General features: G+C 59.1%; 100 protein-coding genes, 4 tRNA genes, 3 rRNA genes and 4 pseudogenes (2 of these 111 only partly in view). 48 read left to right on the forward strand and 63 right to left on the reverse strand.

Annotated elements, in window-relative coordinates; translation table 11 throughout:
• The 15 genes from KW062_RS24925 to mrcB all read right to left on the reverse strand — a co-directional run.
• A protein-coding gene (locus tag KW062_RS24925; protein WP_027619459.1) for a PqiB family protein crosses the window boundary here: on the reverse strand, positions 1-88 show its beginning. 2,216 nt of this gene lie to the left of the window's left edge; the window shows 88 of its 2,304 coding nt (coding positions 1-88); the start codon lies at positions 86-88; its stop codon lies beyond the left edge, outside the window.
• Complete coding sequence (locus tag KW062_RS24930) at positions 81-704, reverse strand: paraquat-inducible protein A (RefSeq protein ID WP_027619458.1); 624 nt, start codon at positions 702-704, stop codon at positions 81-83. Before KW062_RS24930 ends, KW062_RS24925 begins: the two co-directional genes overlap by 8 nt.
• The gene (locus KW062_RS24935) at positions 691-1,350 is read right to left on the reverse strand and encodes a paraquat-inducible protein A (RefSeq protein ID WP_027619457.1); all 660 of its coding nucleotides are present in this window, start codon (positions 1,348-1,350) and stop codon (positions 691-693) included. The genes KW062_RS24930 and KW062_RS24935 overlap by 14 nt, the downstream gene beginning before the upstream one ends.
• 149 nt (positions 1,351-1,499) lie before the next feature.
• Positions 1,500-1,615, reverse strand: a 5S ribosomal RNA gene (gene rrf, locus KW062_RS24940).
• 141 nt (positions 1,616-1,756) lie between these two features.
• A 23S ribosomal RNA gene (locus KW062_RS24945) occupies positions 1,757-4,649 on the reverse strand.
• A gap of 308 nt (positions 4,650-4,957) precedes the next feature.
• A 16S ribosomal RNA gene (locus tag KW062_RS24950) occupies positions 4,958-6,494 on the reverse strand.
• The 16S, 23S and 5S rRNA genes sit together here, the layout of an rRNA operon.
• A gap of 485 nt (positions 6,495-6,979) precedes the next feature.
• A complete protein-coding gene (gene msrQ, locus KW062_RS24955; protein ID WP_105755835.1) occupies positions 6,980-7,600 on the reverse strand; it encodes a protein-methionine-sulfoxide reductase heme-binding subunit MsrQ in 621 nt (206 codons plus the stop codon).
• Positions 7,600-8,613 (reverse strand): protein-methionine-sulfoxide reductase catalytic subunit MsrP, encoded by a 1,014-nt coding sequence (msrP, locus tag KW062_RS24960; RefSeq protein WP_105755836.1) that lies wholly within the window; start codon positions 8,611-8,613, stop codon positions 7,600-7,602. The genes msrQ and msrP overlap by 1 nt, the downstream gene beginning before the upstream one ends.
• Before the next feature lie 63 nt (positions 8,614-8,676).
• The gene (pssA, locus tag KW062_RS24965) at positions 8,677-9,534 is read right to left on the reverse strand and encodes a CDP-diacylglycerol--serine O-phosphatidyltransferase (RefSeq protein WP_027617907.1); all 858 of its coding nucleotides are present in this window, start codon (positions 9,532-9,534) and stop codon (positions 8,677-8,679) included.
• Between the two features lie 145 nt (positions 9,535-9,679).
• A complete protein-coding gene (gene ilvC / locus KW062_RS24970) occupies positions 9,680-10,696 on the reverse strand; it encodes a ketol-acid reductoisomerase (protein ID WP_007909969.1) in 1,017 nt (338 codons plus the stop codon).
• Positions 10,697-10,741: 45 nt separating this feature from the next.
• Positions 10,742-11,233 (reverse strand): acetolactate synthase small subunit, encoded by a 492-nt coding sequence (gene ilvN, locus KW062_RS24975; RefSeq protein ID WP_003205610.1) that lies wholly within the window; start codon positions 11,231-11,233, stop codon positions 10,742-10,744.
• A 2-nt stretch (positions 11,234-11,235) separates the two neighbouring features.
• Positions 11,236-12,960: an acetolactate synthase 3 large subunit gene (locus KW062_RS24980; protein WP_027617906.1), complete on the reverse strand. Its 1,725-nt coding sequence runs from the start codon at positions 12,958-12,960 to the stop codon at positions 11,236-11,238.
• 481 nt (positions 12,961-13,441) lie between these two features.
• A complete protein-coding gene (locus KW062_RS24985; RefSeq protein WP_027617905.1) occupies positions 13,442-13,777 on the reverse strand; it encodes a YqcC family protein in 336 nt (111 codons plus the stop codon).
• Positions 13,777-14,526 carry a tetratricopeptide repeat protein gene (locus tag KW062_RS24990; RefSeq protein ID WP_027617904.1) on the reverse strand — a complete coding sequence of 250 codons (750 nt, stop codon included), beginning with the start codon at positions 14,524-14,526 and terminating at the stop codon, positions 13,777-13,779. Before KW062_RS24990 ends, KW062_RS24985 begins: the two co-directional genes overlap by 1 nt.
• Positions 14,527-14,542: 16 nt before the next feature.
• The gene (mrcB, locus tag KW062_RS24995) at positions 14,543-16,867 is read right to left on the reverse strand and encodes a penicillin-binding protein 1B (RefSeq protein ID WP_027617903.1); all 2,325 of its coding nucleotides are present in this window, start codon (positions 16,865-16,867) and stop codon (positions 14,543-14,545) included.
• A 117-nt stretch (positions 16,868-16,984) separates the two neighbouring features.
• Here mrcB and KW062_RS25000 point away from each other — a divergent pair, with 117 nt between their 5' ends.
• From KW062_RS25000 to KW062_RS25010, 3 genes are all read left to right on the forward strand, one after another.
• Positions 16,985-18,541: a bifunctional aminoglycoside phosphotransferase/ATP-binding protein gene (locus KW062_RS25000; RefSeq protein WP_027617902.1), complete on the forward strand. Its 1,557-nt coding sequence runs from the start codon at positions 16,985-16,987 to the stop codon at positions 18,539-18,541.
• Between the two features lie 90 nt (positions 18,542-18,631).
• Positions 18,632-18,976, forward strand: a complete 345-nt coding sequence (locus KW062_RS25005) for a pentapeptide repeat-containing protein (RefSeq protein ID WP_027617901.1) — start codon at positions 18,632-18,634, stop codon at positions 18,974-18,976.
• A 201-nt stretch (positions 18,977-19,177) separates the two neighbouring features.
• Positions 19,178-19,450: a TfoX/Sxy family protein gene (locus KW062_RS25010; RefSeq protein ID WP_016773175.1), complete on the forward strand. Its 273-nt coding sequence runs from the start codon at positions 19,178-19,180 to the stop codon at positions 19,448-19,450.
• A 256-nt stretch (positions 19,451-19,706) separates the two neighbouring features.
• Here KW062_RS25010 and KW062_RS25015 read toward each other — a convergent pair.
• The 4 genes and pseudogenes from KW062_RS25015 to KW062_RS25030 all read right to left on the reverse strand — a co-directional run bounded on the left by KW062_RS25015 (position 19,707) and on the right by KW062_RS25030 (position 23,253).
• A pseudogene (locus KW062_RS25015) lies at positions 19,707-20,555 on the reverse strand (ChaN family lipoprotein).
• Between the two features lie 9 nt (positions 20,556-20,564).
• Complete coding sequence (locus KW062_RS25020) at positions 20,565-21,332, reverse strand: heme ABC transporter ATP-binding protein (protein ID WP_105755837.1); 768 nt, start codon at positions 21,330-21,332, stop codon at positions 20,565-20,567.
• Positions 21,332-22,315, reverse strand: coding sequence for a FecCD family ABC transporter permease (locus tag KW062_RS25025; protein ID WP_177433281.1), 984 nt, complete (start codon positions 22,313-22,315; stop codon positions 21,332-21,334). Before KW062_RS25025 ends, KW062_RS25020 begins: the two co-directional genes overlap by 1 nt.
• A 50-nt stretch (positions 22,316-22,365) precedes the next feature.
• Positions 22,366-23,253 carry a heme/hemin ABC transporter substrate-binding protein gene (locus tag KW062_RS25030; RefSeq protein WP_105755839.1) on the reverse strand — a complete coding sequence of 296 codons (888 nt, stop codon included), beginning with the start codon at positions 23,251-23,253 and terminating at the stop codon, positions 22,366-22,368.
• 166 nt (positions 23,254-23,419) lie between these two features.
• Here KW062_RS25030 and KW062_RS25035 point away from each other — a divergent pair, with 166 nt between their 5' ends.
• Positions 23,420-23,737 (forward strand): Rieske (2Fe-2S) protein, encoded by a 318-nt coding sequence (locus tag KW062_RS25035; protein ID WP_027617896.1) that lies wholly within the window; start codon positions 23,420-23,422, stop codon positions 23,735-23,737.
• On the opposite strand, the gene sfsA is transcribed toward KW062_RS25035, so the two are convergent.
• Complete coding sequence (sfsA, locus tag KW062_RS25040) at positions 23,734-24,447, reverse strand: DNA/RNA nuclease SfsA (RefSeq protein ID WP_027617895.1); 714 nt, start codon at positions 24,445-24,447, stop codon at positions 23,734-23,736. The genes KW062_RS25035 and sfsA overlap by 4 nt on opposite strands.
• Positions 24,447-25,619 carry a pyridoxal phosphate-dependent aminotransferase gene (locus tag KW062_RS25045; RefSeq protein WP_105755840.1) on the reverse strand — a complete coding sequence of 391 codons (1,173 nt, stop codon included), beginning with the start codon at positions 25,617-25,619 and terminating at the stop codon, positions 24,447-24,449. Before KW062_RS25045 ends, sfsA begins: the two co-directional genes overlap by 1 nt.
• Before the next feature lie 332 nt (positions 25,620-25,951).
• Here KW062_RS25045 and dksA point away from each other — a divergent pair, with 332 nt between their 5' ends.
• The 15 genes from dksA (at position 25,952) to KW062_RS25120 (ending at position 46,046) form a co-directional block, all read left to right on the forward strand.
• On the forward strand, positions 25,952-26,395 hold the full coding sequence (gene dksA / locus KW062_RS25050) for an RNA polymerase-binding protein DksA (protein WP_105755841.1): 444 nt from the start codon (positions 25,952-25,954) through the stop codon (positions 26,393-26,395).
• 86 nt (positions 26,396-26,481) lie between these two features.
• Positions 26,482-27,378 (forward strand): tRNA glutamyl-Q(34) synthetase GluQRS, encoded by an 897-nt coding sequence (gene gluQRS, locus KW062_RS25055; protein WP_105755842.1) that lies wholly within the window; start codon positions 26,482-26,484, stop codon positions 27,376-27,378.
• 77 nt (positions 27,379-27,455) lie between these two features.
• On the forward strand, positions 27,456-27,632 hold the full coding sequence (locus KW062_RS25060) for a hypothetical protein (RefSeq protein ID WP_003176118.1): 177 nt from the start codon (positions 27,456-27,458) through the stop codon (positions 27,630-27,632).
• Entirely contained in the window at positions 27,616-30,570 is a 2,955-nt protein-coding gene (locus KW062_RS25065; protein WP_027617891.1) for a sensor histidine kinase, read from the forward strand. Before KW062_RS25060 ends, KW062_RS25065 begins: the two co-directional genes overlap by 17 nt.
• Before the next feature lie 22 nt (positions 30,571-30,592).
• The gene (locus KW062_RS25070; RefSeq protein WP_027617890.1) at positions 30,593-32,029 is read left to right on the forward strand and encodes a sigma-54-dependent transcriptional regulator; all 1,437 of its coding nucleotides are present in this window, start codon (positions 30,593-30,595) and stop codon (positions 32,027-32,029) included.
• A 728-nt stretch (positions 32,030-32,757) separates the two neighbouring features.
• Positions 32,758-34,161 (forward strand): polynucleotide adenylyltransferase PcnB, encoded by a 1,404-nt coding sequence (locus KW062_RS25075; RefSeq protein ID WP_027617889.1) that lies wholly within the window; start codon positions 32,758-32,760, stop codon positions 34,159-34,161.
• A gap of 4 nt (positions 34,162-34,165) precedes the next feature.
• Complete coding sequence (gene folK, locus KW062_RS25080) at positions 34,166-34,651, forward strand: 2-amino-4-hydroxy-6-hydroxymethyldihydropteridine diphosphokinase (RefSeq protein ID WP_027617888.1); 486 nt, start codon at positions 34,166-34,168, stop codon at positions 34,649-34,651.
• Positions 34,652-34,923: 272 nt separating this feature from the next.
• Entirely contained in the window at positions 34,924-35,724 is an 801-nt protein-coding gene (panB, locus tag KW062_RS25085) for a 3-methyl-2-oxobutanoate hydroxymethyltransferase (protein ID WP_105755843.1), read from the forward strand.
• Complete coding sequence (gene panC, locus KW062_RS25090) at positions 35,721-36,581, forward strand: pantoate--beta-alanine ligase (RefSeq protein ID WP_027617886.1); 861 nt, start codon at positions 35,721-35,723, stop codon at positions 36,579-36,581. The genes panB and panC overlap by 4 nt, the downstream gene beginning before the upstream one ends.
• Positions 36,582-36,719: 138 nt before the next feature.
• On the forward strand, positions 36,720-37,100 hold the full coding sequence (panD, locus tag KW062_RS25095; protein WP_003228271.1) for an aspartate 1-decarboxylase: 381 nt from the start codon (positions 36,720-36,722) through the stop codon (positions 37,098-37,100).
• A gap of 218 nt (positions 37,101-37,318) precedes the next feature.
• On the forward strand, positions 37,319-38,983 hold the full coding sequence (pgi, locus tag KW062_RS25100) for a glucose-6-phosphate isomerase (RefSeq protein WP_027617885.1): 1,665 nt from the start codon (positions 37,319-37,321) through the stop codon (positions 38,981-38,983).
• An 81-nt stretch (positions 38,984-39,064) separates the two neighbouring features.
• Positions 39,065-41,002, forward strand: a complete 1,938-nt coding sequence (gene acs / locus KW062_RS25105; RefSeq protein WP_105755844.1) for an acetate--CoA ligase — start codon at positions 39,065-39,067, stop codon at positions 41,000-41,002.
• A gap of 53 nt (positions 41,003-41,055) precedes the next feature.
• Positions 41,056-41,928, forward strand: a complete 873-nt coding sequence (locus KW062_RS25110) for an oxygenase MpaB family protein (RefSeq protein WP_027617883.1) — start codon at positions 41,056-41,058, stop codon at positions 41,926-41,928.
• Between the two features lie 55 nt (positions 41,929-41,983).
• Positions 41,984-43,000: a class I SAM-dependent rRNA methyltransferase gene (locus KW062_RS25115; RefSeq protein WP_027617882.1), complete on the forward strand. Its 1,017-nt coding sequence runs from the start codon at positions 41,984-41,986 to the stop codon at positions 42,998-43,000.
• A 94-nt stretch (positions 43,001-43,094) separates the two neighbouring features.
• Entirely contained in the window at positions 43,095-46,046 is a 2,952-nt protein-coding gene (locus KW062_RS25120; protein WP_105755845.1) for a DUF748 domain-containing protein, read from the forward strand.
• Between the two features lie 159 nt (positions 46,047-46,205).
• Here the strand turns inward: KW062_RS25120 and KW062_RS25125 are convergent, their stop codons facing one another.
• Positions 46,206-46,562, reverse strand: a complete 357-nt coding sequence (locus KW062_RS25125) for a BON domain-containing protein (protein ID WP_027617880.1) — start codon at positions 46,560-46,562, stop codon at positions 46,206-46,208.
• Between the two features lie 245 nt (positions 46,563-46,807).
• A complete protein-coding gene (locus KW062_RS25130) occupies positions 46,808-47,224 on the reverse strand; it encodes a pilin (RefSeq protein ID WP_027617879.1) in 417 nt (138 codons plus the stop codon).
• A gap of 225 nt (positions 47,225-47,449) precedes the next feature.
• Here KW062_RS25130 and KW062_RS25135 point away from each other — a divergent pair, with 225 nt between their 5' ends.
• The 4 genes from KW062_RS25135 to yacG are packed head-to-tail and all read left to right on the forward strand — an operon-like array spanning position 47,450 to position 50,359.
• On the forward strand, positions 47,450-48,667 hold the full coding sequence (locus tag KW062_RS25135) for a type II secretion system F family protein (RefSeq protein WP_105755846.1): 1,218 nt from the start codon (positions 47,450-47,452) through the stop codon (positions 48,665-48,667).
• 2 nt (positions 48,668-48,669) lie between these two features.
• Positions 48,670-49,542, forward strand: a complete 873-nt coding sequence (locus KW062_RS25140) for a prepilin peptidase (protein WP_105755847.1) — start codon at positions 48,670-48,672, stop codon at positions 49,540-49,542.
• Entirely contained in the window at positions 49,539-50,162 is a 624-nt protein-coding gene (coaE, locus tag KW062_RS25145) for a dephospho-CoA kinase (RefSeq protein WP_105755848.1), read from the forward strand. Before KW062_RS25140 ends, coaE begins: the two co-directional genes overlap by 4 nt.
• Positions 50,159-50,359, forward strand: coding sequence for a DNA gyrase inhibitor YacG (gene yacG / locus KW062_RS25150; protein ID WP_105755849.1), 201 nt, complete (start codon positions 50,159-50,161; stop codon positions 50,357-50,359). The genes coaE and yacG overlap by 4 nt, the downstream gene beginning before the upstream one ends.
• Here the strand turns inward: yacG and KW062_RS25155 are convergent.
• The 3 genes from KW062_RS25155 to KW062_RS25165 all read right to left on the reverse strand — a co-directional run bounded on the left by KW062_RS25155 (position 50,356) and on the right by KW062_RS25165 (position 52,345).
• Positions 50,356-50,571, reverse strand: coding sequence for a hypothetical protein (locus tag KW062_RS25155; RefSeq protein WP_105755850.1), 216 nt, complete (start codon positions 50,569-50,571; stop codon positions 50,356-50,358). The genes yacG and KW062_RS25155 overlap by 4 nt on opposite strands.
• Before the next feature lie 64 nt (positions 50,572-50,635).
• Entirely contained in the window at positions 50,636-51,322 is a 687-nt protein-coding gene (locus tag KW062_RS25160; RefSeq protein WP_105755851.1) for an energy-coupling factor ABC transporter permease, read from the reverse strand.
• Positions 51,323-51,412: 90 nt separating this feature from the next.
• Entirely contained in the window at positions 51,413-52,345 is a 933-nt protein-coding gene (locus KW062_RS25165; protein WP_027617872.1) for a LysR family transcriptional regulator, read from the reverse strand.
• 123 nt (positions 52,346-52,468) lie between these two features.
• Here KW062_RS25165 and KW062_RS25170 point away from each other — a divergent pair, with 123 nt between their 5' ends.
• Positions 52,469-52,708 carry a DUF2790 domain-containing protein gene (locus KW062_RS25170; RefSeq protein ID WP_105755852.1) on the forward strand — a complete coding sequence of 80 codons (240 nt, stop codon included), beginning with the start codon at positions 52,469-52,471 and terminating at the stop codon, positions 52,706-52,708.
• A gap of 79 nt (positions 52,709-52,787) precedes the next feature.
• On the opposite strand, the gene KW062_RS25175 is transcribed toward KW062_RS25170, so the two are convergent.
• Positions 52,788-53,999 (reverse strand): benzoate/H(+) symporter BenE family transporter, encoded by a 1,212-nt coding sequence (locus KW062_RS25175; RefSeq protein ID WP_027617870.1) that lies wholly within the window; start codon positions 53,997-53,999, stop codon positions 52,788-52,790.
• Between the two features lie 3 nt (positions 54,000-54,002).
• Entirely contained in the window at positions 54,003-55,346 is a 1,344-nt protein-coding gene (locus KW062_RS25180; protein ID WP_105755853.1) for an aromatic acid/H+ symport family MFS transporter, read from the reverse strand.
• Between the two features lie 417 nt (positions 55,347-55,763).
• Here KW062_RS25180 and KW062_RS25185 point away from each other — a divergent pair, with 417 nt between their 5' ends.
• From KW062_RS25185 to KW062_RS25200, 4 genes are all read left to right on the forward strand, one after another.
• Positions 55,764-58,364 (forward strand): autotransporter family protein, encoded by a 2,601-nt coding sequence (locus tag KW062_RS25185; RefSeq protein ID WP_256351150.1) that lies wholly within the window; start codon positions 55,764-55,766, stop codon positions 58,362-58,364.
• Between the two features lie 127 nt (positions 58,365-58,491).
• Positions 58,492-59,118: a DUF1780 domain-containing protein gene (locus KW062_RS25190; protein WP_027617867.1), complete on the forward strand. Its 627-nt coding sequence runs from the start codon at positions 58,492-58,494 to the stop codon at positions 59,116-59,118.
• A gap of 142 nt (positions 59,119-59,260) precedes the next feature.
• A complete protein-coding gene (locus tag KW062_RS25195; protein ID WP_033866070.1) occupies positions 59,261-59,434 on the forward strand; it encodes a DUF3094 family protein in 174 nt (57 codons plus the stop codon).
• A gap of 60 nt (positions 59,435-59,494) precedes the next feature.
• The gene (locus KW062_RS25200; RefSeq protein WP_027617866.1) at positions 59,495-60,793 is read left to right on the forward strand and encodes an NAD(P)/FAD-dependent oxidoreductase; all 1,299 of its coding nucleotides are present in this window, start codon (positions 59,495-59,497) and stop codon (positions 60,791-60,793) included.
• A 119-nt stretch (positions 60,794-60,912) separates the two neighbouring features.
• Here the strand turns inward: KW062_RS25200 and KW062_RS25205 are convergent.
• The 7 genes from KW062_RS25205 to rluD form a co-directional block, all read right to left on the reverse strand.
• Positions 60,913-60,989: transfer RNA gene (locus KW062_RS25205), tRNA-Pro, on the reverse strand.
• Positions 60,990-61,083: 94 nt separating this feature from the next.
• Positions 61,084-61,159, reverse strand: a tRNA-Lys gene (locus tag KW062_RS25210).
• A 5-nt stretch (positions 61,160-61,164) separates the two neighbouring features.
• Positions 61,165-61,241: transfer RNA gene (locus tag KW062_RS25215), tRNA-Pro, on the reverse strand.
• Between the two features lie 9 nt (positions 61,242-61,250).
• Positions 61,251-61,326: transfer RNA gene (locus KW062_RS25220), tRNA-Asn, on the reverse strand.
• Between the two features lie 299 nt (positions 61,327-61,625).
• Positions 61,626-64,190: an ATP-dependent chaperone ClpB gene (clpB, locus tag KW062_RS25225; protein ID WP_105754464.1), complete on the reverse strand. Its 2,565-nt coding sequence runs from the start codon at positions 64,188-64,190 to the stop codon at positions 61,626-61,628.
• 130 nt (positions 64,191-64,320) lie between these two features.
• On the reverse strand, positions 64,321-65,046 hold the full coding sequence (gene pgeF, locus KW062_RS25230; RefSeq protein ID WP_027617864.1) for a peptidoglycan editing factor PgeF: 726 nt from the start codon (positions 65,044-65,046) through the stop codon (positions 64,321-64,323).
• Entirely contained in the window at positions 65,043-66,005 is a 963-nt protein-coding gene (gene rluD, locus KW062_RS25235) for a 23S rRNA pseudouridine(1911/1915/1917) synthase RluD (RefSeq protein WP_027617863.1), read from the reverse strand. The genes pgeF and rluD overlap by 4 nt, the downstream gene beginning before the upstream one ends.
• A gap of 151 nt (positions 66,006-66,156) precedes the next feature.
• Between rluD and KW062_RS25240 the strand changes: the two genes are divergently transcribed.
• The 3 genes and pseudogenes from KW062_RS25240 to KW062_RS25250 all read left to right on the forward strand — a co-directional run.
• Positions 66,157-67,173, forward strand: coding sequence for an outer membrane protein assembly factor BamD (locus KW062_RS25240; RefSeq protein WP_027617862.1), 1,017 nt, complete (start codon positions 66,157-66,159; stop codon positions 67,171-67,173).
• Between the two features lie 124 nt (positions 67,174-67,297).
• A complete protein-coding gene (locus tag KW062_RS25245; RefSeq protein ID WP_027617861.1) occupies positions 67,298-67,534 on the forward strand; it encodes a PP0621 family protein in 237 nt (78 codons plus the stop codon).
• A 158-nt stretch (positions 67,535-67,692) separates the two neighbouring features.
• Positions 67,693-68,637: pseudogene (locus KW062_RS25250) on the forward strand (sigma-54 interaction domain-containing protein); the annotation flags it as partial.
• 9 nt (positions 68,638-68,646) lie between these two features.
• Here the strand turns inward: KW062_RS25250 and thiO are convergent.
• The 5 genes and pseudogenes from thiO to pilV form a co-directional block, all read right to left on the reverse strand.
• The gene (gene thiO, locus KW062_RS25255; protein ID WP_027617860.1) at positions 68,647-69,747 is read right to left on the reverse strand and encodes a glycine oxidase ThiO; all 1,101 of its coding nucleotides are present in this window, start codon (positions 69,745-69,747) and stop codon (positions 68,647-68,649) included.
• Positions 69,748-69,804: 57 nt separating this feature from the next.
• Positions 69,805-70,206 (reverse strand): type IV pilin protein, encoded by a 402-nt coding sequence (locus KW062_RS25260; protein ID WP_105754463.1) that lies wholly within the window; start codon positions 70,204-70,206, stop codon positions 69,805-69,807.
• Positions 70,207-70,347: 141 nt separating this feature from the next.
• Positions 70,348-70,818, reverse strand: a pseudogene (locus KW062_RS25265) (pilus assembly PilX family protein); the annotation flags it as partial.
• A 12-nt stretch (positions 70,819-70,830) separates the two neighbouring features.
• Positions 70,831-71,535 carry a PilW family protein gene (locus KW062_RS25270; RefSeq protein ID WP_105754461.1) on the reverse strand — a complete coding sequence of 235 codons (705 nt, stop codon included), beginning with the start codon at positions 71,533-71,535 and terminating at the stop codon, positions 70,831-70,833.
• Complete coding sequence (gene pilV, locus KW062_RS25275) at positions 71,532-71,912, reverse strand: type IV pilus modification protein PilV (protein ID WP_105754460.1); 381 nt, start codon at positions 71,910-71,912, stop codon at positions 71,532-71,534. The genes KW062_RS25270 and pilV overlap by 4 nt, the downstream gene beginning before the upstream one ends.
• A 249-nt stretch (positions 71,913-72,161) precedes the next feature.
• On the opposite strand from pilV, the pseudogene KW062_RS25280 reads away from it, so the two are divergent.
• Positions 72,162-72,539, forward strand: a pseudogene (locus tag KW062_RS25280) (GspH/FimT family pseudopilin); the annotation flags it as partial.
• A gap of 117 nt (positions 72,540-72,656) precedes the next feature.
• On the opposite strand, the gene ispH reads toward KW062_RS25280, so the two are convergent.
• The 6 genes from ispH to murJ form a co-directional block, all read right to left on the reverse strand.
• Positions 72,657-73,604, reverse strand: a complete 948-nt coding sequence (gene ispH / locus KW062_RS25285; RefSeq protein ID WP_027617855.1) for a 4-hydroxy-3-methylbut-2-enyl diphosphate reductase — start codon at positions 73,602-73,604, stop codon at positions 72,657-72,659.
• Between the two features lie 42 nt (positions 73,605-73,646).
• Complete coding sequence (gene fkpB, locus KW062_RS25290; protein ID WP_027617854.1) at positions 73,647-74,099, reverse strand: FKBP-type peptidyl-prolyl cis-trans isomerase; 453 nt, start codon at positions 74,097-74,099, stop codon at positions 73,647-73,649.
• Positions 74,092-74,604, reverse strand: coding sequence for a signal peptidase II (gene lspA / locus KW062_RS25295; RefSeq protein ID WP_027617853.1), 513 nt, complete (start codon positions 74,602-74,604; stop codon positions 74,092-74,094). Before lspA ends, fkpB begins: the two co-directional genes overlap by 8 nt.
• On the reverse strand, positions 74,597-77,428 hold the full coding sequence (gene ileS, locus KW062_RS25300) for an isoleucine--tRNA ligase (RefSeq protein WP_027617852.1): 2,832 nt from the start codon (positions 77,426-77,428) through the stop codon (positions 74,597-74,599). The genes lspA and ileS overlap by 8 nt, the downstream gene beginning before the upstream one ends.
• A gap of 13 nt (positions 77,429-77,441) precedes the next feature.
• Positions 77,442-78,380 (reverse strand): bifunctional riboflavin kinase/FAD synthetase, encoded by a 939-nt coding sequence (gene ribF / locus KW062_RS25305; protein ID WP_027617851.1) that lies wholly within the window; start codon positions 78,378-78,380, stop codon positions 77,442-77,444.
• 120 nt (positions 78,381-78,500) lie between these two features.
• The gene (murJ, locus tag KW062_RS25310; RefSeq protein ID WP_027617850.1) at positions 78,501-80,039 is read right to left on the reverse strand and encodes a murein biosynthesis integral membrane protein MurJ; all 1,539 of its coding nucleotides are present in this window, start codon (positions 80,037-80,039) and stop codon (positions 78,501-78,503) included.
• Positions 80,040-80,290: 251 nt separating this feature from the next.
• Between murJ and rpsT the strand changes: the two genes are divergently transcribed.
• Entirely contained in the window at positions 80,291-80,569 is a 279-nt protein-coding gene (rpsT, locus tag KW062_RS25315; protein WP_007901883.1) for a 30S ribosomal protein S20, read from the forward strand.
• Between the two features lie 178 nt (positions 80,570-80,747).
• On the opposite strand, the gene KW062_RS25320 is transcribed toward rpsT, so the two are convergent.
• The 5 genes from KW062_RS25320 to rplU all read right to left on the reverse strand — a co-directional run bounded on the left by KW062_RS25320 (position 80,748) and on the right by rplU (position 84,508).
• Positions 80,748-81,212 carry a CreA family protein gene (locus KW062_RS25320; RefSeq protein ID WP_027617849.1) on the reverse strand — a complete coding sequence of 155 codons (465 nt, stop codon included), beginning with the start codon at positions 81,210-81,212 and terminating at the stop codon, positions 80,748-80,750.
• Between the two features lie 16 nt (positions 81,213-81,228).
• Entirely contained in the window at positions 81,229-82,347 is a 1,119-nt protein-coding gene (proB, locus tag KW062_RS25325; protein ID WP_027617848.1) for a glutamate 5-kinase, read from the reverse strand.
• Between the two features lie 137 nt (positions 82,348-82,484).
• Positions 82,485-83,708 (reverse strand): Obg family GTPase CgtA, encoded by a 1,224-nt coding sequence (cgtA, locus tag KW062_RS25330; protein ID WP_027617847.1) that lies wholly within the window; start codon positions 83,706-83,708, stop codon positions 82,485-82,487.
• A 193-nt stretch (positions 83,709-83,901) separates the two neighbouring features.
• The gene (rpmA, locus tag KW062_RS25335; RefSeq protein ID WP_003176049.1) at positions 83,902-84,159 is read right to left on the reverse strand and encodes a 50S ribosomal protein L27; all 258 of its coding nucleotides are present in this window, start codon (positions 84,157-84,159) and stop codon (positions 83,902-83,904) included.
• A 34-nt stretch (positions 84,160-84,193) separates the two neighbouring features.
• On the reverse strand, positions 84,194-84,508 hold the full coding sequence (rplU, locus tag KW062_RS25340; protein WP_007950961.1) for a 50S ribosomal protein L21: 315 nt from the start codon (positions 84,506-84,508) through the stop codon (positions 84,194-84,196).
• A gap of 239 nt (positions 84,509-84,747) precedes the next feature.
• Between rplU and KW062_RS25345 the strand changes: the two genes are divergently transcribed.
• The 3 genes from KW062_RS25345 (at position 84,748) to KW062_RS25355 (ending at position 86,681) form a co-directional block, all read left to right on the forward strand.
• Positions 84,748-85,716, forward strand: coding sequence for a polyprenyl synthetase family protein (locus KW062_RS25345; protein ID WP_027617846.1), 969 nt, complete (start codon positions 84,748-84,750; stop codon positions 85,714-85,716).
• Positions 85,717-85,891: 175 nt separating this feature from the next.
• Entirely contained in the window at positions 85,892-86,233 is a 342-nt protein-coding gene (locus KW062_RS25350) for a zinc ribbon domain-containing protein YjdM (RefSeq protein WP_027617845.1), read from the forward strand.
• Between the two features lie 190 nt (positions 86,234-86,423).
• Positions 86,424-86,681 carry a PA4570 family protein gene (locus KW062_RS25355; RefSeq protein ID WP_027617844.1) on the forward strand — a complete coding sequence of 86 codons (258 nt, stop codon included), beginning with the start codon at positions 86,424-86,426 and terminating at the stop codon, positions 86,679-86,681.
• A 102-nt stretch (positions 86,682-86,783) separates the two neighbouring features.
• On the opposite strand, the gene KW062_RS25360 is transcribed toward KW062_RS25355, so the two are convergent.
• The 3 genes from KW062_RS25360 to KW062_RS25370 form a co-directional block, all read right to left on the reverse strand.
• The gene (locus KW062_RS25360) at positions 86,784-87,401 is read right to left on the reverse strand and encodes an FKBP-type peptidyl-prolyl cis-trans isomerase (protein ID WP_027617843.1); all 618 of its coding nucleotides are present in this window, start codon (positions 87,399-87,401) and stop codon (positions 86,784-86,786) included.
• Between the two features lie 129 nt (positions 87,402-87,530).
• Positions 87,531-87,833 (reverse strand): DUF6482 family protein, encoded by a 303-nt coding sequence (locus KW062_RS25365; protein WP_027617842.1) that lies wholly within the window; start codon positions 87,831-87,833, stop codon positions 87,531-87,533.
• A 135-nt stretch (positions 87,834-87,968) separates the two neighbouring features.
• The gene (locus KW062_RS25370; RefSeq protein WP_027617841.1) at positions 87,969-88,457 is read right to left on the reverse strand and encodes a TIGR00645 family protein; all 489 of its coding nucleotides are present in this window, start codon (positions 88,455-88,457) and stop codon (positions 87,969-87,971) included.
• 154 nt (positions 88,458-88,611) lie between these two features.
• Here KW062_RS25370 and KW062_RS25375 point away from each other — a divergent pair, with 154 nt between their 5' ends.
• Entirely contained in the window at positions 88,612-90,444 is a 1,833-nt protein-coding gene (locus KW062_RS25375; protein ID WP_105754459.1) for a hypothetical protein, read from the forward strand.
• A 2-nt stretch (positions 90,445-90,446) separates the two neighbouring features.
• On the opposite strand, the gene KW062_RS25380 is transcribed toward KW062_RS25375, so the two are convergent.
• The gene (locus KW062_RS25380) at positions 90,447-90,785 is read right to left on the reverse strand and encodes a PA4575 family protein (protein ID WP_027617839.1); all 339 of its coding nucleotides are present in this window, start codon (positions 90,783-90,785) and stop codon (positions 90,447-90,449) included.
• On the opposite strand from KW062_RS25380, the gene KW062_RS25385 reads away from it, so the two are divergent.
• A complete protein-coding gene (locus KW062_RS25385) occupies positions 90,784-90,945 on the forward strand; it encodes a hypothetical protein (protein WP_155953788.1) in 162 nt (53 codons plus the stop codon). The two genes, KW062_RS25380 and KW062_RS25385, sit on opposite strands and share 2 nt — an antisense overlap.
• Positions 90,946-91,054: 109 nt before the next feature.
• On the opposite strand, the gene KW062_RS25390 is transcribed toward KW062_RS25385, so the two are convergent.
• Entirely contained in the window at positions 91,055-93,493 is a 2,439-nt protein-coding gene (locus tag KW062_RS25390) for a Lon protease family protein (protein WP_027617838.1), read from the reverse strand.
• A 275-nt stretch (positions 93,494-93,768) separates the two neighbouring features.
• Here KW062_RS25390 and KW062_RS25395 point away from each other — a divergent pair, with 275 nt between their 5' ends.
• The 4 genes from KW062_RS25395 (at position 93,769) to KW062_RS25410 (ending at position 97,408) form a co-directional block, all read left to right on the forward strand.
• Positions 93,769-94,257 carry a DUF3015 domain-containing protein gene (locus KW062_RS25395; protein ID WP_027617837.1) on the forward strand — a complete coding sequence of 163 codons (489 nt, stop codon included), beginning with the start codon at positions 93,769-93,771 and terminating at the stop codon, positions 94,255-94,257.
• A gap of 92 nt (positions 94,258-94,349) precedes the next feature.
• Complete coding sequence (locus tag KW062_RS25400) at positions 94,350-96,203, forward strand: Lnb N-terminal periplasmic domain-containing protein (RefSeq protein WP_027617836.1); 1,854 nt, start codon at positions 94,350-94,352, stop codon at positions 96,201-96,203.
• Between the two features lie 282 nt (positions 96,204-96,485).
• Positions 96,486-96,842, forward strand: coding sequence for a hypothetical protein (locus KW062_RS25405; protein WP_105754458.1), 357 nt, complete (start codon positions 96,486-96,488; stop codon positions 96,840-96,842).
• 71 nt (positions 96,843-96,913) lie between these two features.
• Entirely contained in the window at positions 96,914-97,408 is a 495-nt protein-coding gene (locus KW062_RS25410) for a GreA/GreB family elongation factor (RefSeq protein WP_027617834.1), read from the forward strand.
• Here the strand turns inward: KW062_RS25410 and gdhA are convergent.
• Positions 97,405-98,742, reverse strand: coding sequence for an NADP-specific glutamate dehydrogenase (gdhA, locus tag KW062_RS25415; RefSeq protein ID WP_105754457.1), 1,338 nt, complete (start codon positions 98,740-98,742; stop codon positions 97,405-97,407). The two genes, KW062_RS25410 and gdhA, sit on opposite strands and share 4 nt — an antisense overlap.
• Before the next feature lie 347 nt (positions 98,743-99,089).
• Positions 99,090-100,754 (reverse strand): energy-dependent translational throttle protein EttA, encoded by a 1,665-nt coding sequence (gene ettA, locus KW062_RS25420; RefSeq protein ID WP_027617832.1) that lies wholly within the window; start codon positions 100,752-100,754, stop codon positions 99,090-99,092.
• Positions 100,755-101,038: 284 nt separating this feature from the next.
• On the opposite strand from ettA, the gene KW062_RS25425 reads away from it, so the two are divergent.
• Positions 101,039-104,887: a sensor domain-containing protein gene (locus KW062_RS25425; protein ID WP_371321424.1), complete on the forward strand. Its 3,849-nt coding sequence runs from the start codon at positions 101,039-101,041 to the stop codon at positions 104,885-104,887.
• Positions 104,888-105,063: 176 nt separating this feature from the next.
• Positions 105,064-106,317, forward strand: a complete 1,254-nt coding sequence (gene glyA, locus KW062_RS25430; RefSeq protein WP_027617830.1) for a serine hydroxymethyltransferase — start codon at positions 105,064-105,066, stop codon at positions 106,315-106,317.
• 150 nt (positions 106,318-106,467) lie between these two features.
• Here glyA and yjiA read toward each other — a convergent pair whose 3' ends face one another.
• The 3 genes from yjiA to KW062_RS25445 form a co-directional block, all read right to left on the reverse strand.
• Complete coding sequence (gene yjiA / locus KW062_RS25435) at positions 106,468-107,439, reverse strand: GTPase (protein WP_105754456.1); 972 nt, start codon at positions 107,437-107,439, stop codon at positions 106,468-106,470.
• 165 nt (positions 107,440-107,604) lie between these two features.
• Entirely contained in the window at positions 107,605-107,802 is a 198-nt protein-coding gene (locus tag KW062_RS25440; RefSeq protein ID WP_007937254.1) for a YbdD/YjiX family protein, read from the reverse strand.
• Between the two features lie 14 nt (positions 107,803-107,816).
• The gene (locus KW062_RS25445) at positions 107,817-109,883 is read right to left on the reverse strand and encodes a carbon starvation CstA family protein (RefSeq protein ID WP_027617828.1); all 2,067 of its coding nucleotides are present in this window, start codon (positions 109,881-109,883) and stop codon (positions 107,817-107,819) included.
• A gap of 150 nt (positions 109,884-110,033) precedes the next feature.
• Between KW062_RS25445 and KW062_RS25450 the strand changes: the two genes are divergently transcribed.
• A complete protein-coding gene (locus tag KW062_RS25450) occupies positions 110,034-110,402 on the forward strand; it encodes a PilZ domain-containing protein (RefSeq protein ID WP_027617827.1) in 369 nt (122 codons plus the stop codon).
• A 9-nt stretch (positions 110,403-110,411) separates the two neighbouring features.
• On the opposite strand, the gene radA is transcribed toward KW062_RS25450, so the two are convergent.
• Positions 110,412-111,779, reverse strand: a complete 1,368-nt coding sequence (gene radA, locus KW062_RS25455; RefSeq protein ID WP_027617826.1) for a DNA repair protein RadA — start codon at positions 111,777-111,779, stop codon at positions 110,412-110,414.
• Between the two features lie 513 nt (positions 111,780-112,292).
• On the opposite strand from radA, the gene mscL reads away from it, so the two are divergent.
• Positions 112,293-112,706 (forward strand): large-conductance mechanosensitive channel protein MscL, encoded by a 414-nt coding sequence (gene mscL, locus KW062_RS25460; RefSeq protein ID WP_027617825.1) that lies wholly within the window; start codon positions 112,293-112,295, stop codon positions 112,704-112,706.
• 45 nt (positions 112,707-112,751) lie between these two features.
• Here mscL and KW062_RS25465 read toward each other — a convergent pair whose 3' ends face one another.
• A complete protein-coding gene (locus KW062_RS25465) occupies positions 112,752-113,528 on the reverse strand; it encodes a ferredoxin--NADP reductase (RefSeq protein WP_027617824.1) in 777 nt (258 codons plus the stop codon).
• Positions 113,529-113,896: 368 nt separating this feature from the next.
• Between KW062_RS25465 and KW062_RS25470 the strand changes: the two genes are divergently transcribed.
• A complete protein-coding gene (locus KW062_RS25470) occupies positions 113,897-114,613 on the forward strand; it encodes an autoinducer binding domain-containing protein (protein ID WP_027617823.1) in 717 nt (238 codons plus the stop codon).
• A gap of 209 nt (positions 114,614-114,822) precedes the next feature.
• Positions 114,823-115,343, forward strand: partial view of a methyltransferase gene (locus tag KW062_RS25475; RefSeq protein WP_105754455.1) — the start only. It continues 604 nt past the right edge of the window; only the first 521 of its 1,125 coding nucleotides appear in the window; the start codon lies at positions 114,823-114,825; its stop codon lies off the right edge, out of view.

Below are 115,343 nucleotides of genomic sequence, written 5' to 3' on the forward strand. Positions count from 1 at the left end.
CACCAATCACCAGAGCGATCAGGGGCAATACCCAGATGGCCGACCAGTTGGAGGCCGGTCGAGTTTTAGCTTTTGGCAAATCAGTCATGGTCGTCGTCCGACTCCGTGTTATCCCAAATCAGTCGGGGATCGAAAGTTACTGCAGCGAGCATTGTCAAAATCACCACACTGGCAAAGGCCACCGCACCGAGATTGGCCTCGATACTGGCCAGCCTGCCAAAGTTGACCACCGCCACCAGAATGGCGATGACGAAGATATCGAGCATTGACCAGCGACCAATGAACTCGATAAACCGGTACATCATGATGCGTTGCCGAGCAGAGAGGGGCTGACGGCGCTGGACCGAAAACAGTAACAGCGCGATCCCCACCAGCTTGAAAGTTGGCACCAGGATACTGGCGACGAATACCACGGCAGCGATAGGAATCATCCCGTGCTGAACCAGGGTGATTACGCCGGACATGATCGTATCGCCTTCACCCTGGCCCAATGAATTGACCGTCATGATGGGCAATACATTGGCGGGGATATACAGGATCGCAGCCGTGATCAGCAGCGCCCAGGTGCGCGCGAGACTGTTGGGCCGGCGGGCGTGAACCAGCGCACCACAACGGGAGCAGGTCTGCTCATCGGTGTCCGGCTCCTGTTTGTTCAACTGATGGCATTCAGCGCAAATCAGAATGCCCGCATCAATCGCCCGCATGAGCGTCTTCTCCTGAAAGTGCTTCCCAGATCTGGTGAGGCGACATCACAACTTCCAGCCACACCTGGACCAGCAACAAACTGATAAAGCACACCAATCCCAGACCCACCGTGATGGAAGCAAGGTCGGCCAGCTTGACGATGGCCACCAACACACCCATCAAATAAACCTCAAGCATTCCCCAGTCGCGCAAGTGGTGATAAATGCGATAGAGCAGCAGGCCATAGCTACGCCCGACGTCCAGGCGAATGCTTAATAATACGAATAACTGACAGAGCAACTTGAGCAACGGGATGCCCATGCTGCACAGAAACACCACCACGGCGACGCTTTGCATACCGGTTTCGAACAGGCCAATTACGCCTGTCCAGACGGTATCCTCAGCCGACTGGCCCAATATATTGAGCTGCATGATCGGCAAGAAGTTCGCGGGGATGAACAACAGTAACGCGGCAATCACCAGCGCGAGGCTGCGCTCGACGACATTATGCCGATGAGCATAAAGCTCGTAGCCACAGCGTGGACATAAGGCTTTTTCGTCATGGGCGAGCTGTGGTTTGCGCATCAGCAAGTCGCATTCATGGCACGCCACCAAGTTGTCCAGCGGTAAATCTGACAGCCCAGAGGCGTCAACCGGATCTGGCATAGAGGACTCGGTTTCTGATAAGGAGGGTCTATTCTAGTGTTCTGCCCTGAAAATAACTGTGCAAATTTGTCCTGATTGCATAATCAACTTTCCCGCACGCAAAAACAAAACCCCTACCTGCATTCGCAGATAGGGGTTTCGGAATTTAATCTTGACGATGACCTACTCTCACATGGGGAAACCCCACACTACCATCGGCGATGCATCGTTTCACTGCTGAGTTCGGGATGGGATCAGGTGGTTCCAATGCTCTATGGTCGTCAAGAAATTCGGGTACCGAACCGTCTTTCGACGTTTCAGCAAATCGGGTATGTGATCAATTTGTGTACTGCAAACTTTCGGTGTCTTCGTCTTCATACACCGCAATCTGATGCTCTTTCGAGTAGTCAAATTGCTTGGGTGTTATATGGTCAAGCCTCACGGGCAATTAGTATTGGTTAGCTCAACGCCTCACAGCGCTTACACACCCAACCTATCAACGTCGTAGTCTTCGACGGCCCTTCAGGGAACTCAAGGTTCCAGTGAGATCTCATCTTGAGGCTAGTTTCCCGCTTAGATGCTTTCAGCGGTTATCTATTCCGAACATAGCTACCCGGCAATGCCACTGGCGTGACAACCGGAACACCAGAGGTTCGTCCACTCCGGTCCTCTCGTACTAGGAGCAGCCCCTCTCAAATCTCAAACGTCCACGGCAGATAGGGACCGAACTGTCTCACGACGTTCTAAACCCAGCTCGCGTACCACTTTAAATGGCGAACAGCCATACCCTTGGGACCGGCTTCAGCCCCAGGATGTGATGAGCCGACATCGAGGTGCCAAACACCGCCGTCGATATGAACTCTTGGGCGGTATCAGCCTGTTATCCCCGGAGTACCTTTTATCCGTTGAGCGATGGCCCTTCCATACAGAACCACCGGATCACTAAGACCTACTTTCGTACCTGCTCGACGTGTCTGTCTCGCAGTCAAGCGCGCTTTTGCCTTTATACTCTACGACCGATTTCCGACCGGTCTGAGCGCACCTTCGTACTCCTCCGTTACTCTTTAGGAGGAGACCGCCCCAGTCAAACTACCCACCATACACTGTCCTCGATCCGGATAACGGACCTGAGTTAGAACCTCAAAGTTGCCAGGGTGGTATTTCAAGGATGGCTCCACGCAGACTGGCGTCCACGCTTCAAAGCCTCCCACCTATCCTACACAAGCAAATTCAAAGTCCAGTGCAAAGCTATAGTAAAGGTTCACGGGGTCTTTCCGTCTAGCCGCGGATACACTGCATCTTCACAGCGATTTCAATTTCACTGAGTCTCGGGTGGAGACAGCGCCGCCATCGTTACGCCATTCGTGCAGGTCGGAACTTACCCGACAAGGAATTTCGCTACCTTAGGACCGTTATAGTTACGGCCGCCGTTTACCGGGGCTTCGATCAAGAGCTTCGCGTTAGCTAACCCCATCAATTAACCTTCCGGCACCGGGCAGGCGTCACACCCTATACGTCCACTTTCGTGTTTGCAGAGTGCTGTGTTTTTAATAAACAGTCGCAGCGGCCTGGTATCTTCGACCGGCGTGGGCTTACGTAGCAAGTACTTCACCCTCACCGGCGCACCTTCTCCCGAAGTTACGGTGCCATTTTGCCTAGTTCCTTCACCCGAGTTCTCTCAAGCGCCTTGGTATTCTCTACCCAACCACCTGTGTCGGTTTGGGGTACGGTTCCTGGTTACCTGAAGCTTAGAAGCTTTTCTTGGAAGCATGGCATCAACCACTTCGTCGTCTAAAGACAACTCGTCATCAGCTCTCGGCCTTAGAATCCCGGATTTACCTAAGATTCCAGCCTACCACCTTAAACTTGGACAACCAACGCCAAGCTGGCCTAGCCTTCTCCGTCCCTCCATCGCAATAACCAGAAGTACAGGAATATTAACCTGTTTTCCATCGACTACGCTTTTCAGCCTCGCCTTAGGGACCGACTAACCCTGCGTCGATTAACGTTGCGCAGGAAACCTTGGTCTTTCGGCGTGGGTGTTTTTCACACCCATTGTCGTTACTCATGTCAGCATTCGCACTTCTGATACCTCCAGCAAGCTTCTCAACTCACCTTCACAGGCTTACAGAACGCTCCTCTACCGCATCATCCTAAGATGATACCCGTAGCTTCGGTGTATGGTTTGAGCCCCGTTACATCTTCCGCGCAGGCCGACTCGACTAGTGAGCTATTACGCTTTCTTTAAAGGGTGGCTGCTTCTAAGCCAACCTCCTAGCTGTCTAAGCCTTCCCACATCGTTTCCCACTTAACCATAACTTTGGGACCTTAGCTGACGGTCTGGGTTGTTTCCCTTTTCACGACGGACGTTAGCACCCGCCGTGTGTCTCCCATGCTCGGCACTTGTAGGTATTCGGAGTTTGCATCGGTTTGGTAAGTCGGGATGACCCCCTAGCCGAAACAGTGCTCTACCCCCTACAGTGATACATGAGGCGCTACCTAAATAGCTTTCGAGGAGAACCAGCTATCTCCGAGCTTGATTAGCCTTTCACTCCGATCCACAGGTCATCCGCTAACTTTTCAACGGTAGTCGGTTCGGTCCTCCAGTTAGTGTTACCCAACCTTCAACCTGCCCATGGATAGATCGCCCGGTTTCGGGTCTATTCCCAGCGACTAGACGCCCTATTAAGACTCGCTTTCGCTACGCCTCCCCTATTCGGTTAAGCTCGCCACTGAAAATAAGTCGCTGACCCATTATACAAAAGGTACGCAGTCACCCAACAAAGTGGGCTCCCACTGCTTGTACGCATACGGTTTCAGGATCTATTTCACTCCCCTCTCCGGGGTTCTTTTCGCCTTTCCCTCACGGTACTAGTTCACTATCGGTCAGTCAGTAGTATTTAGCCTTGGAGGATGGTCCCCCCATATTCAGACAAAGTTTCTCGTGCTCCGTCCTACTCGATTTCATGACTAAGAGATTTTCGCGTACAGGGCTATCACCCACTATGGCCGCACTTTCCAGAGCGTTCCGCTAATCTCAAAGCCACTTAAGGGCTAGTCCCCGTTCGCTCGCCACTACTAAGGGAATCTCGGTTGATTTCTTTTCCTCAGGGTACTTAGATGTTTCAGTTCCCCTGGTTCGCCTCTTGCACCTATGTATTCAGTACAAGATAACCATCTTATGATGGCTGGGTTCCCCCATTCAGACATCTCCGGATCAAAGTCTGTTTGCCGACTCCCCGAAGCTTTTCGCAGGCTACCACGTCTTTCATCGCCTCTGACTGCCAAGGCATCCACCGTATGCGCTTCTTCACTTGACCATATAACCCCAAGCAATCTGGTTATACTATGAAGACGACATTCGCCGAAAATTTGCATTTAGAACACAAATTTTACCTTAGCCTGATCCGTTACCAGTGAAAGTAACGTTCAGTCTATCTTTCTATCACATACCCAAATTTTTAAAGAACGATCTAATCTTAAAGATCAGAAATCAACATTCACGCTGGAATGCTCATTTCTAAGCTTTACGACACACAACAACCCCCGTACCGCAGGGCTGTTCTCGTCTTCTACAAGGAATCAAGCAATTCGTGTGGGAGCTTATGCAGCAGCTGATGTCGTCGATTAAGGAGGTGATCCAGCCGCAGGTTCCCCTACGGCTACCTTGTTACGACTTCACCCCAGTCATGAATCACACCGTGGTAACCGTCCTCCCGAAGGTTAGACTAGCTACTTCTGGTGCAACCCACTCCCATGGTGTGACGGGCGGTGTGTACAAGGCCCGGGAACGTATTCACCGCGACATTCTGATTCGCGATTACTAGCGATTCCGACTTCACGCAGTCGAGTTGCAGACTGCGATCCGGACTACGATCGGTTTTATGGGATTAGCTCCACCTCGCGGCTTGGCAACCCTTTGTACCGACCATTGTAGCACGTGTGTAGCCCAGGCCGTAAGGGCCATGATGACTTGACGTCATCCCCACCTTCCTCCGGTTTGTCACCGGCAGTCTCCTTAGAGTGCCCACCATAACGTGCTGGTAACTAAGGACAAGGGTTGCGCTCGTTACGGGACTTAACCCAACATCTCACGACACGAGCTGACGACAGCCATGCAGCACCTGTCTCAATGTTCCCGAAGGCACCAATCCATCTCTGGAAAGTTCATTGGATGTCAAGGCCTGGTAAGGTTCTTCGCGTTGCTTCGAATTAAACCACATGCTCCACCGCTTGTGCGGGCCCCCGTCAATTCATTTGAGTTTTAACCTTGCGGCCGTACTCCCCAGGCGGTCAACTTAATGCGTTAGCTGCGCCACTAAAATCTCAAGGATTCCAACGGCTAGTTGACATCGTTTACGGCGTGGACTACCAGGGTATCTAATCCTGTTTGCTCCCCACGCTTTCGCACCTCAGTGTCAGTATCAGTCCAGGTGGTCGCCTTCGCCACTGGTGTTCCTTCCTATATCTACGCATTTCACCGCTACACAGGAAATTCCACCACCCTCTACCATACTCTAGCTCGTCAGTTTTGAATGCAGTTCCCAGGTTGAGCCCGGGGCTTTCACATCCAACTTAACGAACCACCTACGCGCGCTTTACGCCCAGTAATTCCGATTAACGCTTGCACCCTCTGTATTACCGCGGCTGCTGGCACAGAGTTAGCCGGTGCTTATTCTGTCGGTAACGTCAAAATTGCAGAGTATTAATCTACAACCCTTCCTCCCAACTTAAAGTGCTTTACAATCCGAAGACCTTCTTCACACACGCGGCATGGCTGGATCAGGCTTTCGCCCATTGTCCAATATTCCCCACTGCTGCCTCCCGTAGGAGTCTGGACCGTGTCTCAGTTCCAGTGTGACTGATCATCCTCTCAGACCAGTTACGGATCGTCGCCTTGGTGAGCCATTACCTCACCAACTAGCTAATCCGACCTAGGCTCATCTGATAGCGCAAGGCCCGAAGGTCCCCTGCTTTCTCCCGTAGGACGTATGCGGTATTAGCGTCCGTTTCCGAACGTTATCCCCCACTACCAGGCAGATTCCTAGGCATTACTCACCCGTCCGCCGCTCTCAAGAGAAGCAAGCTTCTCTCTACCGCTCGACTTGCATGTGTTAGGCCTGCCGCCAGCGTTCAATCTGAGCCATGATCAAACTCTTCAGTTCAAACATCTTTGGGTTTTTAAGAAACCCTAAACTTGGCTCAGCAATCGTTGGTTACATCTTTGATTTCTCGCGGAGTAACTTGTGATGCTGATAATCTTGTTGACTATCAGTCTGACTGCACAAGCACCCACACGAATTGCTTGATTCAGTTGTTAAAGAGCGGTTGGTTAAGATCTTTCGTCTCAACCGAGGCGCGCATTCTACAGCAGCCTCATTTGCTGTCAAGTGATTATTTTCAGAAGTTTTCAAGGAATCCTTAACAACTTCAACCACTTGCGCTTTCGATCTCTCGTCAGCGGGAGGCGAATTCTACAGCGTTACACGCTGCTGTCAACACCTCTTTTTCAACTTCCTTCGCGCTTCGATGACCTGAAACACTGACCGCCGAAAACTCGTAACTCATTGTTTACCAAGGAGTTTTCCGTTTCGACTGCGCCGGAAGTGGGGCGAATTATAGACAGATTAAATCGGCCGTCAACCCTTAATTACAGCTTTGTTGCAGAAGACTCACTTTTAGCCCGAAACCGCGGGATTCGGCGAGCAATGCCAGGCACGCGCAATAGCAATAGAAGCGCACCAACAGTTGCATAGATTACCCACTCCTTAAGGTCTGCCCGAACAATCCATAACATGTGCAGCAAACCCAGCCCGAGAACGCCATAAACCAGCCGATGCAACTTTTTCCAACGAGGCCCCAGGCGCCGCTGACTGTATCGATTGGACGTCAGCGCCAAGGCCAGCAAACCGATGAAACCCAAGCTGCCGACAATAATGTACGGACGCTTGCTCAACTCCACACCCAACTGCGACCAATCCAGGCCCAGGATGAACACCAGGTACGCGCTCACGTGCAGCACGACATAAGTGAAACACCACAACCCCAACTGCCGACGCACCGCGATCCATCCAGGCCAGCCACTGAGCTTTTGCAACGGCGTCATGCCCAAGGTGATCAATAGCAGCACCAGCGTGCCCAAACCCAATCGATCGACCAGCACTTTTCCCGGATCCGGCCCAAGGGCAGAACTCCAGGCTTGATAAAGCCAGAGCAACGGCCACACCGCCGCGACAGCGAACACAGCCGTTCGCCAAAGCGTAAAACGCATCAGTAGTTTTTCCTCAGGTCCATACCTGTATATAAAGAGGCGACCTGCCCTTCGTAGCCGTTGAACATTAGGGTCTCTCGCACATTGGGCTTGAATAGACCGCTCGGCAGCCGCCGCTCGCGCGCCTGGGTCCAGCGCGGATGATCCACACTCGGGTTAACGTTGGCATAAAAGCCGTACTCATCGGCGGCAATGCTCTGCCAGGTGGTTTTCGGCTGCTCGCTGACCAGACTGATGCGCACGATGGACTTCACACTTTTGAAGCCATACTTCCACGGTACGACGAGGCGCAATGGCGCGCCGTTCTGATTGGGCAACTCCCGCCCATACATCCCGACCGCAAGAATCGCCAGCGGATGCATGGCCTCGTCCAATCGAAGCCCTTCCACATAAGGCCAGTCGATCAACGCAAAGCCCGAGCGTTGCCCCGACATGCTCTTGGGATCCTGCAAGGTTTCAAAACGAATGTATTTGGCCTTGGAAGTGGGCTCGACCTGCGTCAGCAACGCCGATATCGGAAAACCGATCCAGGGGATGACCATTGACCAGGCCTCCACGCAACGCAGACGGTAGATACGCTCCTCCAACTGATAGGGCTTGATGAAGTCCTCCAACGCATAGCGCCCCGGCTTACCCACCTCCCCGTCCACCACCACGCTCCAGGGGGCGGTTTTCAGCGTGCCAGCATTCGCCGCAGGATCGCCCTTGTCGGCGCCGAACTCGTAGAAGTTGTTGTAGTGAGTCGCGTCGGTGTAAGGCGTGATTGCTTCATCTTCGACCTTGACCGCGCCCCATCGAGTCGCCGCCAGTTTTTGCGCCAGCCAGTCAGGCGCCGCACCCGGCTCGACGCCCGGGTAGCGTGCAAGATCGTCAGCACTCGCCCAGCCCGGCAGACTGCTGACCGCCATTGCTGTGGCAGCACCCGCCAACACGCGGCGACGAGAAAGATAGAGGGATTCAGGCGTGACGTCCGACTCGTGGCAGTCGGACGACTGAGGGAATTTGAATAACATGACAACTCCGCAGCATTGGAGGACTGATGCACCAATAGACTGCGGAGTATGGGGGAAATTACCTCATTCGGCTTTTTTGTGCCGACGAAGGTGTAACAAGTATTGCGCCGGCCCGGAGGCGGCGTAGGCGAGGAATACCAGCAGCAGAATACGCGGCGGATCACTGAACACCACCGCAAACACCAGCACCACGGCCAGGATCGCCACGAACGGTACGCGCCCTTTCAGGTCCAGCTCCTTGAAGCTGTTGTACTTGATGTTACTGACCATCAGCATGCCGGCCGCAGCCACCATCAGCGCAACCAGGAAGGACATCTTCGAACCCTGGATGCCGTAGTCGCTGAACGCCCAGACGATACCCGCAACCACACCCGCCGCCGCCGGGCTGGCGAGGCCGATGAAGTAGCGCTTGTCGGCGGTACCGACCTGAGTATTGAAACGCGCCAGACGCAAGGCCGCACCGGCGACATAAATGAAGGCGACCATCCAGCCGACCTTGCCCATGTCGCCCAATGCCCAGCCAAAAGCCAACAAGGCCGGCGCGACACCGAAGGCCACCATGTCTGACAAGGAGTCGTACTCGGCACCGAAGGCGCTCTGGGTATTGGTCATGCGCGCCACGCGGCCATCAAGCCCGTCGAGGACCATGGCGACAAAGATGGCGATTGCCGCGAAAGCAAAGTATTTGCTGGCGCCGGCAGCATCACCGGCACTCAAGGCGCTCTGTGCACTCATCGAGTTGATGATGGAGTAGAACCCTGCGAACAGGTTCGCAGTGGTGAACAGATTCGGCAGAAGATAGATACCACGATGCCGGACTTTTCGGCCTTCAGCGTCATGCCCTTCCTCGACGTGCTCATCGATGGGCAGCAGGCTTTCGGCGTCGGAAGCCTGGTTTGGCTCTTCGGGACGTTCGCTCATGGAGAGTACCTTGCAACGGTGTGGAAAGTTTGGACAGGTGTCTGCGACAACGGTTCGCGCCGCAAACGATGCAGCTTTATACCAGAACCAGTCAGCCAAACGAAAAAACGCGGCCTAAGCCGCGTTTTTCAGACAGGATCGTGACTTAGTTTTTGGCTTTGTCGACGATCTTGTTGGCACCGATCCACGGCATCATCGAACGCAGTTGCTCGCCGATGACTTCGATACCGTGCGCCGCGTTGTTGCGACGCTTGGCGGTCATCGATGGGTAGCCAGTAGCGCCTTCGCTGATGAACATCTTCGCGTATTCGCCGTCCTGGATGCGCTTCAGAGCGTTGCGCATGGCCTGGCGGGATTCAGCGTTGATGACTTCAGGGCCAGTCACGTACTCGCCGTATTCGGCGTTGTTGGAGATCGAGTAGTTCATGTTGGCGATACCGCCTTCGTACATGAGGTCAACGATCAGCTTCAGTTCGTGCAGGCACTCGAAGTAAGCCATTTCTGGCGCGTAGCCAGCTTCAACCAGGGTTTCGAAACCGGCTTTAACCAGTTCAACGGTACCGCCGCACAGAACGGCTTGTTCGCCGAACAGGTCGGTTTCAGTCTCGTCCTTGAAGGTGGTTTCGATGATGCCGGTACGACCGCCACCAACGCCAGCTGCGTAGGACAGCGCAACGTTCTTGGCATTGCCCGAGGCGTCCTGGTAGATAGCGATCAGGTCAGGGATACCGCCGCCCTTCACGAACTCGGAACGTACGGTGTGGCCTGGAGCCTTCGGCGCGATCATGATCACGTCGAGGTCAGCGCGCGGCACAACCTGGTTGTAGTGGATCGCGAAACCGTGGGAGAAGGCCAGGGTGGCGCCTTTCTTGATGTTCGGCTCGATTTCGTTCTTGTACAGGGAGGACTGGAACTCGTCCGGGGTCAGGATCATGACCAGGTCGGCAGCCGCGACAGCGGACGCAACGTCGGTCACTTTCAGGCCGTGAGCTTCAGCCTTGGCAACGGTGGCCGAGCCTTTACGCAGGCCAACGGTAACGTCAACGCCGGAGTCTTTCAGGTTGCACGCTTGAGCGTGGCCTTGGGAACCGTAACCGATGATGGCAACTTTCTTGCCCTGGATGATCGACAGGTCGCAGTCTTTATCGTAGAAAACTTTCATGAATTTCCCCTATATCAGGCCGTTCAGGCCGTTCGCTAATTTGGTTTAGATGCTGAGTACTTTGTCGCCGCGGGCAATGCCGGTCACGCCACTACGGACGGTTTCCAGAATCGATGCGGTGCCGATGGACTGAATGAAGCTGTCGAGCTTGTCGCTGGTACCGGTCAGTTGAACGGTATAAACGCTGGCGCTGACATCGACAATCTGTCCACGGTAAATATCGGTAGTGCGTTTGATCTCGGCGCGCTGGGCGCCGGTGGCCTTAACCTTGACCAGCATCAGTTCGCGTTCGATGTGAGCGCTCTCCGACAGGTCGACCAGCTTGACCACTTCGATCAGCTTGTTCAGGTTCTTGGTGATCTGCTCGATGATTTCATCATGACCCACGGTGGTCAGCGTCAGACGCGACAGAGTCGGGTCTTCGGTTGGCGCCACGGTCAGGCTTTCAATGTTGTAGTTGCGCTGCGAAAACAGCCCTACTACACGAGACAGAGCGCCGGGTTCGTTTTCCAGAAGCAAGGAAATAATGTGCCGCATGATTAAGTACGCTCCGTCTTGCTCAGCCACATATCGCGCATGGAGCCGTCTTTGATCTGCATCGGGTAGACGTGCTCGCTGGTGTCGACCGAAATATCGAGCACCACCAGGCGATCCTTCATGGCAAACGCTTCTTCCATCTTCGACTTCAAGTCTTTCGAGTCGGTGATGCGCATGCCGACGTGACCATAGGCCTCGGCCAGCTTGACGAAGTCAGGCAGCGACTCCATGTAAGAATGCGAGTGACGGCTGCCGTAGCTCATGTCCTGCCACTGGCGAACCATGCCCAGCACACCATTGTTCAGGATCACGATCTTGACCGGCAAACCGTACTGCAGGCAGGTCGACAGCTCCTGAATGTTCATCTGGATACTGCCTTCGCCGGTCACGCAGACAACGTCTGCATCCGGGAAGCTCAGGCTAATGCCCATGGCCGCCGGAAAACCGAAGCCCATGGTGCCCAGGCCGCCGGAGTTGATCCAACGGTTCGGTTTGTTGAACTTGTAGTACTGCGCGGCGAACATCTGGTGCTGGCCCACGTCGGACGCAACATACGCATCGCCCTTGGTCACTTCACACAGGGTCTCGACCACGGTTTGCGGCTTGATGACGCTACCGTCGCCCTTGTCATAAGGGAACAGCCCACGGTCACCGCGCCACTCGTCGACTTGTTTCCACCAACTGGCAACCGCTTCCTTGTTCGGGGTCTCGCCGATTTCCTTGAGGATCGTGACCATTTCGGTCAGGACACTCTCCACCGGACCCACGATTGGCACGTCGGCCTTGATGGTCTTGGAGATCGATGCCGGGTCGATGTCGATGTGAATGATCTTGGCATTCGGGCAGAACTTCGCCGGGCCGTTGATCACACGGTCATCAAAACGCGCACCGACGGCGAGGATCACGTCGGCATGGTGCATGGTCAGGTTGGCGGTGTAGCTGCCGTGCATGCCGAGCATGCCGATGAACTGACGGTCAGTTCCCGGATAGGCGCCCAGGCCCATCAAGGTATTGGTCACTGGCAGGTTGAGCATTTGGGCCAGTTCGGTCAGCGGCGCGGAGCCACCACCGAGGATCACGCCGCCACCTGCGTACAACACAGGACGCTTGGCCGCCAGGAGCATTTCGGCTGCCTTGCGGATTTGCCCGGAGTGACCACGAACCGCTGGGCTGTAGGAACGCAGCTTGGCTTTTTTCGGGAAGATGTATTCGAACTTCTCGGCCGGGTTGGTCATGTCTTTCGGGATATCGACAACGACAGGACCAGGACGACCGGATTGCGCCAGGTAGAAGGCTTTCTTCATGACTTCCGGGATTTCCGACGCATGCTTGATCATGAAGCTGTGTTTCACGATCGGCCGGGAGATACCGATCATGTCGGTTTCCTGGAATGCATCGGTGCCGACCATGGTGCTGGGCACCTGACCGGAAATGATCACCATCGGAATGGAGTCCATGTAGGCCGTGGCGATACCGGTGATGGCGTTGGTTGCGCCCGGGCCGGAAGTCACCAGTACTACGCCGGCTTTACCGGTAGCACGGGCATAGCCGTCAGCCATATGGGTCGCAGCCTGCTCGTGACGAACCAGGATGTGAGTCACTTCCGGTTCTTTGAACAGGGCATCGTATACATGAAGGAGAGCACCACCCGGGTACCCGTAAATATATTTGACGCCTTCGTCACGCAAAAAGCGGACGAGCATCTCACCGCCAGATAAAAGCTCCACGTTGTTCACCTCTAAAACGCCAGAATACCGCCCACATCGGGGACGGGTCTTAATAGGTTTACTTCTCAGCAGAGCATGAGCGACGGTGGTCGCCGACTACGTCAGCACTGACTGAGCAAGTATTGGGAGCGTCCCAAGTGTTGCGGGACTTTCCCACCCAGCGCGAGGTAACGCGTTGCGGGTGTAACAGGTCGGCGCGGATATGCGCCTCATGATCTGCTGAGCGGGCCTGCTTCTGGCAGTCCCTCTACAGCGGACTTTGGATTCTTCTGTTTCGCCCTCTGCAAGTCAAGCTGTCAATGTGCCTAATTCGAACTAAGCACATGAGAACGCAAGAAAAAATCGCCAAACGCGAGGTCAGATCAGTTGGATTGCGCAGTTTTGGCAAGAAATTGGCATGCGAACGCAGCGCCAGCTGTCAGCAGAGGGGATTTTTGGGGAGACGAACGGTCACTGCCGGCCTGCACCGGCAGTGTTCGCATCAACGGGAGGCGCTGATGAGCAGGTCAAATTCTTTGAGCAGCACCTGCAGTTGACGATCCTTGCCGCCAAGGTTGCGACTGGCGAAGACCATTTCGGCCATCTCCTGAATCCCCGAGGCATTCGGCAGCGGCAGATCCTGCTCCAGAATCATCTTCATGCGGGGCAGGAAGATCCACTGCAGCCACTGCTCGAAGTCCAGGGTATCGACCGAGAACGGTTCGACACTGGACAAGGCCTCGGCGCTGGGCGAAACCTCGTCCCACCAGCCTTGGACACGCAATTCACGCTCGATCAACAGCAATTGATCGGCGATCTTCGGAAAACGGTCGTTCATCACAAGGTAACCTTGGCCTTCTGGCGGGCCTGGGCAGCACCAGCAGCATCACCCTGCTGCTCGCGAGCCTGGGCGATCAAACCCCACAGGCTCGCCTGCAGGTCGGGACGGCCGTTGGCCAGCGTCAGGCCACGACGGGCGAACTGCTCGGCCTGGGGCGCGTCGCCCTGGGCCATGCGCACTTGCGCCAGGCGGTAGAGCACCTGCGGTTCACGCGGGGCCACACGCTGGGCACGCTCAAGACTGGACGACGCGCCATTGAGGTCGCCGCCGGCCTGCTGCTGTTGTGCAGTCGTAAGCAACGCCAGGACCGGGCCATCCAGTTGCTCATCGGCGGACAACCCGCCACTTGCATTGCTGGCCGACGGGATGCCGCTTGGCGTCGACGGCATGCTGTAACTGGTGCTCGGGGTCAGTGGGCCGCTATCGACCGGACCCGGGGTAATCGGACCTGAGCTGATCGGACCCGGCGTGATCGGCTGGGTGCTGATCGGCGTCGACGTGGTCGCCCCTGCGCCAGGAATCATCACCACGACACCGCTATCGCCCTGGGGAATCGCCTGGGTCTGTGCCTGCGCGGGACGGGTCACCGTGGTTTTACGGAAGCCGCCATTGGCAGAGAGCCGCTCGCTGTTGGACACCGCGGTACCGGAGTCGACCACCGGAATCGAACCTTGCTGCACAGTGGAACAGCCGCTGAGCAACGCCAGGGCGGTCACCGTCATCGCTGGAATAAACCACTTGTTCACTTGAAACCCTCTTTGCTTAATTCATCCAGCCCTTGACCCAATCCATCACCGATTCGCCAGTGGCGGGCTCAGAGCCGCCGCAGGCGGTGCCGGGAGGCGGCTCGCTGCCGCGAATATACGGCATCTGCACCGCGCCCGGGCAACTCGCATCCGAGCCCTGCCCGGTCCGCGAATCGACCCAGGCCTGAACGATGTTGTCCGGCTGCGGCATATCCAGCGGCAACGGGTCGGCCTTGCGCATGAAACTGGTCCAGACCTGCAGCGCACCGGTGGCACCGGTGAACGGCGTCTTGCCATTGTCGTCACGCCCCAGCCACACCACCGCCAGCAGATCCTGGCTGAAGCCGGCGAACCAACTGTCCCGAGAATCGTTACTGGTACCGGTCTTGCCCGCCAGGGTCAGGGTCTTGGGCAGCACGTTATAAACCGAACTACCGGTGCCTTCACGCATAACCCGCTGCATGGCGCTCTGGATCAGATAGATGGACGCCGGGTCGAAACGCTGCTGAATCTGGAACGGATAACGCTTGAGCGGCTCACCTTCTGCAGTCAGCACGCTGCGAATCCCGCGCATCGGCGTATTGAAACCACCGTTGGCCAGGGTCTGGTACATGGTTGCCACTTCAATCGGGGTCAGCCCACCCGCACCCAGCAACATCGACGGGAACGCCGGGAACTCACGGGTGACACCCAGTCGACCGAGGGTCTTCAAGACATTCGGCACACCCACTTCCAGACCCAGGCGCGCGGTCGAGAGGTTGTAGGAATGAGCCAGGCCCTGATACAGGAATACGGTGCCGTGGGAGCGGCGATCATAGTTCTGCGGCTTCCACACCTGCCCATCAGCGCCCTTCACCGAGAAGGCTTCGTCCGACAACCAGCTGGTCAAGGTGTACTGGCTCGGCTTCTCCAGTGCGGTCAGGTACACCGCCGGCTTGATCAACGAGCCAATCGGCCGCACCGCATCCAGCGCGCGGTTGAACCCGGCAAAACCGGCCTGTCGGCTGCCAATCATCGCCTGGACTTCGCCGGTTTCCGGATTGGTCACCACCATGGCCGCTTCAACTTCCTCGGAACCCTTGCGCCCGGCAAGACGCTTGAAGGTGTCGTTGACCGACGCCTCGGCCTTCATCTGCAGGATCGGATCGAAGCTGGTGAAGATCCGCAGCCCCTCTTCGGTCAAGTCTTCGTCGCGATAATCCTCGCGCAGTTGGCGCTTGACCAGATCAAGGAAGCCGGGGAACGAGCTGTCCGCCAGGCTGCCGCGCTTGGTCACGCCCAGTGGCATTTTCTTCGCCGCCGCGACCTGTTCGGCCGTGGCCACGCCTTGCTGCTCCAGCAGGTCGAGGACCAGGTTGCGCCGCTCAAGCGCGCGCTCCGGGTAGCGCCGCGGGTTGTAGTAGGACGGCCCCTTGACCATGCCCACCAGCAGCGCCACCTGATGCAGCTTGAGTTCGGACAATGGCTGGCTGAAGAAAAACTGGCTGGCGAGGCCGAAACCGTGCACCGCCCGCTGGCCATCCTGACCGACAAACACCTCGTTGAGGTAAGCCTCGAGGATTTCGCGCTTGTCGTAATGCAGCTCAAGCAGCAAGGCCATCATCGCTTCCGTCAGCTTGCGGCTGAGGCTGCGCTCGTTGGTCAGGTAGAAGTTCTTCACCAGTTGCTGGGTCAGGGTACTGCCGCCCTGGCGCATCTGTCCGGCCGAGGTGTTGACCCACACTGCCCGCGCAATCGATTTCGGTGATACGCCGAAGTGGCTGTAGAAATCGCGGTCTTCCACGGCCACCAGGGTTTCCAGGAGGAACGGTGGCACCTGATCGATCTTGATCAGGATCCGGTCCTCGAGGTTTTTCGGGTACAGGCCGCCGATCAGCAGGGGTTCAAGGCGTACCACCGAGAGCTTCGAGCCGTTGGTCGCCGTCAGCCCGGCTACGTAATCACCGGAGAAGCGCACGCGCACCGGTTGCGCCTGCTCCATGCCTTCATAGAACTGGAAGCCGCGGGTGTTCAAGTCGACGGTATTACCGTTGACCGAAGCCGCGCCTGGACCATTGGCCACGCTTTCACGGCGATAGCCCAGGGCATCGAGCTCGGTGAGAAAGTCGTCCTTGCTCAGCTTCTGTCCGACGAACAGTTCCAGCGGGCGGGCGTAAACCTTGGCCGGGATGGTCCAGCGCTTGCCGGAGAACTTCTCCTGCACCACGGCATCGAGATAAACGGCAAAGCCTGCCAGCACCACGAGGCCGACCAAACCGAGCTTCAGAGCCCAGCCTAGCCAAGGCCGCAGGCCATTGGAGGGACGTTTTTTTGCAGTACGGGGAGATCGGGTACGAGTCATGGCGGCGGATTATACGCACTTTATTCCTGATCAACATGAGCCCGGCGAGGTTTGCGTTGGCCCCGCATGCGGCCATAATGGCGCCCTTGAATTTTTCCAGACTCTGAAGGATCGCCCGTGAGCCAATCCCTGATCGCTGCCCTGCAAAACCCGGCCCTATACCCTCATCCGGTAGAGGGATTCCAGGTCATCGAGACGCACATCTCCTGGGTGCTGCTCACCGGCCCCTATGCTTATAAAGTGAAGAAGCCGGTGAATTTCGGCTTCCTCGACTTCACCGCCCTCGACGCCCGCGAGCATTTCTGTGGCGAAGAGTTGCGCCTCAACCAGCGCCTGACCCAGGACCTGTACCTGGAAGTGCTGCCGATCACCGGCAGTGTCGAGGCGCCACAACTCGGCGGCAACGGTCCGGTGCTCGACTATGCCCTGAAAATGCGCCAGTTCCCTCAGAGCCAGTTGCTCAGCACCTTGCAAGCCAACGGCGAATTGACCACCGCACACATCGATGCGATGGCCGAGCAAATCGCCCGCTTCCACCTCGAGGCGCCTCGTGTTCCCGCCGAACACGAAGCGGGAACCCCGGACAGCGTCATGGCGCCAGTGCGGCAAAATTTCGAACAGATTCGTCCATTCCTCAACGACAAGACCGATCTGCTGCAACTCGACGCCCTGCAAGCCTGGGCAGAAAGCAGCTTCGAGCGCCTGAAGCCGTTGCTGGCCCAGCGCAAGGCGGAAGGCTTCATTCGCGAATGCCACGGTGACATCCACCTGGGCAACGCCACCCTGATCGATGGCAACGTGGTGATTTTCGACTGCATCGAGTTCAACGAGCCGTTTCGCTTCACCGATGTCTACGCCGACACCGGCTTCCTCGCCATGGACCTGGAAGACCGAGGCCTGAAGAGCCTCGCTCGACGCTTCATGAGCCAGTACCTGGAACTGACCGGCGACTACCAGGGCCTGGAACTGCTGAATTTCTATAAAGCCTACCGTGCCCTGGTACGTGCCAAAGTCAGCCTGTTCAGCATGCCGGCGGAAGCCAGTGCCGTGCAGCGCGCCACTACCCTGCGCCAGTACCGCAACTACGCCAACCTGGCGGAAAGCTACAGCACCATTCCGTCGCGCTTCATGGCGATTACCCACGGTGTCTCTGCCGTTGGCAAAAGCCACGTCGCCATGCGCCTGGTTGAAGCCCTGGGTGCCATTCGCCTGCGCTCCGATGTCGAACGCAAGCGTTTGTTCGGCGTACAGCAAGTCGCCAACGAGCCACACGCTGGCATCTACAGTGCAGACGCCAGCGCCGCTACCTATGCGCACCTGCATGAAATCGCCGGGGTCATCCTGCACGCCGGTTTCCCGGTAGTGATCGATGCGACCTACCTGAAACGCGATCAACGCGACAGCGCCGCGCAAATCGCCGAGGCCAAGGGCGCGCCATTCCTGATCCTCGATTGCAATGCGCCGCAAGCGGTGATCGAGAGCTGGCTGGCCCAGCGCCGAGCCGAGCAGAACGATCCATCCGATGCCACGCTGGCCGTGATTGCCGACCAACAAGCCAACCGCGAGGCCCTGACGCCAGCAGAGATTCTCTGCAGCAAGCGCGTACAGACCAATGAAAGCGGAACCCTGGACACCGTCGTGGCGCAGATTCGCCAGCGCCTGCCGGGACTGTAAGTTCGAGGAGCGGCGTGAGGTCGCGACAGACCTCACGCCCACCAGACAGTGGCACTATACTGGCGTCATAAAATCAACGGATGACGCCCCATGAGCCAGCCCAAACTGCTCGATACCCCCCTCTACGCCCTGCTGCACAAAGACGATATCGATGGATTTAACCGCGAACGTCCACCGCAAGGCCCCATCGACATGGTCGGCGGTGACTTCCGCGGCCTTGATCTACGCACATTGAACGCCGAAGGCATCGACTTTCGCGACGCCTACTTCCGCTCTGCCGATCTGCGCGGCATCGATTTTCGCGGCGCATCCCTTGAGGGCGCCAGCCTGGCTCATGCGCAAATCTCCGGTGCGTTTTTCCCGGCAGAACTTTCAGCCGACGAGATTCTCATGTCGATGAATTTCGGCACCCGCCTGCGCTACCGCACCCGCTAACCCCTTCCCCAAGCAGCGTCCGGCGCCACCCTAGTCGCCGGACCCATTGCATCTCACCGACGTCCTGCGCAGCACCATCTGGCACATCGCCTTAGAAGCATTTGCGTTCGATTCGCCCAAAGAACCACGCTTTTCCTGCTGACCGCTACACTCCTCAAAGGTCCGCCCCAACGCACTCTTCGCCCGTCGCAAGGAGGCTTGATGAATGACGAACTGCAACATCTGAAAAACCTTGGCAAGACATCTGCGCAATGGCTGCATGCCGTCGGCATTCACAGTGCCTCGGATTTGCGCCGTCTGGGGGCGGTGGATGCTTACAGGGCAGTACGCACGCGCGGATTTCGCGCGTCGAAGGTGCTGCTGTACGCCATTGAGGGTGCATTGATGGACGTGCACTGGAATGACATACCGGCCGAGCGCAAGGATGCCTTGAACAAACAACTTGAGGCTATTTCAGCGCGCCACAAGAACTGATCAAGGCTGCGGTTAATCGGGGCTTCCAGCGGTGATTCAAACAAACGTTTGGCGAAATCAAAAGAATTTTGAAAAGACTCGTTGACATGGAAATGAGAATCGTTATGATTATCACAGCTGGTCGCGAGATCAGTCGATCTTCTGAAAGGCCCTTGGTTCGGACTCTCAGATTATCTCCTCATCAGGCTAATCACGGTTATTTGACCCGGCTCTTGCCGGGTCTTTTTTTGCCTGAAATTTGATCTTTACACTGGTATCACTGGCGCATTTGCGCGCAATAGTCGGGGGCTGGCCGGGCAGCTGTGTACCACGCGTAATCCGCCAAACCAGAGTCGAGTACGTCGCCCTTCTGCGCCAGGATCAGCACCAGCGGCGCCTGTGCCCCGAGGTCCTGTACATGCAGAGGCACGCCAATATCCAGGCGAGCGTGATAGGCCCCGGCCAACAACATCGCCGGGGCGGGTGCTGCCAACAAGCGCTCGGCCATGTGGCGGTCACGCTGCTGCTGTATGGCGAGCATCGGAGCCATCTGGCTTTCGGGCAACATTGCGCAGTGCGACTGGCGAATTTGCGTCAATAACCTCTCGCTGACGGCGGGCGCAGTCGATCGCTCCCCCTCCATAACTGGCGGCTGACGGTAGATTTGTCCGATCTGGACCCGGGTCAGGTTGGCTGCCAGCAACGGATAAGGTTGCGTCAGGGCGTAGCGAATAATCGGTCCATAGAGGCTCCAGTCCCACCCTGACTGCCAGGCCAGCGCCTGCGGCAAGTCCTCCGGCCATTGCCGAGTGTCCGTTGCGTGCACGCCATCGACAGCGGCCTGTTGATCTTCAGTGAGCATTTCCAGCAGCAGGCTGCCTTGCGACCGTCGTTCAGCCAACGCCTGCAACAACCACAGTTGCACTTGATGATGCTAGGGATTGTCATGTTGCTCACCGACGATCACCCGGGGTGCGCCCGCCAGACGCTCGAGCAGTTCGTGCGCGCTCATTACCTGACCGCTGCGCAAATCGACAATCTCGCCGCCAGGCTGGTTCTCGACAGGCGCTATCACGCTTTGGCAAGCGGACAGCAGCAAACCCACGACAAATACGAATGCACGCATAAAATCACCTCAACGAGCAATGATCAGCGGATGCCCACGCTCCGGGTGCGCCTGCACCAACACATCCAGCCCGAACACCGCCTTGAGCGATTCGGGACGCAGCACTTGCTGCGGTGTATCCAGTGCATGGGGACGTCCGTTATCCAGGAGCAGAATGCGATCACAGTAGCGCGCCGCCAGATTCAGATCGTGCAGAATCACGAGCACGGCAGCACCGTGATCGGCAAAGGCACGCACCGCTTGCAGGGTCGTGTGCTGGTGTAGCGGGTCGAGCATTGAGGTCGGTTCATCCAGCAGTAACGTCTGCCCTGCCTCTCCAGGCCAAAGCTGCGCCAGCACTCGCGCCAGGTGCACCCGCTGACGCTCACCGCCCGACAACGCGGTGTAGCGGCGCCCCGTCAAATGCCCGACATCGGCAGCGTGCAAAGCCGCTGCAATGACTTCCTCATCCCTCTGGCGCCCGGTTTGGTGTGGCAAGCGGCCCATGCCGACGACTTCTTCGACGCTGAAGGCGAAGTCCAGGGTCGAGGTCTGCGGCAGCACGGCCAGGCGCTGAGCCCGATGCGACCCTTCCCACTCACCAATCTGCCGCTGATCCAGCAGGACCTTTCCCTGGTCGGCACGCAACTCGCCGCACAACGCGCCGAGCAAAGTACTTTTGCCGGCACCATTGGGCCCAAGCACCCCCAGGACCTCGCCTGGGCGTAATTCCAGGTTGAGATCGGCCAGGACAATCTTGCGCCCACGGCTGATCTGCAGATTTTCTACCCGAAGCATCAGGCGCGACCTCTGAGTAGTAAAAACAGAAAGAACGGTGCGCCGATAAAGGCGGTGACGATACCGATCGGCAACTCGGCCGGGGCCAGCGCCAAACGTGCCAGCAAATCGGCGAACAGCAGCAGACTGCCGCCAGCAAGAATCGAGGCTGGCAACAGCACCCGATGATCAGGCCCGGCCAGCAGGCGCACCAAGTGCGGCACCACCAACCCGACAAAACCGATCATCCCCGCCGCCGCAACGGCCGCTCCCACTCCCAGCGCCGTGCAGAACACCAGCTCACGCTTGAGCCGCTCGACGTTAATGCCCAAGTGGCTAGCCTCCGACTCGCCGAGCAACAGGGCGTTCAGCGCCTTCGCTCGCCGCGGCAACCACAACGCCACCCCGGCAGTCACCAGCAGCAACGGCCACAGGCGCTCATAACTGGCGCCGTTCAGACTGCCGAGATTCCAGAAGGTCAAGGTGCGTAACGTGGCATCGTCCGCCAGGTACGTAAACAAACCCACCGCAGAGCCGGCCAGGGCCGTCAGGGCGATGCCTGCAAGCAACATCGTTGCAACGTTGGTCTGGCCGTTGCGCCGCCCCAATCGATAGACCAGCGCCGTCACTGCCAGGCCACCAAGGAAAGCACAGATCGACAGTAGATAGGGGCCGAGCGCCTCAGGCAGGCCACCCAACAACGAGCCACCGACAATCGCAATGGCTGCACCCAAGGCGGCGCCACTGGATACACCCACCAGACCGGGATCCGCCAGCGGGTTACGAAACAGCCCCTGCATGGCCACGCCGGAAAGCGCCAACACACCGCCGACCGCCAGCCCGAGCAAGGTGCGCGGCAGGCGAATCTGGCCAAGGATCAATTCCGCCTGCTCCAGGCCTTGAGCGGCAATCGGCAGACCCACCAGGCGCAAGGCCGCGCGCATCGTGTCCATCAGCGGTAGGCTGACCGGGCCGAGAGCCAGCGATAACCAGATCGCCAGCAACCACAGCAGGCTGAGCCCGATAAACAGCGAACGTGGTTTCACCAGAGTGGTCATTGAGTGGCGGCGGCCTTGACGGGCTCAGCCGGATAGAAGCCTGCAGACAGCTTGACCAGGCTCTGCGGCAGTCGCGGTCCAAGTCCACCAACCAACAATGTCGGATCCAGCTCCAGCACCCGCCCTGCCTTGGCCGCTGGCGTCGAGGCGAGGATCGGATTCTGTTTGAACAACGCCGCGCGCGCGGCATCGCCGGTCAGCGCCCGGTCGGAAAACACCAGCACATCCGGCGCCAAACCGGCCAGGGATTCGACGGAGAACGGCTTGTAGCCGCTATGGGTTGCCAGGTTATGACCACCCGCCTGCTGCAGTAGCCAATCGGCAGCGGTGTCCTTGCCAGCAATCAATGGCTTACCCCCGGCGTGACCCAGCAATAGCAGGACACCTGGGGCTTTCTGACGAGCCTGAGCCTGACTGACCCAGGCCTTGCGCTCCTCGAGTTGCTGTTGATAACGCTGGAACAGGGTCATGGCCTGCGCCTCGTTACCGAGCAAACGGCCCAAGTGCTTCAGGGTGTTTTCCAGGGTTGGCAGGTCCGCTTGCGCCGAGAACAACTCGACCTGAACTCCTGCGGTACGAATCTGCGATACCACGGGCGGCGGGCCCATTTCTTCGGTGCCGATCAGAATTTGCGGGCGCAAACTCAATACGCCTTCAGCCGAGAGTTGTCGTTGATAACCAATGCTCGGCAAGGCCTTAATCGATTCAGGGTGCTGGCTCGTAGTATCGACGCCCACCAGTTTAGATTCGCCGCCCAAGGCGCTGACCCATTCCGACAGCGCGCCCCCGGCACTGACCCAGCGTTGCGGCAATTCGGCGGCTGCGGCCACATGATTGACCAGAAGTCCGACACAGAGCGCAATAGCGCTGGTACTCAGGCGCATAACAGGGTTTCCTTTAAGGAGATTTCCCACACAATGACCGGCGTCGTTTGTACGCCCGGGCGAATCCGGCATTTGATAATTGTTAGCATTTGAACGTCAAGCACAGACACATTTGCTAACCAGCGCACTCGCCATTGGCCCACGCCTTCGGCACTTGAGGATAGACATGAAGTTTCTTTGCAGCAGCGCGGAACTGGCTGATACCAGCAGTCGCGGCTTTAAGATTGGCGAGAAGAACGTCTTCGCCGTGCGCCGTGAAGGACAGATCTACGCCTATGAAAACCGTTGTCCGCATCGCGGCATCAGCCTGGAGTGGCACCCGGACCAGTTCCTCGACGCCAGCGCCAGCCTGATCCAGTGCGCCAGCCACGGCGCACTGTTCCTGATCGAAAGCGGTGAATGCGTCGCGGGGCCTTGCGCTGGCCAATCACTTACGGCCCTGAAGTGCCGCGAAGACGCCGCCGGCATCTGGGTCCAACCCTAGACGTCGAGCAGCACCTGCAGGCGCCGGTCGACGCGAACCTCTTCGGCATTCAGGCTCACCCCGTACGCCAGCACTTCAACCCCTGCCGCCTTGGCCTCGCGCAGGGCTGCCGCATAACCCGGATCGATTTCCACGGCCGGTCGCACCGCCTCGATGCCAGTCAGGTTGACGCAATACAGTTGCACCGCGCGCACCCCGCTGCGGGCCAGGCAAGCCAATTCGCGCAGGTGCTTGGCCCCACGCTGAGTCACCGCATCCGGAAACGCCGCAATCGCTACGCCATCGAAGCCCAGTGTGACGCTTTTGACTTCAACGAACGCCGGCCCCTGCGGATAGTCGAGGCGAAAATCGATGCGACTGTTTTCCTGGCCGTAGGGCACTTCACGCTTGAGCCCGGTAAAGCCATCAAGTTCGCTGATCACCCCGGCCCTCAGGGCTTCCTCGATCAGGGTGTTGGCCCGTGCGGTATTGACGCAGGCCAGTCGCCCTTGCGGGGTTTCGCTGATTTCCCAGGTCCCGGGCAACTTGCGCTTGGGGTCGTTGGAGCGGCTGAACCAGACCTGCCCGCCCTCGACCATGCAATTGAACATCGAGCCGGTATTGGGGCAGTGAATGGTCATCATCTCACCGCCAACGGTTTCGATATCGGCGAGAAAACGCTTGTAACGCCGGATCAACCGACCTTCTTCCAAGGGGGGATCGAAGCGCATCAGCCTTGCCAACTCCGCAGACCACGGGCAATCCGTTCCACCGCTTCGCGCAAGCGCGGCAGGCTCTGGGTATAGGCGAAGCGCACATGGTGTCCGGCCTGATACCGACCAAAATCCAGGCCCGGGGTGAAGGCAATGTGTTCGGTTTCCAGAAAGTGCCGGCAAAAGGCAAAAGCGTCGCCGCCAAAGGCACTGATGTCCGCATACAGGTAGAACGCGCCCTCCGGCTCCACGGCAATGCCAAAGCCCAGTTCGCGCAAGGCCGGCAGCAGGAAATCGCGACGCCGGCCGAATTCGGCGCGCCGCTCTTCCAGGATGCTCAGGGTCGCCGGCTCAAAGCAGGCCAATGCGGCCTGCTGGGCCATGCTCGGCGCGCTGATGTAGAGGTTCTGCGCCAGCTTCTCCAGTTCGCTGACCGCACCTTGCGGCGCCACCAGCCAACCAAGGCGCCAGCCGGTCATGCCGAAATACTTGGAAAAACTATTCAGGACAAAAGCACTGTCGTCGACTTCCAGCACGCTGGCCGCATCGGTGCCGTAGGTCAGGCCATGATAGATCTCGTCCACCACCAGATGGCCGTTACGGCCCTTGATCGCCGTGGACAGGCCGGCCAGTTCATCCCGGGTGAGGATGGTTCCAGTCGGGTTGGCTGGCGACGCCACCAGTGCGCCGACACTGTCGTGATCCCAGTAGCGCTCCACCAGGTCCGGAGTCAGTTGGTAACGCACGTCCGGACCGACCGGCACCAGTTGCGCCGCGCCTTCTACCAGCCGCAGGAAATGCCGATTGCACGGATAGCCCGGGTCAGCCAGCAGCCAGTGCTTGCCCGGATCCACCAGCAAGGCGCTGGCCAGCAACAGCGCGCCTGAGCCACCAGGGGTGATGAGAATGCGCTGCGGATCGATGTTCAGGCCGTAGCGCTGCTGGTAGAACCCGGAAATTGCTTCACGCAGCTCGGGAATGCCACGCGCCGCGGTGTAACGGGTTTTCCCCGCCGCGAGGGCGGCCTGACCGGCCTTGATGATCGGCTCGGCGGTGGTGAAGTCCGGCTCGCCGATTTCCAGGTGAATCACGTCGTGGCCGGCCGCCTGCAGCTCATTGGCGCGCGCCAGCAAAGCCATGACATGGAAAGGTTCGATAGCGCGGCTGCGCGCACTGTAGGGCTGAGCCATTAGCCTTCCTTCAACGGGGTAAAAGAAACGATTCTACCCAAGCACAGGAACGAGCGAGAACCTATTGCGGTCACAACACCAAGGTTCAGCGTCATGGAGCCCAAACGCAAGGCGCAGGATTGACTAAAATCATTATTTGATCAGGTCTCCAGAACCACCAGACCAGGCTTTGCAACCCTTTGCAAGGCTTGTGGACCGCAGCCTCGACATGAGGGAGTAGCGCGGCCGGATTTGATCTGGTAAGTTCGCCCGCTTGCAGTCGCAGGGCCGGCAGGTGTCGGTGATGGAGCAATCCTGCGCAATGGATTACAAGAGTAGAGGCGGTCCATTTCATGCCCACCCAAGCAAAGCAACAGCAGAATCAGGTAATCAGCGGCTTCGAACCTTACGTGCCGAAGGCTGGTGAAGAGTACATGGGCGCACCGATGCGCGCGCACTTCACCAAGATCCTGAACAAGTGGAAACAGGACTTGATGCAGGAAGTCGACCGTACCGTTGACCACATGAAAGATGAGGCAGCCAACTTCCCCGACCCGGCCGACCGTGCCAGCCAGGAAGAAGAATTCGCCCTTGAGCTGCGCGCCCGCGATCGCGAGCGCAAGTTGATCAAGAAGATCGACAAGACGCTGGAGCTGATCCAGGACGAAGAGTACGGCTGGTGCGAGTCCTGCGGTATCGAGATCGGCATCAAGCGCCTCGAAGCCCGCCCGACTGCCGATCTGTGCATCGACTGCAAGACCCTGGCTGAAATCAAGGAAAAACAGGTCGGCAAGTAATTCTCGACTTGAATGAAGAACGGAGCGTGCGAACGCTCCGTTTTTGTTTCTGCGTCCTGCAAACCCCGAAAAGTAGCTTCGCCGCCATGACCGCCAAAACCTCCCCCGCCTACATCGGACGCTTCGCCCCAACGCCCAGCGGCCATCTGCATTTCGGATCGCTGGTCGCGGCGCTGGCCTCCTACCTGGATGCTCGCTCGGTCGGCGGGCGCTGGCTGCTGCGCATGGAGGACCTCGATCCGCCGCGCGAAGAGCCTGGTGCGCAGGCGGCGATCCTCAAGGCCCTGGAAAGTTACGGCTTCGAGTGGGACGGTGAAATGATTCGCCAGAGCGATCGCCACGAGGCCTACGCCCAAGTCCTCGGTCAACTGTTCAACCTCGGACTGGCCTACGCCTGCACCTGCTCGCGCAAGCAACTGGAGCCTTACCACGGGATTTACCCGGGCTTGTGCCGCAACGCAGGGCATGCCTGCGAAGACGCGGCGATCCGCTTGCGCGTCCCGGAGCTGGAATACCATTTCATCGACCGCGTGCAGGGCGAATACCGCCAGCACCTGGCCCGTGAAGTCGGTGATTTTGTGATTCGCCGCCGCGACGGTCTCTATGCCTATCAACTGGCGGTGGTGCTCGACGATGCCTGGCAAGGCATCACCGACATCGTCCGTGGCGCCGACCTGCTCGACTCCACGCCCCGCCAGTTGTACCTGCAGGAGTTGCTCGGCTTGTCACAACCGCGTTACCTGCATCTGCCCCTGATCACCCAGCCGGATGGCAACAAACTGGGTAAATCCTATCGCTCACCGCCGTTGACCGAAGATCAGGCTACGCCTTTGTTACTCCGCGCCTTGCGCGCCCTGGGGCAGAAACCCGGCGTGGAACTAGCGGATGCCGCACCCGCCGAACTGCTCAAGTGGGGCACTGCCCATTGGGACGCCGGACTGATTCCTCGCACTCTGACCCTGCCCGAAGCGCAATTACGCTGACTAAGCTTGCAGGTTGGCGCCCATCCGTTACCATCGCCGCACGTTTTCGGGCACGCACACAATAAAGAGAGGCCGGGATGTACATCTATCGCTTGGTCCTGCTGCTGGTAGTGGGGATCTATCTATTCTCCCCCGCCATCATGGACTGGTGGATCGACGCCACTGGCGCCTGGTATCGCCCGTATCTGCTGTGGCTGATCCTGATCGTCGTGACCTTCATCCTGCAGAGCCAAAAAGATGCCGATGAGCTTTAGCCTGACCCAGATGATCCTGATCAGCGCCGCGTACCTGGCGGTGCTGTTCGGCGTCGCCTGGATCAGTGAACGCGGAATGATCCCGCGGGCGATCATTCGCCACCCGCTGACCTACACCCTGTCCCTGGGTGTCTACGCCAGCGCCTGGGCGTTCTACGGCACGGTCGGCCTGGCCTATCAATATGGCTACGGCTTTCTCTCCAGCTACCTCGGAGTGTCCGGCGCCTTCCTGCTCGCGCCGGTGCTGTTGTATCCGATCCTGAAGATCACCCGGACCTACCAGCTTTCATCTCTGGCCGACCTGTTTGCCTTTCGCTTTCGCAGCACCTGGGCCGGCGCACTGACCACCATCTTCATGCTGATCGGCGTCTTGCCGCTGCTGGCGCTGCAGATCCAGGCCGTGGCCGATTCGATCGGCATCCTGACCCGCGAACCGGTCCAGCATCGGGTGGCCCTGAGCTTCTGCGCGCTGATCACCCTGTTCACGATTTTCTTTGGCTCGCGGCACATTGCGACACGGGAAAAACACGAAGGGCTGGTGTTCGCCATTGCCTTTGAATCGGTGATCAAGCTGATCGCCATCGGCGGCGTCGGCCTGTATGCCCTGTATGGCGTATTCGACGGCCCGCAACAGCTGGAACTCTGGCTGCTGCAGAACCAGACCGCCCTCGCCGCCCTGCACACGCCACTGCAGGAAGGTCCATGGCGCACCTTGTTGCTGGTGTTCTTCGCCTCGGCCATCGTGATGCCGCACATGTATCACATGACCTTCACCGAAAACCTCAATCCGCGCTCCCTCGTCAGTGCAAGCTGGGGCCTGCCGCTGTTCCTTCTGCTAATGAGTCTGGCGGTTCCGCTGATTCTCTGGGCCGGTCTGAAACTGGGCGCCAGCACCAACCCCGAATACTTCACCCTCGGCATCGGCATTGCCGCCAACAGTAAGGCCCTGGCCTTGCTGGCCTACATCGGCGGCTTGTCTGCGGCCAGCGGCCTGATCATCGTCACCACTCTGGCGCTGTCCGGAATGGCCTTGAACCATCTGGTCCTGCCGCTGTACCAGCCACCCGCCGAAGGCAACATCTACCGCTGGCTGAAATGGACCCGTCGAGCGCTGATCGTCGCGATCATCATGGCTGGCTACGGCTTCTACCTGATGCTCGGCGCCGAACAGGACCTGGCCAACCTCGGCATCGTCGCCTTTGTCGCGACCCTGCAATTCCTGCCGGGGGTGCTGTCCGTGCTGTATTGGCCGACAGCTAACCGCCGCGGCTTCATTGCGGGCTTGCTGGCGGGGATCCTGGTCTGGCTGGTGACCATGCTGTTGCCGCTGGTGGGCAATCTGCAAGGCTTCTATATTCCGCTGCTGAACATGATCTACGTGCTCGACGACACCAGTTGGCACATGGCGGCCATCGCCTCGCTGGCGGCCAACGTGCTGATGTTCACCCTGATCTCGCTGTTCACCAACGCCAGCAGTGAAGAAGCCAGCGCGGCCGAGGCGTGCGCGGTGGATAACGTGCGCCGTCCGCAACGACGCGAACTGCATGCCGCCTCGCCTCAGGAGTTCGCCACACAGCTGGCAAAACCACTGGGCGCAAAGGCGGCGCAAAAAGAAGTGGAGCAGGCACTGCGCGATCTCTACCTGCCGTTCGATGAGCGCCGTCCTTACGCCTTGCGCCGCCTGCGCGACCGGATCGAAGCCAACCTCTCCGGCCTGATGGGCCCCAGTGTCGCCCAGGACATGGTCGAAACCTTCCTGCCGTACAAGGCCGGCGGCGAAAACTACGTCACTGAAGACATTCACTTCATCGAAAGCCGTCTCGAGGACTATCACTCGCGCCTGACCGGCCTGGCCGCTGAACTCGACGCCCTGCGCCGATACCACCGCCAGACCCTGCAGGAACTGCCGATGGGTGTCTGTTCCCTGGCCAAGGATCAGGAGATCCTGATGTGGAACAAAGCCATGGAGGAACTGACCGGTATCGCCGCACAGCGCGTGGTCGGCTCGCGCCTGAGCACTCTGGGCGAGCCATGGAAGGAATTACTGCAAGGCTTCATTAATCTGCCCGATGAACACTTGCACAAACAGCACCTGACCCTCGAAGGCCAGACCCGCTGGCTCAACCTGCACAAGGCAGCCATTGACGAACCGCTGGCCCCGGGCAATAGCGGCCTGGTCCTGCTGGTGGAGGACCTGACCGAAACCCAGATGCTCGAAGACAAGCTGGTGCACTCCGAGCGCTTGGCGAGTATTGGGCGCCTGGCCGCCGGGGTGGCTCACGAAATTGGCAACCCGATTACCGGCATCGCCTGTCTGGCGCAAAACCTGCGCGAAGAGCGCGAGGACGACGGCGAGCTGACCGAAATCAGCGGGCAGATTCTTGAGCAGACCAAACGCGTGTCACGCATCGTGCAATCGTTGATGAGTTTCGCCCACGCAGGCAGCCACCAGCACAACGACGAACCGGTGTGCCTGGCTGAGGTAGCCCAGGACGCGATTGGCCTGCTGGCCCTGAACCGACGCAATTTCGAAGTGCAATTCTATAACCTGTGCGATCCCGAGCATTGGGTCGATGGCGACCCACAGCGTCTGGCCCAAGTGCTGATCAACCTGCTGTCCAACGCCCGCGACGCATCGCCAGCCGGCAGTGCGGTACGGGTAAAAAGCGAAGCCAGCGAACACACGATCGATCTGATCGTCGAAGACGAAGGCAGCGGCATCCCCTCGAGCATCATGGACCGATTGTTCGAACCCTTCTTCACCACCAAGGATCCTGGCGAAGGCACCGGTCTGGGCCTTGCACTGGTCTATTCCATCGTTGAAGAGCATTATGGACAAATCACCATCGACAGCCCGGCTGACATTCAAAGCCAACGCGGCACCCGTATCCGGGTGACCTTACCGCGTCATGTCGAAGCGACGTCCGCTGTGAACTGAGACCGTCGAGAGAATTGAATCAATGCCGCACATTTTGATCGTCGAAGACGAAACCATTATCCGCTCCGCCTTGCGCCGCCTGCTGGAACGCAACCAGTACCAGGTCAGCGAAGCCGGTTCAGTGCAGGAAGCACAAGAACGCTTCAGCATTCCAACGTTCGACCTGATTGTCAGTGACCTGCGCCTGCCCGGCGCACCGGGAACCGAACTGATCAAGCTGAGCCAGGGCACGCCGGTGCTGATCATGACCAGCTATGCCAGCCTGCGCTCGGCGGTCGACTCGATGAAAATGGGCGCGGTGGACTACATCGCCAAACCCTTTGACCACGACGAAATGCTCCAGGCCGTTGCGCGAATCCTGCGCGACCGACAAACGGCGCAAAGCGTGGCCAGCGAACGTCCCGCCGGCAAGGCGAGCAATGGCAGTGACAAACCAGGGGTCGATAACAGCAATGGCGAAATCGGCATCATCGGCTCTTGCCCGCCGATGCAGGACCTGTACGGCAAAATTCGTAAAGTCGCGCCCACCGACTCCAATGTGCTGGTGCAGGGCGAGTCCGGCACCGGTAAAGAGCTGGTAGCCCGCGCGCTGCATAATCTGTCGCGACGCGCCAAGGCGCCGATGATTTCGGTGAACTGTGCGGCGATCCCGGAAAGTCTGATCGAGTCGGAGCTGTTCGGCCACGAAAAAGGCGCATTTACCGGCGCCAGTGCTGGCCGCGCCGGACTGGTGGAAGCGGCGGATGGAGGCACGCTGTTCCTTGACGAAATTGGCGAGCTGCCACTCGAGGCCCAGGCCCGACTGCTGCGCGTACTCCAGGAAGGCGAAATCCGTCGCGTGGGTTCGGTGCAGTCGCAAAAGGTCGACGTGCGCCTGATCGCTGCGACCCACCGTGACTTGAAGAGCCTGGCAAAAATCGGCCAGTTCCGTGAAGACTTGTATTATCGCCTGCACGTGATCGCCCTCAAGCTTCCAGCCTTGCGTGAGCGCGGCGCGGACGTCAACGAGATCGCCAACGCCTTCCTCGCTCGTCAGAGCGCACGAATCAATCGCACCGACCTGAAGTTCGCCCCCGATGCCGAGCAGGCAATCCGTCACTACAGTTGGCCGGGTAACGTGCGCGAACTGGAAAACGCCGTCGAGCGTGCCGTAATTCTCTCCGAGAGCCCGGAAATTTCCGCCGACCTGCTGGGTATCGACATCGAACTCAGTGACCTGGAAGAAGACGAATTCATCGGCCTGGCCCCGCAACAGGGCAGCACCAGCAATGCCAGCCACGAACCGACCGAAGACCTTTCCCTGGAAGACTACTTCCAGCATTTCGTCCTCGAACATCAGGATCACATGACCGAAACCGAGCTTGCCCGCAAGCTGGGCGTCAGTCGCAAGTGCCTATGGGAACGCCGTCAGCGTCTGGGCATTCCTCGGCGAAAGACCGGGGTTACGAGCGAAAGCTGAACGTTACCTGCCAAATGTGTGGGTAACAGCTGAAATGGTGAAAAAACTGTTACCGCAGTTTTTTTCCGTAACAAAAGCCGGGGTTTACGGTAACGAAACCCCGGCTTTTTTTTGCCCTAAAAAAGCCGCCCACCCCGCCTAACCCCCTGTTTTACTGGGGATCGAAAAAGTTGGCACGGCTTCTGCTATGTGTTTGGTACAAGAACAATAACAAGCAACGTACAAGACAATAAAAATAAGACGAATCGACTCACGCACAATAAAAACAAGACGGCGAGAGGCGCAGCTAACTGATTCTTTTGGAGAAGCGTTGTATTTGGGGCTTGCCCCGCGACCAGGCCGAGAACAACAAAAACTGCCCTAAGGCAGCGCCTGAACTGGTTGGATCGAGAGATCATTGCAACACAGCGATCAAAGCAATCCGTTTGCTCTTGGCTCCCGATTGGGAGGGTCATGAAGGGAAAACCTCGTGACATGGGCGTTACACAAAAACAAGAAGCCCGAAACCATAATAAAAATAGAGCACGCAACTACTTCTGGGGGAGCTTCGGCTCCCCTTGTAGTTTCTGCGGTTTACCTACAATTCCGGTCTCCCCCCTCCGCTCAAAGCTCGAAACCTGGCGCTTGCAGCTTGCTCCTACACCATCCCTCGACTAAATGCTAGAATCCCCGCCCATCATGCGGTCATTCTTCGTTTTGGCCGAACATTCCTTCAAACAGTGCATCCCATGCTGAAGAAGCTGTTCCAGTCATTCCGTTCTCCCGCGCGTCGTACGCAACACATTCGCAGCACGCCTGAAGTGCTCAACAGCGGCCAACATTCGCTGCAGCGGGCCCAGTTCAGCCGTTATGCGGTCAACATCGTCGAACGCCTGCAGAACGCCGGTTACCAGGCCTACCTGGTCGGCGGATGCGTGCGCGACATGTTGCTCAACATCACGCCCAAGGATTTCGACGTAGCCACCAGCGCCACGCCGGAACAGGTTCGCGCCGAGTTTCGCAATGCGCGAATCATTGGCCGACGCTTTAAATTGGTCCACATCCATTTTGGTCGCGAAATCATCGAAGTCGCGACCTTCCGTGCCAATCACCCGCAAAACGACGAAGAGGAAGACAGCAACCAGTCCTCGCGTAACGAAAGCGGGCGTATTCTGCGCGACAACGTCTACGGCACCCTGGAAGAGGACGCGCAACGCCGCGACTTCACCATTAATGCGTTGTATTACGATCCGGTCAGCGAACGCATTCTCGATTACGCCAATGGCGTGCACGACATCCGCAATCACCTGATCCGCCTGATTGGCGATCCGACCCAGCGTTACCAGGAAGACCCGGTGCGGATGCTGCGTGCCGTGCGTTTCGCTGCCAAGCTGAACTTCGGCATCGAAAAGCACACCGCCGCGCCGATCCGCGACCTGGCGCCCATGTTGCGGGAAATTCCTGCCGCTCGTCTGTTCGAAGAAGTGTTGAAGCTGTTCCTTTCCGGGCATGCCGCCGACACTTTCGAAATGCTGGTCGACTTGCAACTGTTCGATCCGCTGTTCCCGGCCAGCGCCGAAGCACTGGAACACAACCCGACCTACACCCACACCCTGATCAGCGAAGCACTGATCAACACCGACCTGCGGATCAAGCAGAACAAGCCGGTGACCCCGGCGTTCCTGTTCGCCGCCCTGCTGTGGCCGGCGCTGCCAGCCCGGGTTTTGCGTTTGCAGGATCGTGGCATGCCACCGATCCCAGCCATGCAGGAAGCCGCTCACGAGTTGATCGCCGAACAGTGCCAACGAATCGCCATTCCCAAGCGCTTCACCATGCCGATCCGCGAGATCTGGGACATGCAGGAGCGCCTGCCGCGCCGCAGCGGCAAACGCGCCGACCTGTTGCTGGACAACCCGCGCTTCCGTGCCGGCTACGACTTCCTGCTGCTGCGTGAAAGCGCTGGCGAACAGACTGATGGCCTGGGCGAGTGGTGGACCGACTATCAGGACGCCAACGACAGCGAACGCCGCGACATGATTCGCGACCTCAGCGGCAAGGAAGACGGTGCTGGCGGCGGGCCACGCAAACGTCGTCGTACCAGTGGCGCCAAACGTAAACGTGCCGCCGGGGCACCGAGCGCGTCGGGCGAATAAGTTCATGGAACGTATCTACATCGGCATGGGCAGCAACCTGGCAGCCCCCGCTGAGCAACTGCGCAACGCCGTCGGCGCGTTGGCGCAGTTGCCTCGCACCACCCTGATCGGCGTCTCGGCGTTCTACCAGAGCGACTCCCTGCTGCCGGGCCAGCCCCGCTACACCAACGCCGTTGCAGCCCTGGACAGCGCTCTGGCGCCGCTGGAGTTGCTCGACGCGCTGCAGGCCATTGAAAACGACCAGGGCCGCGAACGCCTTGAGCGCTGGGGTCCACGCACGCTGGACCTGGATATCCTGCTGTTCGGCGACCAACTCATCGATGAACCTCGCCTCAAGGTCCCGCATTACCACATGCAGGAACGCGCGTTCGTGCTCTACCCCCTGGCCGAACTGGCCCCTGCGGAACTGCAACTGGCTGACGGGCGACTGTTACGCGACCTGCTGAACGCATGCCCGTTCGTCGGGTTGGAACGCTTGCCAGCGGTTTAAAAGGGCCCGGCCACCGAGGCCGTGGTCCCCTTCGCCCTGCTGAATCGCATCAGTAACGCCGGTAACACCTTCGCTGTCACCTGGCGGTAACACATCCAATTGACTTCCCGAGTTCTCCTCACGACTATAGGCGTCCCGCTGCCGCCAACACGGCACCAAAGGGCGCAATCCAGGCTTTTCAAGCACGACAAAAGAACGTGCGCCTGAGTAAATGAAGAATCACGCGCGTTACTCGCAGTAGTTTTCCAAGCGCCTGAACGAGGAACCATTTCATGCCAGCTATTACTCTCACCACCCTGCAGACCCTCAAGCAGAAAGGTGAAAAAATCACCATGCTGACCTGCTACGACGCCACTTTTGCCCACGCCTGCAATGAGGCCGGTGTTGAAGTGTTACTGGTGGGCGATTCCCTGGGCATGGTGCTGCAAGGTCATGACAGTACCCTGCCGGTCACCACCGCCGAGATGGCGTATCACGTCGCCTGCGTCAAACGCGGTAACAGCGACGCCCTGATCCTCGCCGACCTGCCATTCATGGCCAATGCCACCGTCGAACAAACCCTGATCAACAGCGCGACCCTGATGCAGGCAGGCGCACACATGGTCAAGGTTGAAGGCGCACTGTGGCTGGCCGAGTCGATTCGCCTGCTGGCCGAACGCGGCGTGCCGGTCTGCGCCCACATGGGCCTGACGCCTCAGGCGGTGAATATTCTGGGCGGCTACAAAGTTCAGGGCCGCAATGAAAACCAGGCACGCCAGATGCGCGCCGATGCTATCGCCCTGGAGCAGGCCGGCGCCGCAATGTTGCTGCTCGAGTGCGTTCCGAGCGAACTGGCCCATGAAATCACCCAGGCAGTAAAGATCCCGGTGATTGGTATCGGTGCCGGTAATGCCACCGACGGCCAGGTGCTGGTCCTGCACGATATGCTCGGTCTGTCCCTGACCGGTCGCGCCCCCAAGTTCGTGAAGAACTTCATGGCTGGCCAGGAAAGCGTGCAAGCGGCTTTGAGCGCTTATGTCAGCGAAGTCAAAGCGGTGACCTTCCCGGGTGCTGAACACGGATTTTCCGCATGAACACCGTAAAGACCGTACGCGAACTGCGCGCAGCGGTAGCCCGCGCCCGCAGCGAAGGCAAGCGCATCGGCTTCGTGCCGACCATGGGCAACCTGCACAGCGGCCATATGGCCCTGGTGACCAAGGCCGCCCAACGGGTGGACTTCGTGGTCGCGAGTATTTTCGTCAATCCGCTGCAGTTTGGCGCCGGCGAAGACCTGGACAAGTACCCTCGGACCCTGGCGGCGGATCAGGAAAAACTCCTGCAAGCCGGTTGCCACTTGCTGTTCGCACCGAGTGCCGAGGAGATGTATCCCGATGGCATGGCCGGCCAGACCCGCGTCAGCGTTCCGCACTTGTCCGAAGGCCTGTGCGGCGCCAGTCGCCCTGGGCACTTCGAAGGCGTGGCGACCGTGGTCAGCAAGCTGTTCAATATGGTTCAGCCTGATCTGGCCGTGTTCGGCCAGAAAGACTTCCAGCAATTGGCCGTCATCCGCGCCCTGGTGCATGACCTGAACATGCCGATCCAGATCATCGGTGAACCGACTGTGCGCGCCGCCGATGGCCTCGCCTTGTCGTCACGCAATGGCTTCCTCGATGAAGAACAACGGGCGGTTGCGCCAGTGGTGTATCGCACCCTGAGCAACATTGCCGAGTCCATCCGCCAGGGATCACGCGACTTCCCTTCGCTGATCAACGAGCAGTTGCAACTTCTGGAAGGCGCGGGCCTGCGCCCTGACTATCTGGAAGTGCGCCACGCACGGACCCTGCGCCCGGCAACCGCGCAGGATCGTGATCTGGTGATTCTGGTGGCCGCGTTCCTCGGTACTACGCGGTTGATCGACAACCTGCACCTGAATCTCGACACCTCGGCCTGATCAGCTCCGGCTCCATGGGGGAGCCTCGCTCCCCCTTGAAGTTTGCCGCCCTCAATCGATCGCACCTGCGCCATATTGCCGCCTCCCTGACCTTCGGGCACACTGCCCGCCGCTCGATTTCGACCAGGGAAAACACTCATGCACGCCATCATGCTCAAAGCCAAGCTGCACCGCGCCGAAGTCACTCACGCCGTGCTCGACTATGAAGGCTCCTGCGCCATCGACGGCGAATGGCTGGACTTGTCCGGGATCCGTGAATACGAACAGATCCAGATTTATAACGTCGACAACGGCGAGCGCTTCACCACCTATGCCATTCGTGGCGAAGAAGGCTCGCGCATGATCTCGGTCAACGGAGCCGCCGCCCACAAGGCCAAGGTTGGTGACCGCGTGATCATTTGTGCCTACGCGCACTACAGCGAAGCCGAGTTGCTCAACTTCAAACCCCGCATGCTGTACATGGCACCGGGTAACGAGCTGAGCCATACCAGCAACGCCATTCCGGTGCAGGTCGCCTGATCCCACCCTGACTCTTCCGTTCGTCGGGCTATTTCTAACTTCAACGTTAAAAAAGAGCCGGAAACGGGTCAGACAAAGTCAAGACAGATCATTGCGCGGGGTTTACTGTATTCGCCCTGCGCAATGAAAGTGTGTCGGCGCAGCAGACCGGAATGCCCACCATGGCGCTCCGGGATTTTTGTGTTCAAAAGGCCGTTCAAGTAAGGAAACCCGCAGCGATGGCGTACTACCGCACCCCTCAAGACGTTACCGCTCTGCCAGCCTGGCAGGCGCTGAATGATCACCGCCAAGCCATGCAGGATTTCAGCATGCGCGAAGCGTTCAATGCCGACCCGCAGCGTTTCAACCAATTCACCCTAAGCAGCTGTGGTCTGTTCCTGGACTATTCGAAAAACCTGATCAGCGCTGAAACTCGCAACCTGCTGGTGGGCCTGGCGAATGAAGTCGGGCTGAAGGATGCAATCAAGGCGCTGTTCAGCGGCGAAATCGTCAACGCCTCCGAAGGCCGCCCGGCCCTGCATACCGCCCTGCGCCGCCCGGTGGGCGACAAGCTGCAGGTTAATGGCGTCAACGTGATGCCGGACGTGCACAAAGTGTTGAACCAGATCACTGACCTGGTCGGCCGCATCCATGACGGCCTGTGGCGTGGCTACACCGAAAAACCTATTACCGATGTGGTGAACATCGGCATCGGCGGTTCGTTCCTCGGCCCTGAACTGGTTTCCGAAGCGCTGCTGTCCTACGCCCAGAAGGGCGTGCGCTGCCATTACCTGGCGAACATCGATGGCAGTGAGTTCCACGAGCTGACCATGAAACTGCGCGCCGAGACCACACTGTTCATCGTCTCGTCGAAATCCTTCAACACCCTGGAAACCCTGAAGAATGCCCAGGCCGCTCGCGCCTGGTACCTGGCCCAGGGTGGCTCGGAAGCGGAGCTGTATCGCCACTTCATTGCGGTGTCGAGCAACAATGCCGCGGCAGTTGCCTTCGGTATCCGCGAAGAGAACATTTTCCCGATGTGGGACTGGGTCGGCGGCCGCTACTCACTGTGGTCAGCCATCGGCCTGCCAATTGCCCTGGCCATCGGCATGTCCAACTTCAAGGAACTGCTGTCGGGTGCCTACACCATGGACCAGCACTTCCAGAGCGCCCCTTTCGAGCAGAACATGCCGGTGCTGCTGGCCCTTCTCGGCGTGTGGTACGGCAACTTCTGGGGCGCGCAAAGTCACGCGATCCTGCCGTACGACCATTACCTGCGTAACATCACCAAGCACTTGCAACAACTGGACATGGAATCCAACGGCAAGAGCGTGCGCCAGGACGGTACCCCAGTGTCCACCGACACCGGTCCGGTGATCTGGGGTGGCGTGGGTTGCAACGGCCAGCATGCGTATCACCAACTGCTGCACCAGGGCACCCAACTGATCCCGGCCGATTTTATCGTGCCGATCGTCAGCTTCAATCCGGTTTCCGACCACCACCAGTGGCTGTACGCCAACTGCCTGTCACAAAGCCAGGCGCTGATGCTGGGCAAAACCCTCAGCGAAGCAGAGACCGAACTGCGCGACAAGGGCATGTCGGAAGAGCAGGTGCAGAAGCTGGCGGCGCACAAAGTGATTCCGGGCAACCGTCCGAGCAACACCCTGGTCGTCGAACGCATCAGCCCGCGTCGCCTCGGCGCACTGGTTGCGCTGTACGAACACAAAGTCTTCGTGCAGAGCGTGGTCTGGGGCATCAACGCCTTCGACCAGTGGGGCGTGGAGTTGGGCAAGGAACTGGGCAAAGGCGTCTACAATCGCCTTGTCGGCAGCGAAGAAGCACCGGCCGACGACGCATCCACCCAGGGCCTGATCAACTACTTCCGCGGGCGTCACCGCGGTTGATTTGACGGTAGTCCTGTAGCGAGTTTCAGGAGCTGGCGATGGCGCCAGCTCCTGCAACCACCCTGCTAACCAGGAGCCGTCATGTTCGATATCAGCACATTCCCCAAAGCCGACGCCGTACGCCGGGCCGCACAACTGAGCCAGGACGACTATCGGCGTCTGTACCGCGAATCCATCGAACACCCCAGTCAGTTCTGGGCCGAACAGGCCAATCGTTTCATAGACTTCAGTACCCCCTGGCAAACCGTCCAGCGCTACAACCTGAAGACCGGCGAAGCCAGTTGGTTCTCCGGCGCAAAGCTCAACGTCAGCTACAACTGCATCGACCGCCACCTCCCGCAACGCGCAACCCAGACCGCAATCATCTGGGAAGGCGACGATCCCGCCGACTCACTGCCTATCACTTATCAACAGTTGCATGATCACGTCTGCCGCCTGGCCAACGTGCTGAAAAGCCGTGGGGTGAAAAAAGGCGACCGGGTCTGCATCTACATGCCGATGATTGCCGAAGCCGCCTACGCCATGCTGGCCTGCTCGCGCATTGGCGCCGTGCATTCGGTGGTGTTTGGCGGGTTTTCCCCGGATTCCCTGCGCGACCGCATCCTCGATGCCGATTGCCGCACCGTGATCACCGCCGATGAAGGGGTACGCGGCGGCAAAAAAATCCCGCTCAAGCATAACGTCGACCAGGCACTGCTCAGTTGCCCTGCGGTCAGCACCGTTCTGGTCGTCCAGCGCACCCAGGCCGAGATCAACCGGGTCGAGGGCCGCGACCTCTGTTATCACCAGGCCACTGCGGCAGCCAGTGCCCAGTGTCCGCCAGAGCCGATGGACGCCGAAGACCCGCTGTTTATCCTCTACACCTCCGGCAGCACCGGCAAACCCAAGGGCGTGTTGCACACCACTGCGGGCTACTTGCTGCAGGCGGCGATGACGTTCAAGTACGTGCTCGACTACCGTGACGGTGAAGTGTTCTGGTGCACCGCCGACGTCGGCTGGGTCACCGGTCACAGCTATATCGTCTACGGTCCCCTGGCCAACGGCGCCACCACGCTGATCTTCGAAGGCGTGCCTAACTACCCCAGCAGTTCACGCTTCTGGCAAGTAATCGACAAGCATCAGGTCAACATCTTCTACACCGCCCCGACTGCATTACGCGCATTGATGCGTGAAGGCGCCGCGCCCTTGCAGAACAGTTCACGCAGCAGCCTGCGGCTATTGGGCAGTGTCGGCGAGCCGATCAATCCGGAAGCCTGGGAGTGGTATTTCAATGTGGTGGGCGAGCAGCGCTGCCCCATCGTCGATACCTGGTGGCAAACCGAAACCGGCGGCATCATGATCAGCCCGTTGGTCAGCGCGCAACGGATCAAGCCCGGCTGCGCGACCCGGCCCATGTTCGGCGTGCAACCGGTGCTGCTCGATGAACAAGGCAAGGAAATCAGCGGACCGGGCAGCGGCGTACTGGCGATCAAAGCCAGTTGGCCGGCGCAGATCCGCACGGTCTACGGTGATCCGCAACGGATGGTCGACACCTACTTCAAACTCTACCCTGGGTATTATTTCACCGGAGACGGTGCACGCCGCGACGAGGATGGTGATTACTGGATAACCGGGCGCATCGACGACGTGATGAATGTTTCCGGGCACCGCATCGGAACTGCCGAGGTCGAAAGCGCACTGGTGCTGCATGACAGCATCGCCGAGGCCGCCGTGGTCGGTTACCCCCACGACGTCAAGGGCCAGGGTATCTATGCCTTCGTCACCCCCATGAATGGCGTCGAGCCCGATGAGCCCCTGAAGCAACAATTGCTGGCACTGGTCAGTAAGGAAATCGGCAGCTTCGCCAAGCCGGATTTAATCCAGTGGACGCCAGCCTTGCCGAAAACCCGCTCAGGCAAGATCATGCGACGCATTCTGCGCAAGATTGCCTGTAATGAGCTGGACAGCCTCGGCGATACCTCGACCCTGGCTGATCCCAGCGTGGTCGAGGATCTGATCGACAAGCGCCTGAACCTGTAAACCGGCGCGGCCAGACACCGCGCCATGACGCCTGTTGTCGCTATCGAGTTGTCATGGAATTCATTCGTACCCGCATAGAAACCCAGATCATGAGCCTGACCGGCCTGTCCCTGGGCAAGCTCGATCTGGAAAACCCCAAGGGCGATCCCGGGCTGTTCGGCCCCGACTCGATCAGTTGGCAAGTCCATGGCGATTTCAGCAGCATGTTAATCGGCGGCATCAGCGCCCTGATGCTGCAAGCCCTGCACCCGCTGGCGCTGGCCGGGGTCTGGGATCATTCGAACTTTCGCCAGGACATGCTTGGACGCCTGCGCCGCACCGGACAATTCATTTCCGGCACCACCTTCGGCTCACGCCAGGATGCCGACTGGCTGATCGAAAAAGTCCGCACTATCCATCTGCAGGTGGTCGGCACCGCACCCGACGGCCGCACCTACGCCGCCAGCGACCCGGACTTGCTGACCTGGGTCCATGTGGCCGAAGTCAGCAGCTTTCTGGCGGCCCATCTGCGCTACCGCAACCCGCACCTCGCGCCCAGCGACCAGGACCGTTACTACGCGGAGATCGCCCTGATCGCCGAACGCCTGGGCGCCCGCGAAGTGCCTCGCTCGCGCCAGGAAATTGCTGATTACCTTGAGCGAATTCGCCCACAACTGCTGTGTGACGAACGTAGTCGCGAGGTGCTGCGCCTGCTGCTGAATGCACCCGCTCCCAGTCGCCTGGCCAAACCTTTTGGCAGCTTGATGATGCAGGCCGGTATCGACCTGCTGCCCGACTGGGCCAGTGCCATGCTTGACGTCAGCCAGAGCGCGTTGCAACGCCAACTGATACGCGCCAGCGTCAGGCGCAGCACTCCGATGCTGCGCTGGGCGGTGCGCAATGGTTCGGTGCAGCGGGCCAGGCGCCGGATGGGTTTGTTGAAATGAATCTGTGCGCAATCCTGTTAAACTCGCGCGCCAAATTCCCAGCAAGGCGCGCACCATGTCTTCCTTGAACCAGGCGCTGCGCGCCGCACTCGATCATCGCCAGGACCTGCTTGCCGAGCTGCACCAGCAGGGCACCGACTGCTATCGCCTGTTTCATGGCAGCCAGGAAGGTGCCGGCGGCCTGACCGTCGACCGTTACGGCCCGCAATTGCTGGTACAGAGCTTCCACCAGACGCTGCAGCGCGAAGACCTGCTGGCGCTGCACGCCAGCATCAATCAACACCTGCAACTGGACACTTTACTGGTCTACAACGACCGTTCCCGGGGCAACTCGCGCATCGACCGTGAAGACAGCGTGTACCGCGCTGATGATGCCGCGCTCGCCGATCTGGTGGGCCATGAGTGGGGCCTGAACTACCGGGTCCGCGGCCGCCACGCCGGGCAGGATCCGCTGTTGTTCCTCGACCTGCGCAACGCCCGTGGCTGGGTCAAGGCGCACAGCAAGAACAAGAGCGTGCTCAACCTGTTTGCCTACACCTGTGGCGTCGGCCTCAGTGCCGCGGCCGGTGGCGCGCGGGAAGTGTGCAATCTGGACTTTGCCGAGGGTAACCTGGCAGTCGGCCGGGAAAATGGCCAGCTCAATCCGCAGTTGCCGGAAATGCAATTCGTGCAGTCCGACTACTTCCCGGCCATTCGCCAATTGGCCGGCCTGCCCATCAGCCAGCGCCGCGGGCAAAAGCTGCCGAGCTATCCACGTCTGGAGCAGCGTCAGTACGACCTGGTCCTGCTCGACCCGCCCGCCTGGGCAAAGAGTGCATTTGGCACCGTCGACCTGCTGCGCGACTACCAAAGCCTGTTGAAACCGGCCCTGCTGAGTACCGCCGAGAATGGCGTGCTGATCTGCTGCAACAACCTGGCGAAAGTCAGCATGGATGACTGGCGCGAGCAGGTGCTGCGCTGCGCGGAGAAAGCCGGTCGCCCGGTACGCGAGTGGCAAGCGCTGCCTCCTGCCGTTGATTTCCCCTCGATGGACCAGCAGCCACCGCTGAAAACCCTGATTTTGCAGCTCTAAGGCTTGTAGGAAGATTCCGAACAATCCTGATTGAGGTCATTGCTTCGGAACCAGAATCGCGTGCCATACTCCAAGGCACTTCCGATTCAGATAGATGAAGCCGCACATGTCCAAAGGATTGATTCGCGCCGTCGGCGCCTTGTTGACTGCTCTCGCCCTGTACAGCTTGCTGGGTTTTCTGATTTTGCCGGGCATCGCCCTGCGGATCGCCAATCAACAATTGGTCAATTACGCGGCGGTGCCGGCGAGCATCCAGCGCATCGAGCTCAATCCCTTCAGCCTGGAACTCACGGTGTGGGGCCTGAATATCGGCGAACCAGGCAAGGAGCACGTCGCTTTCGAGCGTCTCTATGCCGACCTGCAGATCGACAGCCTGTGGACCCACGCCCTGCACCTGGCCGATGTGCAACTGGACAAGCCGAAAACCGAGATCCTCTTCAGCAAGGACGGCAGCCTCAATCTCACTCAACTGTTCAAGCTACCCGCCAGCGAACCCGCTCCCGCCGATCCGCAGGCCAAGCCGTTCCCGCTACGCATCGATCGCATCAACCTGGCCGGCGGCAACCTGCATTTTCAGGATTTGCGTCCCAGCGAGCCCATCGAATTTCTATACGACAAGCTCAACTTCGAGCTGAAAAACCTCAGCACCCTGCCCGACGACAACGCCGAAATGAACCTGGTGGCCATCGGTCCCAACGGCGGTCAGATCGATTGGAGCGGTAAAGTCAGCCTGTTGCCCATTACCTCGGAAGGCACCCTGAAGGTCACCGAAGGCAAGATGAAAGCCTTTTGGCCCTACGTCCGCGACGCGGTGCCATTGGTGCTTGAAGACGGCACCGTCAGCCTCAGCACTGACTACAAACTGAATCTGAGCAAGGAAACCGAGCTGCTGCTGAACAACACCTCGGTGAGTATCGCGCCTTTTGCCATCAAGGCCCCGGATGGCCGGCCGCTGGCTCGCCTGGAGCGCCTGGACGTCAGCGAGACCACACTCGACCTGGCCAAGCAACAAGTGATTGTTGGCAAGATCCGCAGCCAGAAACTTGAAACCTGGGCCGCCCGCGAAGCAGATGGTCAGCTCGACTGGCAAAAACTCTTCGCCAGCCAACCGGCCAAGCCAGCCGCCAAAAAGGAAACAGCCACGGCACCGGCGGCCGCCGACTCACCCAAGCCTGAGCCCGCTGCCCCGAGCAAACCCTGGCAAGTGCTGCTCAAGGACGTCGAACTGCGCAATTACCAGGTGCACCTGGCTGACCGCCAGGTAAAACCGGCCGTGGCCCTGGAACTCGGACCGCTGAACCTGGACCTGAAAAACTTCGACAGCCTCAACGGTTCGCCTTTCAGCCTCAAGCTCGACAGCGGCCTGGGCAAGCAGGGCAAGATCCTCGCCGAGGGCGAGGTCAACCTGGCACCGGTCAGCGCCAAACTCAACGTGCAGACCCGCGATATCGATCTGCGGGTGGCCCAGTCGTACATCAGTCCGTTCATTCTCCTGGAGCTGCGCTCCGGCATGCTCGGCAGCGACCTGGCCGTGAACCTGAAAAGCACCGAACCGCTGGCGTTCACCGTCACCGGCAAGGCCCAGGTCGATCAGTTGCACACGCTCGACACACTGAAGTCCCGAGATCTTCTCAAGTGGCAGAAGGTCATGGTCGAAGGACTGAATTATCAGCATGGCGACAGCCTGTCGATTGACCGGATAAACCTGCAACAGCCCTACCTGCGCTTCATGATCAACGATGACCGCACCACCAACATTGATGATTTGCTGATCCCGCAACCTGCCGATTCCGCCAGCAAGACAACCGCAACAACGCAACCGGCGGCTGGTAAAGACAAGCCATTGGGCATTCATATTGGCGCGATTGCGATCAACGACGGCTCGGCGAACTTCGCCGACTTCAGCCTGACGCCAAACTTCGCCACCGCCATCCAGCAACTCAACGGCCAGATCGGCACCATCGACAGTCGCCAGCAAAAACCCGCCAGCGTTGACGTCAAGGGTAAGGTCGACCGTTACGCTCCCGTGACCATCAAGGGCAGCGTCAATCCATTCGACCCGATGGCTGCGCTGGACATCGCCACCAGCTTCAAGCGGGTCGAATTGACGACCCTGACCCCCTATTCCGGCAAGTTCGCCGGCTATCGGATCCGCAAAGGCCGGCTCAATCTCGATCTGCACTACCTGATCACCAAAGGCCAGCTCAAGGCTGAAAACAAGGTGGTGGTGGAGCAACTTGAGCTGGGTGAGAAAGTCGACAGCCCGGACGCCGTCAGCCTGCCGCTGAAGCTTGCGGTGGCCTTGCTCAAGGATGTGGATGGCAAGATCTCCATTGAATTGCCGGTCACGGGTGATCTCAACAACCCGCAATTCAGTGTGATGCCAATCGTCTGGCAAACCTTGCGCAACCTGATCGTCAAGGCAGCGGCAGCGCCGTTCAAACTGATCGGTGGCCTGATTGCAGGTGGCGGCTCGGAAGATCTCGGCACCGTGGCCTTCGCCCCCGGTTCCAGTGACTTGAGCAAGGATGCGGAAGGCGCGCTGGTCAAGCTGGCGAATGCCCTCAAGGAACGCCCTGCCCTGCGCCTGGAAATCGAAGGCACCGCCGCACAAAGCAGCGACGGCCCGCTGATTGCCGAGCAGCGCCTGGAACGTGAATACCAGTACAACTACTACAAGATCCTCCAACGGCGCGGCGACAAGGTCCCGGCCCAGGCCTCGTTACTGGAAGTCCCGGAAAGCGAGAAAACCCCGCTACTTGAAGGCATCTACCGCACGCGCCTGAAAGCCCAGCCGCCGGCTGAATGGAAGGACCTGGGCAAGGAGGAACGGGCGGCAAAAATGCGTGAAGGCGTGATCAAATTCTGGGCGTCCAGTGACGTATTGTTGCGCCAATTGGGTCAGGACCGCGCCAGCAGTATCAAGGACTACCTGGTGGACAAAGGCCAACTGGCCGATGATCGTGTGTACTTCATCGACGCCAACCTCGGCCAGGCCGAAAGCGATGGCAAGGTCATCACGCCGATGCACCTGGACGCCGAATAAACTTTCCCGACCGCACAATAGAACGGGCCCCGACACTGTTGTCGGGGCCCGTGATGCCACATCCCTGTGGCCAGTTGCGTGAACTCTGGAGTTGCAGCAGACGGATAACCTGGCTCGCCTGCCGCCTCTTCTCCCAGTCCAGGCAAAAAGCCTTGCCGATTATTCGGCTTTCAGACCGTCAGCCGATACGGCTTTGACGCCCTTGATTTTTTTCGCGATTGCCACAGCGGTGGCTTTCTGCGAATCGGTCACAGCCGTGGTGGACGACAGCGATACCACCCCTTTGTTGGTTTCAACTTTGATGTCGGTGCCTGGAATGCCTTTTTCGGTGACCAGATCAGCTTTGACTTTGGTGGTGATCCAGGTATCGGAGGTGGCTTCCTTGGCTTCGGTCATTTCACCGGCAGCCAACACCATAGGCGACTGAGTGGTTTGCGAGGTCTGTGCAAAAGCCGCGTTAGCCATAGTCAGGGTCAGAGCGGTAGCAGTTGCAGCAGCGATAGCGAGCTTCTTCATACGGGTAACTCCTGTTTTTCAGAAAAACTGCTGTGTGTCATCTCAGCAGGGTTATCCCTAATGTTGCGAAGGCTGTGCCAACTTTCGAAAATTCAATAAATCCTTATAAATCATAAACTTATAAAGTTATGAAAAAAACCGGATCATGCAATTTGCATGACCCGGCCATTCTCGACTTGCAAGTTGCGGCTTTCAGACAAGGCCTAACGCCATGAAATGCCGCAAGTTTCTCTCAGTTACGGGATTCAGCTTTCGCTCGCGGTACAGCCTTTGGGCGAGAGCTCAACTGCGACCGAGGTTGCACAGTTCCATCCACCGCTTTCAGTACGTGACAGGGTGATGGTTTTGTTCAGGACCGGGCCGGGCGCATTGAGCAGTGTACAGCCAATATTGCCCACACCTGCCGCCGCCGTCCCGGTCGCTGTCAACGCGCAATGGCTGGTGGTCGGCTGCGCTCCGAGGCGTACCAGGGTCGGGTCGTCACCTTGATTGATGATGTCTTCGAACGGCACTTTCAGCGCAGCAATCTCGGCCAGGCCGGCCGTGACCTTGGCCCGGGCCTGATACTTGGAATACAGCGGCAGTGCGACAGTTGCCAGAATTCCGATGATCGCCACGACGATCAGCAACTCGATCAGGGTGAATCCCTTTTGTCTTTGCATGACTCCTGCTCCTTGGATGAGGCGAAGCAAATGCTCCGCGCACTGCTCAGCACAGCCCATGCCAAGACCGGCAGGCCTTGCTGACGAAGGCTTCGGGCAATTGGCCCTGTTCACGGAGGGCCTGATAAAGCGTACAAACCGACATTTTTTGTCACCGCAACAGCACCCACTGCCCTCGTTCCCTTGGATAGGCTTGCGCACCCTCAGCCAATCAAGGATTGATTCATGGCGCGCAAATCAATTAAGGCCTGCGTCTACAGATGGGAAGGCGTAGACACCACAGGTGCCTCGGTCAGCGGCGAATTGAGCGGACAAACCCCTGCCCTGATCAAGGCCCGCTTACGCCAGCAAGGCATAACACCCCGAACAGTACGAAAAAAAACCACGCCGCTGTTTCACCTGCGCGATCGGATCGAGGCTCACGACATCACACTTTTCACCCGCCAACTGGCGACCATGATTAAGGCCGGCGTGCCCTTGCTGCAGGCATTCGCGATCATTGGCGAAGGTTTCGCCAACCCACATATGCGCAGTCTGGTGCAATCTCTGAAGCAGGATGTGTCCGGGGGCAGCAGTTTCGCTGCGTCGTTACGCCGACAACCGCGATACTTCGACGAGCTGTACTGCAACCTGATCGACGCCGGCGAGCAGGCAGGCGCCCTGGATAGCCTTTTGGAGCGAGTGGCGATTCACCGCGAGCGCCAGGAACATCTCAAGGCGCGGATCAGCAAAGCCATTACCTACCCATTGGCCGTGGTGGTGGTAGCGATCCTGGTCACTGGCATTTTGCTGGTCAATGTGGTGCCGCAGTTCGAGTCAATGTTTGCCGGATTCGACGCTGAACTTCCCGGGTTCACCCTGCTGGTGATCGGTCTTTCCGAGTTCATGCAGCGCTGGTACTGGCTACTGTTGGGTGGATTGTGCGGCGCCCTGCTGACGGGGCGCTTTATCTACCGCCGCTCACCTGCACTAAGCGACTGGCTGCAGGCACAATGCTTGAAGCTGCCGCTGATTGGTGGCCTGCTGCAGAAATCGGCCGTCACCCGCTATGCTCGCACCCTGTCGATCACGTTCGCCGCGGGCGTGCCGCTGCTGGAGGCGCTGATCGCGGTCGCTGGCGCCACCGGTAACGTCGTGTACAAACGCGCCGTGCTGCGCATTCGTCAGGAGGTTGCCACGGGCATGCAACTCCACGCGGCAATGCGAGCCAGCGGGGTGTTTCCGCACATGGCCGTACAAATGACCGCCATCGGTGAAGAATCCGGTGCATTGGACGATATGCTCGAGAAAGTCGCGAGCTACTATGAAACGCAGGTCGACACGCGGGTTGATCAACTCACCAGTCTGCTGGAGCCGCTGATCATGGTCATACTCGGCGTGATGGTGGGTGGCCTGGTGGTCGCCCTGTACCTGCCCATTTTCCAACTTGGCTCAGCGATCTGAACATGCCCTTGAGTGAATTCCTGACTGTCTACCCGCTGGCCTTTATCATTTTTGCCCTGGTCCTTGGACTGGTGATTGGCAGCTTTCTTAATGTGCTGGTCTGGCGTCTGCCGAAAATGCTCGAGCGCGACTGGCGCCAGCAGGCCCTTGAAGTACTGGGCCTTCCCGGGGATGCAGCAGGCCCCATCTACAACCTGATGCTGCCCCAGTCCCATTGCCCGCACTGCGCGCATCCACTGCGTGCCCGGGACAACATTCCGCTGCTCAGTTATCTGTGCCTGCGCGGTCGCTGTGCACACTGTCGAGCGCCAATCAGCGCACGTTATCCGCTGGTCGAACTGGCCTGCTGCCTGGTGTCCGGATTCGTCGCCTGGCACTTCGGCTTTGGCTGGCAGGCTGGCGCCATGCTGCTGTTGAGCTGGGGCTTGTTGGCGTTGTGCTTGATCGATGCCGATCACCAACTGCTGCCGGACGTGCTGGTCCTGCCACTGCTATGGCTGGGATTGATCATCAACGCGGGCGAGCTTTTCGTGCCCCTCCCGGACGCCCTATGGGGCGCCGTTGCGGGTTACCTGAGCCTGTGGACGGTGTACTGGCTGTTCAAGTTGCTCACCGGCAAGGAAGGTATCGGCCACGGTGATTTCAAGCTCCTGGCGCTGCTGGGGGCCTGGGGCGGTTGGCAGATCCTGCCCTTGACGATCCTGCTGGCGTCGCTGGTGGGTGCGGTGCTCGGGCTGATCTGGCTAAGGCTGAACAAGGTGAATGCGGCAACGCCGATCCCGTTTGGCCCCTATCTGGCAATTGCCGGCTGGATTGCTCTGCTCTGGGGTGGTCAAATAACCGACTTCTATTGGCATTTTGTCGGCTTGAAATGAATACCCCTGTGGAAAAACCCTGGATTCTTGGCCTCACCGGCGGTATCGGTAGTGGCAAAAGCGCGGCAGCGCAGCACTTCATCAACCTCGGCATCCATGCGGTCGACGCCGATCACGCCGCACGCTGGGTCGTCGAGCCCGGGCGCCCGGCGCTGGCGCAGATTGCCGAACATTTCGGCGCCCAGGTATTGCAGGCAAACGGACAGTTGGATCGGGCGGCGCTGCGCCAATTGATCTTCGAGATCCCCGACGAGCGTCGCTGGCTGGAAAAACTCCTGCACCCTTTGATCGCCGAGGAAATCGCCGCCCACCTGGCCCGCGCGCAGTCGCCCTACGCCATTCTGGTGTCGCCCTTGCTCATCGAGTCCGGGCAGCATGCGATAACTCAACGGGTACTGGTAATCGATGCCCCGCAGCAGTTACAGATCGAACGTACCCTGCAGCGCGACCAGACCAGCGAGCAGCAGGTTCAGGCGATTCTCAAGGTCCAGGCCAGTCGCGAAGAACGTATCCGTCATGCCGACGATGTGCTGGTCAACGACCGTGACCTCGCCTGGCTGCATAGCGAAGTCGAACGTCTTCATCACTTTTACCTAACTTTGCGTGGAGGCCAGTCATGAGCCAACCCCTGACCGTCGAATGCCCAACCTGCGGCGCACCTGTCGAATGGACGGCCAACAACATCAATCGGCCCTTTTGCTCCGACCGCTGCAAGCTCATCGATCTCGGGGCCTGGGCTGCGGAGGAGCACAAGATCCCGGTCAGCCCGGATGCCGAGGACGACCTCTTCAGCGACGACCTCGAACCCCGCCACTAAGGGCGCATGAACGGATAATCCTCAGCGTCATCGAGGTTCTCGGCGAGAAACTGTAGCTCGTCGGCCAAGTCCTCGACACTGCGCACCGCCTTGCTCTGCTGCACCACGGCACTGAGCAAGGCGCGCAGGCTCAACCCCGGCTCGAACCCGGCACCCTCAGCCGCCGCCAGGCTGTCGCTCACCTCTTGTCGCGCCCACTGATAAACGCTCATGCCGATGCTCCCCACGGTTTTTTCGGAGCATAGGTTTGGCTGCCGTGGCAGCCCTTGATCAGGATCAAGCCTTGTCATCATCCTTCCACGGCGCCGACAGGTATCGCGTGCGGTTAAAGGTTTCCAGCCATTCAGGACAGAACACCACCAGCGCGCTGATGACCATGCCGTTGATAAAGGCCTCGGGGAAGATGATCAGCCACAGATAACCGACAAAATCCTCCAGCCATTCCGGCATGGCGAAACGTTCGTCGAGCCACAACAGCCCCAGCCCCACCAGCAGGCACAACAGGGCCGACAGGGCTGCGGCAAAGAAGCCTGAACAGAAGATATAAACGAACGGGTTTCGCGGCTGAGCGCGCTCGACCAGGATCGCACAGCCCTCGGTGACCAGCACCGGCAGGACAATCAGCAATGCGCCATTGACGCCCATCGCCGCCAGGTCCTGGCGCCCCAGCAGCACCAGGCCGATTTGCGCCACCAGGCCACCGACCAGCGCCAATGGCCAGTCCAGCAGTAAGGTAACGGCCGTCATGCCAATGAAGTGATAGGACACTCCGGTATCGAAGTCGCGGCGCACCAGCCACAGCATGAACAGGGCAAACACGGTGCCGAACAGCAGGTGCTGGCGCCGACTGTCACTGAACAACTCGACCCATGGCGCGCGGATCATGGCCCAAAGCAGCACCGGCACGTAGATCAGCCAACCGACCACCAGGGTTTCCGTCGACAGCAACTGGGCAGTGATCATGCTTCAGCCAACTGGACTGCAGTGCAAACGTTCACATCGGACTCCTTGCCACCCCTCAGAGCACCTGAGTCTACACCCGCCTTGTGCCCCTCAGGCCCAATGCCGGGAATCCTCCATGACCGCTTCATGTTCGGCGAACAATTTGGGCAGCTCGATCTTCAGAAAATCCACCCAGGTGCGCACCTTGGCATCGAGGAAATGCCGAGACGGGTACAGGGCGTAGACATTGCGTTCGCGCGCACGACAATTCGGCAGCAGGCGCACCAGGGTGCCGTCACTCAAGGGGCGCGTCGCGGTATAGAACGGCAGCAGGCTGATGCCCATGCCCGCCTCGGAGGCCTTGACCATCGACTCGGCGACGTTGCACTGGAAGGTGCGGGTCGGGCTGATGGTGTACTCGTCGTGTCCGTCCTGCAGTTGCCATTGATCGCTGTACAACGGATCGACCATACGCAAGCAGCGATGCTCATTTAGTGCCGACGGGTGCTGGGGGATTCCGTGGCGTTCCAGGTAGGCCGGTGCAGCGCAAGGCACGCTGTAGATCTGCCCGAGGGTTTGCGCAACCCGCTGCGAATCCTCCAGTTCGTAAGCGATGGAAATCACCACATCGTGCCCTTCCTCCAGCGGATCAGGATTACGCTGCGACAGGGTCAGCTCGAACACCACGTCCGGGTAACGCTCGCAATAGCGGGCAATCAACGGCGTGATCAGCACACCAAGGCCATTCATGCTGTGCACCCGCAGGCGCCCGCTGGGCTTTTGATGGGCGCCGCGAGCTTCCTCTGTCGCTTCTTGCATATCCTCGAGTATTTGCCGGCTGCGCTGCAGGAAGCGCTCACCGGCCTCAGTCAGACTGAGCCGGCGGGTGGTGCGCTGTAACAGCCGCGCTTGCAGATGTTGCTCCAGATCCGCGACCAGGCGCGAGACTTGTGCAGTGGATAAGTCGAGCGCATCGGCGGCGGCAGTGAAGCTGGCGCAATCCACCACGCGGACGAACACCCGCATGCTGTTGAGTAAATCCACGGCCCCTCCCAGGGTTAAGACTGTTACGTTTCCTGTAAGACTGCATCAGGCTTTCGCCTCTTTATCGGCGGCTGGCGACGATCGAAAATGACTCCATCGAATTCAATTCAGGAGCACATCACGATGAAAGCCTTGCTCAGCCTGTTCCTCACGGTGGTCGCCACTTCGGCCCTGGCCGCCGGTAATGAACCCGCCACCACGCCCTATGATCCGGCACAGCCGCTGGACATTGCCCGGGTGATCTCCATCAGCGATACCTCCAACGCCTGCGGCGTAGTGCCCTCCACCATGGTATACGTCGACCCTCAAGGCCAGACCCACCGGGTAACTTATCAGGTCATGGGCACCTGCAGCGGCGCATGACAGGGTCCAGGTGTCGCTGAGCCCATGTCAACGTTGTTACCTTCAACGTAACGCAGGGTTCCGGTCGGAAACGTTGCGCTTAGCGAGCTGGCTTTTTGTCGACGCGCCCTTGGACTTCAGGCTCCGCACGCCGCACACCCAGCAGGAAGTGCGTGAGCATGCCGAAAATCAGCCCCCAGAATGCCGCAGACAAGCCAAACAGCGACATGCCCGAGGCGGTGGCCAGAAAGGTCACCAACGCCGCCTCGCGGTCGTTCGGCACCGCCATGGCGCCGGCCAGTGCGCCGGCAATCGCAGCGAACAAGGCCAAACCGGCCAGTGCCGCGATCAGCTCTTTGGGAAAGGCGGAGAACAGCGAAACCAGAGTCGCGCCGAAGATCCCCAGTAGCAGATAACACAGCCCTCCTACGACACCGGCCACATAGCGCTTGCGCGGATCCTCGTGAGCCTCGCGTCCCGTGCAGATGGCCGCGGTAATCGCCGCCAGGTTCAGACCGTGACAGCCAAACGGTGCAAGCAAGGCCGAGCCCAACGCACTGCTGGCAATGATCGGACTGGCCGGAGTCGAATAGCCGCTGGCACGCAACACCGCCATGCCCGGCACGAATTGTCCGGTCAGCGCCACCATCACCAAGGGCAAGGCGATGTTCAGGGTTGCACTCAAGCTGAACTGTGGGGTGATCCAGACCGGCGTGGCGAAACCGATCACCAAGGCATCGCGGTGCAAGTCACCGCTGATAAAGGCAATCGAACAGCCCACCAGCAGCACCATCAACACCGCATAGCGCGGCAGCATCCGCTTGCACAGCAGGTAGGTGGCAAACATCGCCAGCACCAGCAAAGGCTTGCCTTGCAGCGAGACAAACAAACCGGTGCCGAAGCTGAACAGAATCCCCGCCAACATGGCCGCGGCAATCGCCCCGGGCAGTTTGCTGATGATCCGGTCGAAGGCGCCTGAAATCCCGATCAGCAGGATAATCAGGCTACTGACCAGATACGCCCCCACCGCCTCTGGCATCGAGATGCCTGGCAAGAGTGCCACCAGCAAAGCCGAACCCGGCGCCGACCAGGCAATGATCACCGGCACCCGATAACGCAGGCTCAAGCCGATTCCCAGCAGCGCGCTGCCAATGGAAATCGCCCAGACCCAGGATGAGAGCACTTCCCGAGACAGATGCGCGGCGTTTGCCGCCTGGAAAATAATCACCAGCGGACCGGCATAGGAAATCACCGTGGCGATAAATCCGGCGACCGCTGCCGACAGGGAAAAGTCTCGCAATAGCGCTCTCATGGTTCAGGCACCGCTCGCTGATAGGTTGGCTGTCATGCCTTGGGCAGAACGCCGGCTGCTGATGGCAAATACCGTCATCGCCAGCGCCGCGACTGCTCCCGGCAAGGCAAATGCCATGAAGTTGAGGGGTAGCGGCAAATTGATGCCCAACAAGGCGCCCCCCAACAATGGACCGACAATCGCCCCGTTGCGCCCGATTCCCGACGCCCAGCCCAGACCGGTGGAACGAATGGTCATTGAATAGAACTGCGCGGCGCAGGCATACAGGAGGATTTGTGAACCAATGGTGGTCGCACCGGCAATGGCAATCAACAGGTACAACAGCGGCATCGGGCTGTTGAAGCCCAGCAGGGTAATTGAGACCGCAGCTACCGCGAAAAACACCGCCAGCACCCGTGGCAGATTGAGTTTGTCACCGAGCACACCGCCACCCACCGCGCCGAAGATCGCTCCAAAATTCAGCACCAGCAGAAACGACAGACTTGAACCAAGGCTGTATCCGGCATTGGCCATCAGTTTCGGCAACCAGGAACTCAGGGCGTAGACCATCAACAGGCAGCAGAAAAACGCCAGCCAGAGCATCAGCGTGCGCAGCGCCCGGCCCTCACGGAACAGTTGCAGGACCGGGGTCCCGTTGCCCTTCACTTCATTCATTTGCAGCTCGTCATTGGCTTGCACGACGCAGGACGGATCAATCCGTTGCAGCACCTTGCGCGCTTCTTCAGTACGGCCTTGGCGCAACATAAAGCCTACCGATTCCGGCAGGAAGTACATGATCAGGGGCAACAGCAACAACGGCAGGATCGCCACGTAAAACACCGACTGCCAGCCGAAACTGGGGATCAGCACGATGCCGAGCCCGGCCGACAGCATACCGCCCACCGAATAGCCGCTGAACATGATTGCCACCAACGTACTGCGGATTTTTTTTGGCGCGTACTCGTTCATCAGTGCCACTACGTTGGGCATGACGCCGCCAATGCCTAGCCCGGCGATAAAGCGACAGATGCCAAACTCGGTGGGGTTGCGCGCGAAGCCGTTGAGCACGGTAAAGCCACTGAACAGGATGACGCACAGGGTGATAGCTTTCTTGCGCCCGATGCGGTCCGACAGAGGGCCGAAAAACAGCGCCCCGAACATCATCCCGAACAGGGCATAACTGCCCAGCGCACCGGCCTGCAACGGGCTTAGCCCCCACTCTTTCATCAGCATCGGCAGCACCACGCCATAGATGACCAGGTCATAGCCATCGAAGATGATGATCAGGGCACACCAGAACAGCACCATCCAGTGAAAACGATTAAAACGAGCGTTATCGATAACCTCATGTACGTCGATCGTGCGCATGGCAGCTGTCTCTTGTTGTTGTTTTTTTAAGAGCGTCGGTTGCACGGCAAGCGTGCGTGATGTCGAGGGTAGAGCCACCGAAAGCTGCGCAATATCCGCTTTGCGCAGATCGTTATCCGTTTAATGCAAAGCCGTCACGCATAGAAACCGGGGAATGGCAACTAGCAGAACTGATAGCACGCTGGTCAGAAACTTCGTCCAACCGCGCTGAAAGCGACTAGAACTCCTCATTGACTGAAGGAGCAGTTTTTTCAACTTGTTAGGTCACAGGTTTCGAGTGGTTCATGACAATGAGTGGAGCCAGGCCGCACCCCCATGGACGATCAGCCATCCTTACAGCAGGGATACGCCATGTCTCGCTACCATCGACTGACCACACTCCTACCCTGCGCCGCAGCGCTACCCGCCACGCTCCTGATGCTCGGTAGCCCCACGACACAAGCGGCCTGTACGCTCAACTCCGCCCCCGGTGACAGCGCCTACACCTGCGACAGCGGTACCAGCGGCCCGCTGAATGACTCCAGCGGTGACAACACCCTGATCTTCCCGGCCAACGGGACCGGTGTGATCAATGGCAATGTCACGTTCGGTGCCGGTGCCGATCAGGTATTGATGAACTCCGGCACAATCAACGGTGCCCTGGATCAGGGCGATGGCGTCGACCGCCTGCAGATCAATCGCGGACAGGTGGGGGCGGTGTTCCAGGGCAATGGCATCGACGACTTCGTCATGAACGGCGGACAGATTCTGTCGCTGGCCCAAGGGGATGGCCGCGACACTTTTCTAATGACCGCCGGCACCATCGTCGGCGCCTTCGAGGATGGTGACGTGGCAGAGATGACCGGTGGCACCATCGGTCGTGTGGATATGAAGCTCGACAACAATATTTTCAACATGTCTGGCGGCAGCATTCTTGGCAACCTGGTCACCGCCTTTGGCAGGGATACCATTATCGTCTCCGGTGGCAGCATTGGCGGCAACATCAGCACCAGCGGCGGCGATGACAGCATCACGGTAACGGGCGGCGTGATTAGCGGACAGATTCGCGCCAGTGCAGGCAATGACAACCTCATCTGGCTCAATGGCGGTCAGATCGAATCCGCCATCCTGATGGGCGACGGCGACGACACCGCGCTGCTCGGCAACCTCGTTGAAAACCTGCTGGCTTCCACGCCGTCGGTGGATGGCGGCCTGGGTAATGACCGCCTGACCTTCGATAACACTCGCTCGGCGGTTCCCGGGCGCTATGTCGGCTGGGAATCGGTGAGCCTGGAAAACCACTCGCACTTTACCCTGGCCGGAAATTTTTTCCTCGGTGACAGCGCCAGCGCAACAGGGGTGTTTTCCATCGATGGCAGCAGCACCCTGGCCGTCAACCAAGGCGCCATTCGCCCCTACACGGCGGGCCAACTGGTCACACTGAACAATGCCGGGGTCATCGACATGACCACGGGCAGCAGCGCTGCCAGCGATTCCCTGACCGTCCACGGCAACTACGTTGGCAACAATGGCCAACTGCTCCTGCAAACCGTGCTCGGCACCGACAATTCAGCCAGTGACAAGCTCGTGGTGTCCCAAGGCACCATCAGCGGCAACACCCAGCTGGGCGTGACCAATCTCGGCGGCCTGGGGGGACTGACCCGACAGAACGGGATCGAAGTGGTGCAGGCGCAGAACGGCGCAACCAGCAGCAGCGCCGCCTTCGCCCTGAAGGGTTCATTGTCGGCGGGCGCTTACCAGTACTACCTGTTCAAGGGCGGCGTCACCGCCGGATCGGAGAACAACTGGTACCTGCGCTCGTCGGTGGTCGCAGTGCCACCGCTGACCGTACCGCCGGTGGTGCCGCCACCGGTAGTAATACCGCCAGCCCCACCGCCAATCATCCAGCCTGTACCCGTAGTGGATGTGGATGAACCGGCCGTCGAGCCACCCACTGCGCAACCCGTCGCACCGCCCGAGCCAGTGCCTGCTGCACCTGTGACAACCGTGGCCCAGGCCTCACCGACCCCGGCTGCCACCACCCCACCCATTCCTGTCGCCGTGGCTGGCGCCGAGCCGATTCCTTTGTATCGCCTGGAAGTACCGGTTTACTCAGTGGTGATTCCGGCAGCGCAATTGCTGACCTTGCAAGCACTGGGCACGTTTCACGAGCGCCAGGGTGAACAAAGCCTGTTAACCGAGACCGGCACGACTCCGGCTGGCTGGGGCCGGGTGTATGGCAGCGACCTGCAGAAAAGCTGGTCGGGCACCGCCTCGCCAAGCTTCGACGGTTCGCTGCAAGGCTTCCAGATCGGTCATGACCTATATGCCTCGCAGACCAGTGGCGGACTGTTGCAGCGGTTCGGTTTTTTCGTCGGCCAAAGCCATTTGCAAGGTGATGTCGATGGTTTTGCCGAGGGCTTCCAGAGCCGGCGCTCAGGTCGAGTGAAACTTGATAGTGATCAAGTGGGTGGCTACTGGACCTTGATTGATCCCACGGGCTGGTACCTCGACGCAGTGGCCATGTGGTCACGCCTGGACGGTGACAATCGCTCCGATCGCGGGGTGAAAATGGACACCGAAGGCCATGCCGTCGCGCTCTCGGTGGAAGCCGGTTACCCGATTCCCGTGGCGCAAGACTGGGTAGTCGAACCCCAGGTGCAGGTGATCAACCAGCGTATCGACCTGGACAAGCAGAACGACGGTATTTCCGAGGTGAAATTCGACTCACAGGATTACTGGACCGGCCGCCTAGGCGCGCGGCTCAAGGGCCGCTACATGGCTGGGGACATCCCGCTGGAACCCTACCTTCGAGCCAACCTGTGGAAGACTTTTGGCGGGTATGACACGGTGACCTATGATGATGTCGACCGAATCAAGACCGAGCATAAATCCACTTCCGCAGACTTGGGCGTGGGCCTGGTCGCTAAGCTGTCGCCCAGTGTCAGCACCTACATAAGCGCCAACTACTTGAGCAATCTGGACAGCAATGATCTGGATGGAGTCTCCGGTACTCTGGGTGTTCGCATTAGCTGGTAGCCGTGCCGAGCCTCATCAATGCATCGCAGTATCGCCCGTCAGCCGCCCGCTGACGGGCTTTTGAAAAGTTTGTGTCTGCACGACAAACTGTTTCTTTGCGGTCGCAATTGAACGCTAAGCTTGGCCTATGGATGACTCAGATTATTTACGCCTGCTGACCATCGCGGCCGAGCAAGCCAACGCGTTCCTCTCCAATGCCCGCAAATGGGAGCGTGAGCGTTGGGTATGCCAACGCCTGCTGCAAGGTTTGAATATCCCCTACCGCGCCGACGAGTTCAGTCCGGCGGGCGAACCACCGGATGTGCTGTTTCGCGAAGCAAACTTTGAAGTGTTCTTTGTGCTCGACGAAGGCCGCCGCCTCAACGACGAGTGGCGCGATGAATTGCAGCGTCGGCGCAGTGCGTTCTCACTCAGCCAGTTGGTACGCCGCGAAGCCAAGCCAAAACGCATTCCGGCCAATGAGTTTCTGATGCGACTGGCGCCGACCCTGCGCAAAAAGGCGCACAACTACAAAGAGCGCGGTATGGACCTGGGTGAACTGGACATCATTGCCTTCGCCAGCCTGAAACGCGAAGTGCTGGACCTCAACAGTCATTTTCCGCCGCCCACCGAGTATTTGCGTCAGGGCTGGCGTTCACTGTCGCTGGTCGGCCCGACGTTCGCCCGCGTGCTGTTTGCCCATCCCGATGCACCGGATTTTCTGCGCAGCAACCTGGGGCGCAGCATTGTCTTCGATGTCGGGATCAGCCTGTAGCCCACAGCAGGATGGCGCTCTCGCCAGACGAATGTTACAAAAGCGCAATCATTCCCCCGGATGACATGCACCGTTCAACGCCCGCAGACAAAACGCTGTAACGTCTGCGCATTCAGCAACGTCTATCCCTGACGAGGCCTTTATGACCAGCCGCCTGAACCCCGAAGACCAGAAGCATGTCGAAGCTTACCTGCAACTGTCCCAACACCGTGTCGAGCGCCGGCCCTTTCGGCCGTGGATGCTCCTGGTGCTGGTGCTGGCGGTGACCATTGGCCTGGGCCTGTTGAGCCGACTTATCAGTTACCTGACGCTATGAGCTGCCTGGCGCTCGCTCGGGTAAATGCACCGATTTCCTTTAGCCTTGCGAGATATCCCCATGACTCATCGTATTGTCATCGTTGGCGGCGGCGCCGGCGGTCTGGAGTTGGCTACCCGTCTGGGTAAGACTCTGGGCAAGCGTGGCACAGCCAGTGTAATGCTGGTCGACGCCAACCTGACCCATATCTGGAAGCCGCTGCTGCACGAAGTGGCCGCTGGATCCCTGAACTCTTCCGAAGACGAACTCAATTATGTCGCCCAGGCCAAATGGAACCACTTCGAGTTTCAGCTGGGGCGTATGAGCGGGCTCGATCGTGCGGGGAAGAAAATCCAGTTGGCCGCCACCTACGACGAAAACGGCCTGGAACTGGTACCCGCCCGCGAAGTGCCGTACGACTCGCTGGTAATCTCGGTGGGCAGCACCACCAATGATTTCGGCACCTTGGGCGCCGCCCAGCACTGCCTGTTCCTCGACACTCGTAAACAGGCCGAGCGTTTCCACCAGCAGTTGCTCAACCACTATTTGCGCGCCCACGCCGGTCAGAACGACGAGGTCGAGCAAATCAGTGTGGCCATTGTCGGCGCGGGTGCCACCGGTGTCGAGCTGGCCGCCGAGTTGCACAACGCCGCCCATGAGCTGGCCGCTTACGGTCTCGACCGGATCAAGCCGGAAAACATGCACATCACCCTGATCGAAGCCGGGCCGCGGGTGTTACCTGCGTTGCCGGAGCGTATCGGCGGCCCTGTGCATAAAACCCTGGAAAAACTCGGGGTGAATGTCATGACTAACGCCGCAGTCAGCGAAGTCACGGCCGACAGCCTGATCACCGCCGATGGCAAGACCATCAACGCCAGCCTGAAAGTCTGGGCGGCCGGTATACGCGCGCCGGGCTTCCTCAAGGACATCGATGGCTTGGAAACAAACCGGATCAATCAGCTCCAGGTGCTGCCGACCCTGCAAACCACCCGTGACGAGAATATTTTCGCCTTCGGTGACTGCGCGGCCTGCCCGCAGCCCGGCACCGATCGCAATGTCCCGCCCCGCGCCCAGGCCGCGCACCAGCAAGCGTCGCTGCTGGCCAAGTCGCTCAAACTGCGCATCGAGGGCAAGCCCTTGCCGAGCTACAAGTACACCGACTACGGCTCGCTGATCTCGCTGTCGCGTTTTTCGGCTGTGGGTAACTTGATGGGCAACCTGACCGGGACCGTCATGCTCGAAGGCTGGCTGGCGCGGATGTTCTACGTGTCGCTGTACCGCATGCACCAGGTGGCGCTGTACGGGCCTTTCCGTACGGCCATGTTGATGCTGGGCAGCAAGATTGGTCGGGGCACCGAGCCTCGGCTTAAGCTGCACTAAGGTCCCAGGGCCTCTTCGCTGGCGCCCGCTTGCGGCTTGCCAGCGAAGCTTCTCATGGACGCCACAAAAATCCGGAACAAAAAAAATCCCCGTATCTTTCGATACGAGGATTTTTAATATGGTCGGGGTAAGGGGATTCGAACTCCTGACATCCTGCTCCCAAAGCAGGCGCGCTACCGGACTGCGCTATACCCCGGTAAAAAAAAGGCACCCTTGAAGGCGCCTTCTTCGATCAGCGCTTTTGGCCTCTGATCTTAAGATTCGATCCCAGCCTAGACTGGTTTCAAAAATGGTGGGTCGTGTGGGATTCGAACCTACGACCAATTGGTTAAAAGCCAACTGCTCTACCAACTGAGCTAACGACCCAAAAATGGTCGGGGTAAGGGGATTCGAACTCCTGACATCCTGCTCCCAAAGCAGGCGCGCTACCGGACTGCGCTATACCCCGGTTTGAAATTGGCTCCGTGACCAGGACTCGAACCTGGGACCCAATGATTAACAGTCATTTGCTCTACCGACTGAGCTATCACGGAACTACACATTTCAATTACAACATTTGAAGCTTTGTTACATTCTCTTTGGCTTCTCCGTATCGCTACGTTGTTGCCTCTGAGGCGCGCTATTCTACAATCTTAAAAACCCCTGTCAACCCCTAAATTTGCTTTTAAGACAATGATTTGCGACTTCTTTCAGATTCCTTCCTGGGGAGGAGAAACCCTTGGGGTGACATACTGCGGGGCGCACTTTACAAGCCTTTTCCTTACAGTTCAACACCCTAAGAAAAAAAAGGCCCCGCAATGCGGGGCCTGTTCATTTACTGCACAACGAACGCTCAGTTGAAGACGATTTCGTCGTTGGCCACGGTGGCCTTCACGCTGCTGCCGGGTATAAAGCTGCCGGACAGGATCAACTGCGCCAACGGGTTTTCGATCCAACGCTGGATCGCTCGTTTGAGCGGCCGTGCGCCATAGACCGGGTCGTAACCCACCGCAATCAACTTATCCAGCGCCTCGCTGCTCAACTCCATCGTCAACTCACGCTCAGCCAGACGACTGCGCAGACGACCCAATTGGATCTCCGTGATGCCGGCAATCTGATCACGAGCCAGCGGCTCGAAGATCACCACTTCGTCGATCCGGTTGATAAACTCCGGACGGAAGTGCGTCGACACCGCATCCATCACCGCCGCACGTTGCGCGTCACGATCACCGACCAGTTCCTGGATCTGCACCGATCCCAGGTTGGAGGTCATTACAATCACCGTATTGCGGAAGTCCACAGTGCGGCCGTGACTATCAGTCAGGCGACCGTCTTCCAACACTTGCAACAACACGTTGAACACGTCCGGATGCGCCTTTTCGACCTCATCCAGGAGGATCACCGAATAAGGCTTGCGACGCACCGCCTCGGTCAGGTAACCACCTTCTTCATAACCGACATACCCTGGTGGTGCACCGATCAAGCGCGCCACGGAATGTTTCTCCATGAACTCGGACATGTCGATGCGCACCATCGCCTCTTCGGTATCAAAGAGGAACTCGGCCAGCGCCTTGCACAACTCGGTCTTACCCACACCGGTCGGGCCGAGGAACATGAACGAACCGCTAGGCCGGTTCGGGTCGGACAACCCGGCGCGGGAACGCCGTACCGCGTTAGCAACCGCCACCACGGCCTCGTTCTGGCCGATCACTCGTTGGTGCAACAGGCTTTCCATCTTCAGCAGCTTGTCGCGCTCACCTTCGAGCATTTTCGACACCGGGATGCCGGTCCATTTCGACACGACTTCGGCAATCTCTTCTTCCGTCACCTTGCTGCGCAGCAACTGGTTCTCACTCTTGCCGTGCTGGTCGACCATTTGCAGGCTGCGCTCCAGGTCCGGGATCACCCCGTACTGCAACTCGGCCATGCGATTCAGGTCACCTTTGCGGCGAGCAGTTTCCAGCTCCTGGCGCGACTGCTCGATTTTCTGCTGGATGTGCGCAGAACCCTGCACTTCCGCTTTCTCCGAGGTCCAGATTTCCTCCAGGTCGGAATACTCGCGCTCCAGCCGGACAATCTCTTCCTGGAGTTTTTCCAGGCGCTTGATCGCCGCTTCGTCATCTTCTTTCTTCAGGGCCTGGGATTCGACCTTGAGTTGAATCAGGCGCCGCTCCAGGCGATCCAGCACTTCGGGCTTGGAGTCGATTTCCATGCGAATGCGGCTGGCCGCTTCGTCGATCAGGTCGATGGCCTTGTCCGGTAACTGCCGGTCAGTGATGTAGCGATGGCTCAACTTGGCCGCCGCAATGATCGCACCGTCTGTGATCGCCACCTTGTGGTGAACCTCGTAACGCTCTTTCAGGCCACGCAGGATAGCGATGGTATCTTCCTCGCTCGGCTCATCCACCAGCACTTTCTGGAAGCGCCGCTCGAGAGCCGCGTCCTTCTCTATATATTGGCGGTACTCGTTGAGCGTGGTCGCGCCGACGCAATGCAACTCACCCCGGGCCAGGGCCGGCTTGAGCATGTTACCGGCATCCATAGAGCCTTCGCCCTTACCGGCGCCGACCATGGTGTGCAGCTCATCGATAAACAGGATGATCTGCCCTTCCTGCTTCGACAGTTCGTTAAGTAGGCCTTTGAGGCGCTCCTCGAACTCACCGCGATACTTGGCACCGGCGATCAGCGCGCCCATATCCAGCGACAGCAGGCGCTTACCTTTGAGGCCGTCCGGCACTTCACCATTGATGATGCGCTGGGCCAGGCCTTCGGCAATCGCGGTTTTACCCACGCCGGGCTCACCGATCAACACCGGGTTGTTCTTGGTCCGGCGTTGCAGGACCTGAATGGTGCGGCGAATTTCATCGTCACGGCCAATCACCGGATCGAGCTTGCCGTCCTCGGCGCGCTTGGTCAGGTCGACGGTGTATTTATCCAGCGCCTGGCGCGACTCTTCGGCGTTCGGGTCATTCACCGCTTCGCCGCCACGCAGGTTATTGATCGCATTTTCCAGGGCCTTCTTGCTCACGCCCTGGCCCAGCAACAACTTGCCGAGCTTGCTGTTCTCGTCCATGGCGGCCAGCAGCACCAGCTCACTGGAAATGAACTGGTCACCTTTCTGCTGGGCCAGGCGATCGGCCTGGTTAAGCAGGCGCGCCAAGTCCTGCGACATGTTCACGTCGCCGGTGGGATTCTGGATTTTTGGCAATTGGTCGAGCTCTTTGCTCAACGCCGTGCGCAGGCTGTTGACGTCGAAGCCTACTTGCATCAGCAATGGCTTGATCGAGCCGCCCTGCTGTTCAAGCAGCGCTTGCATCAGGTGCGCAGGCTCGATGCCCGGATGATCGAGGCCAACGGCCAGGGATTGGGCATCGGATAAGGCTAACTGTAATTTACTGGTTAAACGATCTATACGCATGAGTCACCTTCCTTTTGAGCAGGCCGGAGCGATGGACACACCTAAATAGAGAAGCCTGCCAGATACCCCACTAGATGCGGTCGATTCTGGAAGATTCAAGGCAACCGGCGTTGATGCAGGTCAGAAGAGTCTAGCGTTCGAGCCAGATAAGAGAGGCGAATCGACCGGTGCGAGGCGCACGTCGGTAGGAAAAGAAGCGCGGATCGGTCACGGTGCAGAATCCGCCGCCGTAAACCGCCGTGATGCCGCGGGCAGCCAGGCGCACACGCGCCAACTGATAGATGTCGGCCAGGTACTTGCCGGCGTTGTGGCTCGGGACGAAAGCCTGTTCGGATTGCGGATGCTGCGCCATAAAGGCTTCACGCACTTCGGCGCCGACCTCAAAGGCTTGCGGGCCAATGGCCGGGCCGAGCCAGGCCAGCACGTTCGACGGCTCCGCGGCCAGACAGTCGAGGGTCGCTTCCAGCACACCGGCCGCCAGCCCTCGCCAACCGGCGTGGGCTGCAGCCACGCGGCTGCCGGCGCGGTCACAGAACAACACCGGCAGGCAGTCCGCAGTCATCGCCGCGCAGGCGATGCCTGGCGTATCCGTCCAACTGGCGTCGGCGGTGGCCACCACTGCCGGATCGGCATGCGCCACGGCAATGCCATGCACTTGCTGTAACCAGGCGGGCTGGATGGCGAAATGATCGGTGAGACGACGGCGATTCTCGGCGACGTGTGCCGGGTTGTCGTCAACGTGATCGCCGAGATTGAGGCTGTCGAACGGCGCCAGACTGACGCCGCCCGCACGGGTGGTGACACAGGCTTTGACCCCGTCCGGCGCGGGCCAGTCAGGAATCAGCCAGTCACTCATCCGATGAACGCCTCGCGGTCTTGCTTGAGCAGGGTCAGCAGCCAGACGAAATCTTCCGGCAATGGCGATTCCCAGCTCATGCGCTGACCGGTGGTCGGATGATCCAGTTCCAGGAAACGCGCATGCAGCGCCTGACGCGGGAAATGCTTCAGCGATTCGACCATGGTCACACTGGCGGCCGGCGGAATGCGGAAACGACCGCCGTAGGCCGGGTCGCCGACCAACGGGAAGTTGATGTGGGCCATGTGCACGCGAATCTGGTGGGTGCGGCCGGTTTCCAGCTTGACCCGCACATGGGTGTGGGAGCGGAAACGCTCGAGCACGCGATAGTGGCTGACCGCCTGCTTACCACCTTCCATCACCGCCATGCGCTGGCGTTGCTGGCCGTGGCGACCGATCGGGGCATTGATCTTGCCTCCGGCCGTCACTACGCCGATCACGATGCATTCGTAGATCCGGCTGACACTGCGGCTCTGCAACTGGGTAACCAGTTGCGTCTGCGCCTGGATCGTTTTGGCCACCACCATCAGACCGGTGGTGTCCTTGTCCAGGCGGTGGACAATGCCGGCACGCGGGACATTAATAATGTCCGGCACGTGGTGCAGCAAGGCATTGAGCAAGGTGCCATCGGCGTGCCCGGCGGCAGGATGCACCACCAGCCCGGCAGGCTTGTTGATCACCAGGATGTCGTCATCTTCATAGACGATGTCCAGGGCGATGTCCTGGGCGACCCATTCTCCCTGGGCTTCCTGCTCGGCAGTCAACTCGAGGATGGAGCCACCATAGACCATGTCTCGCGGGCGGATGACCGCTCCATCCACAGTCAGGCGGCCGTCTTTGATCCAGGCGGAAAGGCGCGAGCGCGAGTGCTCAGCGAATAATTGTGCGGCGACTTGATCGAGGCGTTGGCCGCCCAATTCGGACGGCACCTCTGCGCGAAGTTCAATTTTATCGGACATGCTCAGACTAGGCGTCGGCACAGCCTTTGGTTTCGGCTGCGCGCTTGTGGTTAAATACGGCGTCTTTTGCCCCGAGGCTTTCCAACGGGGTGCTCATCATAACAGGACGGCCCCGCCCAAGACAGCGGCCGTCATAGGGACGCAAGCCGCCATGCAAGTGAAACACCTGCTGCTGATCGCCATCCTCGCATTGACCGCTGCTTGCTCGTCGAAGGAAGTCGTAGACGAAAACCTCAGCGAAGTCGAGCTGTACCAGCAGGCTCAGACCGACCTGGACAATAATAGCTACACTGCGGCCACAGCCAAGCTGAAGGCTCTGGAGTCGCGTTATCCGTTCGGTCGCTATGCGGACCAGGCCCAGCTTGAACTGATTTATGCGAACTACAAGAACGCCGAGCCAGAAGCTGCCAAGTCGGCTGCCGAGCGCTTCATTCGCCTGCACCCACAACACCCGAACGTCGATTACGCCTATTACCTCAAGGGCCTGACTTCGTTCGATCAGGACGTTGGCCTGCTGGCGCGCTTCCTGCCGCTGGACATGACCAAGCGTGACCCGGGTGCTGCACGTGACTCGTACAACGAATTCGCCCAGCTCACCAGCCGCTATCCCAATAGCCGCTACGCGCCTGACGCCAAGCAGCGGATGATTTACCTGCGCAACCTGCTGGCTTCCTACGAAATCCACGTCGCCCACTACTACCTGACTCGCCAGGCCTATGTGGCAGCGGCCAACCGTGGTCGTTATGTGGTGGAAAACTTCCAGGAAACCCCATCGGTCGGCGACGGCCTGGCTGTGATGGTTGAGGCCTACCAGCGCCTGCATCTGGACGAATTGGCCAGCACCAGCCTGGAAACCCTCAAGCTGAACTACCCGAATCACCCAAGCCTGGTCGACGGCCAGTTTGTCCCGACCGTCGCCGAAGCCGACAACCGCTCTTGGCTGAGCAAGGCGACCCTGGGCCTGATCGAGTCCCGCCCACCGCTGCCACCGGGTGAGACTCGCGCCAACCAGGACATCATGAAGCAGTACCAGGATGCCAAGGACGCCATTCCCGCCGAGCTCAAGCCGAAGGACAGCGACGCGGTCGAAGAAGAAGAGCATGAAGCGGCAGGCTCCAACGATGACCGCTCCTGGTTCAGCTACATGACGTTCGGCGTGTTCGACTGATACCGCCGTCACGTAAAAGGGAGACTTTCGAGTCTCCCTTTTTTATTTCCGCTGTTTTACTGGACTGTGCGCTGGGTCAGTCCTTGGCTACACTGCGCAATTAATCGTCGGAAAGCCGCTCACCATGCTTCGTTTACTGTTCTGGATTGCCCTGATTGCTGCTGCGGTATGGTTCTGGCGCAAATTCAAGCGCCCCGCCAACACCCACTCTCACACGCCCGGCGAGCAAAGCGCCGCACCGATGGTGCGTTGCGCCCATTGTGGCGTGCATTTGCCACGCGATCGCGCGCTGAGCCTGCAACAACAGTGGTACTGCAGCCAGGCGCACCTGGAACAGGGGCCAGGCACCCGCAACTCTTGAAAGGACCGAAGCGTCACCCAGACACTGCCACGGCAGGTGACTGACAAGGAGCATCATTCAGCCCGAGGCGGTTGTTCAACCTTGGGCCCTCAGACGTTAGCCCAAGGATGGACACAACGTTGAAGAACTCCCGGCAAAGCTTGCCCTCTCTCCCCATGCACCGACGCCTGCTCGGTGACTCGCTGCCCATGCACAGCTTGCGCAAGCAAATCGTGCAACTGGCTCGCAGCCAAGCCCCCGTTTACATCAGCGGTGAATCCGGCAGCGGCAAGGAGTTGGTTGCACGCCTGATTCATGAGCAAGGCCCACGCACCCGACAGCGTTTTGTCCCGGTCAACTGCGGTGCCATTCCGACGGAGCTGATGGAAAGCGAGTTTTTCGGCCATTGCAAAGGCAGCTTCAGCGGCGCCGTCGAAGATAAACCCGGGCTATTTCACGCCGCCAACGCCGGCACTTTGTTTCTGGACGAGGTCGCTGATTTACCGGCGAACATGCAGGTCAAGTTGCTCAGGGCCATTCAGGAGAAAGCGGTACGGCGCATTGGCGAGCAGCATGAAACGGCCATCGACACGCGAATACTCTGCGCCACCCACAAAAGCCTGGAGACAGAAGTGCTTGCCGGGCGCTTTCGCCAGGATTTGTATTACCGCTTGAATGTCATCGAGTTACGCGTGCCCTCGCTTCGCGAGCGCAGAGAGGATATCGAGGTGCTTGCACACCAAGTCCTGCAGCGACTGGCCCGGGACACTGGCCTGCCCACTGCGCAGCTGCAACCCCAAGCGCTGAAAGCGCTCAAGGACTATCGCTTCCCGGGCAATGTCCGCGAGCTGGAAAACATCCTCGAACGGGCGTATACGCTCTGTGAAAATACCCGGATTGAAGCCAGTGACTTACGCATGACGCACAGTCATTGCCCAGCAGAAAATCCAGACTTGGATGTGAGCAAAATCGATAATCTGCAGCACTATCTGGAGTCCATAGAGCGTCAGGTGTTACTCCTGACTCTCGAAGAAACCCGCTGGAATCGCACCGCGGCGGCCCAGCGCTTGAGTCTGTCGTTTCGCTCGATGCGTTATCGCCTGAAAAAACTGGGCCTGGATTGAGCCGCCGACTCAGATCCGTCCGGTCGGTGCGTAGGGCGCAGGATCTATCACCGGCTCGCGCCCCAGCAGCACATCGGCAAACAGCTGGCAGGAGGCCGGAGCCAGAACCAGGCCATTACGGTAATGTCCGCAGTTGAGCCACAGCCCCGCAAAGCCAGGCACTTCACCGATGTAAGGCACGCCCTCCGGTGAGCCCGGGCGCAATCCTGCCCAATGCCCGACCACTTCGGCCTCCGCCAGCGCCGGAATCAACTCCACCGCCGAGGCCTTGAGGCTTTGCAGTGCCTCGGCTGTCGGTGTCTTGTCGAAGCCTTGGTGCTCCAGAGTGCTGCCGATCAGAATATGCCCGTCACGACGGGGAATTGCATAACGGCCCTTGGCCAGAACCATGCTTGGCAGAAAATCCGCCGCGCACTTGTAGAGAATCATCTGGCCCTTGACCGGCTCGACGGGTAACTCCAGGCCCAGGGTCTTGAGCAAATCGCCACTCCAGGCACCAGCCGTCAGCACCACCTGTTCGGCATAAATCGCGCCCTGCGAACTTTCAACACCCAGCACCTTGTCGCCTTCACGGATAAATCCGCTGACTTCGCATTGCTCATGCAAAGTGACATTAGGCAATGCCAACAGGGCCGCCTTGAGGGATTTCACCAAACGCGGATTGCGCACGTTGGCAACGTCGGCCATGTAAATCGCCCGGGAAAACCCACCCCCCAATGCCGGCACTGCGTCATGGGTAGCGGAGATATCCACAGAACTCAGCGGACGATTTTCCCGTTTGGCCCACGCCAACGCCTCGACCTCATCCTCCAGATCCAGCCAATACAAACCCGTGGTGTGGACCTCGGGATCGATACCGGTTGTCGCAAACAAGTGCTCGCCCAGTTGCGGGTAAAAATCCTGGGACCAGTGGGCCAGCGCAGTCACCGCCTGGCTATAGCGCCATGGATAAAGCGGCGAGACGATGCCGCCTCCCGCCCACGACGACTCCTGCCCCACACTCGAGCGATCCAGCAAGGACACACTCTTGACGTGCGGAGCCAGATTGAACGCGGTCAGCAGGCCAATCACCCCGCCACCGACAATCACCACGTGCTGTTGCTCGGTCATCATCTGATCCAACAATAAGGAAGACAGCGAGCGCAAACCGCGCCCAGGAAAAGGAACTCAGCGTCCCCAGCAATCTTTACTGGTCACGTCCGCCGCCGCATTGATCATACTCATTGCGCCAGTACTGCTCAGGGTTAGATCGCCACACTTGTCAGCGGCCATGCTGGAGTCGGCTTTGCGCGCCGCCGTCAGCAGGAAAGTCTGGTCAGACAGGGTCGCAACGATGCTGTAGTGCTCATTACCAGCACTCAGCCCCGTGGCGTTGGTGTAGACATTATTTTTCGAATGAAACCGCTCGAGCAGTTGCGCCTGCTCGGTCAACAGGGCGGCAGCCTCGGTGCGATGGCTCTTCTTCACGTATTCGGTGAGCAACGGAGCGGCTATGGTCACCACAATCCCGATGATCGCAATCACAATCATGATTTCGATCAGGGTAAAACCTCGGTTGGATCTACGCATTGCTTCAACTCTCACTTACTGAATTTGGCGCCACATGATTCGCCGGCCCTGAATATCGGCCTGACCATCGGATTCGGAGGCGAGCATCTTACCGCCGATCGCAGCGCATTCGCTTGATTTGCCTTCGGTAATACGCCAACAGGCATGGATGCTTTCCAGCACGCTACGCGAGCGCCCTGCTATGCCGACAGCGGTTACCCGGTGAAGGGTCACCGGCGTCTTCGGCGGCACATTGACTGCCTGCTTGCTGACGCCGAGGTGCTGTACGCCGAAAAAACCGTTGCCCGCCGCCATCCAGGTGACGCCGGAATGGGCATTGAATCCGGCACTGGCAACGACTGAAGACTCAGCTGGCGGTGCGCACTGAATGCTATTTATGCACTCCGCCAACTGCAATCCGCCCCCCGATACCGCATTCTCTCCGATACGCAAGGCGGCTTCAGCGTCCTGGAACGACTGATTGCGCGACACTACACCCCCGGCCATTTTCTCCTGGAGCGAGGCACTCTGCATCGAAGACAAGCCGATCAGACTCAACAGCAGCAGAAATACCAGGCTCATCAGCAACGCCATACCGCGTTGCCGGCGCCTCCCCTGCAATGCCAGCTTCATCGCCATTCCTCGCTACAACAGTCGGTTGCGCAGTGCGGCAACCACATGAAAGGTTTGCTCGCTCACGCGTTGGGCTGGATCAAACAAGGTCAGGCTCAAGCGCACACTGCGTATTCGCGCAGGATCATCAGGGTTGTTGCTGTAGCTGGAGACTGCAACGTCAGTCGCGCTTGCTGCCATGCCGAAGCTGACCTCGAAATCTCTGACGTTACTGACCAGGGCGGCCGGCGTATTGCTTGAAGTCATCCGAATCTCGTTACGGAAAAACTGGTAGCTCAACTGCCGAACAGAAAATGCGACCTCACCCTCCCCTGCAATGCGGTGCTTGCTGTAGGCCGTCGCGTAGGTTTTACAGTCCGACACCACCGTCCAGGTGGGCGTACCGCCCTGATTCCCCACATTCGCTGTCACCAAAGTCAAATTGCGCGCAGCATTATCCCAACTGACCGGCATCCTGCGGTGGACACTGAATGCAGCCCCCTCACTGGCATCGGCGATCTCCTCCAGACAACCAAACATCCCCACCATACGAATGTCCTGGATCATTTTGCTCAGAGCAAAGCGCGCATCCTCCTGCATGCTCGCCGACGCACGCTGGCTGAGATGGGTACTTTTCGCCGCGATGAAAACCTGCGCCACGCCCAGCACCAGCATCAAACTGATGGCCAGCGCTAACATCAGCTCGATCAGACTGAATCCCCGACTCAAACGTCTCATGGAGTGGCAGCCGCAGTACGGCTACTGACTTCGAGAATGCGGCGACTGTTGCCAGCACCCGCGGCGCGCGAGTCATCCCACTCGATACGGATGCTGTACATCTGCTCGCCCTGCCTGACCCGGCCAGTGGCGCTGGCTCCGCCGAAGCTTTCGATATTGGCGGTGAAGTCACGCAGGTCCTGATCCAGTACGCCGGTGCTGGCACGAATGCGGTCCAGCATGTCGTAGGCAATGAAACTGGCCTGAGTGGTCATCAGCGAGCTATCGGTGTACTTCAGCGCATTGAGCTGAACGGCCGCAGACCCCAATAGACCCGCACTCAGAATCAATAGCGCCACCAGCACTTCAATCAAAGTCATGCCGTCCTGTGCATGCATAGCTTTCGTCCCTGGGTTGCGTCCACGTCATTGCGAAAGGTCAGTCACGAGGTTAGTGGCCGTCGCGCGTTGCCGCCCGGCACAGGAACAACCAGCAATACATTCACTGACCTTCGAGCCATGAAACCTTTTGCAAGATGATCGATCGAGCGCTTGTGCGATCAGCAACTAGGGTTAGCCACCACAGCAATGGAAACGCCCTCCAGGGAAGGAGACCGCATGGTGCAAAAAGGTTTTGGCCTGATCGAAATGCTGACGGTGCTGGCCATCACGGCTATCGCCCTGCAGCTCGCCGGCCCTGTATTCGCCGAGTACACACAATCGCAACGCCGGGAAAATGCTGCCAACGTCTTGGCCAGCGGCTTGCGCAGCGCACGTACCGAGGCCCTGATGCGTAATCAAGCGGTGGTGGTGCATGCCTTGAATGATGATTGGGGCCAGGGTTGGCGGGTCATTCTGGATGTCAGCGGGCGTGGTCATCTTGATCCCGACAATCCAATGCTGCTGCAACGCCAGACGGGGGTACCGGTGAAGATCGCGGGCAATCAACCGGTGAGGCGCCACGTGCGATTCAGCAGCCTCGGTGAACCGCTGTTTCCTGGGGGAGGATTTCAGGCAGGAACACTATTCATCTGCGCATCGCGCGCAGCGATCACCCATCATCAAGTCGTGCTGTCGAAAACCGGGCGTGTCAGCCTGCGGCACGACAAGGCGGAGCACGCCTTGTGTGCATCAGGCAATACCTCAGGGCAAGGTACGAACGCGCAGTTCCTTGGGCATCGAGAACGTAATGTTTTCCTCACGACCCGCCAGCTCATCAGCGCCCGTCGCGCCCCAGGCGTGCAACTGCTCGATCACGCCACGCACCAGCACTTCCGGGGCCGACGCACCGGCCGTGATGCCGATCCGCTGGACGCCATCGAACCAGCTGCGTTGCATGTCCTCGGCGCCATCGATCAGGTAGGCCGGGGTCGCCATGCGCTCAGCCAGCTCACGTAGACGGTTGGAGTTGGAGCTGTTCGGGCTGCCGACCACCAACACCACGTCACACTCATCAGCCAGTTGCTTGACGGCATCCTGGCGGTTTTGCGTGGCGTAGCAGATGTCATCCTTGCGCGGACCGCCAATGGCCGGAAAGCGTGTGCGCAGGGCGTCGATCACCCGACTGGTGTCATCCATCGACAAAGTGGTCTGCGTGACGAATGCAAGCCTGTCCGGGTTGTGCACTTGCAGCGCAGCCACGTCTTTTTCGTCTTCGACCAGGTAGATCGCGCCACCATTGCTGGCGTCGTACTGCCCCATGGTGCCTTCGACTTCCGGGTGACCGGCGTGGCCAATCAGGATGCATTCACGCCCGTCACGGCTGTAGCGCGCAACCTCGATATGCACCTTGGTCACCAATGGGCAGGTGGCATCGAACACTTTCAGGCCGCGACCTGCGGCTTCGCTGCGAACCGCCTGGGACACACCGTGAGCACTGAAAATCACGATGACGTCATCCGGCACCTGATCCAGTTCCTCGACGAAAATCGCTCCCCGTGCACGCAAATCTTCAACCACGAACTTGTTGTGTACCACTTCGTGGCGCACGTAGATCGGCGGCCCGAAGACCTCCAGGGCGCGGTTGACGATTTCGATTGCCCGGTCAACACCGGCGCAGAAGCCACGGGGATTGGCGAGTTTGATTTGCATGTGTGCCTCGTGTCTTGCGCGCAAAAACAATGAAAAACGACTTTAAAGCGCTTTAACGGAAATGATTTCCACGTCAAAGGTCAAGGTCTTGCCAGCCAACGGGTGATTGAAGTCGATGGTCACTTGCGCGTCATCGAACTCTTTCACTACACCTGGCAACTCAGTATTGGCCGCGTCGTTGAAGATCACCAGCAAGCCCGGCGACAGGTCCATGTCCTGGAACTGCGAGCGCGGGATGATCTGCACGTTTTGCGGGTTGGGCTGGCCAAAGGCACGCTCAGGCTCGATGCTCAGTGTGCGCTTGTCGCCGGCCTTGAAACCGAAAAGTGCCGCTTCGAAGCCCGGCAGCAAGTTGCCATCACCCACCTTGAAAGTCGCCGGAGCCTTGTCGAAAGTGCTGTCGACCGTATCGCCGTTCTCCAGGCGCAATGCGAAATGCAAAGTGACTTCCGTGTTCTGACCGATACGTTGCTCGATCAATACCTGTTCAGTCATGTACGGCTTCTCCGGTTTTCTTGGTTTTGAACATATCCAGCGCGAGCATCACCGCACCAACGGTGATGGCACTGTCGGCAAAGTTAAACGCCGGGAAATACCAGCGGTTCTGCCAGTGCACCAGAATGAAATCGATCACATGCCCCAGGGCAATGCGGTCGTAAAGATTGCCCAGCGCACCACCGAGCACCAAAGCCAGCGCAACCGCCAGCCAGGTGTCGTTGCGCCCCAGGCGCTTGAGCCAGACCACCAGCACGCCACTGACCACGATCGCAATCAGAGCAAACAGCCAGCGCTGCCAGCCGGAGCTGTCAGCCAGGAAGCTGAAGGCGGCACCGGTGTTGTAGGCCAGGGTCCAGCTGAAATAATCGGGAATGACCACGATTTGCTGGTACATGGTTAGCGAGCCTTCGAAGTAGAACTTGCTGGCCTGGTCGATGACCAGGACCAGCAAGCTCAACCAGAGCCAGCCCAACCGTCCGAAACGGCCAGAGGCATCAGGCATAGTGGCGAACCTCGCCAGTGCCACTGATGTTATCGACGCAACGACCGCAGATTTCCGGATGCTCCGGATTCACACCAACGTCTTCACGGCAGTGCCAGCAACGGGCGCACTTGGCGTGGCTCGATTTCACCACCTGCAGCTTCAGACCGCTGACTTCGGTGACCACGGCATCGGCCGGAGCTTGCACCAGTGGGGCGACGGTCGCGGTCGAGGTGATCAGCACGAAGCGCAGTTCATTGCTCAATTTAGCCAGGTCGGCGCTCAGCGCTTCTTCGGCGAACAAGGTCACTTCGGCTTGCAGGTTGCCACCCACCGCCTTGGCTGCGCGCTGGATTTCCATTTCCTTGTTCACGGCAACCTTGACCGCCATGATCCGATCCCAATAGGCACGATCCAACTCGAAACCTTCCGGCAGCTCGCTCAAGCCTTCATACCAGGTGTTAAGCATCACCGATTCATTACGCTCGCCCGGCAGGTATTGCCACAACTCGTCGGCGGTGAAGGCCAGGATCGGCGCGATCCAGCGCACCAGCGCTTCGCTGATGTGGAACAGCGCGGTCTGCGCCGAGCGGCGAGCCTTGCTGTTGGCGCCGGTGGTGTACTGACGGTCCTTGATGATGTCGAGGTAGAAACCACCCAACTCCTGCACGCAGAAGTTGTGGATCTTCGAGTAGACGTTCCAGAAACGGTACTCGCCGTAGTGCTCTTGCAGTTCACGTTGCAGCAGCAGGGTACGATCCACGGCCCAACGGTCCAGCGCGAGCATCTCTTCAGCTGGCAGGATATCGGTAGCTGGGTTGAAACCGCTCAGGTTGGACAGCAGGAAGCGCGCGGTATTACGGATGCGCCGGTAGGCATCCGCACTGCGTTGCAGGATCTGCTCGGAAACCGCCATCTCGCCCGAGTAGTCGGTGGAGGCTACCCACAGGCGCATGATGTCGGCGCCCAGGGTGTCGTTGACCTTTTGCGGCGCAATTACGTTGCCCAGGGACTTGGACATCTTGCGGCCGGACTCGTCGACGGTGAAGCCGTGGGTCAGCAACTCACGATACGGTGCGTGGTTGTCGATGGCGCAACCGGTCAGCAGCGACGAGTGGAACCAACCGCGGTGCTGGTCAGAACCTTCGAGGTACAGGTCGGCACGCGGGCCGGTCTCGTGACCCATCGGGTGCGAACCGCGCAGCACGTGCCAGTGCGTGGTACCCGAGTCGAACCAGACGTCCAGGGTGTCGCTGATCTTGTCGTACTGTGGCGCTTCGTCGCCCAGCAGCTCGGCAGCATCCATCTTGAACCAGGCTTCGATGCCTTCGACTTCAACGCGCTTGGCGACTTCTTCCATCAGCTCGACGGTACGCGGATGCAGCTCGCCGCTTTCCTTGTTCAGGAAGAACGGGATCGGCACGCCCCAGTTACGCTGGCGGGAGATGCACCAGTCCGGACGGTTGGCAATCATCGAGTGCAGGCGCGCCTGGCCCCAGGCCGGGACGAACTTGGTCTCTTCGATGGCCTTGATCGAGCGCTGGCGCAGGGTGTCGCCGGAGGTCGGCTGCTTGTCCATACCGATGAACCACTGCGCGGTGGCGCGGTAGATCAGCGGGGTCTTGTGGCGCCAGCAGTGCATGTAGCTGTGTTCGATGATGGTGGTGTGCAGCAGCGCACCGACTTCGGTCAGCTTATCGACGATAGCCGGGTTGGCTTTCCAGATGAACTGGCCGCCGAAGAACTCCAGCGAAGGTGCGTACACGCCATTGCTCTGGACCGGATTGAGGATGTCGTCGTTGACCATGCCGTATTTCTTGCAGGTCACGAAGTCGTCAACGCCATAGGCTGGAGCGGAGTGAACCACGCCGGTGCCGGCGCCCAGCTCGACGTAGTCGGCCAGATACACCGGCGACAGACGATCGTAGAACGGATGACGGAAATTGATCAGTTCCAGCGCCGAACCGGTGGCAGTGGCAATCACCGAGCCTTGCAGCGAATAGCGCGCCAGGCACGACTCTACCAGCTCTTCAGCCAGCACCAGCAGCTTGTCGCCGGCATCAACCAGGGCGTAGGTGAACTCCGGGTGCACGTTCAGCGCCTGGTTGGCCGGGATGGTCCACGGGGTGGTGGTCCAGATCACGATGGAAGCCGGCTTGGTCAGCGAAGGCAGACCGAACGCTGCGGCCAGCTTGGCCTCGTCGGCGATCGGGAAGGCGACGTCGATGGTCGAGGACTTCTTGTTCTCGTACTCGACTTCCGCTTCGGCCAATGCCGAGCCGCAGTCGAAGCACCAGTTCACTGGCTTGAGGCCCTTGAACACGAAGCCACCCTTGACGATTTCCGCCAGGGCGCGGATTTCGCCGGCCTCGTTCTTGAAGTCCATGGTTTTGTAGGGGTTGGCGAAATCGCCCAACACGCCGAGACGGATGAATTCGGATTTCTGCCCTTCAATCTGCTCGGTGGCGTAGGCACGGCACAGTTCGCGGGTTTTGTCCGCGCCCAGGTTCTTGCCGTGGGTCACTTCGACTTTATGCTCGATCGGCAGGCCATGGCAGTCCCAGCCCGGGACATAAGGCGCGTCGAAGCCCGCCAGGGTCTTCGAGCGGATGATCATGTCCTTGAGAATCTTGTTCAGTGCGTGACCGATATGAATGGTGCCGTTGGCGTACGGAGGGCCGTCGTGCAATACGAACTTCGGACGATCCTTGCCAATCTCGCGCAACTTTCCGTACAGGCCAATGCTGTCCCAGCGCTGCAGAATCTGCGGTTCGCGCTGAGGCAGGCCGGCCTTCATTGGGAAGGCGGTGTCCGGAAGGTTAAGCGTGGCTTTATAGTCGGTCATTTAAGGCTCTTAATTAGCGATTGGCGCTAGGTGCGGCTAATGCACGGGCGGCGGCGACATCCGCGTTGATCGCCGTTTTCAGTGCCTCCAGAGAGGCAAAACGCTGCTCTTCGCGCAGCTTCTGGTGGAAAACCACCGTCAAACGCCGGTCATACAGATCGCCGGCAAAATCTAGAAGATGAACTTCAAGGTGGGCCTTGCCATCACCTTGGACCGTAGGCCGTACGCCGATATTGGCGACGCCGGGCCAGGTCTTGCCGTCGATCTGCACATCGACCAGGTAAACCCCGGTGAACGGCACGCGACGACGCTTGAGTTGAATATTGGCAGTGGGTGTACCCAGCTGCCGGGCCAGTTTCTGCCCATGCAGCACACGCCCGGCGATTCGGTACGGGCGCCCAAGCAGGCGTTCAGCCAAGGCAAAGTCGGCAGCGGCCAAGGCGTTACGCACCTGGGTGCTGCTGACTCGAATACCGTCCAGTTCGACGGTTTGCGCCGCTTCAACGGTGAAACCGTGAACCTGACCGGCCTGCAGCAGGAAATCGAAATCGCCCAATCGGTCGCAGCCGAAGCGGAAGTCGTCACCGACCTCCAGGTGCTTGACGCCGAGGCCGTCCACCAGAATGGTGTCGACGAACTCACTCGCGCTCAGCTTGCTCAGGCGTTGATTGAACGCCAGGCACAACACCCGGTCGACCCCCTCGTCTGCCAGCAACTGCAATTTGTCGCGCAACCGGGCCAGGCGTGCCGGTGCAGTGTCGGGGGCAAAGAATTCCCGCGGCTGCGGTTCGAAAATCACCACGCAGCTGGGTACGCCCAACTCAAGCGCACGTTCACGCAGCCGACCCAGGATAGCCTGGTGACCACGGTGAACACCGTCAAAGTTGCCAATAGTGGCGACGCAGCCCCGATGCTGGGGGCGCAGATTGTGGAGGCCTCGAACCAGCTGCATAACGCGCTTCTTGCTCATAAAGTGGTCGATTATAACCACACCCGGCGGCCGACGACAGGCAACACCGTACCCCAAAATGATTGAACCGACAAAAACCCCGCCTCGAAGCTGATCAGCACCTCAACTCAGCGCCTTGCGATTGAAGTCCCGCAGGCGGAAACCGAGCGCTGCCAGCATGCCGAAATAGGCCACGATCCCCGCAGCCACCAGCAGACCCAGGCGCAGGAATCGCTCAAGCATATGACCGTCGCTCCAGGGTGGCATGAAGTGCATCAGCCCGAGCAATACCGCGGACATCACGGCGACCGCCAGTACCAGCTTGAAGCCGAACACTGCCCAGCCCGGTTGTGGCTGATACATCTTTTGTTTACGCAACTGATAGAACAACAGGCCCGCGTTCAGACAGGCGCCCGCACTGATGGCCAATGCCAGGCCTGCGTGCTTGAACGGGCCGATCAAGGCCAGGTTGAACAACTGGGTCACCACCAGGGTAAAAATCGCGATTTTCACCGGCGTTCGGATGTTTTGTTGTGCATAAAAGCCTGGAGCCAGCACCTTGATCAGGATGATCCCCAGCAACCCGACTGAATAAGCCACCAGCGCACGCTGGGTCATCGAGGCATCGAAGGCGCTGAACTGCCCATACTGGAACAGCGACACCGTCAGGGGTTCGGCGAGGATTCCCAGCGCCAGCGCACACGGCAGCACCAGCACAAAGCACAGACGCAGACCCCAATCGAGAATCCGCGAGTACTCGTGACGATCCTGATTGGCATAGGTCTTGGCCAGTGTTGGCAGCAAAATGGTGCCCAACGCTACGCCGAGCACACCCGACGGCAGCTCCATCAGGCGGTCTGCGTAGTACATCCAGGACACGGAGCCCGCTACGAGGAACGAGGCAAAAATGGTGTTGATGATCAGCGAAATCTGACTGACCGAGACCCCAAGGATTGCCGGCAGCATTTGCTTCATGACCCGCCAGACACCGGTGTCACGTAGGTTCAGACGGGGCAGCACCAGCATGCCGATCTTTTTCAAGTGCGGCAGTTGATAGAGCAACTGCGCGAGGCCGCCGGCCAATACCGCCCAACCCAGCGCCATCACCGGCGGATCGAAATACGGGGTCAAGAACAGAGCAAAAATGATCATGCTGACGTTCAGCAACGTCGGCACGAATGCGGGCACCGAAAAGCGGTTGTAGGTATTGAGGATCGCCCCGGCCAGCGATGACAGCGAAATAAGCAATATATAAGGAAAGGTCACCCGCAACAGACTCGAGGTCAGCTCGAATTTCTCCGGGGTCGTGGTAAAGCCGGGCGCAGTAGCCCAGATCACCCAGGGCGCCGCGATCATCCCCAGCACGGTGACCAGCGCCAGCACCAGGGTGAGCAACCCCGACACATAGGCAACGAAAGTGCGCGTCGCCTCCTCGCCCTGCTGGTTTTTATATTCAGCCAGGATCGGGACAAATGCTTGGGAAAAAGCGCCCTCGGCAAAGATCCGCCGCAGCAGATTGGGCAGCTTGAAGGCAATGAAGAAAGCGTCCGTGGCCATGCCGGCGCCAAAGATGCGGGCGACAAGGGTGTCACGGACAAATCCCAGAACCCGGGAAATCATCGTGATAGAGCTGACGGCGGCCAACGACTTGAGCAGATTCATTAAAGAGTTCTTGTCTGTCGATAAACAGCAGGCGAACAATGCGCCCACTTATGCGATACTCCGCGCCGCAACAGCACAGAGCCAAAGCTCGCGAGTTTACAGGTCGTACGCTGGAATGAAATATACCGGCGCTTTATACCTACCACTTAGCGGAACGTCTCAACCGCCCTTGACAAGACTTCAACTCATCGGCATGATTCGCGGCCTATTTTGTTTGCTATTTCCCAAAAAGTCTTTCGAGGAGCTCGACGGTGGCCAACACACCTTCCGCCAAAAAACGTGCAAAACAGGCTGAGAAGCGTCGCAGCCACAACGCCAGCCTGCGTTCCATGGTTCGTACCTACATCAAGAATGTAGTTAAAGCCATCGACGCCAAAGACGCTGCTAAAGCGCAAGCTGCTTACGTTCTGGCTGTGCCTGTTATCGACCGCATGGCCGATAAAGGCATCATCCACAAGAACAAAGCTGCTCGTCATAAGAGCCGCCTGAATGGCCACGTAAAGGCTCTGAACGTTGCCGCTGCTGCCTAAGCGACACGCTCACTAAAAAACCGACCTCAGGGTCGGTTTTTTATTGCCTGCGATTTGTGTGGGAGCGAGCCTGCTCACGAAAGCGACTTAACACTCAACGATTATGTTCGCCGACATTCAGCAATCGTCGAAACGCCGCCCGGAGCCGACCCACCCCCACACCTGAACCTCTGCCAGGTTACTGGGCGCTAGGCCACGGCAAAATCGGAATCGCCGTCACCGCATTCTGCGGACTACCCTCGATCAGGCGATCGCTGTAGACCAGGTACACCAGCGTGTTGCGCTTCTTATCGAGGAACCGCACCACCTGCATGGTCTTGAACACCAGCGAGGTGCGCTCCTTGAACACCTCATCCCCATCCTTGAGCTCACCCTTGAAACTGATTGGCCCCACCTGACGACAGGCAATGGAAGCCTCCGCCCGATCCTCGGCCAACCCCAGCCCACCCTTCACCCCGCCAGTCTTGGCGCGCGACAGGTAGCAGGTCACCCCATCGACCTTGGGATCATCAAAGGCCTCGACAACGATACGATCGTTTGGCCCGACAAACTTGAACACTGTCGACACCTGGCCAATCTCTTCCGCCGACGCCAGCAACGGCAGCGCCAACAACAAACCCATCAACCCACTTGCCATGCGCATGCGACTTCCCCCCACATCAGACCAGAATCAGGTTGTCGCGATGAACCAGCTCCGGCTCAGCCATGTACCCCAACAAACCGACAATCGACTCAGAGGACTGACCAATAATCTTCTGCGCCTCAAGCGCACTGTAGTTGGCCAGGCCACGGGCAATCTCACGTCCATCCGGCGCGACACACACCACCATCTCACCGCGACGGAAGCTGCCCTGAACCAGCTTGACCCCGACCGGCAGAAGACTCTTGTTACCCTCAGACAATGCCGAGACCGCTCCAGCATCCAGGACCAGGGTGCCACGGGTCTGAAGATGCCCGGCCAACCATTGCTTGCGCGCCGCCAGCATGCCGCGCTCAGGCGACAACAGCGTACCGATTCGCTCGCCCGACTTCAGACGATCCAGCACCCGCTCCAGGCGACCACCGACGATGATCGTATGCGCCCCCGAACGCGCTGCCAGCCGCGCCGCACGCAGCTTGGTCTGCATTCCGCCACGCCCCAGCGCACCACCGGTACCGCCAGCAACCGCATCCAGCGCCGGATCATCGGCACGCGCTTCGTAAATCAGTTGAGCATCAGGATTGTTTCGCGGATCAGCGTCGAACATGCCGTCACGATCCGTGAGGATCACCAGCAAATCAGCCTCGACCAGGTTGGCCACCAGCGCCGCCAGGGTGTCGTTGTCGCCAAAACGAATTTCATCCGTGACCACAGTGTCATTCTCGTTGATCACCGGAATCACCTTGAGCTCCACCAGCGCACGCAAGGTACTGCGGGCATTGAGGTAGCGCTTACGGTCGGACAAATCGTCATGGGTCAGCAGAATCTGCGCAGTATGACGACCATGCTCGGCAAAGCTCGACTCCCAGGCTTGCACCAGCCCCATCTGACCGATTGCAGCCGCCGCCTGGAGTTCGTGCATCGCACTGGGTCGAGCGGTCCAGCCCAAGCGACTCATGCCGGCCGCCACCGCCCCGGAGGACACCAGCACCAGCTCGACACCCGCCTCATGCAGGGCCACCATCTGCTCAACCCAGACACCCATCGCCGCGCGATCCAGCCCCTTGCCGTCAGCCGTCAGCAAAGCGCTGCCGATCTTCACGACCCAACGCTGCGCACCTGTCACCTTGCTCCGCATCATCTTCAACCTTAGCTTGAGGGCAGCACGACCCAGCGCTGCCCGTGACGTTATTCGTGGTTATTCGTGACCAACAATCGATTTCCAGATACCAAAACGCCGCTCGATTGAGCGGCGCTTCAGTTTATCGCAACGAGTCAGTCACGCACGTAAATGATTTCCGGACCGTCTTCGTCATCCACATCTTCTTCATCCCAATCATCGTCGCCGATGTCGTGGACCGACTTCACGCCACTGCGACGCAGAGCGCGCTGATCATCCAGCGCCTGCAACTGAGCACGCGCTTCATCTTCGATGCGCTGATCGAGCTCCGCCAGCTCTTCGCGGTAGGCCGGGTCATTGGCCAGGCGATCGGCACGATCTTCCAGGTAGCGCATGATGTCGCGCGTCAGACGCTCGGTACCTTCTTTGGCGATCGCCGAGATCACATAGACCGGACCAGTCCACTCCAGGCGCTCAACGATTTCCTTGACCCGCTCCTCGTGCTCTTCTTCGAGAATCTGGTCGCACTTGTTCAGCACCAGCCAACGATCACGCTCAGCCAGTGACGGGCTGAACTTGGTCAATTCACTGACGATCACTTCAGCCGCATCGGCAGCACTGGTTTCATCCAGTGGCGCCATGTCAACGAGGTGCAGCAGTAGACGGGTACGGGACAAGTGCTTGAGGAAACGAATTCCCAGGCCGGCGCCGTCGGAAGCACCTTCGATCAGACCCGGAATGTCCGCCACCACGAAGCTTTTCCAGCGATCGACACTGACCACACCGAGGTTCGGCACCAGCGTGGTGAACGGGTAGTCGGCAACTTTCGGCTTGGCGGCCGACACCGAGCGGATAAAGGTACTCTTGCCGGCGTTCGGCAAGCCCAGTAGACCCACGTCTGCCAACACCTTCATTTCCAGCTTGAGGTCACGCTGCTCGCCCGGCTTGCCCGGCGTCGTCTGGCGCGGCGCACGGTTGGTACTGGATTTGAAACGGGTATTGCCCAGACCGTGCCAGCCACCATGCGCAACCATCAATTTCTGGCCAGCCTTGGTCAGGTCACCAATGACCTCCTGGGTGGCCGAGTCGATCACCGTGGTACCTACCGGCACGCGCAGGATCAGATCCTCGCCCTTCTTGCCGGTGCAGTCGGTGCTGCCACCGTTCGAGCCGCGCTCGGCGTCGAAGTGACGGGTGTAGCGATAGTCGACCAGGGTGTTCAGGTTTTCGTCGGCAACCATGTAGACCGAACCACCATCACCACCATCACCGCCGTTTGGACCACCGTTTTCGATGAACTTTTCGCGACGGAAACTCATGCAGCCATTGCCGCCGTCACCAGCCTTTACTCGAATGGATACTTCATCAACAAACTTCATAACAAAACGCCTCTCGCCATACGGACGAGCCGAAAAAAACAAGACATAAGACTCTTGCAAAGATGAGCGCAGCGACCTCAAGCACAACCGCGAATCCAGCTGCTTTCACTCATCACAAACAGCTTTGCAAGAGACTCACCCCACAAACGAAAAAGCCCCGTCGCGAGACAGGGCTTTTCCAGCGATCGCGCAATTAAGCTGCGACTACGCTCACGTAACGGCGGTTGAACGCGCCCTTTACTTCGAACTTGATCACGCCTTCGATTTTAGCGAAGAGGGTGTGATCCTTACCCATGCCAACGCCGTAGCCAGCGTGGAATTGGGTGCCGCGCTGACGCACGATGATGTTGCCCGGAATGATTTTCTGGCCGCCATACATCTTCACGCCAAGGCGTTTGGCTTCTGAGTCGCGACCGTTACGGGTACTACCACCAGCTTTTTTGTGTGCCATGAGTCAATTCTCCTAGTGAGGAATTAGGCTGAAATTAAGCCTGAATACCGGTGATTTTGATCTCGGTGTACCACTGGCGGTGGCCCATACGCTTCATGTGGTGCTTACGACGACGGAACTTGATGATGCGGACTTTATCGTGACGACCTTGGGAGATCACTTCAGCCACAACGGTAGCGCCAGCAACAACTGGAGCGCCGATGTTCACGTCATCGCCATTGGCGACCAACAGAACGCGATCAAAGGTAACGGATTCGCCAGTAGCGACTTCCAGTTTTTCGATCTTCAGGTATTCACCTGGGGCGACCTTGTATTGCTTGCCACCAGTAACAATTACTGCGTACGACATGGTATTTCTCCGATAATCCTGCTCACCCAGCTCTTTATAAGAAGAGGTATTGGCTGGCATGGCTGCATGGGATGGACGTCCCGAATGCAATTGCGTAAGGCAGGTGCTGCCCAGGAAGTTCAGGGTGCGCGATTGTACGCAAGCCACGAGCGCCTTGCAAGGGGCCGTCCATCGCGCCTTGACACCTGCTGGCGTGGGTCCTAGCATGCCGCGCAACCCTTATGGAGCAACTGTCGCTGATGCAACCCCAAGCTTTCTACCGCGCGGTGGCGGACGATTTTAGCGCCGTCGACGGCATCATCAAGAAGCAGCTGACTTCCCGAGTGCCGCTGGTATCGAAAATCGGCGACTACATCACTTCGGCTGGCGGCAAGCGCCTGCGTCCGTTACTCGTGCTGCTATGCGGCAAGGCCCTGGGTCGCGAAGGCGACGACATGCGCCTGCTGGCCGCCACTATCGAGTTCCTGCACACCGCTACCCTGCTGCATGACGACGTGGTCGACATGTCGGGCATGCGCCGTGGCCGCTCGACGGCCAACGCCATGTGGGGCAACGCCCCAAGCGTGCTGGTAGGTGACTTCCTCTACTCGCGCTCGTTCGAGATGATGGTTGAACTGGGCTCGATGCCGGTGATGAAGATTCTCTCGCAAGCCACGCGGATCATTGCTGAAGGCGAAGTACTGCAACTGTCCAAGGTTCGCGACGCCAGCACCACCGAAGAAACCTATATGGAAGTCATCCGCGGCAAAACCGCGATGCTCTTCGAAGCCTCGACCCACAGCGCGGCTGCACTGGCCGGCGCCACCGCCGAGCAGAGCGAAGCCCTGCGCACCTTTGGCGACCACCTGGGCGTCGCGTTCCAACTGGTCGACGACCTGCTGGACTACCGTGGCGACGCTGAAACCCTGGGCAAGAACGTCGGCGACGACCTGGCCGAAGGCAAACCGACCCTGCCACTGATCTACACCATGCGTGAAGGCACACCGGAGCAAGCGGCCCTGGTGCGCAAGGCGATCCAGAAAGGCGGCATCGAAGACCTGGAAAGCATCCGCGCTGCCGTGGAAGCCTCGGGTTCGCTGGAGTACACCGCACAATTGGCCCGTGATTACGTGGCCCGGGCAATCAAGTGCCTGGACGCGCTGCCTGCCAGTGAGTACCGCGATGCCCTGGTCGAACTGAGCGAGTTTGCGGTCGCCCGTACGCACTGATAACACTGCAGCCCCCTGCTCGCGATAGCGTTTCTTCGGCCAACGATGGGTTGCCTGATATTCCGCCATCGCGAGCAGGCTCGCTCCTACAGTTACATCCCGCGCGCCACCCCACTCTCGCCTAAAACCCTATACAATGTGCGCCCTTTAATGATCCTAATCTCAAGGAGCTTTAGTGAGCACGTTGCCACCCTGCCCGAAATGCAATTCCGAATACACCTACGAAGACGGCGCCCAGCTGATCTGCCCGGAGTGCGCCCACGAGTGGTCCGCCAACGGCGAAGCCGAGGCGGCGTCCGATGAAACCGTGAAAAAGGATTCGGTCGGCAATGTCCTGCAAGATGGCGACACCATCACTGTGATCAAGGACCTCAAGGTCAAGGGCACTTCGCTGGTGGTCAAGGTCGGCACCAAGGTCAAGAACATCCGTCTGTGCGACGGCGATCACGACATCGACTGCAAGATCGACGGTATCGGCCCGATGAAACTCAAATCCGAGTTCGTCCGCAAAGTCTGAGCCTGCTGCATGCCATTGCGTACCTGGTGCGCGATGGCACTCCCCGCTCCACGCCCAATCATGGCAAAACGCTAGCCGTTTTGATCCTCAGCAATGCCCCGCACAAAAACCGCAGAAACTGCCAATAGGCACTTGCTATTAATTGAATAAGAATTATTCTCATCAAACCACTGACATGGAGATGAGCATCATGACTTACTTGATCGATGCATGGCTGGACCGCCCGCACCCTTACCTCAGAATCCTGCATCGGGAAACCGGAGAAGTCTGCGCGGTACTGGAGGAAGAAGCCTTGAGTGAACTGCAGGATCAGGGTGACCTGGACCTCAATGGCCTGAGTTCAAGCGAGCCGGTTGTGCTCAAGGAACTAGTGCGCAACCTGTTCCTGTTCTGCTACGCCCGAGCCTTGCGCCCGGCGCACGAGCTGACCCACAAGATCGAAATATGAGTCACATAAAACCCTGTAGGAGCTGGCTTGCCAGCGATGCGGTTCAGACTTGAAACCGTGCAAATGCAATCGCGAGCAGGCTCGCACCTACAGGGTCAGGCATTACAGAACGTCCAGCAGCTCGACGTCGAACACCAGAACGCTGTGCGGCGGGATGCTGCCAACGCCTTGAGCGCCGTAGGCCAGTTCGCTCGGCACGTACAGGCGCCATTTGCTACCGGCGTTCATCAGTTGCAGGGCCTCGGTCCAGCCGGCGATCACGCCACCTACCGGGAATTCCGCAGGCTGACCACGATCGTAGGAGCTGTCGAACACAGTGCCGTCGATCAGAGTGCCGTGGTAGTGAGTACGCACGGTGTCTTCACGCGATGGCTTGGCGCCTTCACCGGCGGTCAGCACTTCGAATTGCAGGCCGGAAGCCAGAGTGGTGATGCCGTCACGCTTGGCGTTTTCAGCCAGGAATGCCAGGCCTGCACCGGCAGCCGCTTCGGCTTTGGCGGCCGCTTCGGCTTGCATGATTTCGCGGATGACCTGGAAGCTGGCGGACATGGCTTCCTGGCTAACGCGGCTTTCCTTGCCGGCGAAGGCGTCGGTCAGACCGGCCAGGATCGCGTCCAGGCTAACGCCCGGTGGCGGGTTGTCGCGCAGTTGGTCGCCCAGCTGACGGCCAATGCCGTAGCTGACGCGGGTTTCGTCGGTGGACAGATTTACTTCGGACATGACACTGCTCCGCTGTGCGGACGGCCCGAGACAATGCCGTGCGTGCACAGCGCATCCCGGAACGCCCGGAACCAAAAGGGCGAGCAGACTAGCACAGAAGCCGTTGCCGTGATCAGGGCGCGACTTGTATCAGACCGAACGAAAAGCGATGGGCACCTTGAGGCTTTCCTCGTCGCTCTGGACCAGGCCACACATCTCGTCATGCACCAGGGTGTGAACCAGGTTGAACGGCAGGACTGGAAAACTCTGCAGCGTTTCCCTTGCATGCTCCACCGAGCGTATTTTCATCATCTGCCCATGGGCATCGCTCAGAGGAACCGCCGCACCGTGCATGCGCGCCTCAAGCAGGTAGATCCCGCCCTCCATGGAAATCAGGTTCAGCTCATCGACCTTCCCGGCGATGGCATAGGCGTTCAACTCTTGCAGATTCATGAGCACAGCCCTCGCAATGGCGAACCTGGACCTTTACAGGGATAGGCTTCGGCACGTAAAAGCACAAGCCATAAACGCCGCCGCCCGTCCGTTTCACAACGGGCGGGCGGCGAGGTGCTGCGATGCGGACGGCAATCAGTGCTTGGTCAGCTTGTCCAGGTAACCCATGGCGAACGCGGAGATGACGAAGGTCATGTGAATGATCACGTACCACTTCAAATGCTCGGGATCGACGTTCTTGGCGTCCATGAAAATGCGCAGCAGGTGGATCGAGGAGATCGCCACGATCGAAGCTGCGACTTTCATCTTCAGCGAAGAAGAATCCATGGTTCCCAGCCAGTTGAGCTTCTCCTTGGTTTCGTCGATGTCCAGTTGCGACACGAAGTTCTCGTATCCGGAGATCATCACCATCACCAGCAGGCCGCCTACCAGCGCCATGTCGATCAGCGACAACAGCACCAGGATCAAGTCCGACTCGGCCATCGAGAACACGTTGGGGATAACGTGGAAGACTTCCTGAAAGAACTTCAGGGCCAGGGCCAGCAGGCCCAGGGACAGGCCGAAGTAGATCGGCGCAAGCAACCAGCGCGAGGCGTACATTGCGTTTTCGATAAAGCGTTCCATTGAATCTCACACCAGGGCTGGAAATGGCGGCGAGTATATCAGCCGCTCAAACCACCATAAACCGCAGCCCCTCATCACTCGACGCTCTGCTGGAGGGTTTTCTGCTAGTGTCCAATGGGTTGGCACCCGCGTGCGCCGTAAAGGAATGCTGGAAATGGATGTGCGATTGTCCCTGACAACTTTCGGCCTTTGCCTCGTGGCACTCCTGACTGGCTGCTCGCCTGGCGAGGACAAACCACCCGCCCAAAGCCTGGAAGACAAAACTGCACAGTTCGAGAAGTCGCTGGATGCGATAACCGACCCCAAGCTCAAGGACGCTATTTCCAATCTTGGCGGCTCGCTACTGCTGCTTGAGCGTGCCCAGCAGAAGCTCGCCGTCAAGCCGGTCGACACCGAGTACGGCGACGATGCCATGGCGCTGCTCAGGCATTACGCCAGCCCCCAGGCACTGGTCGATACCTATATCAATGGTCTGTTCGTGTTACGCAAGGACTCAAACTCCGACTACCTGACGGACCTGCAGCCGGTCTTCCCCTTCAATTTCAACATGCCCGCCGAGTTCCCTTTCCCCCATGGCCTGGAATGGCAATCGGTGTCATTAAGCAACAAGAAAGTCATCGCGTTTCAACCTGAATGGTCGGAAAACGATCCCGGCATCCAACTGAGCCCTTCCAGCTCCAACCTGACCGCTCCGGATGACCTGACGGTCGCCTACCCCTTCATTGAAGGCCTGGAGGTCGCCAACAGCAGCCAGCCGCAACCACAGAGGTTGCAGGGAAAAGTCGAAGTCATTGCCCCGCACAAAGTCGTGACCTTCAACCTGACAAGAAAGGACGCCGGGAAAACACGTACCGAAGACAACATCAGCGTCACCCTGCTGGCCCTGGAGAACAACTACGCCGAAATAAAAATGCGTAACAGCGCCACGCTGGCGCCGGAGGTCAGCGATACCCCTCTTAACCCGCTGATCGTCCAGGCCAAAGATGAAACCGGGCAATTTCTCGCACGCGCCGGCTCGATCAATCAAGACGCAGCGCAAATCGCCTTCTACGAAAAACAGCTGGCCGAGATGCAGCAGCAGTCCGCCTGGAGCGACGCACTGGAGAAGCAACTCAATGACCAGTTGCAGACGTTTGAAGGCCAACAGCATGACCACTACACCAAGGTCTACTTCAACGGTTCTATTGATGCGCTGGAAGTCAATGTCCTCGACTTTTCGGCGGTGACGGTGACGCGCAAGGACCTCGATTTGCCCGTACGGCGCTTCGACCGCAATACCCGCGACAAAACCATTCAGAGCCTTGACCTTCCGGTGGTGGTCTATGACGACCAGGCCAGCCGCTGGCTCAAGGGCGCCAACCTGGAAGCGGAGCAACTGAAAAACAGCATTCGCATCAGGCAATCGGTAGAAGACGCCACCGCAGCGCGAATCGAGTTTGAGCACCCGAAAAGCTTCAACGACGAACTGCTTGGTAACGCCTTCAACCCAGGTGATACACCTCTGACCTTCTTCACCGAAGGCGAAAACGGTCAGCGTGGCGAGCCCATCGAACTGCCCTCCCAAGCCTACGAAATTGATCCGCTGCGCGCGACCGTCACCTACGACCTGACCTTATTCCCGGATACGCCCGCCTACGCCGTTGGCTCGATGCCTCTGTTTCTTGCCGACATCGAAAAAAACACCCTCGACGTTGGCAAGCTGCCCAAGGGCCTCGAAATCCGGGGCAATGCCCTGCTGGTTGAGCAAAAGGTATTTCCTGCGCAGGACTGGCGCTTCTTCGCCACGGACGAGAGCGGGAATTACCTGAAGGAGATACTCACAGTCAGCCACGACGCCGGCACAGACGGACAGGCACTGCTGGACGTGCATTATTTCTATGGTCGGCCGACGCGACTGGAAAGTTACCGACGCACCGACCTGCAGACGATCGAATATGGATTCGAGGTCAAGCTCGATAAAGCCACGAACCCCGATTCCACAGAGTGAATCTAGTGCCTGGGGCCCAAATCGAAGCGCTCCGGAGTGCGTCGTCCGCCGTTGATTTCCCGCAGTTGGGCCTGGAGATGAAGGCTCCATATTTGGGGATCATCGGCCAGTTGATAGCCATGCATCGTCAGGCTCTCAACAATGGTGTCGAGGATCGATTCGGCCACGAAGGGACCATGAAACGGGCCCTGAGCCTTGATGGCTGAAGGCTGCTCGCCCGCCATTCCTGCGGCAAACAGCAGCGTCCACATGCCGGTGTCGCCGGCGAGCGGACGCACGCTGCATTCAATTCGGGTAACCAGGCCCAGACATTGCCGGGTCAGGCAGAGGTTGCGCGACATGGCGGCGACCCTCGGTAGCTCCGGTGTTCAGCCTCCAAGAGAAGACTGGCTCGATCCAGTGATGACTGTCGATGTCCTTGGACTGAGCATAGAAGAAAAGTCGAATCAGCAAGTTGAGCGCGTTCAAGCAGGCGCCGAATGGTCGTTGCTGTTTTTTTGACGTCACCTGATCGGCAAAAAAGACTGCTATTTCTGGCACACGGCTAGAGGGCGTGCCGAGGGAGGGAACGCAGGCGCCGGATCATCGACGCCTGCGGGTCAGACCTGAATCAGGCTGGTTTGGCGGCTGTCAGCGCCTCCTGGGCCAGCTCCTTTTCCGCTTCCTTCAAATCATCTTCACTGATCATTTCCGCGATCACTCGCAGGCGCTCCACGACCCGTGCGTTAACGCTGCCTTCCGGGAACTGCCCTTCTTCATCCGGCTCACCGGCGGGCTCGCCCACTAGCAGGCTTAGCGCTTCATCCGCCTGACGCACCGCGTACACGTGGAACTGCCCGGCACGCACGGCCGCCAGAACCTTTTCATCGAGCATCAGCGTGGCAACGTTTGCCTGTGGAATGATCGCCCCCTGCTCCCCGGTCAACCCGCGCGCCTCACAGAGACGGAAGAAGCCTTCGATTTTCTCGTTGACCCCGCCCACCGCCTGCACCTCACCGAACTGATTGATCGAACCGGTGATGGCGAAACATTGCTTGAGCGGCGTTTTCGACAGCGCCGAAATCAAGGTGCACGCTTCACCCAGCGAAGCGCTGTCGCCGTCGACGTAACCGTAGGACTGCTCCAGCGCAATACTCGCCGAGATGGCCAGCGGAAACTCCTGGGCGTAACGACTGCCCAGGTAACCGGTAAGGATCATCACACCCTTGGAGTGAATCGGCTGCCCGAGGTTGACCTCACGTTCAATGTCGACGATGCCGCTGCCGCCCGGGTAGACCGTGGCGGAAATCCGCGCCGGCACACCAAAGGCCGAGTCGCCCACTTCCAGCACCGTCAAGCCGTTGCACTTGCCCACGGCCGCACCGGCAGTATCGATCAGGATGATCCCGGCCAGCATGTCATCGAGAATCCGCGCCGAGACCCGGCCGGTGCGCGTGGCCTTGGCCTTGAGCGCCCGCTCGATATGACCGGCATCGGTCATTTCGTCGCCCGCCAGGTGGCGAATGAAATCCGCCTCGCTGACCAACTGGAACAGGTCGCCGATACGCGCCGACAAACGCCCCTGGTGTTCGGCAAGCCGAGCACTATAGGTCGCCAGGCGCGCCACCGCGTCGGCGGTCAGCGGTGCCATGCCCTCTTCTGATGTCCGCGTCTTGAGCAACTGGGCGAACTGCTCCAGGCTTTCGTCGACCATTGGAATGTCTTCGTCGAAGTCCACCAGCACGCGGAACATCTCCTGGAAGTCCGGATCCAGGTCTTGCAGGGTGTAGTACAGCTGGCGGGCGCCGATGATGATGACCTTGACCTGCAGCGGTATGTGCTGCGGGGTCAGAGTCACGGTGGCCAGGCGACCCAGCTCACCGAGCGGCGATTCCATTTTCAGCTTGCGCGATTGCAGGGCACGCTTGAGTGCATCCCACACGAACGGCTCGCCGAGCATTTTTTCCGCTTCCAGGATCAGGAAGCCACCGTTGGCACGATGCAACGCCCCCGGACGCAACTGCCGATAGGTGGTGTAGAGCGCTCCCTGATCGGTGCTGTACTCGATGCGGCCGAACAGGTTCTCGTAAGTTGGGTGCGGCTCGAACACCACCGGTGCGCCACCACTGGCCGAATGCCCGACTACCAGGCTCGGCGCGTATTGCTCTTCGAGCATCTTGCGGGCAACCGCGTCGGTTTTGCTGTCGTCGACCAACTGCTCGACCACGGTTTTCAGCAGGTACACCTGCATGGCTTGCAGGTAACCGCAGACCGCGGCGTTCTCTGCGTACTTTTCTGACAGGGGTGCAAGCAACGGCTGCAGGGCCAGCGTAATGGTTTCTTCGTTGAGATGACGCATCTGGTTGCTGGATTCACGCTTCCACTGCGGCAGGCTGGCCAGTTCTTCGTTGAGCCGCTCCTCCAGGCCGGAGATGTCGTCGTGGAAACGTTCACGCACTGCTTCCGGCAACTGCGCGAACTCGGCTTCGTCCAGCGCCTTGCCTTCGCTCATTGGAGTGAAGGCGATGTTGCTGCTGTCACGATAGAGCGCAACTTCCTTCTCCAGCGCCAGGCGCTCGATCACGTCCAGTGCTCGGTCATAACGCTGGTTGAAGGCGCGGTCGATGGCGCTTTTCTTTTGCTGGTAGGACGGATGCTCGAACACCGCTGGAAAAGTTGCCAGCAGGTTGTCGATCAGACCGTTGATGTCAGCGATAAATGCACCGGCAGTGCCGGATGGAAGTTCCAGGGCACGTGGCTCCCGGGGCTCATCGAAGTTGTTGACATAGACCCAGTCCGCCGGGGTCTGCAGGCGCTTGCCTTCGGCCTTCAGGTAGCGTTTGACGAACGAGAATCGGCCGGTGCCGGGTTCACCCATGACAAACACGTTGTAACCGGGGCGTGGCATGGCCACGCCGAACTGCAAGGCCTCGACCGCACGTTCCTGGCCGAGCACACCGCGAAAAGGCTCCAGATCATTGGTGGTAGAGAAGCTGAACTGTTCAGCGGAAAACGGACGGGTCAGCGCTTCTGGCGCTAGACGCAAGCTGGCAGCAACAGGATCAGGCATCGGGCTTCCTTACTTCAGGCGGGGCAGTGGAAAGCATTCTGGCGCTGCCTGTACCTGACTGGCAAGGCGCGTCATGGTAAAAGCATAGCCAAGGGCCTAGCCTCGCTCGGACGCAGGCTAAATCAATGGATTTTCGCAATATTTAGCAAAAATCCACGGAACCTGCGGAACGCGCCTAAACTCCAAACTGCGCGGCTGGACTAATAACCGGCCCACTGATGCCAAATTGGCCTCAGACCTCCTGTCCATTGGTACGCACAAAAGAGAACAAAGCTATGAAACGGATTCTTCTTGGTACTCTCTTCACCGTTGCATCCCTCAACGCCATGGCCCAGGCGCCAGGCGGTCCGGATTGCGGTTGGGGCAACATGCTGTTCGAAGGACAGCGTGGCACCCCGGCGCACTTCCTCGCTTCCACCACCAACGGCACCTCCGGTAACGCCACCTTCGGCATGACCTCCGGTACCAACGGCTGCGCGACCAATGCCGCGCTGACCTATGGCGGCAAGTCCTGGTTCGCCATGAACGGCATGATGAACGAACTGTCGGAAGACATGGCCAAGGGTCAGGGCGAAGCACTGACCACCTACGCCGTGGTTCTGGGCGTCGCACCAGAAGACCGTGCGCACTTCGCCGCCGTGACTCACGAGCACTTCCAGCAGATCTTCAGCAAGGCTGACGTCACTGCCGAAGACGTGCATACCAATACCCTGGCCGTGCTCAAGGGCGATGCTCGCCTGGCCAAATACGCCACCCCGGCTTAAGCTCGACCCCGCCCGCCCTGTCACCGGGGCGGGTTTTATTTTTTTGACCTGACTGTATTCGGTCTTTATTTTTTCGACTCAAGTTGCCCACCATGCTCAAACGCCTTGCCTGTCTGGCGCTGTTTGTCTGCGCCCCGCTGTCCGCCGCGCCTCATGTCGACAACCAACGTTTGCAGCAACTGGCCAACGACCCGTTCTGGATTTCCCTGGGTCACTACGAAACCGCCAAGCTGGGCGGTTGGCGCAGTTACATCAGTGACAAGAAATTCTTCCTCGCCGCTGACGGTGCCGAACACCCCGATGCCGAACTCGCGGCCACGGTCCAGGCGCTGTATGCGCCGGCCAACCTGGGCCAACAACACGCCCAATGCGTCTATCCGGCGCGCACTCGCTGGTTGCAGGCACAACTGAAGCTGGACGACTTACCGGCAGTCGACTGCAGCGAATTCAAGCAATGGTTCAAGGACGTCTCGCCCCACAGTGCGGTGATGATTTTCCCGGCGGCCTACCTCAATAGCCCCTCATCGATGTTCGGCCACACGCTGCTGCGGATCGATCAGGCCGATGTGCAAAGCGACAACACCGCGCTACTTAGCTACGCGATCAACTTCGGCGCCTACATCGAAGGTTCGGACAACAGCATTCTCTATGCCTGGAAAGGCTTGATGGGCGGTTATCCCGGCCTGTTCGCGCTGGTGCCCTACCAGGAGAAACTCTCGGAGTACCGCAGCCTGGAAAACCGCGACCTCTGGGAGTACCGACTGAACCTGACCCAGGTCGAGACCGAACGCATGGTCGAGCACGTCTGGGAACTCAAGCAGATCCAGTTCGACTATTTCTTCTTCGATGAAAACTGCTCTTATCGTCTGCTGGAGCTGCTGCAAGTGGCTCGGCCAGGCCTGAAATTGACCGAGCAATTCCCGCTGACCGCGATTCCCACCGACACCGTCAAAGCCGTCAAGGACGCTGGGCTTGTCGAGAAGATTGATTACCGGCCGTCTCGGGAGCGGGAGTTGTTGAGTCGCGCCGAGCCCCTGTCCGACGCCGAGCAGCAGTGGGTACTGAACATCAGTGCCGACCAGAAACAACTGCAGGCCCCCGCTTTCACGGCCCTGCCACGGGATCGCCAGGCCCTGATCATCGATGCCGCCTATCGCCTCGAACGCTACCGTGCCAACGGTCAGGAACGCGACCCCGCGCGGGCGCAGCGCAGCTTCGAGTTGCTGCGGGCAATCAATCGCAACCCGGCACCGGAACTGTCAATCGAACGTCCGGGACTGCCGGAAGAGGGTCATGAGTCGCGCACCTGGCAAGCCGGCATCGGCACCCGCGGCGACCAGGCCTTCGGCGAGTACGGCCTGCGCATGGCCTACCACGACCTGAATGACAACGCCGAGAGCTTCCCGCTGGGTGCGCAGATTGAAATCCTGCAAATGAAACTGCGCCAGTACGAAGGCAACCAATGGCAGTTGCAACAGCTGGACCTGGCGACCATTCGCTCCCTGACCCCGCGCAACGAACTGCTGCAGCCCTGGTCGTGGCAGGTGACTGGCGGCCTTGAAAGGGTGCCGGGCAAGCACGATGACGAAACCCTGGTCAGCCACGTCAACGGCGGTGCCGGTGGTACCTGGCAACTGGGTGAAGATGTATTGGGTTTTGCCCTGGGCACCGTGCGGGTCGAGCACAACAATGATTTCGCCGAGTTCATCTCGCCCGCCGCTGGCTTCAACACCGGCGTGCTGTGGCGCAACCCGCTGGGTAATCTGAGCCTGGAGGCCAAGGGCGACTATTTCACCAATGGTGAGGTGCGCCGTAGCTTGAGTCTGAATCAGCAGTGGGAACTGTCGCGCAACCTGGGCCTGCGCCTGAGTGCCCAACGCGAATTCAGCCACATCGCCTCGGCCGAGAACGAGGTGATGCTGGAATTGAAGTGGTATCACTACTGACGCTGAACGCTTCCTCCACCTGGCTTTTGCGGTAGATCACAGAATCGACATCCGCCGCGAAACCCTTGCAGGAGCTGGCTTGTCGGGCCGCCCCATCGCAGCGAAGGCAGTGGGTCAGCCACCAATGATGGTGGATTTATGCGCCCCATCGCTGGCAAGCGAGCCCCTACAGGCGTTTGAGATCCATCGTTCAACACGCCCATCACACGCCTTTCACAATCACCTCACAAGCCCAATCGTAGTCTTCGGCCATTAGCCGCAAAAGCGGTTCGGGAGTCGACGATGTGGCGTTGTTTCGCAGTGCTTAGTGTCCTGATGCTGATTGGCGGATGTCAGTCCACCCATGAAGAGCTGCTCGCCAAAGGTTATCCACCGGCCTTCGCCGACGGCTTCGACGACGGTTGCAGCAGCGGTCGGCAGGCTGCCGGGGCCATCAACGGGACATTTCGCAAAGACGTCCCGCGCTATCTGGAAGATGCCCGCTACGCCGAAGGCTGGAGCGATGGCTTTCACCAATGCCAGGCCATGCGCGGAAGCCAGGATCGCGAGTCGTATCAAAGCCGGCATCTGGATGAACGCGAACGCGCCTGGCAGCAAGAGAAGGATCGGGACACCGCGCGAGCTTATCGCTCGCAGTAGGTCGCTTTCGGATAACCCGCGAAACTAAAAGCCTGCCAGCATGGCCTAAACCCCATACAGGGAGAACCGCCATGAGCCGTGCATTCGTCAATGAAGATAACGCCGCCGCGCAAGCGGACCAGCCCGTAGAGCGCCAGGTCAGCTCGCAGCCCAATTACGTGACACCCGCCGGCTTGGCGCTGCTGCAGGACAAAGTCGCCGAGCTGCAACAGCTGCACAGCGCTCAGTCGGCCCTTGGTGAGCAGGCCGACAAACAGCGCCTGGCCGATCTCGAGCGCGACCTGCGCTACTACAATCAGCGCCTGCAGAGCGCCCTGCCCGTGCCGCCGGCCACCTCGACAAAAAAGGTGCAGATAGGCAGCTGGGTCACTTACGCCGACGCACAGAACACCGAGCGTCGCGTGCAATTGGTCGGCGAAGATCAGGCCGCAGCCGCCAAAGGCCTGATCAACTGGAGTTCGCCGCTGGGACGTGCGCTGCTGGGAGCACAACTGAATGACGAAGTGCTCTGGCAGCGACCCGCCGGCGATCAGTTGATCGAGGTGATTCGCATCGAGGCGAGTTAGACCACGCCTTGCGCCAGCATGGCATCGGCGACTTTGACGAAGCCGGCGATGTTCGCGCCCTTGACGTAGTTGATCCGGCCATTCTCCTCGCCGTAATGCACACAGGCGTGGTGGATCGACTGCATGATGTTGTGCAACTTGCTGTCAACCTCTCCGGCAGTCCACAGCAGGCGCATGGCGTTCTGCGACATTTCCAGGCCGCTGACCGCAACGCCGCCGGCGTTCGAGGCCTTGCCCGGTGCGAACAGGATCCCGGCCTCAATGAAGATATCCACAGCCGCGAGGGTCGTCGGCATGTTGGCGCCTTCTGCCACGCAGATGCAGCCGTTGCGCAGTAGCGTGCGCGCAGCCTCGGCATCCAGCTCATTTTGAGTGGCACACGGCAGTGCGATGTCGCACGGCAGATCCCACGGGCATTGGCCAGCACGGAACTCCAGGCCAAAACGGCTGGCCAATTCACTGATCCGGCCACGCTGGACGTTTTTCAGTTCCAGCAACGCCTGCCATTGCTCCTCGGTGAGTCCCGCTTCGCAGTACAGCGTGCCTTCGGAGTCGGAAAGCGAAATCACTTGGCCGCCCAGGTCCATGACCTTACGCGCCGCATACTGCGCCACGTTGCCGGACCCGGAGATCGCCACACGCTTGCCCTGGACCTTTTCGCCACTGCGCTTGAGCATTTCTTCGGCAAAGTAGACGCAGCCAAAACCGGTGGCTTCCGGACGAATCAGGCTGCCGCCGTAGCTCATGCCCTTGCCGGTCAGCACGCTGGTGAACTGATTGCTCAGACGCTTGTACTGACCGAACAGGAAGCCGATTTCACGGGCACCGACACCGATATCGCCGGCTGGTACATCCACGTCCGCACCGATGTGCCGATACAGCTCGCTCATGAAGGCCTGGCAGAAGCGCATGACTTCCGCGTCGCTTTTGCCTTTGGGATCGAAGTCCGAACCACCTTTGCCGCCGCCCATGGGCAACGAGGTGAGGGAGTTCTTGAAGGTTTGCTCGAAGGCGAGGAATTTCAGCACGCCGAGGTTGACCGACGGATGTAAGCGCAGGCCACCCTTGTACGGGCCGATGGCGCTGTTCATCTGGATGCGGAAGCCGCGATTGACCTGCACGACGCCATGATCGTCGACCCAGGAAACCCGGAACACCACCGCCCGCTCCGGCTCACAGATGCGCTCCAGGATACCGGAGGTCAGATAGTGCGGATTGGCCTCAAGAAAAGGCCACAGGCTACGCAGGACTTCCTCCACAGCCTGATGGAATTCAGGCTGGTCAGGGTCGCGTTTTTTCAGGCGCGCAAGGAAGGATTCGACGGATTCGATCATGGAAAAGTCTCGGCAAATTTATTGTCGTTGGAGAGATTGAGCCGGACTGTAACAAACGAAAGTGGCACTGTAACAGCGCAAAATGTCGCATTGATGAAATTAAATGGTGCACAGGATATAAATTAACCGCATTTTTTGAGTTTTATGCACCAGAAAAGAGATTCTCAGTCTGAATTCTGCACCATCCAATACACCCTTATCGCGGACAAGCCCGCTCCCACAACGGGAAATGGAGTTGGACTGTGGGAGCGGGCTTGCCCGCGATCAACTCACTGCCGTCTCAACTGAAATCCGCCAAAAAAAACGGAGCCCGAAGGCTCCGTTCTGCTTAGCAAACCAACCAGAAATCAGGCCAGTTTCTTGTGACGCACTCGGTGCGGTTGGGCTGCAGCTTCGCCCAGACGCTTTTTACGGTCCGCCTCGTACTCGGTGTAGTTACCTTCGAAGAACACCGCTTGCGAGTCGTCTTCGTAGGCCAGGATGTGCGTCGCCACGCGGTCCAGGAACCACCGATCGTGAGAGATCACAATGGCGGCGCCCGGGAAGTCCAGCAGGGCTTCTTCCAGGGAACGCAGGGTTTCAACGTCGAGGTCGTTGGACGGTTCGTCGAGCAGCAGCACGTTGCCGCCCTCTTTCAAGGTCAGAGCCAGGTGCAAGCGACCCCGCTCACCACCGGACAGGTCCTTGACGAACTTCTGCTGATCGCCGCCCTTGAAGTTGAAACGACCGACGTAGGTACGCGACGGGATTTCATAGCTGCCGATACGGATCTGGTCGGAACCGTCGGAGATTTGCTGGAATACGGTCTTGCTGCCATCCAGGTCTTCGCGGCTCTGATCCACACAGGCCAGTTGCACGGTTTCACCGACTTCGATGCTGCCCGAGTCCGGTGTTTCCTTGCCCATCAGCATGCGGAACAGCGTGGATTTACCCGCACCGTTACCACCAATTACGCCGACGATGGCGCCTTTAGGCATGGAGAACGACAGGTTGTCGATCAGCACGCGGTCGCCATAGCCCTTGGTGACGTTCTTGAATTCGATGACCTTGTCACCCAGGCGCGGACCGGCCGGGATGTAGATCTCGTTGGTTTCGCTGCGCTTCTGGAATTCCTGCGATTGCATCTCTTCGAAGCGTTGCAGACGAGCCTTGGATTTCGACTGGCGGGCCTTGGCGCCTTTGCGCACCCACTCCAGCTCTTCCTTCATGGCTTTTTCGTGAGCCGACTGCTGCTTGGATTCAGCCGCCAGACGGTCGGACTTGGCTTCCAGCCAACCCGAGTAGTTGCCTTCGTAAGGAATGCCCGCGCCGCGGTCGAGTTCCAGGATCCAGCCAGCAACGTTGTCGAGGAAGTAACGGTCGTGCGTGATCGCGACCACAGTGCCCGGGAAGTCGTGCAGGAAATGCTCCAGCCAGGCCACGGAGTCGGCGTCCAGGTGGTTGGTCGGCTCGTCGAGCAGCAGCATGTCCGGGGCGGACAGCAGCAGGCGGCACAGGGCCACACGACGCTTCTCGCCACCGGACAGGTGTTCGACTTTCGCGTCCCAGGCTGGCAGACGCAGCGCATCGGCGGCGACTTCCAGCTGGCGCTCCAGGTTGTGACCGTCGCCAGCTTGCAGGATGGCTTCAAGCTTGGCCTGCTCTGCCGCCAGCTTGTCGAAATCAGCGTCCGGTTCGGCGTAGGCCGCGTAGACCTCATCCAGGCGCGCCTGAGCGTCCTTGATCACGCTGACCGCTTCTTCGACCACTTCACGCACAGTCTTGGTCGGATCGAGAATCGGTTCCTGCGGCAAATAACCGATGTTCAGTTCCGGCATCGGGCGCGCTTCGCCCTCGAACTCAGTGTCGACGCCAGCCATGATTTTCAGCAGCGTGGACTTACCCGAACCGTTGAGGCCGAGTACGCCGATCTTCGCGCCAGGGAAGAACGACAGAGAAATATTTTTGAGGATTTCCCGCTTCGGCGGAACAACTTTGCCCAGCCGATGCATGGTGAAGACGTATTGAGCCAAAATGTGCACCTAGCGTCAGTAACGATTGAATAAAGCGGGTCAAGCCCGTGCAGGCCATGCGCGGCGCGGGCATGGACCGGGGTCAATGCCTGCTTGCGGTAAAAAAGCCTGAATTTCTGGGGCTGGAACGCCCTGCGTAACCGGCAAAGCTACCTCAATGCAGCATACCCGTCCAGCCGCGCAGGGCTGGCACTTTGCCACAACTCAAGGCATGCTAGCCGCCCTACGGGCGTCAGGCTTATAGTGCACGTCGCGCCAGTCCAGCCACACCGCAGGATTAGAGATTGTCCAATGCCACCCCGCCATCCTTCCCGCGCGTGCAAAACACTGTGAGCGGATCGCCCCTGCGCGGTTCCCTGAAGGGCGCGCTGGCGATGCTGGTATTGCTATTGCTCGGATTGTTGTTCTGGCAGTTGCTGGATCAACTGCGCGAAACCCAGAAAAACCAACGCCAGTACACCATCGATTACACCGCTGATCTGGCGGCGCAGGTCAGCTTGAACATGGCGCTGAATGCGCAGATTGCCCTGAATCTGCTACCAATCGTCGAACAACCTCAATCCGCCGACCAGCAGCAACTCCTGCTGCGCAAGCTTCAGCAGTCTTTGCCGGATGTGCTCAGCGTGGCCCTGCTCAGCCCCTCGGGCAAGGTGCTCGGCGACAGCGCCGCTGACAGCAGCGACGCCGCTTATCTGAGTGAGCTGGTACAGCGCAGTCGCGCCCAGGCGCACTACTTCAGCAACGCCAATGACGGCTCAGTGGTGCACCTGTTGCTACACCAGGCCAGCGGTAACACGCGCGGCTATTGGGCGCTGCGCCTGCGACCGACGTTTTTCTCGTCGTTGACCAAGCAAGGCGACATGGCAATACGCCCGCTGTGGCTTGTGGAAAACCACATCACCCAGCAAATCATCAGTCGCGACGACCTGCTGCCTGCTGCACAGCCAAGCCGGCTGACTGCCGAAGACCAGACCAATACGGTGTTGACGGTCCCCTTGAGCAGTAGTGACTGGCAACTGCGCGGCCTGTTCGACCGGCAACGGGTCATCGAACAGTTGCTGCCAGCCTTTGTTGGCAAATGCCTGCTGGGGCTGGCCCTCTCCCTGGTGCCCTTCATCGCCTTGCTGAATATGCGCCGCCGGCAACGTCAGCTACTCGAGGGTCGCCGACGCTACCAGGATATTTTCGACGGCACCGGCGTGGCGCTGTGCGTGATGGATCTTTCGGGCCTCAGGAGCGCTTTCGAAAGAGCCCGCCTGCAGAATCTCGAGCAATTGCGTGCCTGCCTGGATAACTCCGCGCAACGCCAGCAACTGTTGCAGGAGCTACGCATTACCGAGGTCAATCAGGTCGCTCTGCACCTGCTCGGCGTCCAGTCGAGCGAGCACGCCTGGAAATTGCTGATCGAAGGCACTCCGCTGGATGACAACAGCATCGGCAACCTCCTGCTCGAGGCCGTGTTTACACAACAGAGCACCCTCGAAACCGAGATCAAGCTCAAGGATCGCGACGGCCGTGAACAGCATCTGTGGCTGGTGGTGCGCTTGCCCCATGAGCAGCATGATTTCCGCGCGGTGATCCTGAGCATCAATGACATCACCAGCCGTAAGCTGGTCGAACTGTCGCTGCTGGAACGCGAAGGCTTCTGGTCCGATGTGGTGCGCACGGTGCCTGATCATCTTTATGTACAGGACGTGATCAGCCAGCGGATGATTTTCAGCAACCATCATCTGGGCCAGACCCTCGGCTACAACAAGACCGAACTGCACCAGATGGGTGAGTATTTCTGGGAAATCCTCCTGCATCCCGAGGATGCCGAGCTTTACCATCGCATGCGCCAGGAGCAGCGCCAGACCGGTTATCGGCAACTGATGCAATGTCAGCTGCGTTTTCGCCACCGTGACGGCAAATGGCGTTGCTTCGACATCCGCGAACAGGCATTGGCCCGCGACCCGCACGAGCAGGTCACGCGCATCATCGGCGTGGCCAAGGACGTGACCGACCAGATCGCCGCCAGCGAATCCTTGCGCGACAGCGAGCAGCGCTACCGCATGCTCGCCGAAAGCATCAGTGACGTGATCATCTCCACCAACAGCAGGCTCTCGCTCAACTACGTCAGCCCCTCGGCGCAGGCCGTGCTCGGCTATGACGCTGACTGGATTTTCCATAACGGCTGGCAGTCGATCGTCGCCAATCCGCAACAACTGACCGGCATCTACAGCCTCATGGACCGGGTCAGCAAAGCCCTGAACAATCCGGAGCAACTGGCGCAATTACGCAGCCAGGTGCAGACCCAACTGTTCCTGTTCGATTGTCTGCGCGCCGACGGCCGCAAGATCCCTATCGAGCTGCGGCTGGTGCTGGTGTGGGACGACGCCGGAACCTTTGAAGGCGTACTGGGCGTCGGTCGCGATATCAGCCAACAGCGGCGCGCCGAAAAAGACCTGCGCATGGCCGCCACGGTGTTTGAACACTCAACGTCGGCGATCCTCATCACCGACCCAGCCGGCTATATCGTCCAAGCCAACGAGGCCTTCAGTCGCGTCAGTGGCTACGAGGTTGCCCAGGTCCTCGACCAATTGCCGAACATGCTCACCGTCGACGAACAACAGGAAGCCCACCTGCGCTATGTGCTCAAGCAATTGCACCAGCACAACACCTGGGAGGGCGAAGTCTGGCTCAAGCGGCGCAGTGGCGAACACTATCCGGCCTGGGTCGGTATCACGGCAGTGCTCGACGACGAGGGCGACCTCGCCAGCTATGTGTGCTTCTTCAGTGACATCAGCGAACGCAAGGCCAGCGAGCAACGGATTCACCGGCTCGCCTACTACGATGCCCTGACTCACCTGCCCAATCGCACGCTGTTCCAGGATCGCCTGCACACCGCCTTGCAAACGGCGCAGCGGCAGAAGTCCTGGGTGGTGCTGATGTTCCTCGACCTCGACCGCTTCAAACCGATCAATGACTCGCTGGGGCATGCCGCCGGCGATCGCATGCTCAAGGACATGGCCACTCGCCTGCTTGGATGTGTCGACGACGATGACACGGTAGCCCGCATGGGTGGCGACGAGTTCACCCTGTTGCTGCAACCGCGCGCCACCCGTGAACAAGCCCTGAACCGGGCGATAAACGTGGCTGAGCAAATATTGGCCAGCCTGGTCAGGCCCTTCGTCCTCGAAGCCCGCGAATTCTTCGTTACCGCCAGCATTGGCATTGCCCTGAGCCCGCAGGACGGCAACGAGCTCAGCCAGCTGATGAAGAACGCCGACACGGCGATGTACCACGCCAAGGAGCGCGGCAAGAACAACTTCCAGTTCTACCAGGCCGACATGAACGCCAGCGCCCTAGAACGCCTGGAGCTGGAAAGCGACCTGCGCCATGCTCTCGAGCAGAATGAATTCGTCCTGTACTACCAGCCGCAATTCAGCGGCGACGGCAAACGCCTGACCGGCACCGAGGCCTTGCTGCGCTGGCGCCACCCGCGACGCGGACTGGTGCCGCCAGGGGATTTCATTCCGGTGCTGGAAGAGTTGGGGCTGGTGGTGGATGTCGGCGACTGGGTCATCAGCGAGGCCTGCCGTCAACTCAAGACCTGGCACCAGGCCGGTGTGCGCGTGCCAAAGGTCTCGGTGAACATTTCTACCCGGCAGTTCTCCGATGGTCAGCTCGGCAACCGCATCGCCAATATCCTCAGGGACATCGGCCTGCCGCCGGCCTGCCTGGAACTGGAATTGACCGAAAGCATCCTGATGCGCGAAGTCAGCGAGGCCATGCAGATCCTCGCTGGCCTGAAAAACCTCGGCCTGAGTATCGCGGTCGACGACTTCGGCACCGGCTACTCCTCGCTCAACTACCTCAAGCAGTTCCCGATCGACGTGCTGAAAATCGACCGCACCTTCGTCGATGGCCTGCCGTCCGGCGAGCAAGACGCGCAAATTGCCCGGGCAATCATTGCCATGGCCCACAGCCTGAACCTGGCGGTGATCGCTGAAGGCGTGGAAACCCACGAACAACTGGAGTTTCTGCGCGAGCACGATTGCGATGAAGTGCAGGGGTATCTGTTCGGGCGGCCAATGCCGGCCGCGCGCTTCGAGGCGCAGTTCAGCAATGATGCGCTCTTCGTTTTCGAGTAAACGCTACTCAATCCCCCCTGTGGGAGCGGGTTTGCCCGCGATGACGACAGCACAATCACCGCCGATCCCGGCATGAACGCCACTTGTCTGCGACTTGATGTCCTTTCATATGCCAGACAAAAGCCATTGAGTTAGAATGCCTCCCTTTTCCGCCCCCCCGATCCTTGAGGACCGCCATGTTCAGCCGTGATTTGACTATTGCCAAGTACGACGCCGATCTTTTTGCCGCCATGGAGCAAGAAGCTCAGCGCCAGGAAGAACACATCGAGCTGATCGCTTCGGAAAACTACACCAGCCCAGCGGTCATGGAAGCTCAGGGCTCGGTTCTGACCAACAAGTACGCCGAAGGCTATCCGGGCAAGCGCTACTACGGCGGTTGCGAGTACGTCGACGTCGTTGAGCAACTGGCTATCGACCGTGCCAAAGAACTGTTCGGTGCCGATTACGCCAACGTTCAACCGCACGCCGGTTCCCAAGCCAACAGCGCCGTTTACCTGGCCCTGCTGTCGGCTGGCGACACCATCCTGGGCATGAGCCTGGCCCACGGTGGTCACCTGACCCACGGCGCCAGCGTTTCCTCCTCCGGCAAGCTGTACAACGCCATCCAGTACGGCATCGACGCCAACGGCCTGATCGACTACGACGAAGTCGAGCGCCTGGCCGTCGAGCACAAGCCAAAAATGATCGTCGCCGGTTTCTCTGCCTACTCGCAGATCCTCGACTTCCCACGCTTCCGCGAAATCGCCGACAAGGTGGGCGCCTACCTGTTCGTCGACATGGCCCACGTGGCCGGTCTGGTCGCCGCTGGCGTCTACCCGAACCCGGTGCCATTCGCTGACGTCGTGACCACCACCACCCACAAGACCCTGCGCGGTCCACGTGGTGGCCTGATCCTGGCCAAAGCCAACGCCGACATCGAGAAGAAGCTGAACTCCGCAGTATTCCCGGGCGCCCAGGGTGGCCCGCTGGAGCACGTGATCGCCGCCAAGGCAATCTGCTTCAAAGAAGCGCTGCAGCCTGAGTTCAAGGCCTACCAGCAACAAGTGGTGAAAAACGCCCAGGCCATGGCCGGCGTATTCATCGAGCGCGGTTTCGACGTGGTTTCCGGCGGTACTGAAAACCACCTGTTCCTGCTGTCGCTGATCAAGCAAGAAATCTCCGGTAAAGACGCCGACGCCGCTCTGGGCAAAGCGTTCATCACCGTGAACAAGAACTCGGTACCAAACGACCCACGCTCCCCGTTCGTCACCTCCGGCCTGCGCTTCGGCACCCCGGCTGTAACCACTCGTGGCTTCAAGGAAGCAGAGTGCAAGGAACTGGCAGGCTGGATTTGCGACATCCTGGCTGACCTGAACAACGAAGCGGTGATCGATGCCGTACGTGAGAAGGTCAAGGCTATCTGCAAAAAGCTGCCGGTGTACGGCGCTTAATCAGCCCGCTAAAACCGCAGTCATAAAAAAACCGGCACCTGTGCCGGTTTTTTTATGCTTGTTATTCTCAACAAAAAATCGAAAACAGCTCAAGACCAGCACTACGCAGGCGGACTTAAAATAAAGGGCTCACCCTAGCAGCGCATTCATTCAATCTGCAGCAATCCGCGCAAACCCGTCACGAATTTTCCCTTCCGGCAGATCATCGGCAATGAACACGATCACGCTTTCACGGGATTCGTCCTCAGCCCATTCGGTATCCCAATCGAAGCCATACAGCTTCAATACCCCTTGGAACACCAGGCGTCGTGGCTCACCGCGGATACTTAATACACCCTTGTAACGCAGCAGTTGCTTGCCGTGCTCCTCCAGCAGCTCATTCATGAACTCACTGAGTTTGTCGATATCCAGCGCCTTGTCGCTGCGCAACACCAGGCTGCTGATGCGATCGATGGACGGCGCCTTGCTCACCGGACGCAAACTCACCCCGCCGCCCAGGTCGGCGTTGAGGTTGAAGCCACGAACATCCAGCAGTTCGGCCAGATCAATCCGTCCATGCTCGACCACACGAATCGGTGCGCGACGATTGATCCGGGCCAGACGCTCGCTCAAGGCAGTGAAGGTCGCCTCATCCACCAGGTCGCGCTTGCTAACCAACAGCCGATCGGCAAACCCGATTTGTGCCTGGGCAATGGTCTGGCTCAGATGCACATCGGCGTGGGCCGCATCGACCAGAGTGATGATGCCGTCGAGCAAATAGCGCTCGCGCAACTCTTCATCAATGAAAAAGGTTTGCGCCACCGGTGCCGGGTCGGCCAGGCCGGTGCATTCGATCACCAGGCGGTCGAAGGCGATTTCGCCACTGTCCAGCCGCTCCAGCAGCAGGTACAGGGCTTTGGTCAGATCGGTGTGGATGGTGCAACAGACGCAGCCGTTAGACAGCGTCATCACTTGTACCGGCTCGTCGCCCAACAACTGGGTATCAATACCGGCGTCACTGAATTCGTTTTCGATCACGGCGATTTTCAGCCCGTGCTCGGCTTTGAGCAGGTGACGCAGCAAGGTGGTCTTGCCGGCACCGAGGAAGCCACTGAGGATCGTGACCAGAATGGGAGAGGACAAAATTGATCTCCTGTTTCACAAAACTAATGAACAACACAAAACAAATGTGGGAGCGAGCCTGCTCGCGAAAGGGCCATCAGCTCCAACCAGGATGCTGACTGATACACCGCTTTCGCGAGCTGGCTCGCTCCCACAGGGGGACTGCACCAACCCAAGTCTGTCAGATCAACAGCACTTGGGCCCACCCTTACCGCCGTATCGAGCTTCCTGGCGCTCACGGAAGAACGCCTCGTAGCTCATCACCGGCTTGTCCGGGTGCTTGGTCTGCATATGCTCGACATAATTGTCGTAGTCGGGCATGCCGACCATCAGGCGCGCGGCCTGACCGAGGTACTTACCGAGGCGACTGAGGTCATTGAACACGCTGCAATCCTCTCTTACGCATCCGGCAGAGCCTGGTATGGCGATTCTTTATCCGTGCGCTCTTTGCTGCCCCAGGCGGAAATACCGACCTTGAGTGCGAAGTACAGGATGCTGAAAACCACAAACAGGAACAGCGCGGTCAGCGTGGCGTTGGTGTAGGCGTTGAAAATCACGTGTTGCATCTGCGCGATATCCTTGGCCGGAGCGAGGATCTGACCATTGGCCAGGGCATCGCTGTATTTTTTCGCCAGCGACAGGAAGCCAATCGCCGGGTTGGCATCGAACAGCTTGATGAAGCCTGCGGTGGTGGTGCAGATCAGCAGCCATACCGCCGGCACCAGGGTGACCCAAATGTAGCGTTGGCGCTTCATTTTGATCAGGACCACGGTAGCGAGCATCAGCGCGATACCGGCGAGCATCTGGTTGGAGATGCCGAACAGCGGCCACAAGGTGTTGATACCACCCAGCGGATCGATCACACCTTGATAGAGCAGCCAACCCCACATGGCCACACAGCCGGCAGTTGCGATCAGGTTGGCAGTCCACGATTCGGTGCGCTTGAGCGCTGGCACGAACGAGCCCAATAGGTCCTGCAGCATGAAACGACCGGCACGGGTACCAGCGTCGACCGCGGTGAGGATGAACAGCGCCTCGAACAGAATTGCGAAGTGGTACCAGAACGCCATGGTATTTTCACCCGGCAGGACACTGTGCAGGATCTGCGCGATACCCACCGCCAGGGTCGGGGCACCACCGGCGCGCGCCAGGATGGTGGTCTCGCCGATGTCGTGGGCCACCGCCTGCAGCGCTTCAGGAGTAATTGCAAAACCCCAGCTGCTGACGGTCTGCGCCACCGACACCACATCACTGCCAACCACAGCCGCAGGGCTGTTCATGGCGAAGTACACGCCTGGCTCGATCACCGACGCGGCGACCATAGCCATGATGGCCACGAAGGACTCCATCAGCATGCCGCCGTAACCGATGTAGCGGGCGTTGGTTTCGTTATCCAGCAGTTTCGGCGTAGTACCGGAAGAAATCAGCGCGTGGAATCCGGAGACCGCGCCGCAGGCAATGGTGATGAACAGGAACGGGAACAGACCGCCTTTCCAGACTGGACCGGTACCGTCGATGAACTGCGTCAGCGCCGGCATTTTCAGTTCCGGCATGGTCACCAGAATGCCGATGGCCAGGGCAATGATCGTACCGATCTTGAGGAAGGTCGACAGGTAGTCACGCGGGGCGAGGATCAGCCAGACCGGCAGTACCGCTGCCACGAAACCGTAGCCGATCAGCATCCAGGTGATCTGGATCCCGGTGAAGGTGAACGCCTTGGCCCATACCGGGTCGGCGGCAATCTGCCCGCCTAGCCAAATGGAACCCAGCAGCAGCAACACGCCGATCACCGAGATTTCGCCAATGCGACCCGGACGGATGTAGCGCATGTAAATACCCATGAACATCGCGATCGGGATGGTCGCCATCACCGTAAAGATGCCCCACGGGCTTTCGGCCAGCGCCTTGACCACGATCAGCGCCAGCACCGCGAGGATGATGATCATGATCAGGAAGCAGCCAAACAGCGCAATGGTCCCGGGGATGCGGCCCATTTCTTCACGGACCATGTCACCCAGGGAGCGGCCGTTGCGCCGAGTGGACAGGAACAGAACCATGAAGTCCTGAACCGCACCCGCCAGCACCACGCCAGCGATCAGCCACAAAGTGCCGGGCAAATAGCCCATCTGCGCTGCCAGCACAGGCCCGACCAACGGACCGGCACCCGCGATCGCGGCGAAGTGGTGACCGAAAAGAATGTGTTTGTTGGTTGGCACATAGTCCAGACCATCGTTGTTGAGCACTGCGGGGGTGGCCCGCCGTGGATCGAGTTGCATCACGTTGTTGGCGATGAACAGACTGTAGTAACGATACGCGACCAGATAGATGGCCACTGCCGCGACCACAATCCACAAGGCGTTGATCGCCTCGCCCCGACGCAATGCTACTACTCCGAGGGCGCACGCCCCGACGATTGCCAGCACCAGCCAGGGTATGTGGCGGAGCGGGCTATTATTATTTTTCATTATTTTTTATTCCAGCCAGGTGGACTTGAGAGAAAGCCACCCCGAGTTTAGCGCCGATTACGGCAAAGACCATACTCGACAATGGTCTAGAGCCTCGCGCTGGCTGCCAGCGCCGGTCTATAGTCAGCCCAATCGCAGAGGAACTGCAGCATGAGCCCCCATTCCGGTAATCGCCGTCGCTTCAGAAGAATTGGTTTCGATGCAAGGACCGAACTCAGCCAGGGCAACCTGCGCTGGCCGGCCAAACTGATCGACTTGTCGCTCAAGGGCTTGCTGGTCGAATGCCCGGCCGCCTGGACCGGTGACAGGGCAAAAATGTTCTCGGTCGACATCCACCTGGATGCTGAGACCGAGATTCGCATGGATGTCCAACTGACTCATGAGGAACACGGTCAGTTGGGCTTTGTCTGTCGCTATATCAGCCTGGAGTCTGTCAGCACACTGCGACGCCTGATGGAGCTTAACCTTGGCGATCAAGAAGAGCTGGAGCGCGAGCTGGGTGCGCTGATCGAAACCTGAAGGCGCGGTTTATTCGAACAGTGCATCCAGCGCCTGCTCCAGACGGCTGACAGCAATGATCTTCAGCCCGGCAGGTGCTTCCTTGGGCGCGTTGCCCTTGGGCACGATGGCGCGCTTGAAGCCGTGTTTTGCCGCCTCCTTCAAGCGCTCCTGGCCACTGGGCACCGGGCGCACTTCACCGGACAGACCCACCTCACCAAACACCAGCAGGTCATGGGGTAGCGGCCGGTTACGCAGACTCGACATGACCGCGGCCATCAAGGCCAGGTCGGAAGCTGTTTCCAGGACCTTGACCCCGCCAACCACGTTAAGGAATACGTCCTGGTCGTGAGTCGGAATTCCACCATGGCGATGCAAGACCGCCAGGAGCATGGCCAGGCGATTCTGATCCAGGCCCAGTGTCACTCGACGCGGGTTGGCCAGATGGCTGTCGTCCACCAATGCCTGGACCTCCACCAGCATCGGACGAGTACCTTCCCAAGTGGCCATTACCACGCTGCCAGGTACTTCTTCCTGAGCGCGGGTCAGAAAAATTGCCGAAGGGTTGGAAACTTCTTTCAGGCCCTTGTCGGTCATCCCGAAGACACCCAGTTCGTTCACCGCACCGAAACGGTTCTTTACTGCGCGCAGCAGGCGCAAGCGGCCATCGGACTCGCCCTCGAAATACAGCACGGTATCCACCATGTGCTCCAACACTCTGGGACCGGCCAGTGCGCCCTCCTTGGTCACGTGGCCGACCAGGAAAATCGCCGTGCCACTCTGTTTCGCATAACGCACCAACAGTGCCGCACTTTCGCGAACCTGGGACACGCCACCCGGCGCCGACTGCAACTGCTCGGTAAAAATGGTCTGGATCGAGTCGATCACCATCACCTTGGGTTTCTCCACCCGCGCCGTGGCAATAATGGTTTCGATGCAGGTTTCAGTCATGACCCGCAATTGATCCTGAGGCAAGCCCAGGCGCCGGGCGCGCATGGCGACCTGTTGCTGGGATTCCTCGCCCGTGACGTAGAGCGCCGGCATGCGGATGGCCAGATTGCACAGGGTTTGCAGAAGAATGGTCGACTTGCCGATGCCCGGGTCACCGCCGATCAAGACCACCGAGCCATCGACCAGGCCGCCGCCAAGCACGCGGTCGAGTTCGCCGGACGCGGTGGAAAAACGCGGAATTTCTTCGACGCTGACTTCCGCCAGGGTTTTGATCTGCGCTTGCTGACCTGCCCAACCGGTACGCCCGCTGGGAGCCGCCGCCCCACCGCTTTCCACCATGGTTTCGGTGAGGGTGTTCCAGGCCCCGCACTCGCCACATTGGCCAGCCCATTTGGGAAAGGTCGCGCCGCACTCGGTGCAGCCATACATGCGTTTCGCCTTGGCCATCTGAACTCCTGGAAAAAGCGTGATGATAACTCAGCGGGCCAGCTTCGGAGGGCTTGACTTGATAGTTGCGCCGCAAACCTGATGTGTAATACAGAGATCCCCTATGGGAAATCTAAACAGCCCGCTTTCTCTTGTTGTAATAGGACTGATACATAGATAACTTGACGCACAAGTTAGAGTTAAAACACTAACGGGACTTCAAGCTCATGTTTCATAAATCTATTGGCAGTAAACGGTCATCAAATATTACTTTCCATCGCCATTTAGACCGCCCACGAAATCACCCACACTTTGAATGGATATAGTTCCACCTCTATGGAATGCACCTGAAAATTTCCGTACTGCGTCGTCAGCCAGATGAACGACTCGCCGATAAATTAGTTATTCATTGAAAACTTTTCACCCTGCGCAGGGTCGACCAAGAGGCGCGGAGGCAGCTATCAACGACGAGCAAGACTCGTCCGGCTGAATTACACTGCCTTCACCAACCTCATCTGTAACAAGGAATAACCTATGGGCGTGATAAGTGAGTTCAAGGCCTTCGCGGTCAAGGGAAATGTGGTCGACATGGCCGTGGGTATCATCATCGGCGCGGCGTTCGGCAAGATCGTGACCTCGTTTGTCGGTGACGTGATCATGCCGCCCATCGGCCTGCTGATCGGTGGGGTGGACTTCGGGGACTTGGCCGTCACCCTCAAGGCGGCGCAGGGCGATGTCCCGGCCGTCGTGCTGGCCTATGGCAAATTCATCCAGAGCATCATCGACTTTGTGATCGTCGCCTTTGCCATTTTCATGGGGGTAAAAGCCATCAATCGCCTGAAACGTGAAGAGGCCGCGGCGCCAAGCCTGCCACCGGTTCCGACCAAGGAAGAGGAATTGCTGGGTGAAATCCGCGACCTGTTGAAAGCGCAGAACAACAAGCCGTGAAGCAGTGATTGCAATCGAAGACGGCGCCAACAGGCGCCGTCTTCATTACCAATAGTTTTCCACCGCCACCTGACCGGGCCGGCGGCTCAGGCTCAACTGCAGGCCTCGTTGCTTGAGCAGCTTACGCATGTCATCGATCATTTGCGGATTGCCGCAAAGCATGATCCGTGAATGCTCGGGCGTGATATCCAGGCCCGCCGCTCGCTCCAACTCGCCACTTTCAATCAGTGAGGTGATACGTCCATTCAATGCTCCCGGGTGCTGTTCGCGCGTCACTGTGGCAACAAACTGCAGTTTATGGGCGTGCTCCGCCAGGTACTCCCGGTCTTTCAACTCGCTGATCAGCGCCCGGTACGCCAACTCTCGTGCTTCACGCACGCTGTACACAAGAATGATCCGCTCAAAGCGCTCCCACACCTCGAAATCCTGCAGGATCGACAGAAAGGGCGCCACGCCAGTACCGGTAGAGAGCATCCACAGGTCCCGGCCATCGACGAATCGATCAAGGGTCAGGTAGCCAAATGCCTGACGCTCGACCAGTAACTCGTCACCTTGCTTCAAGCGGCTGAGCTCGCTGGTAAACTCACCGCCCGGCACCACAATGGAAAAGAAATCGAGGAACTCGTCGTGCGGCGCGGACACCATGGAATAGGCCCGCCAGACCGTACTGCCATCCGCCTTGGTCACGCCCAGGCGCGCAAACTGGCCAGCTCGAAAGCGAAAGCCCGGATCGCGGGTGGTGCGCAACGTAAACAAGCTGGGAGTGAGGGGTTGCACGTCAAGCAGAGTCTGACGGCTGAACTTCTCTTCGCTGGCGCTCATGGGAGGCTCCGTGGATCAGGAAGCACCAGTGTCCCGCAAAGCGCCGGGCAGGAACACCGCCTATTTGTAGTGGTATAGGCTCTGTGCCGCAGAAAAAAGCTGCCCAGCAAGTTAAACATTAAGTTTATAGCGCCCCTTAAAAGAACAACAAATCAAGCAACTTGGACAACGCTTTTCACTTATCAAATGACGACAATCATGCAAGATGATTAATACCTTCGCTGTCCACCTTATAACTCTCACCACACTTGGTATGTTTCTCAATAACAAAAAAATCCCACCGATTCCCTAGGACATATCCTACACTCGAAAATGCTGGTTTTCGGACGTAGCCAGCCTGCTAATTGATGTATTAGGGAGTGTGAGTAATGGAAATCTGGAAGAAAGTGCAGTTGAAACAGTTGGCATCAGCATCAAAACTCGAAATTGCATACAGCATCGCCCTCCAGTTCTTCAACAATCTTGGGTACGAATACTGTGCTTTTTCAATGACTTCACATGCGCCCGCAACACATTTAAATCCTGTGCACCTGAACAACTACCCCCACGATTGGAATATCCAGTACGAACAGAATCACTACAGTTCGATCGACCCAATAGTGGCTCATTGCAATCGTTCAACGCTACCCATCCTGTGGGATAGCCATTCGTTCGCCACGACACCGGAGCTATGGCACGCATTAGAAGATCAGGGCCTGCAACATGGCTGGTCGCAACCGGTGCATGAGCCCAGGGGGGCTGCCGTGGGCATGCTCAGCGTGGCTCGCAGTCATTGCCGGGTCACTGCCTTCGAACTCTATGAACAACTCGGGTACTCGGTATTTATCTGTCAGAAGCTACAGACACTGGCACTTCAACTGACACCAGGCAATCATCCCGAGTGCAATAACCAGACCCATCTGTCGCCCCGGGAAATCGAAGTCCTGAAATGGTCGGCGTATGGCAAGACTGCGTCAGACGTGGCCGCCATCCTCAGCCTGAGCGAACGCACGGTGAACTTCCACGTCAACAGTGCCATCAAGAAAATGGGCGTGGCCAACAAGATGTCCGCCGTGGTTGCGGCGGTAAAATCGAGGATGATCTGAATTCACAATCGCCTGCGCAGACGACCACCGCGGGTCACCGAGGAAAACCAACAAGTAATCCAATGCAAAAAAACGTACCATTTGCCTGATTCGAGTGGGGATGCCAGCACCACGCAGCGCCATCCATTCAACCGCGCCCGCCCGTTTCCAGCGGGTGGACGCGGACACCCGATGAATTCCTGCCGTTGATTATCCAGAGTCCTCACCCGATGCCCCTGCTCGAAAGCCCTTTTGCCGAACTCGATCTGATCCGCCAACCGGAACAGCCAAACGAACCGTTGCAGGCCTTCGATGCTGCCGATGAGTACTTGCTCAACCATCTGGCTGAGCAACAGCCAGGCGCACACACACGGGTACTGGTGCTGAATGACAGCTTTGGTGCATTGGCAGCCAGCCTGGCCGGCAAGGTCGCCCTCACCAGCAGCGGTGACTCCTTCCTGGCGGCCCTGGCCCTGGAAAAGAACCTGGTGCGTAATGGCCTGCCCTTCGACGCTGTCCGCGTAGTACCTGCCAGCGCAGCGCTATCAGGCCCGTTTGACCGTGTGCTGATCCGCGTGCCAAAAACCCTGGCGCTGCTGGAAGAGCAATTGATCCGACTGCAAGGCCAATTGGCGCCGGGCGCTCAGGTGATCGCCGCAGCCATGATCAAGCATTTGCCGCGGGCGGCCGGCGAGTTGCTGGAGCGCTACATCGGCCCGATGCACGCCTCACTGGCCGTGAAGAAAGCCCG

The organism is Pseudomonas fluorescens (assembly GCF_019212185.1).
Taxonomy (GTDB): domain Bacteria; phylum Pseudomonadota; class Gammaproteobacteria; order Pseudomonadales; family Pseudomonadaceae; genus Aquipseudomonas.

What these genes read in the sequence shown, in the direction of transcription:
- mscL (WP_027617825.1), top strand. Translation starts at nt 112,293, where the DNA reads ATGGGCGTGATAAGTGAGTTCAAGGCCTTCGCGGTCAAGGGAAATGTG.
- sfsA (WP_027617895.1), bottom strand. Translation starts at nt 24,447, where the DNA reads ATGCGCTTCGATCCCCCCTTGGAAGAAGGTCGGTTGATCCGGCGTTAC.
- pgeF (WP_027617864.1), bottom strand. Translation starts at nt 65,046, where the DNA reads ATGAGTGACTGGCTGATTCCTGACTGGCCCGCGCCGGACGGGGTCAAA.
- KW062_RS25010 (WP_016773175.1), top strand. Translation starts at nt 19,178, where the DNA reads ATGAATGACGAACTGCAACATCTGAAAAACCTTGGCAAGACATCTGCG.
- KW062_RS25155 (WP_105755850.1), bottom strand. Translation starts at nt 50,571, where the DNA reads ATGAGCGTTTATCAGTGGGCGCGACAAGAGGTGAGCGACAGCCTGGCG.
- radA (WP_027617826.1), bottom strand. Translation starts at nt 111,779, where the DNA reads ATGGCCAAGGCGAAACGCATGTATGGCTGCACCGAGTGCGGCGCGACC.
- KW062_RS25035 (WP_027617896.1), top strand. Translation starts at nt 23,420, where the DNA reads ATGAAGTTTCTTTGCAGCAGCGCGGAACTGGCTGATACCAGCAGTCGC.
- KW062_RS24930 (WP_027619458.1), bottom strand. Translation starts at nt 704, where the DNA reads ATGCGGGCGATTGATGCGGGCATTCTGATTTGCGCTGAATGCCATCAG.
- KW062_RS25240 (WP_027617862.1), top strand. Translation starts at nt 66,157, where the DNA reads ATGCAAGTGAAACACCTGCTGCTGATCGCCATCCTCGCATTGACCGCT.
- msrP (WP_105755836.1), bottom strand. Translation starts at nt 8,613, where the DNA reads ATGTTATTCAAATTCCCTCAGTCGTCCGACTGCCACGAGTCGGACGTC.
- KW062_RS25270 (WP_105754461.1), bottom strand. Translation starts at nt 71,535, where the DNA reads ATGAGACGTTTGAGTCGGGGATTCAGTCTGATCGAGCTGATGTTAGCG.
- ilvC (WP_007909969.1), bottom strand. Translation starts at nt 10,696, where the DNA reads ATGAAAGTTTTCTACGATAAAGACTGCGACCTGTCGATCATCCAGGGC.
- KW062_RS25060 (WP_003176118.1), top strand. Translation starts at nt 27,456, where the DNA reads ATGTACATCTATCGCTTGGTCCTGCTGCTGGTAGTGGGGATCTATCTA.
- KW062_RS25005 (WP_027617901.1), top strand. Translation starts at nt 18,632, where the DNA reads ATGAGCCAGCCCAAACTGCTCGATACCCCCCTCTACGCCCTGCTGCAC.
- KW062_RS25180 (WP_105755853.1), bottom strand. Translation starts at nt 55,346, where the DNA reads ATGCGCACGATCGACGTACATGAGGTTATCGATAACGCTCGTTTTAAT.
- KW062_RS25190 (WP_027617867.1), top strand. Translation starts at nt 58,492, where the DNA reads ATGGATGACTCAGATTATTTACGCCTGCTGACCATCGCGGCCGAGCAA.
- panC (WP_027617886.1), top strand. Translation starts at nt 35,721, where the DNA reads ATGAACACCGTAAAGACCGTACGCGAACTGCGCGCAGCGGTAGCCCGC.
- gdhA (WP_105754457.1), bottom strand. Translation starts at nt 98,742, where the DNA reads ATGATCGAATCCGTCGAATCCTTCCTTGCGCGCCTGAAAAAACGCGAC.
- KW062_RS25465 (WP_027617824.1), bottom strand. Translation starts at nt 113,528, where the DNA reads ATGAGCGCCAGCGAAGAGAAGTTCAGCCGTCAGACTCTGCTTGACGTG.
- KW062_RS25200 (WP_027617866.1), top strand. Translation starts at nt 59,495, where the DNA reads ATGACTCATCGTATTGTCATCGTTGGCGGCGGCGCCGGCGGTCTGGAG.
- KW062_RS25170 (WP_105755852.1), top strand. Translation starts at nt 52,469, where the DNA reads ATGAAAGCCTTGCTCAGCCTGTTCCTCACGGTGGTCGCCACTTCGGCC.
- rluD (WP_027617863.1), bottom strand. Translation starts at nt 66,005, where the DNA reads ATGTCCGATAAAATTGAACTTCGCGCAGAGGTGCCGTCCGAATTGGGC.
- mrcB (WP_027617903.1), bottom strand. Translation starts at nt 16,867, where the DNA reads ATGACTCGTACCCGATCTCCCCGTACTGCAAAAAAACGTCCCTCCAAT.
- KW062_RS25020 (WP_105755837.1), bottom strand. Translation starts at nt 21,332, where the DNA reads ATGCTTCGGGTAGAAAATCTGCAGATCAGCCGTGGGCGCAAGATTGTC.
- murJ (WP_027617850.1), bottom strand. Translation starts at nt 80,039, where the DNA reads ATGAATCTGCTCAAGTCGTTGGCCGCCGTCAGCTCTATCACGATGATT.
- ilvN (WP_003205610.1), bottom strand. Translation starts at nt 11,233, where the DNA reads ATGCGGCACATTATTTCCTTGCTTCTGGAAAACGAACCCGGCGCTCTG.
- dksA (WP_105755841.1), top strand. Translation starts at nt 25,952, where the DNA reads ATGCCCACCCAAGCAAAGCAACAGCAGAATCAGGTAATCAGCGGCTTC.
- KW062_RS25260 (WP_105754463.1), bottom strand. Translation starts at nt 70,206, where the DNA reads ATGCGTAGATCCAACCGAGGTTTTACCCTGATCGAAATCATGATTGTG.
- pgi (WP_027617885.1), top strand. Translation starts at nt 37,319, where the DNA reads ATGGCGTACTACCGCACCCCTCAAGACGTTACCGCTCTGCCAGCCTGG.
- proB (WP_027617848.1), bottom strand. Translation starts at nt 82,347, where the DNA reads ATGCGGAGCAAGGTGACAGGTGCGCAGCGTTGGGTCGTGAAGATCGGC.
- KW062_RS25355 (WP_027617844.1), top strand. Translation starts at nt 86,424, where the DNA reads ATGACTTACTTGATCGATGCATGGCTGGACCGCCCGCACCCTTACCTC.
- KW062_RS25375 (WP_105754459.1), top strand. Translation starts at nt 88,612, where the DNA reads ATGGATGTGCGATTGTCCCTGACAACTTTCGGCCTTTGCCTCGTGGCA.
- fkpB (WP_027617854.1), bottom strand. Translation starts at nt 74,099, where the DNA reads ATGACTGAACAGGTATTGATCGAGCAACGTATCGGTCAGAACACGGAA.
- KW062_RS25125 (WP_027617880.1), bottom strand. Translation starts at nt 46,562, where the DNA reads ATGAAGAAGCTCGCTATCGCTGCTGCAACTGCTACCGCTCTGACCCTG.
- KW062_RS25160 (WP_105755851.1), bottom strand. Translation starts at nt 51,322, where the DNA reads ATGATCACTGCCCAGTTGCTGTCGACGGAAACCCTGGTGGTCGGTTGG.
- panB (WP_105755843.1), top strand. Translation starts at nt 34,924, where the DNA reads ATGCCAGCTATTACTCTCACCACCCTGCAGACCCTCAAGCAGAAAGGT.
- acs (WP_105755844.1), top strand. Translation starts at nt 39,065, where the DNA reads ATGTTCGATATCAGCACATTCCCCAAAGCCGACGCCGTACGCCGGGCC.
- ileS (WP_027617852.1), bottom strand. Translation starts at nt 77,428, where the DNA reads ATGACCGACTATAAAGCCACGCTTAACCTTCCGGACACCGCCTTCCCA.
- cgtA (WP_027617847.1), bottom strand. Translation starts at nt 83,708, where the DNA reads ATGAAGTTTGTTGATGAAGTATCCATTCGAGTAAAGGCTGGTGACGGC.
- yacG (WP_105755849.1), top strand. Translation starts at nt 50,159, where the DNA reads ATGAGCCAACCCCTGACCGTCGAATGCCCAACCTGCGGCGCACCTGTC.
- KW062_RS25390 (WP_027617838.1), bottom strand. Translation starts at nt 93,493, where the DNA reads ATGCCTGATCCTGTTGCTGCCAGCTTGCGTCTAGCGCCAGAAGCGCTG.
- KW062_RS25245 (WP_027617861.1), top strand. Translation starts at nt 67,298, where the DNA reads ATGCTTCGTTTACTGTTCTGGATTGCCCTGATTGCTGCTGCGGTATGG.
- KW062_RS25445 (WP_027617828.1), bottom strand. Translation starts at nt 109,883, where the DNA reads ATGAAAAATAATAATAGCCCGCTCCGCCACATACCCTGGCTGGTGCTG.
- KW062_RS25345 (WP_027617846.1), top strand. Translation starts at nt 84,748, where the DNA reads ATGCAACCCCAAGCTTTCTACCGCGCGGTGGCGGACGATTTTAGCGCC.
- gluQRS (WP_105755842.1), top strand. Translation starts at nt 26,482, where the DNA reads ATGACCGCCAAAACCTCCCCCGCCTACATCGGACGCTTCGCCCCAACG.
- KW062_RS25030 (WP_105755839.1), bottom strand. Translation starts at nt 23,253, where the DNA reads ATGCGCCTGAGTACCAGCGCTATTGCGCTCTGTGTCGGACTTCTGGTC.
- coaE (WP_105755848.1), top strand. Translation starts at nt 49,539, where the DNA reads ATGAATACCCCTGTGGAAAAACCCTGGATTCTTGGCCTCACCGGCGGT.
- msrQ (WP_105755835.1), bottom strand. Translation starts at nt 7,600, where the DNA reads ATGCGTTTTACGCTTTGGCGAACGGCTGTGTTCGCTGTCGCGGCGGTG.
- KW062_RS25075 (WP_027617889.1), top strand. Translation starts at nt 32,758, where the DNA reads ATGCTGAAGAAGCTGTTCCAGTCATTCCGTTCTCCCGCGCGTCGTACG.
- clpB (WP_105754464.1), bottom strand. Translation starts at nt 64,190, where the DNA reads ATGCGTATAGATCGTTTAACCAGTAAATTACAGTTAGCCTTATCCGAT.
- KW062_RS25410 (WP_027617834.1), top strand. Translation starts at nt 96,914, where the DNA reads ATGAGCCGTGCATTCGTCAATGAAGATAACGCCGCCGCGCAAGCGGAC.
- KW062_RS25135 (WP_105755846.1), top strand. Translation starts at nt 47,450, where the DNA reads ATGGCGCGCAAATCAATTAAGGCCTGCGTCTACAGATGGGAAGGCGTA.
- ribF (WP_027617851.1), bottom strand. Translation starts at nt 78,380, where the DNA reads ATGCAGCTGGTTCGAGGCCTCCACAATCTGCGCCCCCAGCATCGGGGC.
- KW062_RS24985 (WP_027617905.1), bottom strand. Translation starts at nt 13,777, where the DNA reads ATGAACGACCGTTTTCCGAAGATCGCCGATCAATTGCTGTTGATCGAG.
- KW062_RS25070 (WP_027617890.1), top strand. Translation starts at nt 30,593, where the DNA reads ATGCCGCACATTTTGATCGTCGAAGACGAAACCATTATCCGCTCCGCC.
- KW062_RS25110 (WP_027617883.1), top strand. Translation starts at nt 41,056, where the DNA reads ATGGAATTCATTCGTACCCGCATAGAAACCCAGATCATGAGCCTGACC.
- KW062_RS25365 (WP_027617842.1), bottom strand. Translation starts at nt 87,833, where the DNA reads ATGAATCTGCAAGAGTTGAACGCCTATGCCATCGCCGGGAAGGTCGAT.
- KW062_RS25195 (WP_033866070.1), top strand. Translation starts at nt 59,261, where the DNA reads ATGACCAGCCGCCTGAACCCCGAAGACCAGAAGCATGTCGAAGCTTAC.
- pilV (WP_105754460.1), bottom strand. Translation starts at nt 71,912, where the DNA reads ATGCATGCACAGGACGGCATGACTTTGATTGAAGTGCTGGTGGCGCTA.
- KW062_RS25360 (WP_027617843.1), bottom strand. Translation starts at nt 87,401, where the DNA reads ATGTCCGAAGTAAATCTGTCCACCGACGAAACCCGCGTCAGCTACGGC.
- lspA (WP_027617853.1), bottom strand. Translation starts at nt 74,604, where the DNA reads ATGCCTGATGCCTCTGGCCGTTTCGGACGGTTGGGCTGGCTCTGGTTG.
- KW062_RS25115 (WP_027617882.1), top strand. Translation starts at nt 41,984, where the DNA reads ATGTCTTCCTTGAACCAGGCGCTGCGCGCCGCACTCGATCATCGCCAG.
- KW062_RS25400 (WP_027617836.1), top strand. Translation starts at nt 94,350, where the DNA reads ATGCTCAAACGCCTTGCCTGTCTGGCGCTGTTTGTCTGCGCCCCGCTG.
- thiO (WP_027617860.1), bottom strand. Translation starts at nt 69,747, where the DNA reads ATGACCGAGCAACAGCACGTGGTGATTGTCGGTGGCGGGGTGATTGGC.
- rplU (WP_007950961.1), bottom strand. Translation starts at nt 84,508, where the DNA reads ATGTCGTACGCAGTAATTGTTACTGGTGGCAAGCAATACAAGGTCGCC.
- KW062_RS25450 (WP_027617827.1), top strand. Translation starts at nt 110,034, where the DNA reads ATGAGCCCCCATTCCGGTAATCGCCGTCGCTTCAGAAGAATTGGTTTC.
- KW062_RS24935 (WP_027619457.1), bottom strand. Translation starts at nt 1,350, where the DNA reads ATGCCAGATCCGGTTGACGCCTCTGGGCTGTCAGATTTACCGCTGGAC.
- folK (WP_027617888.1), top strand. Translation starts at nt 34,166, where the DNA reads ATGGAACGTATCTACATCGGCATGGGCAGCAACCTGGCAGCCCCCGCT.
- KW062_RS25120 (WP_105755845.1), top strand. Translation starts at nt 43,095, where the DNA reads ATGAAGCCGCACATGTCCAAAGGATTGATTCGCGCCGTCGGCGCCTTG.
- KW062_RS25045 (WP_105755840.1), bottom strand. Translation starts at nt 25,619, where the DNA reads ATGGCTCAGCCCTACAGTGCGCGCAGCCGCGCTATCGAACCTTTCCAT.
- rpmA (WP_003176049.1), bottom strand. Translation starts at nt 84,159, where the DNA reads ATGGCACACAAAAAAGCTGGTGGTAGTACCCGTAACGGTCGCGACTCA.
- KW062_RS25380 (WP_027617839.1), bottom strand. Translation starts at nt 90,785, where the DNA reads ATGTCGCGCAACCTCTGCCTGACCCGGCAATGTCTGGGCCTGGTTACC.
- KW062_RS25385 (WP_155953788.1), top strand. Translation starts at nt 90,784, where the DNA reads ATGGCGGCGACCCTCGGTAGCTCCGGTGTTCAGCCTCCAAGAGAAGAC.
- KW062_RS25140 (WP_105755847.1), top strand. Translation starts at nt 48,670, where the DNA reads ATGCCCTTGAGTGAATTCCTGACTGTCTACCCGCTGGCCTTTATCATT.
- glyA (WP_027617830.1), top strand. Translation starts at nt 105,064, where the DNA reads ATGTTCAGCCGTGATTTGACTATTGCCAAGTACGACGCCGATCTTTTT.
- ispH (WP_027617855.1), bottom strand. Translation starts at nt 73,604, where the DNA reads ATGCAAATCAAACTCGCCAATCCCCGTGGCTTCTGCGCCGGTGTTGAC.
- KW062_RS25065 (WP_027617891.1), top strand. Translation starts at nt 27,616, where the DNA reads ATGCCGATGAGCTTTAGCCTGACCCAGATGATCCTGATCAGCGCCGCG.
- KW062_RS25395 (WP_027617837.1), top strand. Translation starts at nt 93,769, where the DNA reads ATGAAACGGATTCTTCTTGGTACTCTCTTCACCGTTGCATCCCTCAAC.
- KW062_RS25175 (WP_027617870.1), bottom strand. Translation starts at nt 53,999, where the DNA reads ATGAGAGCGCTATTGCGAGACTTTTCCCTGTCGGCAGCGGTCGCCGGA.
- KW062_RS25130 (WP_027617879.1), bottom strand. Translation starts at nt 47,224, where the DNA reads ATGCAAAGACAAAAGGGATTCACCCTGATCGAGTTGCTGATCGTCGTG.
- pssA (WP_027617907.1), bottom strand. Translation starts at nt 9,534, where the DNA reads ATGAGCGAACGTCCCGAAGAGCCAAACCAGGCTTCCGACGCCGAAAGC.
- KW062_RS25185 (WP_256351150.1), top strand. Translation starts at nt 55,764, where the DNA reads ATGCTCGGTAGCCCCACGACACAAGCGGCCTGTACGCTCAACTCCGCC.
- panD (WP_003228271.1), top strand. Translation starts at nt 36,720, where the DNA reads ATGCACGCCATCATGCTCAAAGCCAAGCTGCACCGCGCCGAAGTCACT.
- KW062_RS25405 (WP_105754458.1), top strand. Translation starts at nt 96,486, where the DNA reads ATGTGGCGTTGTTTCGCAGTGCTTAGTGTCCTGATGCTGATTGGCGGA.
- KW062_RS25370 (WP_027617841.1), bottom strand. Translation starts at nt 88,457, where the DNA reads ATGGAACGCTTTATCGAAAACGCAATGTACGCCTCGCGCTGGTTGCTT.
- KW062_RS25320 (WP_027617849.1), bottom strand. Translation starts at nt 81,212, where the DNA reads ATGCGCATGGCAAGTGGGTTGATGGGTTTGTTGTTGGCGCTGCCGTTG.
- KW062_RS25470 (WP_027617823.1), top strand. Translation starts at nt 113,897, where the DNA reads ATGGAAATCTGGAAGAAAGTGCAGTTGAAACAGTTGGCATCAGCATCA.